A 115,343-nucleotide genomic window follows, 5' to 3' on the forward strand; every position below is an offset into this window, starting at 1 on the left:
AGGCGATTGATGGAATAACAATACTGAATGTTCCTAATCCTAAACCGTATTTCCAAAGTCCTTGTGAAATAGCCCCATTAAAAATAAATGTTGGTGGGAATACTACCATTACTAAAGTTAAAGCGCCAGCCATTAAGAGGACGCCTCTTGGTAATGAGGGCACTTCGACAGCGACCTTACCACTTACAAAAATGTAGGTTGCAAATGTAACAGCAGATAGTAAACCTAATATGATTCCAGTTGTATCGAAGTCACCTGCTGATTTTTCTAATAATCCGCTCGATAAGAATGTACCCGCAAGTAAAAAGAGAACAGAAATGACTTTTTCTCTTGACGGTAATGTTTTTGTTGCTACAGCTTCAATGATAATGCCAACCCAAACGAATTGGAATAATAGTATAATGGCAATAGATGCCGGTACAGTTTTCAGTGAAGCATAATAAAAGATACCGGTAAAACTAGCTGATGTTCCAGCGACAAATAAAATAAGCATTTGTTTAAGTGGAACGCGGTGTCTAGAAAAAAGAAGAGTAATTCCAAGTAAAATAAACCAACCGAACAAATATTGACTACCAATTACTTCTCCAAGTGAAAAACCTTCTGCGTATGCAAGTTTAACAAAGATAGCTAAAATTCCATAGCTACATGCTCCTAATAAAACTAAAAGAGAATAACGAAGCATGAAAATTCCTCCCATCCTATATATTAAGTTGTTCCAAAACGGACATATATAACTAGATGGAAGTATACAAAATTAAAAATGAAGGGTCAAATGAAAGAAAAGTGTGACATTTTATAGCGTAATAATAAAAGTATGATATTTATGCATAATCTTGAAATTTATAATTATAGAAGTATTGTAAGATAGGGAACGAGTTGTATAAAGTTATCATTTGAAAAAAATATTTTTCACAGGAAATACCTAGCGTATAGGGGGAAAGCATACAAATGATTTGTTGTTTAGAAAAAGCTTTGATATGTTAATGAATGACAGAATATATTTATAATAGAAGGAAAATGAAACCGCTTCAGAAAGAATATATAAATCTATTTTGATTTTTCGACATATAAGCCATGGTTATGGATAACAAAAGGTGACTGCTACCTGTTTTCTCTTTTTGTTTTCACTTGGCATGGGGCAGGAAAAGGATCTGACCGCTTCTATGCATGGCGGGATGCTCTCTCCCACCTAAAAAGAAGGATTTTATTTCGGTTTTTTAATTTGTATTTATATAGCAGTGTGCAGGTATTTTTTCTTATTAAAATGTTGTAAATAGTGAATTCATGAATTGTACATAGTATTTTCTTTCATTTTTGCTACAATATTGTAGAAGAGAGGAGTGAAACGATGCAAGATATTAATATTTTTTTAGCGTTTGGTGCGGGATTCTTATCATTTATTTCCCCTTGTTGCTTACCGCTTTATCCAGCATTTTTATCTTACATAACGGGAATGTCAGTTTCTGAATTAAAAGAAGAAAATGCGATGCTTCGTAAAAGAAGTATGATACATACGGCGTTTTTCTTACTTGGATTTTCAATTGTCTTTATCGCAATTGGTTTTGGTACGAGTTTTATCGGATCATTTTTCCAAGATTATAAAGATTTAATCAGACAGTTAGGGGCACTATTCATCATTGTATTTGGACTTGTAATTGTGGGGGTATTTAAACCGAAGTTTTTAATGCAAGATCGAAAATTTACATTTAAAAGTCGTCCTAGTGGTTATATTGGATCTATTTTAATTGGCTTGGCATTTGCTGCTGGTTGGACACCTTGTACAGGACCCATTTTAGTAGCTGTAATTGGACTGGCTACTACGAATTCAGAATCAGCAATGCTATATATGATTGCTTACATACTTGGGTTTGCAATACCATTTTTTATACTTTCATTTTTTATTACGAAAATGTCTTGGATTAAACGACATAGTGGAACGTTTGTGAAAGTAGGCGGATATATCATGATTGTTATGGGTATATTCTTATACTTTAATTGGATGACAAAAATTATAGCGTATTTCTCAAGTTTATTTGGTGGTTTCACCGGTTTTTAGTATTATCCTGTGAAAATGTTGGAAATACTAACAGAAAAGCATATAATGAAACTAGATTTTCATATTGCCACAAAAAAGGATGAGAAAGTATGAACATAGTTCTTTTGTCGAGTATTGTTGCCGTTTGTATGGCTGTTGGTGCGATGTTCATTCGTTTAAAAGCAGCGAAGAAACCTGCAACATTGAAAAAAATCATTCTCCCACCATTTTTTATGAGTACGGGAGCATTGATGTACATTTTTCCGGAATTTCGCCTAACGCCAGCAGAAATGTTAGAAGCAATCGGTGTAGGTTTGTTTTTCTCAATTTTTCTTATTAAAACATCTAAATTTGAAGTGCGTGGACAAGAAATTTATTTAAAACGCTCCAAAGCTTTCGTATTTATTTTAATTGGTTTGCTCGTGGTACGTATTGTCTTTAAAACATATTTAAGTCAATCGCTTGATTTAGGGCAACTAAGTGGTATGTTCTTCTTACTTGCTTTTGCAATGATTGTATCTTGGAGAATCGCAATGTATCGCTCATTCACGAAATTGCAAAAGGAAATGGAAAAAGAAGATGGATTTTATAATGAGAAAGATATGAAATTAACGTAAAAAACCTCAAGATTCCTTGAGGTTTTTTATTATGTTAACCGAGAAGTTCCCCTCCTCTAAACGAAGTGAAGGTAGGGGTAGGTCAATTAGCCAGCAGTGATTGATAACGGGAATAGTCAATTTGCTTTTCTTGTAATTTTTTAATTAAAAACTTATGATCTCGTTTTGGAGTTGCTACAATATATCCTTTAATAATTAAATCTTCAGTTATTTTCGTGGCTTTTTCTTTTAACGCTAGCTCTCCGATTTTACCAGCAATTTTAGATCTTGCGACATCGCGGAAAAGTTCAGGGACCGGACTTACAAGTTCTTCTAATAATTGTTTTTGCTCATCATCCCATAAATGCCGTGTGTGATCGATATAGTGTTGTTCCCAATCTAAAATAGACATGCCGTCTTCTTTCGGTAGGCGTTTTAAGAATTTTCGGAACATGAAATATCCACCAATAGACATAAGGCCTAGTAAAATAACAGTCCAAGTAACAATAAACCAACTAAACCATCCTTCGAGCAAGTGTATCCCCCCTTTGCGATAGCAGTTTTCCTTTACTAGTATTATAATCGGTGAAATTGACAGAAAGCAAGAACGCTTGGCCATTTTGACCAAGCGTTCTGAATTAAACGAAGTATAGTTGTTCAACACGTAATAGGCCATTATCATCTTCTAAATATTCAATAATAAGTGTGCCGACTTTACGATCTTTATCTTCAGTTGTGAAAATAGAGTAAGAAGTAAAACGTTTTGTTGATAGGCCGCTAATATGTGTAGGAAGAGAAATGTAGTCGTTATCGCGGAAAAACTCCATGAGTTCAACATCTTCAAATTGTTTTCGATCTACTGCTTGATTTGTGTAGCGACGTTGTAGTTGTTTTAAAGATTCGTTCCAAGAAATTACTTTTGTATCGTATACCATTTGTTCTATCTCCTTACTATATGTAATTATTCAGAACGTATGTTCCAATCTAGTATACCCTGTTTCTAATAAAAGAGAAAGCAAAAAATAATGTAAGCTTGGATTTCCAAGCTTACATAAAAGGCGTCCATAATCATCTCTGTTTTTTATTATAAGCTAGATAGAAATAGGAAACAAGGTAGGGAGTATTTTGTTGATAGTTTATAAAATTCCGTTTATTGTAAAAAAGAGGTTTATTTTAGTGGGAAAGGGTAAAAGAAATGACGTATATAATTTCACTTCAAGGACCAATGGCAAGCGGAAAAACAACGTTAGCAAGAAGATTAGAAAAGCATGGATTCCCAATATTGTATGAAAACCCTTATGGAATTGTAGAAAAAAGAAAAAATTTAAATTTGGATATTTACACAAAAGAGGGATTTATTACAAATCAAAGAATGTTTATTGAAGCGAAAATAAAAGAAATTCAGAATGCGCGAGGGCGTATTGTGATATTTGATCGTGGTTCAGAAGGTATTGAATTTTATACAATATATTTTCCAAAATTGATAGGGATGGATTGGGATATCGAAAACGAACTAAAAGATGAATTGTATAAATTAAGAAGATGCCGTTCAGATGCGATTTTTTATTTGGATGTTTCTAAAAAGATATTGCAAGAGAGAAAGAAGAATGATAATACGAGAAGACGCAGTACGTTTGAAAAACAGCTAGAATTAGTAGAAATAGAAAAACAATGGTATAAACAATTTCCGGTTACATATGTGAATACTGATGAAGTGACAGTAGAGGCAACAGAGGTATATTTCATGAAATGGGTGAAGGAGAAAAGCATATGAAGAAATTGCTCTTAAACAAGGGCTTTAATATAGAGTGAAAGGTCATATTAATTCAACGCTTCTAATGGTATTCTAGTAAATTCATGTGAGGAGATGAAGGCCATTATGATACTAAAAAAGTCAATCTCCTATTGGAGATCGACTTTAAAGCTTTTCTTCAAGAAAAGCATCTGTTTAGCTTAATAACTAAGACTTTATTGCATCTATAATTAACGATGGAAAAACAAGTTTATCCCCTTGATTTCGTGGATCATATTTTTTTGAACGAAAAATAACCCCATCGACTCCATCCCACTCATTGTAATGAAAATTCCCCTCTTCATCACAATATTCAAGTAATTTCACTTCGAATCCAACAGTTTCAAACATTTTCCTTAAAGTTTCATAATTATGAACTATTTTATGACTAGCTGCGGGATGGTCTTTAGGTCCAGGTCCCCCAACTTGTACACCCTCTTGGTATTCTTCATCTGGGAAAAATGCATCAGGAACGGCGCATCGAATATAACCACCATGCTTTAAAAATTCATAACATACTTTCGCCGCTTCTATGCCTTCTTCATATGATAAATGTTCCCATACATGCTCCGCTAAAATTACCGCTAAAGAATTAGGATCAAACCTTTTTATCCAATCTCCTCTTTTTAATAAATTCAATTCTTCCTCATTTGTATGTAACCAGCCAGGATTATTATTATATTCCCCTGCACCAATTACCAGCTTAATTTCCTTTTGTTTTATAGCCAACAGTTTCACCTCTTGTATTTTTATCTATGGTTATATTTATAATGTGTAATTTTCTTCTTAGGGTATCGCCATATCAACATCAACCTAAGATAAATTTGAAGAATTTGTTATAAAGTAGATTCAAACTTATTTTGTACACCGATAAATAGCAAGTGTTTTTGGATCACGCCATACTCCACCATGAAGAGATAATTCATTTTCTATTTCAATGGTCAGCCATTCTTTCATTTCTGAATGAAGATGAATGTCATCAGGTATGTTTAAAGATGGAAACATACTAGAGATATAGTTAACGATAGGTGTAGCATGATGAAATAGAAGTGCATTATGAATAACTGTTTCCTCCACAGTTTGAAAAACAGATTGTAATAATTGTTTTCCGTTTTCTAAACAAAATGGAGAAGCTGATGGTGAATTTTCGGGTAAATCGAATGAGACTAACATTTTGTTACACATCTCATCCATACGGGGTAATGAGATTTTGGAATTTGTCGTGGCTAGGAACCTGCCTTCAGGAAAAATTACTTTATGGAATCTTTGAATTGTTTTTTCAACATCCGTCATGTGATACAGCATATGTCTTGCGATGATCCAATCATAAGAATCAGCTGGGAAAGGAAGTTTGGTAGCGTCTCCAAGTTTCCATTCAATATTTACATGTTGCTGTGCTGCATTCATAGCAGCTTCTCGCATCATAGTTGTAGATTGATCCAGACCAGTGAGATGTCCCTTATGAATGTTTTTTTTTGTAGCAGTGCAAGGAATTTCCCGTTAGCGCATCCAACCTCTAATATCTTTTCTGTTCCTTGTAATTGTAAATGCTCAATTACAACTGCATCTAAGTCTACTCGTTTTTCTTCATATTTTTTATGGGTATCAATCCGTGTTTGAAGATGATTACTTACAGCGTATTGTCTTTTTACGTCATTCATTTTTTCTGATTCCACCTTTATGCAAAATTGCTGAATAGCATGTGTTAAAACATCTGTTTTATTTAGGCCTTCATAATGAAGTGTTGCTTCAAATCTTTCTAGTAATCTTTCGTCAATTCGAAAGTGAATATCTTTTCTCTTAACCAATTTTGGGTCCCCCTTACAGCTGTTAGTGAGACTATAGCACGCTTTAGAATTTTCTGTAAATAAAGTGTGTACACAATGGTAACAGAGTATTGAAAAAATCATTCAAATAATTATTCAAATAATCGTTTAAACTATTGACGATTAAACCGTTTTCATATATTCTTAAATTAAGTAATATTCAAACAATTCACAAGAAATGAGAGAGTCACATGCTTCTTCAAGGAACACATCGAATTGGTCGTATGGCTATGTTGTTGGCGCTTGCGGACGAGAATGAAAGCCTTGTATTATCCATTCCAAAAGGTTGGAAATATTGTACTGGGAAAGTTGGTTCTATGAATTCGCAAAAGGTTGTCGCAGCAATGGAAACAGCGGCTAAAAGCAACCAAGTTATTGAAACAGACGTTTACAGAGAAACGCATGCACTTTATCATGCAATCATGGAAGCATTGTACGGAGTGACGAGAGGTCAAATTCAGTTAGCAGACGTTCTTCGTACGGTAGGTCTTCGGTTTGCAATTGTGCGCGGTACACCATACGACGGGAAAAAAGAAGGCGAATGGCTTGCTGTTGCACTTTATGGAACGATAGGTGCGCCTGTAAAAGGATCTGAGCATGAGGCGATTGGTTTAGGAATTAATCACATATGATTTGCCCATAGTCTATTAGTTAGAAGGGGGCCTTGCTTTTTGGGACAGAAGTCTGTCTTAAAAAGGTAAGGCCCCCTTTTGCTCTTTTAAGGAGGAAAAAGGATGATTACGTTAACAGGACATTCATTGACAGTAGAAGAAATGAAACGTTTGTTGTTTGAAGGGGAAGGGGTAACAGCTTGCCCAAACAGCATGAAAAAAGTGGCTGAGTGCCGTGAAGTTGTAGAAAAAATCGTAGAGGATGGAAAAGTTGTTTACGGTATTACAACTGGGTTTGGAAAGTTTAGTGATGTACTCATTCAGAAAGATGATGTAAAGGCACTTCAACATAACTTAATTCAATCACATGCATGCGGAATTGGCGATCCATTCCCTGAAGAAGTATCGCGAGGAATGTTGATTTTACGCGCTAATACGATGTTAAAAGGTGTATCTGGTGTTCGGCCACTTGTTGTAAATAGGCTGTTAGAGTTTGTAAATCGTAAAATTCATCCAGTTGTCCCGCAGCAAGGTTCATTAGGCGCGAGCGGTGATTTAGCTCCATTATCCCATCTTGCTCTTGTTCTATTGGGAGAAGGTGAAGTGTTCTATAAGGGGAAACGTGTTCATGCGTTGGTAGCTCTGACAGAAGAAGGACTAGAGCCAATCGAATTAGAAGCGAAAGAAGGGCTTGCGTTAATCAATGGTACGCAAGCGATGACAGCGCAAGGAATCCTTTCTTATATCGAAGCTGAAGCGATTGCTTATCAATCAGAATTAATTGCTTCAATGACAATTGAAGGATTGCACGGCATTATCGATGCATTTGATGAAAATGTGCATAAAGCACGTGGATATAAAGAACAAGTGGAAGTTGCAAAGCGTATTCGCGATGTACTTCAAGATAGTAAACTTGTAACAAAGCAAGGGGAGCTTCGTGTACAAGATGCATACTCACTTCGCTGTATCCCGCAGGTACATGGTGCTTCTTGGCAAGTTTTAAATTATGTTAAAGAAAAATTAGAAATTGAAATGAATGCAGCAACAGATAATCCACTTATTTTTGATGGAGGAGAAAAAGTAATTTCTGGTGGGAACTTCCACGGACAACCAATTGCGTTTGCAATGGACTTTTTGAAGGTCGGGATGGCAGAACTTGCGAATATTTCTGAACGCCGTATTGAACGTCTTGTGAACCCGCAGTTAAATGATTTACCACCATTTTTAAGCCCGGAGCCAGGGCTCCAGTCTGGTGCAATGATTATGCAATATGCGGCAGCTTCACTTGTTTCAGAAAATAAAACGCTAGCTCATCCAGCAAGTGTTGATTCGATTCCATCATCAGCTAACCAAGAAGATCATGTAAGTATGGGAACAATTGCTTCACGTCATGCACATCAAATCATTCAAAATGTAAGACGCGTTCTTGCAATTGAAATGATTTGTGCAATGCAAGCGGCGGAATATCGTGGTATTGAAGAGATGAGTACAGTAACGAAAGCATTTTATCACCAAGGACGTCAGCAAGTACCGTCAATTACAAATGACCGTATTTTCTCAACAGATATTGAAAATATTGCACAGTGGTTAAAAACAAGTCGCTTTACATTAGAACGATTGGATGCAAATGCAACACTATAAAAAGGGAAAAGGGAGAGATTAAAATGGAAAACGTAAAACAAACAATTCGCGCGCCAAGAGGAACAGAATTACAAACTAAGGGCTGGATTCAAGAAGCAGCTCTCCGTATGTTAATGAATAATTTAGATCCTGAAGTAGCTGAAAAGCCAGAAGAATTAGTTGTATATGGCGGCATTGGTCGTGCAGCTCGTAACTGGGATAGCTATCATGCAATTGTTGATTCGTTAAAAACATTAGAGAGTGATGAAACATTACTTGTTCAATCTGGTAAACCAGTTGCAATTTTTAAATCACATGAAGATGCACCACGCGTTCTTCTAGCAAATTCAAACTTAGTACCAAAGTGGGCAAATTGGGATCACTTCCGTGAACTTGAGAAAAAGGGTCTTATGATGTATGGACAAATGACAGCTGGTAGCTGGATTTATATTGGCACACAAGGAATTTTACAAGGAACATATGAAACGTTTGGAGAGGCGGCACGCCAACATTTTGGTGGCTCATTAAAAGGTACATTAACACTTACAGCTGGTTTAGGTGGTATGGGTGGTGCACAACCTCTTGCTGTTACGATGAACGGTGGAGTAGTCATTGCTATTGATGTAGATAAGCGCAGCATCGATCGCCGTATTGAAAAAAGGTATTGTGATATGTACACAGAATCTTTAGAAGAGGCACTAGCTGTTGCGAAAGAATATAAAGAGAAGAAAGAACCAATTTCAATTGGACTATTAGGAAATGCCGCAGAAATTTTACCAGAGCTTGTGAAACGTGATATTACACCAGACTTAGTGACAGATCAAACGTCTGCACATGATCCATTAAATGGTTATGTTCCAGTAAGCTATTCATTAGAAGAAGCGGCGAAACTTCGTGAAGAAGATCCAGAACGCTACGTACAATTATCAAAAGAAAGCATGAAAAAACATGTAGAAGCAATGCTTGCAATGCAACAAAAAGGTGCAATTACATTTGATTATGGTAATAACATTCGCCAAGTTGCTTTCGATGAGGGGTTAAAAAATGCATTTGATTTCCCAGGATTCGTTCCAGCGTTTATTCGTCCATTATTCTGTGAAGGAAAAGGACCATTCCGCTGGGTAGCACTTTCTGGTGATCCAGAAGATATTTATAAAACAGATGAAGTAATTTTACGTGAATTTGCTGATAATGAGCATTTATGTAACTGGATTCGTATGGCACGTCAGCAAGTTGAGTTCCAAGGTCTTCCATCACGTATTTGTTGGCTTGGTTACGGAGAGCGTGCAAAATTCGGGCGTATTATCAATGAAATGGTTGCAAACGGTGAATTATCAGCACCAATCGTTATCGGTCGTGACCATTTAGATTGTGGATCTGTAGCTTCACCGAACCGTGAAACAGAAGCAATGAAAGATGGCAGTGATGCAGTAGCGGATTGGCCAATTTTAAATGCATTAATCAATAGTGTTAATGGTGCAAGCTGGGTATCTGTTCACCACGGTGGTGGCGTTGGTATGGGGTATTCACTTCACGCTGGAATGGTTATTGTTGCAGACGGAACAGAAGCAGCGGGAAAACGCATTGAACGTGTATTAACTTCTGATCCTGGAATGGGAGTTGTTCGCCACGTTGACGCAGGGTATGACTTAGCTGTTGAAACAGCAAAAGAAAAAGGCGTTAACATTCCAATGATGAAATAAGGAGGAAGAAACATGCTGGACATTTTACTAACGAATATCGGTCAATTGCTAACAATGGATCAAGAAGATGGCTTGTTAAGACAGGAAGCGATGAACACGCTTCCTGTTATCGAAAATGGTGCAGTGGGTATTGAAAATGGTATTGTTACTTTCATTGGCACAGCGGAAGAAGCAAAAGGGTTGCAAGCAAAAGAAACCATCGATTGCGAAGGGAAAATGGTTTCTCCAGGGCTTGTTGATCCGCATACGCACCTTGTATTTGGTGGATCTCGTGAAAATGAAATTGCTCTTAAATTACAGGGAGTGCCGTATTTAGAAATTTTAGAACAAGGCGGCGGTATTCTTTCAACTGTGAATGCAACAAAACAAGCGTCGAAAGAAGAGCTCGTACAAAAGGCGAAGTTTCATTTAGATCGCATGTTGTCATTTGGTGTTACGACAGTGGAAGCAAAGAGTGGCTATGGATTGGACGATGAAACAGAGTGGAAACAATTAGAAGCGACGGCACAATTGCAAAAAGAGCATCCAATTGATTTAGTTTCAACATTCTTAGGAGCACATGCAGTTCCAAAAGAGTATAAAGGAAAATCAAAAGAGTTTTTACAATGGATGTTAGAGTTATTACCAGAGATGAAAGAAAAACAATTAGCTGAGTTTGTTGATATTTTCTGTGAAACAGGGGTATTCTCTGTAGAAGAATCGAAAGACTTTTTATTAAAAGCAAAAGAACTTGGATTTGATGTGAAGATTCATGCAGATGAAATTGATCCACTTGGCGGTGCAGAAGCTGCCGCAGAAATTGGTGCGGCATCAGCGGACCATTTAGTTGGAGCATCAGATAAAGGGATTGAAATGCTAGCGAATTCCAATACAGTTGCAACGTTACTCCCAGGAACGACTTTCTACTTAAATAAAGAAAGCTTTGCACGTGGGCGTAAAATGATTGATGAAGGTGTAGCGGTTGCGTTAGCGACAGATTTTAATCCAGGTAGTTGCCCAACTGAAAATATCCAACTTATTATGAGCATTGCGATGTTGAAATTGAAAATGACACCAGAAGAAGTCTGGAATGCTGTAACAGTTAACTCAGCGTATGCGATCAATCGCGGCGATGTTGCTGGGAAAATTCGTGTTGGACGTAAGGCTGACCTAGTTTTATGGGATGCATATAATTATGCGTATGTACCCTATCATTATGGTGTGAGTCATGTAAATACAGTATGGAAGAATGGTAATCTTGCATATACAAGAGGTGACAAAACGTGGAGCAAGGCCACTATTTAAAGAAAAATGCAAAGTTTATTGATCGTGAAGTAACGAAATGGAGTGATATGATTAAAGGCTGGGAAGAGGGAGAAGAAATCTTTGGTGCAGCATTAATTGGCGCACCGCTTTCTAAGCCGTCTATTAGTCATTCTGGTGCATGTTTTGCGCCGAAAACCATTCGCGCAATGCTAGATGCATATAGCACATATGCGATTACAGAAGAGCATGATATGAAAGAAAGTGTCTTGTATGATTGTGGTGATATTACCATGCATGTTACAGACATAAAAGAAAGTCATGCTCGTATTGCTAAAACGCTCGGCAGTTTGACGAAATTGAATCCACAAATGGTACCAATTATTCTTGGAGGAGATCATTCCATTAGTTTTCCTAGTATAAGTGGTTTTGCAAGTAGTAAAGGGAAAGTTGGCATTATTCAATTCGATGCACATCATGATTTGCGTAATTTAGAAGACGGAGGACCGTCTAATGGAACACCATTTCGTAGCTTACTAGAGAATGATGTGATTACAGGAAAACAGCTTGTTCAAATTGGTATTCGTAATTTTTCCAATGCTCGTACGTATCATGAGTATGCAAAAGAACATGGTGTCACAGTATATACAATGAAACATGTTCACGAGGTAGCGATTAAAGATATCATTACAGAAAGCATTGAGAGTTTACGTAGACAAGGAGTTACAGCTATTTATGTTTCTGTCGATATGGACGTATTAGATCAAGCATTTGCCCCAGGTTGTCCAGCAATTGGCCCAGGTGGTATGGATAGTACGACTTTACTCGATGCGATTACGACACTTGGTCAAGAACCACTTGTTCAGGGTATGGACATTGTAGAAATTGACCCAACACTTGATTTTCGGGATATGACGAGTCGTGTAGCTGCACAAGTTATTATGAGTTTCCTATTAGCAAGGGAAGCGGTTAGTAAGCAGGTTAGTATATAGGAAAAAAAGTCTTTCCTAATCTGTAATAGTTAAGATAAGTGATAGCATATGAAGGTTTTTAAAGCTAATACCTTGTCTATCCTGTTGCACATTATATTAAAATGGTACATCACTCTTATATGTAGTGGTGTACTTTTTGTTTTATAAGATTTCTAAATGACCTCATTTCCTATAATAGTAACACAAACTAGTTAAGTATTTATAAGAACTCTTGCAAGGATGGGAATAAAAGTATGTCAAAAAATAGAAGTACCACACAAGAAAAGATACAAGAGTAAACTGGTTTTGTATAAGGAAAAACGAATCTACGTTTTAACCGAGATTTCAGAATGCAAGTAGACAAAGAACAATAATCACCATATACATCCCTTGATTAATATAATGCATTATTTAGGTGGTGAATTAGACTTTTGAACCCGAAATGCATAGAGGTTTCTGATGAAGGAATTGTAGAATAAAAAGGATAGTGTTTTTCGCAAATTGAACTTTGTTTTGCTAGTAATGGAAGTTGTTTTTATTGAATTATTATTATTATTTCTCAATCTTATTTTTTAAGAGGAAATAAGTTGACGCAAAAAATAATTTTATGATATTATAAAAATTTTGCTAAAAAAATAAATGTATGTTAAGCTTGAGAAGGTTACCATATATGGAGGTGGATTATTTGTTTCAAATTGGCGATAATATTGTTTATCCAATGCAAGGAGCAGGTATAATTAAAGCCATAGAAGAAAAGGAAATCTCAGGAGAAAAACAACAGTATTATGTCATAAAAATGTCGGCCAGTAATATGGAAGTAATGATTCCTACGGGAAAAATATTGAGTTCAAATATACGACCAGTTACGGATATAACGGCATTAACACACATCATAGATATTTTTCAGCATGGAGAATCAGATAGATTACTTACGTGGAAACAAAGGTATAAAGTGAACACAGATAAAATAAAAACGGGTAAAATACAAGAAGGTGCTGAAGTTGTACGTGATTTAATGCGTATGCAGAAAGAAAAAGCACTTAATGCAAGCGAAAAGAAAATGTTAGATAACGCACATGAATTTTTGATTAGTGAACTGGGATTGATTAAAGGTATCACAGAAAATCAAATGAAAAGCTTTTGTTAAGGTTCATTATAGATAATGTATTACATCCCAAAAAAAGATTTTGAATTTTTTGGGAATATAATTATAAAGAATCAATCATTTCAAAGACATTCAACTCTTTCAAACCACTTTTAGAGCATTAACCTCTTTTGTTATTTCTACAATCTAATCCATTTTTATTTTTTAATTTCTTTTACGAATGTTCGAAATTTTATTAAATGACTCGATAAAATAGTTACTTGATTTTTGTAATCCTGATTCACACTGGCACGGACAAGGAGCCGTAAGGATGAAAGAGAGGTAGGGCTTTCATTGTTTTAGGTATATATAAGTTATTATTTCTAGAAGAATAATTAATCAATCTCACTTCTATCGTTAAGAATTTTTCACATCTGAGGAGATAGTAATTATTTATCTTCTTTGCGTAAAAAAGATAAATAAATTGCTAGCGTCATATGGTCAACTATAAAAATGGTTTCCTAATTAGGAAACCATTTTTAATTTTATCTACATAACAATAATCAATTGAGAAGTAAAAAAGGAGTACAGCTATGGAGAAATGGGTATTATCGATGTTTAATATACGGATATTCTACAATAAGGGCGTGTAAATTGACGTTGTTATATAGGAGGAATTATGATGCGTGTATAGTTAGTTTTTTAATGATTTATTGAAATAATATTGAATTAAGGGGGAAACAGGATGGTAAGTTCAAATAGTAAAGCAGCAAGTATATATGAAGGCACGAATATAAACAATTGGGGATCTTTTCAAAATATTGAAGAGACAAAGCTGTTTAATCCAATTCAAATGGGTGCTTGGTCTCTTCGGAATCGCGTGGCAATGGCACCGATGACGCGTTGTTTTGCTAATGATGAAACAGGAGTAGTTGGAGCTGACGTAGTCCAGTATTACCGTAAACGTGCGGCAGATGGTGTTGGTCTAATTATTACGGAAGGAATTATAATTAGCCCAAGAGCGAAGGGGAATCCAGGTGTCCCAGGTATTTATACCGGGGAGCAAATTGATTCTTGGAAGTTAGTAACAGATGCAGTACATAAAGAAGGTGGAACAATTATTGCGCAAATATGGCATGTAGGACGTATGAGCCATCATGAACTAACAGGTGGATTCTTACCACAAGCACCTTCTGCGATTGCTGCTCAAGGAAATGTCCCACGTTTTCGGAAGCCTTTTGATAAGCCAGAAGCGATGACGATAGAAGAAATTCAAGAGACTATCGAACAGTATGCGCAAGCTGCTAGGAATGCGATAGAAGCAGGCTTCGATGGGGTAGAAATTCATGGGGCACATGGGTATTTAATTGATCAATTCGCTTATGAATTTGCGAATCATCGAAAGGATCAATATGGCGGTGACTTAAAACAAAGGTTAACGTTTATGAAAGAAGTATTACAAGCTGTTATAAGCGCAGTTGGTGCAGATAAAACACTTATTCGTTTTTCTGCATTTAAAGGTGATAATCCAAGCTATATGTGGGAAGATCCTGAAGAGGCAATTCAAACTTTCGTAGAGATGTTCCATGAAGTAGGACTAACGATGATCCACCCTTCCACAATGAATTATATGCAAGTTATAGCTGACGGAAAAAACTTACATCAATTAGTTCGTAAATATTGGAATGGTATAATTGTAGGAGTGGGGAATTTAAATCCAAAAGAGGCAGAAGAGGCACTACAAGAAGGAACAATTGATGTAGCAGCATTTGGTAGACCATTGATTTCTAATCCGGATTTTGTTCATCGTGTTAAACGCGGGGAAAGTTTAGAGGAATACGATGCAAAACAGCATCTTGCTACATTGATATGAATAATAATAAAAGAAGAGCACATAAGGTGTTCTTCTTTTATTATGTAGGCAAAAAATATAAGAGAATGGCATGATAGGGGGGAAGCGAAAATGAATGAAACGCTACTCGTTATTATTAGTATATTATTATTGTTAATCTTGCTGTTCATTATCTTTTTTATGGCTACATTTTTTATTAAGAAACGAACACATCATTCTATATTGAAACTCCATCCGTATCTAGGAAGGATGCGTTTTTTACTGGAGAAGATAGGGCCTGAATTTCGGCAATATTGGTTTGATAATGATACAGATGGAAAACCTTTTTCACGTTATGATTTTCAAAGTGTAATGTTTTTAGCAAAATATCGATCTGAAGTTCTAGGTTTTGGCTCGAAACGGGATTTTGATGCATCTGGATATTATATTGCAAACACTCTATTTCCAGTTCTTACAGAAGAACTCAATGTGGACCTTTCTGAAGAGCGTGCTGCAAAAAAATATGTAATTCATAAAGAAGGTGTGTTTTCTAGAAAAGAAAAATTAACTGCAGATGAAACAAATCTTTGGCTATATGAAGAAGATGATGCAATTGTAGTTGGAGAGAATCGTAAATTTCCATGGAAAATATATGGAATGTTTGGGGCATCTGCTACTTCTTATGGTGCAATTGGTGAAAATTATATTTTATCTACAGGATATGGATCAAAAATGGCAGGGGGGTCATGGATTAATACAGGTGAGGGTGGTGTAATTCCAGAGCATATACAAACAGGTGCAAATATTATTGCTCAAATCGGTCCAGGTTTATTTGGATACCGTGATGAAGAGGGGAATTTTTCAATGGATGAGTTCGTAGTTAAAGCTAAAGAGCCGAATATTAAAGCATTCGAACTGAAATTTGGGCAAGGTGCAAAAATACGCGGTGGACATTTAGAGGGACAAAAAGTGAATCGGAAAATAGCTGCTGTTCGAAAAGTAAAAGAAGGGGAAACGATAAATTCGCCAAATCGTTTTGCGTTTTTACATTATGCTAAAGACGCCTTACGTTTTATTCATGATTTGCAAGAAAAAGGTGGTAAACCAGTTGGAATGAAAATAGTTATCGGGCAACAAAAACCGCTAGAAGAGTTATTACAAACGATGAAGGAATTAAATATTTATCCAGATTTTATTACAATTGATGGCTCGGAAGGAGGTTCTGGTGCCACTTATAAATCGATGGCAGATAGTATGGGGATACCACTTATACCAGCACTCATTACGTTTGTTGATACAGCCTGTCGTTTTAATGTTCGAGATAAGTTGAAAGTTTTTGCATCGGGAAAATTAGTAACACCCGATAAAGTAGCAATAGCCTTAGCAATTGGTGCCGATGCAGTAAATTCTGCGCGCGGATTTATGATGGCAAGTGGATGTATTATGGCACTTCAGTGTCATTCCGGACAATGTCCTTCGGGGGTTGCGACAACGAATCCACATTATCAAAAAGCATTAGACCACAATGAAAAAAAGTGGCGCGTGATGAATTATATTGTGAGCATGAGATATAGTTTGTTTGAATTATCAGCAGCGGCAGGGGTGAAAAGTCCACGGCATTTAACAAGGGATCACATTGTATTTAAAGATGAAACAGGTAGAGTTATTCCGTTATCGAAATTATTTCCAGTAGTAGGTGAAAAGTGAGAGAAATAGCGCGAAACATTAGATCGTTGGTGTTGTGGCAGTCATTGCTTGGGTATAAATTCCAAGTCTAAAAGAAATGATGTATAAAATGGTACCAGGATTTTCGTCAAGTTTACTAGCTATGATAATAGTCAGCTTGCTAACAAATGAATTTGAAAAAGTTGTACATCACGAATTTGATGAGATGTAAACAATACTGGAGCAAGCGACAGAATAAAATATTAGTAAATTACTATAAAAAGAGTAAATAGAAAGATCTATTTACTCTTTTTCCATTTCGTTATTATTTGGTAGCGGTGAGATGGGTAATCGAATATCTACAGTTGTTCCTTTATTTAACTCACTTGAGATTTGAAGTTTACCGTAATGTTCTTCGATTATTTTGTAGCACATCATTAAGCCTAATCCAGTTCCTTTTTCTTTCAAACTATAAAAAGGTTCTCCTAAACGAGAAATACGATCTTCTGGAATGCCACACCCCTCATCTATAATACGGATTAAAATGAAATTCTCATCTACTTGCTTTGTTTGGATGAAAATATTTCCTCCGCGAGGCATGGCTTCAATCGCATTTTTAAGTACATTAATAAAGACTTGCTTTAGTTGATTACCATCACATTGAATTTCTGGCATAGTCGAAAGATGATCCATAATAATATGTGTACTATGCATGATGGCGGTAGGTAAAATAAAGGTTACTACTTCTTCAATTAATGATTGGATTTGGTGAGAATGAATAGATAACACTTGTGGCTTAGACATTGCCATAAATTGACTTGTAATGGATTCCATTTGTGAAATTTCGCTTAGCATAACATCTATATACCATTTGTTTTGTTCGCTAATATCGGGTTGCAATAATGTTAAGAATCCCTTTAAGGCCGTTAACGGGTTGCGGATTTCATGAGCGATTCCTGCTGTTAGTTGTCCGACTACTGCTAATTTTTCAGATTTTCGTAGTAATTTTTCTGTTTTCTTTAATTCAGTAACATCCCTGCCCATAACAATAAGGCCTTTTCGTGAGCCATCAGGATGGAAGAGTGGAACTTTTGAAAGATCCAAGATAAGGTTGGACGTACTTTTATGAATAATAAATTCTTCGCCATGAATAATTTTTTTTTGTTGCCATGCGAGTTCATCAATTTGTTCACAATGTAAAAATGCTTCGCGGTACGCTTCATTATATTGAACGAGTTCACTATCTTTTTTTCCGTGATAAGGAACATCATGAAAATCAAAGCAAGAAAGTGCGTAATCATTTGCTTCAAGCCAGCGCCCTTCATGATCTTTAAAGATGACAAAGGCAGGCATTGAGTCCATCAATGTGCGCAATCGTTTTTCGCTCTCTTTTAACATTTTTTCGATTCTTTCAGATTTCTCGAGTGGCTTCATAATTGCATATACACCTGAGAGATGCTTTTGAATAAAAATAGGGACTAATTTTGTAACTACATCTATTTGATATCCATCTTTATGGTGGATAGAAAGTATGTATTCCTCTTGATTATCAGCTGTAGTATTTTTTATAAATTGCAGTACTTGATCAGAAATATGTGCTTCTATAATAGAAGTAATTGTTTTTCTTTCTAATTCCTCTGAAGTATATCCCAATATTTTTTCCGCAGAGGGATTAATATGTAATATGATTCCTTGTAAGTTCAATGAAATAATACCATCAGGATTATGTTCAAAAAGAGATGCGTACATTTCTGTTAAAGTACAATTTTGAATATGATTTCGCAAACGGCGGGGTATAGCCGAATGACGATTTTTTTGAATAGATGAGAACTTTTTCCGACTCATAATTTTTCCTCCGTGCAACTAGCATCTAAAACAGATTCAATACCTATTATAAATATAATATATGAAAAACATTATATATTTCTATAAAAAACAAATTTACAGAATAATGTGCATTTTCATTCTTTTCGATTAAGTTGTTATTAAAACACCTTCTTCATTATAGAACAAATGATATGCCTGTGGCTGTTAAGTAAATCTTATGGAGTTTTATAAAATTTATATAAGTTATTTTTAAAGCAGTATACTATAAAATGAAAATATAAAGGAGGAGAGAGATATGGCAGGTTATATTCAAGGGATTGACCATGTACAAGTAGCAGCACCTGTAGGGTGTGAAGAAGAGGCAAGAGACTTTTATGGATATAAAATAGGTTTAGAAGAAATTCCGAAACCAGAAGAATTAAGAAAACGTGGCGGTTGTTGGTTTCGTTGTGGAAATCAAGAAATTCATATAGGAGTTGAACAAACTTTTTCTCCGGCTAAAAAAGCGCATCCAGCTTTTTATGTTCAGGGGATCGATGAATTTAAGGGAAAACTAATCGGGCAAGGGATTCAAGTCATAGATGATTATGCTCGTCCAGATATAATTAGATTTTATGTTTCAGATCCATTTGGGAATAGACTAGAATTTATGGAGAATAAATAAAAAACTAGGTGGAACTTCACCTAGTTTTTTAACCTCTCCTAAATAACCCTAATACTTCAACAGTCTCCGTAATATTAACGAATGCTTGTGGATCAATTTCAGAAATGGCTAGTTTCATATCAGCAAGCTCTTCACGTGAAACAACAGTCATAAGTACACGTTTTTTCTCACTTGAATACGCACCTTCACCATCAAGAAGTGTAATTCCTCGCACAACAGTTGAAAGGAGTTTCTTTTTCATTTCTTCAGCTTGATTTGTTACAATCATAAGTGTAACTTTACGATGTTTCGTATGAATAGCATCAATTACTTTACCTGTTACATAGATTGAAAGTAAACTCGTTAATGCTACATCCCAATCAAAGAAAAATCCAGCAATGACAACAACGACTGTATTTAAAATAATGAGGAGTCCACCAAGTTTAATATCTTTTTTGCGAGATAGTAGCATACCGATAATATCAAATCCACCTGTGGAACCATGACAATTAAAGACAAGGCCAATTCCTGCCCCTGCAATTACGCCGCCAAATATGGAAGAAAGAAGGGGATCTTTTGCGACGATTTGTACTGGAATCCAGTATAATGCTGCAGATAATACTACAACAGAGACAACTGTATTAAAAATTACTTTTTTTCCAAGACCTATGTACCCTAAAATAAGAATAGGTAAGTTTAATGCAAAGTTAATAATTCCTGTGTTTACAGGGGTTACAATTCCTAAGATAATAGCAATTCCACCAATTCCACTACTCAAAATCTTGTGGGGGATAAGGAAAAGATTAAAGGCAACTGCAATAATGATAGAACCAATGATAACTCCAAGAAATCTGACCATCTTTTTCCCGTCCTTCACTAAAAAATCATATTATTTCAAGATTATATATGAAATTGAAAGTATTAGGGGAAAACAGTTTATTTTGGGAAGTTAGACTGATTCGAAAAATCAAATTATTTTTACATATTGCATTAAAGGGGTGTAAAAATATGAAAATTCAAATGTATCAACAGAAAAGTCCTTTGAAGCAGGAGTGTGAGGATTCGTTTTTTTGTAATGAAGGATTGAAAATCTATGGTGTATGCGATGGTGCAACGCCACTTGTCCCGTTTCAAGATGAAGAGGGGCATAATGGAGCATATCTAGCTTCAAACGTGTTTGCAAGTCATTTTACATCGCTAAAAGAAGTGACAAGTTTGCAAAAAGCAATTGCAAGCGCAAACGAAGTGTTACAAGAAAAAATGATAGATTATGAGATTGATATAACAAAGAAAGATCATGTATGGTGTACATGTATTGCTGTAGTTCGTATAAAGGATAGAAGCATTCAATATGCTCAACTTGGTGACTGTATGATTGTTGTTACATTGCGTGATGAAACCATAAAGGTGTTAACAAAAGATACAGTGAAAGGAATTAGTGCACGAGCGAAAAGAAAGCGTGAAGAAGATAGGAAAAAGGGACTTCTTGTACCGGAAGAATATATATTTAATGACATTAGGCAGCAACTAAAATATAATCGTTATCTTGCCAATATGCCAAATGGGTATTCAGTAGCAAATGGGATGTCGGAAGCAATTACTTGGATCCAACAAGGAGAATTTCCACTTTCTGAAATGAAAGGAATATTTATTTGTTCGGATGGATTATTTCACCCAGACTGGTCACTTGAGCAAACAGTACAATATGTAAGCATGCATGGTATAAAAGAATATGTTTCTATAATAGAAGAATTAGAAGAACAAAAACGGATTCGACCAGATGATAAAACGATAATCATGATTGAGTTGTAAAGGAGGATCCTGAATGGAATTTAAGCAAGCAAAACTGACGTTTCAAGATGAATTGCAGCCTTTACAAAACGTAACAAAACTCATCATTCATCACACTGCTGAAGATGGATGGGATGTGTATAAAACACATGAATTCCATCAAAAGGTACGAGGATGGAGTGGCATCGGATATAATTATTTTATTGAAGAAGATGGGACGGTGTTTGAAGGTAGAGGATTATACATTGGAGCCCATGCAAAAGGATATAATAGCAAAACGATAGGGATTTGTATGACAGGTAATTTTGATAAATATGATCCGACTTTAGCGCAAATCGATTCTTTACATTCACTATGTAAGTGGTTTATGAAGAAGTTTTCTATATGTGAAGAACATATACTTGGTCATCGGGAATTAGAAGGTGTCACAAAAACTTGCCCAGGAACACGTTTTTCTATGGTAGAGTTAAGGAAAACATTATCTCAAATATAGAGGAGAAGAGGATTCATGATGAATGTAAAAATACCAAATGAAAAGAAAGATGAGCTTGTAGAACAAATTCAGAGGTTTTTTGAAGAAGAAGACTTAGATACAATCGGACGTTTTCAAGCAGAGCGTTTAATAGAAGAAATGATAAAATTACTTGGACCATATGCATATAACCAAGCGATTGGAGATGCGAGAAAGTTAATTACAGATAAGTTGTCGAACATAGAAGAGGATTTATACGTGCTAGAAAAACAGGATGGTAAATAAAACGGGCCTTAAATAGGCTCGTTTTATTTATGTTCATGTACTTTCTCTGTTACATTACCCACAGTATGCTTCACGGTGCCTTTTATCTTATCCCATTTACCTGTAGCTTGTAATTCCTTATTGTCAGTTACTTTCCCAACAACTTCTTTTACTTCACCTTTTACTGTATTAAAGGAAGGCCCGGAAATAATTTTTGATGAAAATGCAGTCGCATTTTCAAATTGCTTGATATCTACTTGCATTGGATTTTTTTCCATTGTTTGCAAAGCTAATAATCTAGCGGATAACATGTTGATTTCTGCTTGTTCGATTACTTTTGCTGAATGAAGTGTAATAGTAGAGTTCAATATTTTACCTCCAAAAAATAATGTAATATGTATTTACAATGTATGAATACGACCCTAAGGTTATTTTTCCTTTTAAAATTTAGGAGAAGTAGGATTTTTTATGGAAGGAAATTGGAAGATTGCTGTCGAAGGGAGTAGAAACAGAACGAAGGTGGTGCTCTCATGCGAAAGAAAGAGATACATACATGCTCTTATTGTGGCTCTAGCAATATTGGGGAAGGTGAGTTTGTTGGATATGCGCAAATAAGAAAAAAAGAAACGATGTTTACGTCTTCTCCAGTAGATGCTTATATTTGTACGGATTGTGGAAGTATACTTTTGTTGAAAGTGCGAAATTATCAAAAGTTCAAGCAGAAACCAATATAAATAGAAGAAAAGCATTCATATCCAATGCCTTATACAAATCGATTAATATTATGTCTGATACATATACGAGATATTCTTGATATATTCGAATATAATTCAAAAAAATAATTAAAAATGATGTATTTGTAAAAAGAACATGTCGTGATATGAAGAGGTATGCGATTTTGTGTGATACATATGTTCAAAAAGACAGAGAGTGGTTTATAAAGGAGTCACTCTCTGTTTTCTATGAGAGGTGTATGCTAGAAGAAATATTTCTTCGGAAATAATTCTGAAAATACAGAAAAATAAAACTTATAAGTGCGAAAGTTTGGTATAATGTCTAAAAATGAAAACGCTTTAATAGGAGGTTGGGAGAAATATGATGATGAATGTACCATTAACAATTAGTTCAATGATAGAAAGGGCAGAAAAGTTGTTTCCAAAAAAAGAAATTGTTTCGCGTACACATGATACTATAACAACTTTAACATACAAGCAATTAGGAGAAAGAACAAGGAGACTCTCTAGTGCGTTACAGAAATTAGGGATAAAAGAGGGAGAACGAGTTGGGACTTTAGCGTGGAATCATCATCGTCATGTGGAAGCGTATTTTGCTATTCCGAGTATTGGATCTGTCTTGCACACTATTAATATTCGTTTATCTGCACAGCATATTTCCTATATTATTGGACATGCGGAAGATCGCATTTTACTCGTTGATGAAGATCTCGTACCCCTCGTTGAAAAAATTCAAAGTGAATTATTGACTGTACAAGCATACATCATTATGACCGACAAAAAAGAACTTCCAGAAACTTCACTAGAGCCGGTCTATCACTACGAACAGCTTCTTACAGAAGGGGATCCTGATTTCCAATTCTTAAAAGATATTGATGAAAACACACCGGCAGGTATGTGTTATACGTCAGCGACAACAGGTAACCCAAAAGGTGTTGTATATACACATCGTAGTACGGTACTTCATTGTATGACTCTAGGATTAGCAGATACAGCTGCATTATCTGAAAGTGATGCAGCAATGGCAATTGTTCCAATGTTTCATGTGAATGCTTGGGGATTACCTTTTGCAGCAACGTGGTTTGGATCAAAACAAGTTTTACCTGGTCCGATGTTTACACCGAAAATATTACTTGAAATGATCCAGGATGAAAAAGTGACGTTGGCTGCTGGTGTACCAACGATTTGGCTTGGTGTTTTACAAGAATTAGAAAATAATAACTATGATTTATCAAGTATGAAGCGGATTTTATGTGGGGGTGCTGCTGCACCTAAAAGTGTGATAGCTGCATTCGAACAAAAACATAGTGTTCCTTTTGTGCATGCATACGGTATGACGGAAACAAGTCCACTTGTGACACTTGCACGGTTAAAAAGCTATGAAACAGATTTATCCTATGAAGAGCAACTGGAAATTCGATTAAAGCAAGGATATCTTGTACCAGGCGTTGAAATGAAAGTAGTGGGAGTAAATGGGGAAGTGAAATGGGACGGAGCTGAAATGGGAGAATTATGTTTACGAGCACCATGGATAGCTGCAAGTTACTATAATGACGAACGCACTATAGAAGGTTTCCGTGATGGTTGGTTATATACAGGGGATGTTGTTACAGTTGATGAGGAGGGCTGCGTTAAAATTGTTGATCGCGCAAAAGATGTTATTAAAAGTGGGGGTGAGTGGATTTCATCTGTAGATTTAGAAAATGCTTTAATGGCACATGAGGCTGTATTTGAAGCTGCAGTTGTCGCAGTACCTCATCCTCAGTGGCAGGAGAGACCTGTTGCATGTGTTGTGCAAAAACAAAATAGTTCTGTAACGAAAGAAGAATTATATGAATTTTTACGACCGCAGTTTGCGAAGTGGTGGTTGCCGGATGATATCGTTTTTATGGAGGAGATCCCTAAAACATCAGTTGGGAAATTTTTGAAACAAGCGTTGCGAAAAGAATTAGAGCATTTGCATAAAGATATCGAAAAGTAATTAAGAAAAGGCTCATAAACTTGGGTACAAACCAATTCTTCGGTTTGTTCATAGTGCTGTTATTGGTGTAAATCAGCATTTACCAGGGGGTGGACCTATATTTGCTGTGCAAAAGTTATTGCAAGATCAGAACTTATCAATAGACGATGTTGATTATATTGAAATGAATGAGGCCTTGCTGCCAGGATCGTGGCCTGTGCGCAAGAATTACAAATTTCCTATGAAAAGTTAAATGTAAACGGTGGAGTAATTGCACTCGGTCATCCTTACGGTGCATCAGGAGCTATGCTTGTGACTCGTTTTTTCCATTAGTATGTTTCTTGTTAAAGGCGGACGCATAGAAATCGCTTCTTTCTTCCATAATTTTCTTTAATTATAAAACGTACGTTCCTTTTGTGGAAGAGGTTTAGCTAATAATCTAGAATTATATAGCTTGGAAGTCATATGTATAGAATGAAAAGAGGAGACTATATGAGTCATTTGTTACAAGTTCGAGTAACTGGAATTTTGATTGAGAAAGAAAACCTTTTAATTGTAAAACAAAAAGTTTCTGATCGAAATTGGTCTTTACCAGGCGGAAGAGTAGAGGGGGGAGAAATGTTAGAAGAAGCTATGATTTGAGAAATGAGAGAAGAGACGGGATTGGAAACTAGAATTAAGGAATTACTATATATTTGTGATAAACCGGATGTTACGCCATCACTAGTACATATTACGTTTTTACTTGAAAGGGTGTCGGGAGAAATAAAGCTACCGTCTAATGAATTCGATCATAATCCAATCCATGATGTGAAGATGGTACCAATAACAGAATTACGAAATTATCATTTTTCTGAGACATTTATAGGACTTATTGAAAAAGGATTTCCTAATGCAGGAACTTATCAAGGATTGAAACAAAATATTGGCTTGTAAGTAGATAAAAATCTAAAGGATAGCAACAGGCTATCCTTTAGATTGTACTTTAAAATGTTTCTTGTGATAAATGAATAAGATGAGCTAGAAATTCTTCACCCGTAATAATTGCTTTTCCTCCGCCGCGAGCGCTTTTTTGATTACCGCCGCCTTTTCCTTCAATAGTAGGAAGAGCATTTTTCAAAATTGTATTCATGTTTGCTGCTACCGCTTTCCCGCATGCAAGAACGCATTGTAATTTTTCTTCATTTTCGGTAACTAGGTATGTAATAGAGTTTTCATTTTGTTCGGTAATGATAGCTGATAATTTCGTGATTTCCTGCATGGAAAGATGTGTAAAGACTTTAGAAATGAGTGTTCCAGCATGTATGTCTATGGATTGTTGCAACAATTTATTTGCTTCTACGAAAAGTAGTTTTTCGTTCATAGTTTGTAGTGCTTTTTCGTTTTCTTCTTGAGAAGTAAGAAGCTGGGTTACTTTATTGGGAATATCATTTTCACTACTATTTAACTGTTTGGAAACGTCTTTAATAATTTGTTGATGACGCTCCATTAACTTGAGTACACGCCATCCTGCAACCAATGTTAAACGGATACCACCTTTATTCCGCTCCCACCCTATTATATGAATTGGCCCCACTTCACCTGTATATTTTGGATGTGTGCCACCACAACCGTTGTAATCGTAGTTTTCAATGATTACAACGCGAATATTTTCTGTAATTGTTGGTTCTTTTCGGAGAGGTAACTGTTTTGCTTCCTCTAAGTTCATCCATTTAATATGGATAGGATGATTTTCAAAGACAATCTGATTTGCAATTTGGAGTGCGCTAGTAGCTGTTTCTATCGAAAGTTCAGGTGTATCTAAATCAATTGTTATCGTTTCTTTTCCAAGATGAAAACCAATTGTGGGAATGTCAAAATGATCCCAAAATGCAGCGGATAGAATATGCTGAGCTGTATGTTGTTGCATATGATCAAAACGACGCTGCCAATTAATTTTACCCGTTACCTCTTTTGTATGTAGTTCACTTGATATAAAATGACGGATTTCGCCCTCAACTTCCTCAACATTGACGACGGAAGCTTCATCTAATGTTCCTGTATCATGTGGTTGCCCACCGCCAGTTGGGTAAAATGCTGTTTCTGTCAAAGTAACATATAATTTTTCTTCGCTATCATAGGCCTGTTTAATAATTTGTGCTGTAAATGTTTGCTGATAGGCATCGATGTAATATAATTTTTGGTTCACTTTCGTACTCCTTTCTATCTCACTAGTTTCATTGTAAAACAATCTAAATAAGTTTCCTAATATTTCAGAAGAAAAAATCTCTTTTTTTAGAATTTTCTTGCTATAATAAGAAAAAGGGAATATACGGGGGTGGATGAAATGCTGTATGAAAATGGCGTAGACAAATTGATTCGTCTCAATACAAATATTTCTGAACTATATCGAGAATTACATGGAATGACTCGGACTTTAATGGAGTGTAATCGAGAAAGTATAATATTCGATCGGTTATATGTGAAAGAGTTATTATGGAAAAAAGAAGATGTGTCCGCTATGTATGATCAGCTTCTCGTTCAGCTTTGTATCAATGAATGCTTTGATTTAAAAAGTGTCATCACTGGTGAATACAAATATACGTATGAGGAAGTGGAAAATGCGGTTCTTGAATTTAATGAAAAGTATGATGTGAACATCCTAATCAAGGACGTTTGCAAAGAGTTACAGTTTACATATGGTATTGACATGGAATTATCTAGGATAGCCAAGGTGTAATCATATTTACTATAAAAACAGGGAGAAGAAAGCTGTTAGTTTGCTTTCTTTTTCTATGCATATGCATGAAATAGGGTTAGAAGCTTAATTTTACCCCGCATTAACGGACAGTAATCCTCCCGATCTCAAGGTTCAGAGAGAAGAAAGGAAGATAGGTAGGGGATAACTGCTCGTAAAAGCTCGAGTGGTGAAGGCTTTCCATCAGTGGGAGATGAAGAAAACCCACACTGATGGAAGTTTCACTTTATATAAAATAAAGAAAAAACAGGGTGGGAAAAATTAGTAACAAACTTTTTCCACTCTGTTTTTATATAACGTTTTAATTAAAAAAAAGAACTTTTTTCTCATGTTCATTTGCAAATTCAGTTTTTGAAATGTGTATGGCAAGAAAGCCATTTTCTAAACAGGCTAGCATTTTTTTATAGATGATGTTAGCAGGTAAAGAAATTGTTCGTTGCAAGGACGAGTTCTTATGAAATATATGAATTGCTAGGCCTGTCTCCATCTTGTTTATAAGTACATCTTGTTCTGACACATTAGGGATATCAGTTTCTAAAATATACTCTTGCTCCGTTTCACAAAGATCAATGTGAATGTGATTAGGGAAACTGAAGTTGTCATATGAATCAGAGCAAAACTGATCCATCCATTCTTCAAAACCATCAACATGAAAAAGACAGTTTTTCTTTTTCTTGCCCATGTAAGACACCCTCCGTAAAGTCTCAATTCATATTATAATATGCATTAAGAAATTAGAGGTGAAAAACAAACTAGAAAATATGTTGAGTGGTTTGTTGTAAATAGCTTAAGTGAGAAGGACAATACATGTGCATTGTCCTTCTTTTACATATCGTGATGCGCGTGATTTTTTTGTCTTGAATGATTTCGGTTTTTTACTTTATGTGACCCACTTAGCGGCTCAGGTTGCCCAGAAGGCTGTCCTTTTTTTGTGTTTTGACGAATAGACTTGCTATTGTTTTTTTCCATGTTGTGTTGCACCTCCTTCTTGTATTTAGAATGAGAGAACTTTGTAAATTTATACGAGAATGTTTTTATGAAAAAAGGTAAAGCTAAGTGAGACTAACTATAACAGAAAGGGGAAAGCGTATGCCGTATCATAAAGATAAACAGCAAGCTTTTCAAGCCGCACAACAAGGAGTCGTACAAGCGGAAAATTTATACAACAATATTGTGAAAAATGACCCGAATTATGGTCAGGATTTAAAGCATTTACGCCAAGAAGTTCAAGAGGCATATGAACAAATTCAAAATGCATTGGAAGTAGCATCTGAAACACAACGTCCACAACTTGAGCAGTATGAAAGTAATTTGCAAAACATTATACGAGATGTGGATCTGCTAGGCGATTGAACAGGTTGTATGAGTTCAACAACCTGTTCAAGTTTGGAGTCGATATGTTGAAAAGAAAAATTTCTGTAATAATCATTTGTTTGGTTTGTGTAGTACATATATTTCAAGTGGACAAAGTAGAAGCAAAAATGCTGATGAGAAAAGAATTAGAGCCTACGGGTTATGTAACGTGGGAGGTACCAAATAACGAGAAGATAATTGCAATTACATTTGATGATGGTCCGGATCCTACGTATACTCCGCAGGTGTTAAAGCTATTACACCAATATAAAGCTGAGGCAACTTTTTTTATGATTGGTTTTCGGATTCAGCGGAATCCGTATTTAGTTAAGCAGGTGCTAAAGGAAGGACATGAGATTGGAAATCATACGATGAATCATTTATATGCTAGAAGTGCATCTGATGAAAGATTAAAAGATGATATTTTAGCGGGGAAAAAGTATTTACAAAAGTGGGTAAAGGAGCCGCTACTTTTCCGTCCACCAGGTGGATATATTAACGACGCAGTTTTTACGACGGCAAAAGAAGCGGGTTATCAAACCGTTTTATGGTCTTGGCATCAAGATCCAAAAGATTGGGCAAATCCAGGAACTGAGTCCATTGTGAATCATGTTGTGAAAAATGCGAAGAGTGGAGATATAGTGTTATTACATGATGGTGGAAGTGATCGGAGTCAAACTGTAGCTGCATTAGAGAAAATTCTGCCGGCCCTTCAAAAAGAAGGGTATCGATTTGTAAAAGTTTCGGAATTGTTACGTTATAAACATTAAATAAAAATCCCAAAAGGAGTACCTTTTGGGATTTTTCATTACTGATTCTTCTTACGTTTTTTATTATTTTGACGCTGAGCTGGTGTTAGTGGTTCGTTTGCAAACTCCTCATTATAACCAGTTCCTTGTCCTTGTGCTGATGCAGCATTCATTCCTGGAATTACATGATTTGCTTTACGTTTACCCATTTAGTTTCACCCCTATAATGTTTTCTTTATAAACAAGTAATGATACATGTATGAACGTAAAGTAATACTCAAAGAGAAAGCTTTACTTTATGGTAATAGTATTCATAAGGAGAGCGAAGACTATTCAAAATTCCAGAGATAAAGAAAACTTATGATAAACTATAAGTTTCTTATTATTTACTTATTTAGAAAGTTGTAATAAGATATTATCGTAAGGTATTGAAAAATTTGTCTACATTTTATATTCAGACAACTCAGTCACGTTTAACAGGGGGGAAACATAATGGTCAAACATAATCCATTTCAATCTCGTGAAACATTTGAAGTAGATGGAAAAACGTATCATTATTATCAATTGAAAGCGCTTGAAAATGCAGGGGTTGGCAACGTATCACAATTACCATATTCAATTAAAGTTTTGCTTGAATCTGTACTTCGTCAAGTTGATGGACGTGTCATTACAGAAGAGCATGTTACAAATTTAGCGAAGTGGGGAACGAAAGATGTTCAAGATATCGATGTTCCATTTAAACCATCTCGCGTAATTTTACAAGACTTCACAGGTGTTCCAGCTGTCGTTGATTTGGCTTCACTTCGAAAAGCAATGGCGGACATGGGTGGAGATCCTGATAAAATTAATCCGGAAATTACTGTAGATCTTGTAATCGATCACTCTGTACAGGTTGATAGAGCGGGTACAGCAGACGCGCTTGAATTCAATATGGACTTAGAGTTTAAACGTAATGAAGAACGTTATAAATTTTTAAGCTGGGCACAAAAATCGTTTGATAACTATCGTGCAGTGCCACCAGCAACAGGTATTGTACACCAAGTAAACCTTGAGTATTTAGCACCAGTTGTTCATGCGGTGAAAAATGCTGAAGGTGAATTAGTTGCATACCCAGATTCATTAGTGGGAACAGACTCTCATACTACAATGATTAATGGTATCGGTGTCCTTGGATGGGGCGTTGGTGGTATTGAGGCAGAAGCAGGGATGCTTGGACAACCTTCATACTTCCCAGTACCAGAAGTAATCGGTGTTAAATTAACTGGTACACTTCCAAGTGGTACAACAGCAACAGACGTTGCGTTAAAAGTAACACAAGTGTTACGTCAGAAAGGTGTAGTTGGTAAATTTGTTGAGTTCTTCGGTAGCGGACTACAAAGCATGCCTTTAGCTGACCGTGCAACAATTTCAAACATGGCACCAGAATACGGTGCAACTTGTGGATTCTTCCCAATTGATGAAATTTCATTAGATTACTTACGTTTAACAGGAAGAGACGAAGAACAAATTCGCATTGTTGAAGAATACTGTAAAGCAAACGGTTTATTCTATACAGCAGACAGCAAAGATCCAATTTATACAGATCTTGTTGAGATTGATTTAAATACAATTGAATCTAACCTTTCAGGACCAAAACGTCCACAAGATTTAATCCCTCTTTCAAACATGAAAGATGAGTTCCATAAAGCGGTTGTGGCACCAGTTGGAACGCAAGGACTTGGGTTCAATGAACAAGAATTTGATAAAGAAGTGAAAGTTGCATTAAAAGATCAAGAAGTAACGATGAAAACAGGTGCAATTGCAATCGCTGCGATTACAAGCTGTACAAATACATCTAATCCATATGTATTAATTGGTGCAGGCTTAGTTGCGAAAAAAGCAATTGAAAAAGGACTTAAAGTACCTGGTTATGTAAAAACATCATTAGCACCAGGATCTAAAGTAGTAACGGAATACTTAGATAAATCAGGCCTAACAACTTATTTAGATCAATTAGGATTCCAAACAGTTGGTTACGGATGTACAACTTGTATCGGTAACTCTGGCCCATTAGAACCAGAATTAGAAGAAGCAATTGCGGCAAATGACCTATTAGTAACATCTGTTTTATCTGGTAACCGTAACTTTGAAGGCCGTATTCATCCGCTTGTAAAAGCGAACTACTTAGCATCACCACCACTTGTTGTGGCGTATGCACTTGCTGGTACAGTGGATATCGACTTGAAAAATGATGCAATCGGTAAAGATGCAAACGGTAACCCGATTTACTTTAACGACATTTGGCCATCAGCTAAAGAAATTGAAGAAGTGGTTCAAAGCGTCGTAACGTCTGAATTGTTCAAAAAAGAATATGCACAAGTATTTAACAGCAATGAACGCTGGAATGAAATTCAAACTTCAAATGAAGCGTTATATACTTGGGATAATGACTCAACATACATTCAAAATCCACCGTTCTTTGAAGGATTATCAAAAGAACCAGGTGAAGTAGAAACACTTTCAGGTTTACGCGTAGTTGGTAAATTTGGTGACTCTGTAACAACAGACCATATTTCACCAGCAGGTTCAATTGGTAAACATACACCAGCAGGCCGCTATTTATTAGAAAATGGTGTACAGCCAGTTGACTTTAACTCTTATGGTTCTCGCCGTGGTAATCATGAAGTTATGATGCGTGGTACATTCGCAAATATCCGTATCAAAAACCAAATCGCACCAGGAACAGAAGGTGGATATACAACTTACTGGCCAACTGGTGAAGTAACATCTATCTATGATGCTGCGATGAAATATAAAGAAGACGGCACTGGACTTCTTGTAGTTGCTGGTAAAGATTACGGTATGGGAAGTTCTCGTGACTGGGCTGCGAAAGGTACAAACCTTTTAGGTATTAAAGCAGTAATCGCAGAAAGCTTCGAGCGTATTCACCGCAGTAACCTTGTATTAATGGGCGTATTACCATTACAATTTAAAGAAGGCGAAAGTACTGAAACATTAGGTCTTGTTGGTAACGAATCATTTGAAATTCAAATTGATAAAACAGTTAAACCACGCGATCTTGTAAAAGTAGTTGCAATTGACCCAGAAGGAAACGAAAAACAATTTGAAGTAGTAGCACGTTTCGATAGTGAAGTAGAAATTGACTACTACCGTCACGGTGGTATCTTACAAATGGTGCTTCGTGAAAAAATTGAAGAGTCTAAGGTGTCAAACTAATTAAGTGTAGTAATAGAGAAAAGTAAATATTTTCAATCGAAATGAGGAAGCTGATTGTGGTTAGCTTCCTCATTTTATGTGCAAGGAAAGTGGTGAAACTATATGGTTTCATCTCTTTCCTTATTCTGCTTTATTAAGTTGATACTCATATGTAGAAGAATTTTCCGTATTAAATTCTTTTACCAATGTAATCTTATTTGTATCTGGGTTATACTTGAAAATTTTAATAGTGTGCCGATCACCGCTGTCAGGGTTACTTTCTTGTAAAGCAAATGTATTTTCTGCAATTTGAGTCATATTACTAGTTTGATCATTTTGTACACTTATTGGAGTAGTATCATGGTTTGTAGAAACTTCAATGACTCTTTCTTTGTTAAAAAATATAAGGACTAGAATTAAGATTACAAGACAAATACGCATATAGCGTAGTTCTTTACTAATTGGGTGTTCTCCCATAGGGTTCATCCTTTCAATAATTACTACGAACTAGAGGATGTTGTAATAGAGTAAAAGCTAATAATGTCAAACGTAGTGAATAAAATAAACGATATCAAAGCTGTATAAAGTGAAACTTTAATCAGTGGAGGTTTTCTTCATCCCCCACTGATTATTAGTTGAACGAATCGGGCTTTTACGGACAGTTCATCTCCCACCTAACTTCTTTGCTTTCACTGACTTTTGAGGTGGGAGTGTTACTGTCCTAAAATAGCGGGATAAAAGCATATGCGGCCAGTTTTTCTTCTTTCAGGATCGTTACTAAATAAGGAGATAACCCATGCGATAATATTAATAGGATAGAATATGAAACTAAAAATATAGAGAATGGCTTTTTAAATGAGTGCATAAGAATCCCTTTTTTAAAAGGAAGGTATTTGCACAAAACAGTACAAGCATCTTCCTTATTGTCACCTCATATGTTTATATTTTTGCGTAAACGTATTTGATGAGAGAGCTTAGTTACAACTAGCCCTGTCATATAAAGAAAAGTTAGAATGAGAACTGTACTAATGATAGGAGACTTTTGAAATGCGTATAACAACCTATCAATATAATAAATTTGATTTACATCTGTAATTGATTTTGGTGAAAAGACTAAATATTTCTCCCAATTCTTTTCCACAGCAATTATCGCACCTGTAGAATGTGTGACAAGTAATGTGTAAAGAAAAATAGGAAGAACAATCATGAGTTGTAAACCGATTAATCCTGTTTTATGTTTTCTCCAGTATAACCAGCGAGTTATCATAATTCCTATTAAATAGACAATTGATAATACAAAAATTGTAGTAAAAACTGGATTATACTTAAAGGCATACAACAGTTTGTCAATTTCATAAATTTGATTGGAGTCTTCTGCTGTTTGGGGAGTGAAGACGATATGTTGTTTCCAGTCCTCTGAAATACTTAAGTAGCTAGCAGTCCAGCTTGTAATAAACAATGAGAAAAATAAGATGGGGAGAATGATAACATATTGTAACCAATGTAAAACGGTTTTATTCATAAATAATGACACCCTTTCCAAATTATAACTATTATAATTATATGATAAAATGAAACGGTTTTCATTGTTATTAAGAATATTCTATTTATTTATCAGGAGAATATTTCCAAGGTTGTCCGTATAAGCTAAAATAAAGTATAAATACTATTGTTATTTTTAAGTGATATATAAAATGAGATAAGCGATAAGGATGATGTATATGTGGCGAAAGCTTACCATTGTTGTAGTGTTGCTTTGTTTAGCGAGCTATGCAGTTTATGAACAGCTCGGAAAGAATGAGAAACAAGTAAGGGAAGAACCAGTGAAAAGCGAAGCGGCGATGAAAGAAGTCATTGCAAAAAATGGGATTGAGGTAGGCAAGATTGCACCGGATTTTGAGTTATCAAAATTAGATGGCACAAAAGTAAAATTATCGGATTTTAAGGGGAAGAAAGTTATTTTAAATTTCTGGGCAACGTGGTGTGGACCTTGCCAGCAAGAAATGCCGGATATGGAAGCTTTCTATAAGAAGAATAAAGATGATGTAGAAATCCTTGCTGTAAATTATACGGTTTCTGAACGTGCTAACGGAGAAGAAAAAGTGAAAAAGTTTGCAGAAGAGAAGGGATTGACATTCCCTATTTTACTTGATAAAGATATAAATGTTACAACAATGTATAAAGTAATTACCATTCCAACTTCTTATTTTGTGGATACAAAAGGTGTGATTCAAGATAAATTTATCGGACCGATGACACAAAAAGAAATGGAGAAGAGAATTGCGAAAATAAAATAATGAAAGAGGACAGAATTGGCTATTTGTCATTTCTGTCTTTTCTTTTTCATTAAGCAGCTTGTTCGTGATATGATGAAAGAAATTTCATCGAAAATAATGATTGGGGAGCGTATATTGTGGGGAATTTACCATTGACAGGAGACTATGTTGTTATTGATTTTGAAACGACAGGATTTAATCCTTATAATGATCGAATAATTCAAGTGGCAGCGGTTCGGTATCGTAATCATGAGCTGGCAGATCAATTTGTTTCTTTTGTAAATCCAGAGCGATTTATTCCTAATCGAATTACGAGTTTAACAGGGATTACAAATTATCGCGTTTCGGATGCTCCAACGATTCAGGAAGTTTTGCCGTTATTTTTAGCGTTTTTAGGAGAAGATACCATTGTTGCTCATAATGCTTCGTTTGATATGCGTTTTTTAAAGAGTAATGCAAATATGCTTAGATTGCCAGAACCTAAAAATATAGTAATTGATACCGTCTTTTTAGCGAAAAGATATATGAAGCATGCCCCGAACCATAAGTTAGAAACTTTAAAAAGAATGCTCGGAATTCGTTTAAGTTCTCATAATGCACTTGACGACTGTATCACATGTGCAGCTGTGTATCAAAAATGTGCTGCTATTCAAGAAGAAGGACAAAAGAAAACAAAAAAAGAAACGGTTGAAGAAGACGAAGTGTACACACTAATAAAAGAAATGCTTGTAAAGCATAATCGCGATATAGAATGGATTCGCAATGTGAGTGTTGGAAGTTATCTAGATATAAAGGCTTTTTATCCGATTATAAGGGTGAAGGTAAAAGGGCGAAAAAAATATGTTTTAACTGAAAAGACAGAACAAGAAATATTAGGGATATATCCTACTTTAAAATGTGAGCCGGCTTTAAAAAGTGAAATAGGGACAACTAGAATTATGATTGAAAGCATAGAGGACTTTACAAAATTAGAAAATTATATTTTAGAGAGTTATGATGCAGTCATGCAAGCGCTGAATGAGTACAAAGAAATGAAAGATAATGTGGATGAAGAAATTAAAAAGTATTTAAGTATAACGAAATGATAAAGTGAAACTTTAATCAGTGGGGGAATTCTTCATCTCCTGCTTAAGTTGTTTCATTTTACTGAATTTTGAGAGGATATTACTTGTTTGTGAATAGCAGGATAAAATGCTTGGAAATCCATTAGTTGTTTAAGAACAGCTAATGGACTTTTTTGTTAACAAAAGACTTTTCTTTGACAAAACATAAAATTTTCTTACAAATCTGATTAAAGAGTTTTTTATTTGCTCATACTAACTATAGTAAGAAAGAGAAGGAGAAAGGATGAGCAGCATGAGAAGAAATCGTCGAAGAACGTTTGAAGAACTTGTGAAGGAAAATAAGCGGCAACTACTAAACGATCGTGATGCAATTGAACGGATTGAGGAACGAATCGAGAAGCGTTATGAAATGCAATTTTTTAAGCAGGCTGAATAATTCTTATCACTAGTATGATACTAGTGATAAGGAGGCGATAAGAATGGGAAATCCAAAGAAGAATTCCAAAGATTTTACACCAGATCATATTGGAACACAGTCGAAAAAAGCCGGTGGAAACAAAGGGAAGCAAATGCAAGACCAAACAGGGAAACAACCGATTGTTGATAACGGTTAAAAAAAGGAGAATGTTTTCATTCTCCTTTTTTTATGTGCATACATAATCTAATTCGTTTTTGGAAAACTAACATGGTATGTATATTTCAACTAGGAGGGAAATCGTATGACAGAGCAATATAAAGCGAATCCAGATGATAGAAGTGATAATGTAGAAAAACTACAAGAAATGGTACAAAATACGATTGATAACTTTAATGAGGCAAAAGAAACTGCAGAGGTTTCGAATGAAAAAGATCGCGCTGCAATTGAAGCGAAAAATCAACGCCGTTTAGAAAGTATTGATTCATTGAAAAGTGAAATAAAAGATGAATCTGAATATGATGCGTAAAAAAGGCTGACAGTTGTCAGCCTTTTTTTGTAATCGAGAAATTTTCCACAAGTAAACGCCAATTTTGCGGGAAAGGAAGCCCGATTTTCCAATAGCTAATCCCGCGAATGCCTTGTTCTTTTACTAAATTAAACTTACTCTGAACAGACCTGGCATCTTCAAACCATACTTCATGCTGTACACCATTTTCATCAAAGTAATTAAAGTGTGGTGCTTGTGCTGTAAAATCATAACGAATTGGAACATTATATTTACGAGCAAGTGCAACGGCTGCGACAGAGCTAATTGCTTTTGCTGGTGGATTTCCTTCTTTAAAGGGAAGCTTCCAGTCGAATCCATATAAATTTTGTCCCATCATAATTTTTCGCGGGGGCATTTGAGATTTTGCATATTGGATTACCTGCTTTACAGGGCCAATAGGAGAAACTGCCATGGGTGGTCCACCTTGCCATCCCCAGTCATATGTCATAATCACGACAAAATCAACAATTTCCCCCTGGGCTTTGTAATCGTGTGCTTCGAAAAATTTTCCTTTTTGCTTCGAACTTGTTTTTGGAACAAGTGTTGTGCTTAACGTATATCCTTCAGGTAGTCGTGTTTTTACATTTCGTAAAAATCGGTTATATGCTTCGCGATCTTCGGGTGCAACATTTTCAAAGTCAAAATGAATATCACGCATATTATATTTTTTAGCTGTTTGGAGGATATTTGTAATGAATTTATTTTGAATAGTAGCGTTTCTTAGAAGAACAGAGGCTAATTCAGCGCTAAAATTTCCATTTTCAATATTTGTAATAACGAGCATTGGGATTGTTTGACCTTGCACTGCAATTTGAGCAATTCTTGCGGTTTCAGTCGGCTCTTTTAACGTTCCATCACGCAATGCTTCAAAGCTAAAGTAAGCTAAATATGTGAGATAAGGATTGATGGCCCGCGTAGCATTCACTAAACTTTCTTTAATTGGAATGGTAGAAGGTTGTAAGTAGGCAATAGATTCTATCGTTCGTTTAGAGCCCTTTGGTACATATAGTTGTTGACCAACATGAAGAATGGATTTTAATGATAGATTGTTAACTTTTGCTAAGCTAGCAAGAGGAACGTTATATGTTTGAGAAATTCGATAAAGACTGTCTCCGGGTTGTACATAATAATTATTACCTCTCGTATTTACAATCAGTGCCTGACCGACAACAAGTGTCTCAGCTGGATTAAGTCCGTTGTCTTTTACAATTTCTTCGGGCGTAGTGCCATATTTTGACGCTAAGCTATATACGCTATCACCACTACGAACGGTTACAATTTGAATCATATATTCGCTCCTTTCAGTTAAAAAGATCCACCGTTTCTATTTTATTTTTGATTTCACTGTATTATGATTAAATGTATGTGAGGAAACAGAAGTGAGAAGGAGATAAAGATATGTTTGTAGCAGAACACGAAATTGAGATCCGCTATGCGGAAACAGATCAAATGGGCGTTGTTTACCATTCAAATTATTTAGTATGGCTTGAATTAGGGCGTACAAAATTGATACAAGAATTAGGATTTTCATATATTGAAATGGAGAAAGAAGGGGTTATTTCTCCCGTATTAGATTTGCAAATTTCATATCGGAAAGCAATGCGTTATGGAGAGAAAGCAATTGTGAAAACATGGATTGATTCAGTTAGTCCCCTGCGCGTTATATATGGATATGAAATTTATAACGGTGATGGAGATCTTTGTATTACAGCTACAACAACAAATATTTGTGCGAAAAAAGAAGGTTTTCGTCCTGTGTCCTTTAAGAAACTATATCCAGAGTGGTATGCGAAATATGAGGAAATTAAGAAAAAATAAAAAAGCGTGGCAAAAGCCACGCTTTTTTATTTTTCGTAATTAAATTGAGGGAAGTCATCACTGTCGTTAAAGGTAACGGATAAGTCATGTCCATCAAAGAACCATTCATCATCACCTTCAACGAAGAAAGTAATGCCGTCTTCTTGAATTTGAACAGCAGGATGTGCAGGATCGTCTTTACGGATTCCTAAAGAAAGTCCTTTTTGAACAGTACTGCAACCGCCATATTGTACGAAAAAGCGAAGTGTATCGCCAGATTGTAAGTTTAATTCATCTTTATACCAATTTACTGCTTCTTTTGTTACGGAAAGATTCATGTATAGTTCCTCCAAGTTATGTTGCCTTTTCTTTAGTATAAAAAATAACGCAAAAAGACGCTATTAATATGCTTCGCGTTTTCTTTTTGCGTTATGTGGGTCACAACCTTACTTTTGTTTCTTTGTCAAATTTGCTTTTGGTTCAGTTTTATTTATAATTCGTCCAATATTTGCACGGTGTCTATAAATAACCATACCAGCTAATAAACACATCGCAACAATGAAGATTTTATCCCCGTCAATAATTGATGCAATAACAGCTACGATAGCTGTTACCATAGAAGAAAGCGATACGTATCTCGTTGTAAATAGAAGGGTGAAAAAGATAACAGCTAATATTGCAAAAATAACTGGCGCATAGCATAAGAGTACTCCAGCAGAAGTTGCAACTGCTTTTCCGCCGCGGAATTTTGCAAAGATTGGGTATACATGTCCAAGAACTGCAGCTAATCCAAACCAAAGGGGATGGATATCTAAGGCGAAAATTAACGGCAGAGCTGTCGCTAACGTTCCCTTTAAAATGTCAGCAATTGTAACGATAAAACCTGCTTTTTTCCCTAGCGTCCGAAATGTATTCGTTCCTCCTAAATTACCGCTACCATGCTCGCGAATGTCGATTCCATAACCAATTTTTCCAACAACAAGTGCAAATGGAATCGAGCCAAGTAAATAGGCAACGATAAATAAAAGATATGTAATAAGCATAAGTTCAGTCTCCTTTATTCAAATGTGTTGATAAAGGGTAAAAAGAGTTTTTCCCATATATTGTACCATACATTTGTAAAGAGCACATTTCTTTTTTGTAAATGAAAAATTCAAAGTTTCTTAAAAAAACTTTCACAAGAATGTTACATTTCTCACAGATCTACTATAACTATATGTTGTATCATTTTGTTAGTGAATTAACAAGATGTTGTTGGAGGTTTGAAAAATGATGAAACAAAGTGCATGTGGAGAAGAGTTAATGAAGATTTTTGAAACAATTGTCCACGGGAATGAGCAAGATTTAATGCAAGAAAATGCAAATGTTGATGGGCGGTCTCCTATGGGGATGATGGGAACATTTGCATCTGAGAGTGCAAAATATTATGCAATGGAACACTTACTTTCTGAACAAGTAAAAAAAGCAATAGGTCAAAATATATTATACCCACATGATTTAGATTTTTATGCGACAGGTACAACAACATGTTCGCAGATTCCTTTAGCGCAAATGCTTGAAAAAGGATTTCATACCGGGCATGGGCATATGAGGCAACCACAAGATATTAAAAGTGCATTGGCACTTTCTTCGATTATTTTCCAAGCGAATCAAAACATGCAGCACGGTGGTCAATCAGCTGCGTTATTTGACATTGATTTAGCACCGTATGTGAGAAAAACATTCGAGAAAAATAAGAAAAGATTAGAAACGTATCCGTTAACAAAAGAGCAAGTAGAAGAGTTTGCGTGGAAAGAAACAGAGAATGATACGTATCAAGCTTGTGAAGCTTTTATTCATAATTCCAATAGTATGCATAGCAGAGGTGGTGGGCAAGTTCCGTTTATTTCTATTAACTACGGAACGGACACGTCGAAAGAAGGAAGATTGTTAATTAGACAATTATTACGGGCGACGCAAGCTGGATTAGGAAAAGGTGAAACACCCATTTTCCCTATTCAAATCTTTAAACTAAAAAAAGGTGTGAATTTTGAAGAAAGTGATCCGAACTATGATTTATTTGAATTGGCGTTAGAGACGACAGCAGAACGATTATTCCCGAACTTTTCATTTTTAGATGCGCCATTTAATGCAGTTCATTATGATGGTCGCCCAGAAAGCGAAGTATGTTATATGGGCTGTCGTACGCGTGTTATGTCTAATATTCATGGGGAAGAGACCGCGATTGGAAGAGGGAATTTATCGTTTACTTCTATTAACTTAGTAAAATTAGCATTGATTAGCGGTTCAAAAGAAGCATTTTTTGAAGCTTTAAATTATTATATAGATCTTGGTATTCGTCAACTAGTAGAAAGATTTGCTTACCAATGTAAGAAAAAGGCAAGAGATTTTCACTTTTTATATTCGCAAGGAGTATGGCGGGGCGGAGAAAAACTGCATCCTGAAGATTCTGTTGCTGAGATTTTAAAACAAGGAACATTAAGTATTGGTTTTATTGGCCTTGCAGAATGTTTAGTTGTTTTAACAGGAAAACATCATGGAGAAGATAAAGAATCATGGAATCTTGGATGTGAGATTGTTACCTTTATGAGACAGAAAATGGATGCAGCAACGGAAGAACATCAATTGAATTTCTCTTTAATTGCAACGCCTGCAGAAGGACTATCAGGTAAGTTTGTTAAAAAAGATCGAGAAGAATTTGGAATGATTAGCGGTGTAACAAATCATAATTATTATACAAATTCATTTCATATTCCGGTGTATTATAACATCCAAGCGATAGATAAAATACGTTTAGAAGGGCCATTTCATACGCTTTGTAATGGCGGACATATAACGTATATTGAATTAGATGGAGCGGCGGTTCATAACCAAAAAGCATTAAAACAAATTGTGCAGGCAATGGCAGAGTATGGAGTCGGATATGGCTCCATTAATCACCCTGTGGATCGTTGTAAATGCTGTGGCTATCATGGTGTCATCAAAAATGAATGTCCAAGTTGTGGAAACGAGGATGAGAATGATATCGAAAGAATTCGCCGTATAACAGGATATCTTGTAGGTGATATGTCTAAATGGAATAGTGCAAAGCGCAGTGAAGAAGCGGATCGGGTGAAACATAAATGAGAGTAATGAATATTATTCATGATAGTGTAGTAGATGGTGACGGATTGCGGACAGTCGTGTTTTTTGCGGGCTGTCCGCATCGTTGTTTAGGATGTCATAATCCTAAGTCATGGAATATTTGTAATGGAACTGAAATGACCGTAGAAGAAATTGTGAAAGAGATTGCCAAAAACCCGCTTACTGATGTAACATTTTCAGGTGGAGATCCATTTTTTCAAGCTGCTGAAGTGAAGAAGGTAGCAAATGCGGTGAAGGCTTTGAAAAAAAACTTATGGATTTACACAGGTTATACATTAGAAGAGATACAGAGTTCTCAAAATAATGATATGATAGAGTTGTTACACTATGGGGATGTTCTGGTCGATGGAAGGTTTGAACTTCAAAAAAGAGACTTGACACTTCCGTTTCGCGGAAGCTCCAATCAACGTATTATTCGATTGAAAGAGTAAAAAGGCGGGATAGGTCAGATGAACAAAACAGTATTACTTGTTGAAGACGAAAGAAGGCTACGCGAAATTGTTAGTGATTATTTTCGCAATGAAGGTTTTGAAGTGATAGAAGCTGAAGATGGAAAACAAGCGTTAGAATTATTTGCTGAACATACAATTGATTTAATTATGTTAGATATCATGTTGCCAGAGATAGATGGTTGGTCTGTTTGTCGTCGTATTAGAAAAGAGTCAGCGGTACCAATTATTATGCTTACAGCTCGTTCTGACGAGGATGATACATTGTTAGGTTTTGAACTTGGGGCTGATGAATATGTAACAAAGCCTTTTAGTCCTAAAGTACTAGTAGCTAGGGCGAAAACTTTATTAAAGCGTGCTGATGGGGCAGTAGGCGTTGCAGAAGAGAATGCACTTTCTATGGCTGGAATCGATGTGAATCGTCTTTCGCGTACGGTATCGGTAAACGGAGAAGAAATTATATTAACGCATAAAGAATTTGAACTTCTTGTTTATTTAATGGAGAATAAAGGAATCGTATTATCACGCCAGCATTTATTAGATCAACTTTGGGGATATGATTATTATGGTGATGATCGTACTGTAGATACACATATAAAAAAATTGCGAAATAAGTTAGGGGATAAAGCAAAACATATCGGAACTGTTATTCGAGTTGGATATAAGTTTGAGGAATAGTTTTTAAATACTATGTAATAGAAAAAACGATAGAAAAGCTTTCCTTTTGGTTGGAAGAGAGAATCTGCCCATGGATAGAAGCGATCAGTACCTTTTTTAGCCCCATGCCGAGTGAAAACAGAGGGAGAAAACAGAGGGAGAAAACGAGTGGAGATCTCTTTTTGTTTTCGTAGCAGCAACTTATAGGTTGAAAATATAGTACATTTACACTCTCTTTTGTAGATGGAAATGTACAAATTACAGATTTTTTGTCTACAATAATGAATAAAAGTATTTTTTTAATTGGATTTCACGATGAGTTCACAAGAAGGACACAAAATGTGACTATACTGAAAATACGAATTCAGCAGAGAGGGGATATCAATTATGGGATATTATGACGGACCAAATATGAATGAAGAGCATAGTGAAACGAGAGAAGTAAAAAAATCAGGTAGTAAAAAAGGTTACTTTTTTACAGGTTTAGTTGGAGCAGTTATTGGAGCTGTTTCCATTAGTTTTGCAGCACCGTATATGCCATGGACAAATGGGAATGGGACGGCGTTAACTTCTAATTCAAAAGTAGAGGGAACTGTGGTTCCTGTTGCAAATAAAGTAAAGGGTGAAACAGATTTACCTGGTATGATTGAAGGGGCGAAAGAAGTAGTTGTAGGTGTTATCAATATGCAACAGAACATAGATCCATTTGCAATGGAGCAAGCAGGGCAGGAACAAACAGCTGGAACAGGATCTGGTGTAATTTATAAAAAAGCTGGGAATAAAGCTCTCATTGTAACAAATAATCACGTAGTAGACGGAGCAAACAAACTGGCAGTGAAACTAAGTAATGGTAAAACAGTAGATGCAAAATTAGTTGGGAAAGATCCATGGTTAGATTTAGCTGTTGTAGAGATTGATGGATCTAATATTAATAAAGTAGCCACACTTGGTGATTCCAGTAAAATTCGCGCTGGTGAATCGGCTATTGCAATTGGAAATCCATTAGGTTTTGATGGTAGTGTAACAGAAGGGATTATTAGTAGTAAAGAACGCGAAATTCCAGTGGATATTAATGGTGACAAACAGCCGGATTGGCAAGCACAAGTGATTCAAACAGATGCAGCAATTAACCCAGGGAACAGTGGTGGCGCATTATTCAATCAAAATGGTCAAGTCATCGGCATTAACTCTAGTAAGATTGCACAGCAAGAAGTAGAGGGTATTGGCTTTGCTATCCCAATTAATGTGGCAAAACCAGTGCTGGAATCTCTTGAAAAAGATGGAACAGTAAAACGTCCAGCGATGGGAGTAGGAGTTGCATCTCTTGAGGATTACCCACCGTATGCATTAGGACAATTAAAATTACCAAAAGATGTTACAAAGGGTGTTCTCTTAAGCAAAATTTATCCCGTCTCACCAGCTGAAAAAGCAGGACTTCAGCAGTATGACGTTGTTGTAGCGTTAGATGGACAAAAAATTGAAAATGCGCTTCAATTCCGTAAATATTTGTATGAAAAGAAAAAAGTTGGCGATAAAATTGAAGTAACATTCTATCGAAATGGTGAAAAAATGACGAAAACAGCTACTTTAGCAGATAACTCTTCTGCTAAGAATTAATAAAGAAAGTCTCTTTCGTATTGAAAGAGACTTTCTTTATCGGCTATACTAAAAGAATAGGAGGGATTTAATATGACAATTGAAAACCCAACTCGTACGGAAATTGGTGAAGTATTGAAAAATAGCAAAACAATTGCGGTTGTTGGATTATCTAACAAACCAGAACGCACATCCTATATGGTTTCAAAAGCAATGCAGGATGCAGGGTATCGTATTATCCCAGTAAACCCAGTCGTAGATGAGGTACTGGGAGAAAAAGCTGTTCCGTCATTAAAAGACATTAAGGAGCATGTCGATATCGTAAATGTATTCCGTCGTTCTGAATTTTTAATGGACGTCGCAAAGGAATTTGTGGAGATTGATGCGGATGTTTTTTGGGCACAATTAGGAGTACAAGATGAAGATACATATAAATTTTTAAAGGAAAAGGGATATACTGTTATTATGGATCGTTGTATAAAAGTAGAACATGCAATGACGAGGTAGTATAGACATTGTAAACGAAAGATCGATTCAGCTCGGGGGAATACTTGAAGACTGGGTAGATGAACGAGGTGTTCATCATGAGATTTTTTAAAGGCTGTTTTTGGGGATTGCTACTTGTTATCCCATTTTGGATAATTGTCATTTGGTTAATTGCCAAATGGTGGAGTGTGTAATTGGAATACATATCCATTTTTCGTTGACAAACGATTATTTTTCTGAAATAGTAGCCTAGAGGAATCCTTGTGAAAAAACAAGGATTTTTCTATTGAAAATAGTATATAAAAGACATAACATAACTTGCCAAAAGGATGGTTAAGGCGTTATTCTATAATAGAAACGTATGTTCTGATTTGATTAGGAAAGGGGCAAGGAGTTTGGCAAAGCATCAGTTTCAATATAATGAAGATGCCATTCAAGTGCTTGAAGGTCTTGAAGCCGTTCGAAAACGCCCGGGTATGTATATCGGGAGCACGGACAGCCGTGGATTGCATCATTTAGTATACGAAATAGTAGATAACTCAGTTGATGAAGCATTAGCGGGGTTTGGCGACGAAATTTCTGTCGTAATACATAAGGATAATAGTATTAGTGTTATTGATAAAGGGCGCGGAATGCCTACGGGAATGCATAAACTTGGAAAACCTACACCTGAAGTGATTTTAACTGTACTTCATGCAGGGGGGAAGTTTGGACAAGGAGGTTATAAAACGAGTGGCGGTTTACACGGTGTTGGTGCATCTGTTGTAAATGCATTATCAGAATGGCTCGTTGTAACCATTAAACGCGATGGGTATATATATGAACAACGTTTTGAAAATGGTGGTGTTCCTGCAACGACACTAGAGAAAATTGGAAAAACAAAACAATCTGGAACAACGATGCATTTTAAACCAGATCCATCAATTTTCAGTACAACAAATTATAATTATGAAACGTTATGTGAGAGATTACGTGAATCTGCATTTCTGTTAAAAGGTATGAAAATCACTATAAGAGATGAACGAAATGATTTAGAAGATGTTTTTCATTATGAAACAGGAATTGAAGCATTTGTTTCTTACTTAAACGAAGAAAAGGACTCTATACATCCAGTTGTTTACTTCACTGGTGAACAAAATGGGATTGAAGCAGAACTTGCATTTCAATTTAACGATGGCTATTCAGAAAATATTCTTTCATTCGTAAACAATGTACGTACGAAAGATGGGGGGACACATGAGGCAGGATTTAAAACAGCGATGACACGTGTCTTTAATGAATATGCTCGTAAAGTCTCTTTGCTAAAAGAAAAAGATAAAAACCTAGAAGGTACAGATATTCGCGAAGGGTTAGCGGCGATTGTTTCTGTACGTGTACCGGAGGATTTATTGCAATTTGAAGGTCAAACAAAAGGTAAGCTTGGTACAAGTGAAGGACGTTCATCTGTCGATGCAATTGTTTCGGAACATTTAGCATACTTTTTAGAAGAAAATCCAGATGTAGCAACACTTCTTGTGAGAAAAGCAATTAAAGCAGCACAAGCCCGTGAAGCAGCGCGTAAGGCTAGAGAAGAAGCTCGTACTGGTAAGAAGAAAAAACGTTCAGAAGGAACGTTGAGCGGGAAGTTAACACCTGCGCAATCACGTAATCCACAGAAGAACGAACTATATTTAGTAGAGGGTGACTCTGCTGGTGGCTCTGCAAAGCAAGGGCGTGATCGCCGTTTCCAAGCTGTCTTGCCACTGCGAGGTAAAGTCATTAACACGGAAAAAGCAAAGCTTGCTGATATTTTCAAAAATGAAGAAATCAATACAATTATTTATGCAATTGGTGGCGGCGTTGGAAATGAATTTACTGTCGAAGATATCAACTATGATAAAGTCGTAATTATGACCGATGCTGATACGGATGGCGCACATATTCAAGTGTTACTACTTACGTTTTTCTACCGTTATATGAAGCCGTTAATTGAAGCTGGTAAAGTATTTATTGCTCTTCCACCTTTATATAAAGTAAGTAAAGGAAAAGGGAAAAGCGAAGTCATTGAATATGCATGGTCAGATGAAGAATTAGATGGCGTAACGAAAAAGGTCGGTAAAGGATATATGTTGCAGCGCTATAAAGGTCTTGGCGAAATGAACGCGGATCAATTATGGGAAACAACAATGAATCCAGAAACGCGTACGCTAATTCGAGTAAAAATTGATGATGCAGCAAGAGCAGAACGCCGCGTGACGACATTGATGGGTGATAAAGTAGAACCACGTCGGAAATGGATTGAGCGTAATGTACAGTTTGGTATGCAAGAAGAAGGTAATATTTTAGAGAATGAAATGATTATGGAGACGGAGGTGGAATAACATGCAGGCAGAGAAGTTTCATGACCTCCCGCTTGAAGACGTGTTAGGTGACCGCTTTGCACGTTATAGTAAATATATTATTCAAGATCGCGCGCTACCAGATGCTCGTGATGGTTTAAAGCCAGTACAACGTCGGATTTTATATTCAATGTATGTAGAAGGAAACGTACATGATAAACCATTTCGTAAATCAGCTAAAACAGTTGGTAATGTTATTGGTAACTATCATCCACACGGTGATTCTTCTGTATATGAAGCGATGGTACGTTTAAGCCAAGATTGGAAAGTACGTAACGTATTAGTTGAAATGCACGGAAATAATGGTAGTGTCGACGGTGATCCAGCGGCAGCAATGCGTTATACAGAAGCTCGTTTATCGCCAATTGCATCTGAGTTACTCCGTGATATTGATAAAGAGACAGTAGAATTTGTATCAAACTTTGACGATACAAGTGAAGAACCTGTTGTATTACCAGCAATGTTCCCGAATTTATTGGTAAACGGTTCAACAGGGATTTCAGCTGGATATGCAACAGAAATTCCACCGCATCACCTTGGAGAAGTAATTGATGCAACAATGATGCGTATCGATAAGCCAAATAGTTCCGTAGATGATTTATTAACAGTTATAAAAGGACCTGATTTCCCAACAGGTGGCATTATTCAAGGGCTTGATGGAATTAAAAAAGCATATGAAACAGGAAAAGGGAAAATCATCATTCGTGGAAAAGCGGAAGTTGAAACGATTCGCGGTGGCAAACAGCAAATTGTCATTACAGAAATTCCATACGAAGTCAATAAAGCAAACCTTGTAAAGAAAATGGATGAACTACGTCTAGATAAAAAGCTAGATGGAATTGCGGAAGTACGTGATGAGACAGATCGTACAGGTCTTCGTATTGTTGTGGAACTAAAAAAAGAAGCAAACGCAGAAGGTATTTTAAATTACTTATATAAAAATACTGATTTACAAGTTCCATATAACTTCAATATGGTGGCTATAAATAATCGTCGTCCAACATTAATGACGTTACCCAAGATTTTAGATGCGTACATTGGGCATCAAAAAGAAGTTGTTACACGTCGTTCGGAATATGAGTTGCGAAAAGCTGAAAATCGTCAACATATTGTGGCAGGTTTAATGAAAGCATTATCGATTTTAGATGAGGTAATTGAAACAATTCGAGCATCTAAAGATAAGCGTAATGCAAAAGATAATTTAAGTGCAAAATTTGGATTCACAGAAGCGCAGGCAGAAGCAATTGTATCCTTGCAACTGTATCGTTTAACAAATACAGATATTACAGCACTAGAAAAAGAAGCGGAAGAACTAGAGAAGAAAATTACAGAATTACAAGCGATTTTACAAAGTGAGAAAAAGCTCCTTCAGGTCATTAAAGCAGATCTAAAGAGAGTAAAGAAAACGTATAGCGATAATCGCCGTGCTGTTATTGAAGAGGAAATTGAAGAAATTAAAATTGATGTGGAAGTTATGATTCCACAGGAGGATGTCATCGTTACTGTAACGAAAGAAGGTTATGTGAAGCGAACTGGTTGGCGCTCACATAATGCATCGAACGGGAAAGACTTCGGTATGAAAGAGGGCGACATCTTACTCGAGCGTTTCGATACAAATACAACAGAAATAGTTCTCTTATTTACGAATAAAGGAAATTATATTTATCTTCCAGTATACGAAATGCCGGACATTCGTTGGAAAGATTTAGGTCAGCATGTGGCAAATATCGTTTCACTTGATAGGGACGAGACATTAATTTGGGCAACCGTTGTACCGAATTTCGAGGAAGAAAAGCGATTTATTGTGTTTGTTACACGAAATGGTATGATTAAGAAAACGGAATTAAATCAGTATAAAGTTCAGCGCTATTCAAGAGCGTTTGTAGCCGTAAACTTGAAAAAAGATGATGAAGTTGTCGATATCTTCGCAACAGATGGAACAAGTGATATTGTTCTTGCAACACATGGTGCATATGCACTTATTTTTAATGAAGAAGAAGTAAGCCCAGTTGGTGTAAGAGCAGCTGGGGTAAAAGGGATTAATTTAAAAGAAGATGATTATGTTGCTTCTGGTAGAGCGTTAAATAGTGAAAAAGATCAATTGATTCTCGTAACGCAGCGCGGTGCAGTTAAGCGATTAAAAGCTTCCGAAATTGAGAAATCAACAAGGGCGAAGCGAGGCCTTGTTATCTTCAAAGAGTTAAAACGTAATCCGTACCGTATTGTCGGTATTGAAATTGTTCGTGATGATGAACTTGTTTATATGAAAACAGAAAAACAGATTGTAGAAGAAATAGATCCAAAAGCATTTCGTAATAAAGACCGGTATAGTAACGGTAGTTTAGTACTAGATGTTACTGATACGGGTGAAGTGGTTGAGACGTGGACGAAGAAACGGATATAGTGAATAAACGATAGTAAGTATTTCAACTAAATATACTTATCTTATTAGTGAAACCCATGTTCTATATAGAACATGGGTTTCTTGGAGTAGTAGGGCTTTAAATTCACCATTATTCTAATTTTTTTAGTTTTTTCATGAAAGTAAATCAAAAAGAATTAGGATGAAAAATAAGGGGGATTATGTATTGATAGAAACGGGGGACAGTACGTCATCATCATATTAAGACGATAAGAAACTCTCGAAAATATATTGTTTCAAGTTATAATCCTTTGTTAAAATCTTATACTGTTGCGAGGCACAAAAAAGCACTATTCTTTCTGTGGAAATATACAGAAAGAATAGTGCTTTTTTATATTATTTTTAAAATCCCTGTTGCACGCAATAAATATCTTTAATTTTAGCTATAATCTCATCAACAGCGTATAAAATTTCTTCTTCACTTAAATATGGACTAATGGATATACGAATAGAACTATTGGCTTCTTCTTTGGATAATCCAATCTCTTGTAATACATATGACGGTTCTAAACTGTTTGAATTACAAGCAGATCCTGAAGAAATAGAAACAGTTCTCATACCTGCTATAAGTGTTTCTGAACTAATATTTGGGATCATTATATTTATGATATGAGGTATGCTATTTTCCATACATACATTTATGCGAGAAAGGGGTATTTCTTGTTGAATTTGATTTATAACAATTGTTCTTAATTTCAGTGCTTTTTCATAATTCTCTTTTAGTTCTAATATAGCTATATCACTAGCTACGCCCATGCCAGCTATTAGTGAAGTGGGTAATGTTCCACTCCGTAAATATGTTTGTTCACCACCAAACAATAAAGGACGAAAATATTCCTGTTTGTGCTGGTTTACATATAAAATGCCTATACCTTTTGGTCCGTAAATTTTATGTCCAGATAAAGATAAAGCATCTATGTCCAATTTTTTCACATCTATTGGTATTTTTCCAAAAGCTTGAACAGCATCTACATGTATCAATGTTTTATATTTTCTGCATAAAGCAGAAATCTCATTGATTGGTTGAATTGTTCCCACCTCAGAATTAACATATGCAAAACTAACAACTCTTGTATCATCATCTAATAAGCGACTCAATGAATCTAAGCAAATGGTTCCATCACGTTTAATGTCCACATATTTTACGATAATACCTCTTCTTTGTAACTCTTTTCCAACCTCTAAAATCGATTTATGGTCTATAGGTGAGAGAATTACATTTACGGGTTCTTTTTCATGATAATCAATTGCTCCTAACAACGCCAAGTTGTTACTTTCTGTTGCACCCGAAGTAAATATTATTTCTTCTTTATGAGCACCAATAGAAATTGCAATCTTACTTTTCGCTTGATACACCGCATACTGTGCTTTTTTTCCCATCACATGCTGAGATGAAGGGTTTGCAAATTCTGTTTTCATGTACTTTTCTACAACTTCGATCACTTTATTATGACATGGAGTAGTAGCAGCATAATCTAAGTACACCTGTCTCATAAGCATTGCCCTCCTTTATCACGAAGAAAACACAGAGAAATTAACGGTTTTTTCATAGATGTCTTCTTTTGACATTTCGCCACTTCCACCAGGATCCGCAACAATCACTTTCATCCCTGTTAAATTATATAGATTAAGAGCGATTTCAATACCTGTACGTACAGGTTGGTAACACTCTCCAGGTGCGAATAATAACAATGCTCTATAACCTGCCTTATGTACCTCAGCTATCATTTCTGTAATTTCTCCTGCACATCCAGTTACACCACAACTAATTAATGTTTTATAATTTCCATCCTCATCTACAAATGATACTTCGGATTGATTTTCTCGATCGTTTAACATTCTCTTTTCTAATTTTCCTTCTTTTACTAGCTTACTAGCGCTTTTTTGAAATCTATATTTAAGCCAAGTTTCAGGGAAAAAAATCGGATTTTTTCGGTTAGACAAGATACTCTGTTGATTAAAGTATTTACTCTTTTCTAAACTTGTAACGTAAGCTTCTGGAATTTCTGTATATCTCTCATAAAACTCTTTGCGAAGATCACTAACACTTGCATTTGTAGATGGAACGTATTGCCAATCATTAATTAACAATAGGTATTTAATGTCTTTAAATTGTTCATAAAATTGCTCGCCTAATTGAATTCCGATATTCCAAGTGTATAAAGGGAATATACCTACCCTACGTGAAATCCTCTCTTTCATCACATCTGTTTTCTGTTCTTCGATAATTCCAGGAGTTAAGCTATTTGTTTCTTCATTAAAAAAGAGCATAAAATGCCCTGACATAATTACTAATTCTTCTTGAGTAGTATTTTTTAATTCTTCACTGATTAACTTGATCATTTCTTCTTCTGATGCAACTAATTGATGAATTCCTTTCTTTTTTACATTCATTGAATTCGACATAAGTTACCTCCTTAAAATGTATGGAGGCAGTGCTTGGATTTGAACCAAGGAATTAGGTTTTGCAGACCTATGCCTTACCACTTGGCTACACTGCCATCATATAAAGTTTAGATACTAATTTGAAACTTGTTTATCATGTTGTTCATAGTATCATCCTTAAAAAATAACCGTCAATAATATTCTGAATATAATTATTTTTCTCAACATCAAAATGAATCCCTAGAAAATTTATTGAAAATATAAGCATTCAAATAAAATAAAGAGATATACAAGATATTTTAAAATAATAGTGTTTTTGAAGGATAAGAAACATAGCCATAAAAAACTTTTTTTTAGTCTATGGTTGATTATTCGGTATAAATTTCTCAAAAGATAATCAATTTTTTATTTTGCAAATATAAGATGCTACATGCTATTGTTAGTTATGATTTTTAGAAATTCTTGTTTTCTAAAAGAGCTGATTCATTATAAACGAGTTTTCAGCCAAAGGGTAATTAACCATGAAATCATCATACATACAAGATCTTTCAACTCATAAAGGCTTAAGAGCTTATGCTATGTAACCAGTTGAATATCAAAATAATAACAAGCAACATGCTAAATAAAGCTATTAATACTAACAATTTAGTGAGAAAGGAATCCAATATGTCCAAACAAACAATTGCTTATATTCAAATGTCATTTGCAATGGTTGCAATTGGAAGCTTCGTTATTGTTAATAAGTACATTATTAAAGAACTTCCTATATTTATTGCTTCTGAGCTTAGATTACTGATTGCTTGCTTAATATTACTTCCTTTATTTTTATATAAAGGTGAAAAAATGCCTAAACTAGTAAAAAAGGATTACATCATATTTTTTCTTCAAAGTTTTATAGGGGTGTTTTTATTTAGTGTTTGCACATTATATGGTTTAAGACAAACAACAGCTTTAGATAGCGGCATTATTATGAGTTGTACGCCTGCAATAATGGCTTTAATCTCTTATTATTTTCTAAAAGAAAGATTAGGAATGAATAAAATAGGAGGGATTCTTTTAACTATTTTAGGTACATTGTCTATCAATGTTTTTGGTCAGGTATTAAATTTTAATGTAGGCTCGCACTCATTAATAGGAAATATGTTAATCTTCTGTGCTGTTATTGGAGAAGCGATTTTCTTTTCCTTTGGAAAATTAATTTCTACACCTTTAAGACCTTTAACGATGACAACAATTATGAGTTTGACAGGTGCGGTATTATTTTTGCCTTCTGCAATATATCAATCTTTACATTTTAACTTTTTAACTGTATCTCCATTGGCGTGGCTACTCGTATTATATACAGGAGTTGTAATTACTGTATTAGCTGTTCTATTAATGAATCAAGGGTTAGAAGTGGTATCAGCGGGGACAGCGGCAGTATTTACTGCTTTAATGCCTATAAGCACAGTAATTTTATCAGCCTTTATATTACATGAACCTCTCTTCTGGTATCATATTTTTGGAATGACATTGGTTATTTTGGGTATTTTTGTTATTACTAACTCTTCGAGTGAAAGTAAAGAAATGTTTGAAAGAAGCAGGCAAGAAAATATGTAACAATAAATTTTCTCAATATAAGATTGCATATATTGTTGATTTCAATATTCAAAAAAACACATTGTTAATTTACAATAATTTAAGAACTATAGAACAGTAATAAATGTGTTAACTATATTCTGTAATAAAGGAGTCCATAAATGAAAAAAGTATATCCCTTTTTAATGACTGTATCTGTATGTATATTTATATCTGCTTGTTCCAATCAAACAAATTCTGAAAAAGAGGTAGAATCTGTTAATAAAAAAGCTCCAATAGCTGAAACTAATGTAAAAGCTAAGCCTTATACAGAACCATTAACACAAGTAGGACAAAAAGCAAAGCATCCACTTGGAACAGTGATTCTAAAGCAATTAAGTGAGCCTAATACAATGATAGAAGCAGGGCCTCTTCATATTCAAGTAGAAAGAATTAAGGTAATTCAGAGTACAGAAGTAAGTGAAATTGGGAAATACAACTTAAAAGAACGAGGACTAGGTACAGAGCAAATGAATGCAATACAATTTACAACCACTTTAGAAAATACTTCAGATCAAGTACTTGATTTGGAACAAGGGCCTTTTAAAACACTTGTTTTAAGTAATGGTGAACAAGTAGATGTATATAAAATGAATGCGGATCCAAAAAGTCGAAGCTTAAATGCGAAGGAAAAAATGAAGTTTACACTTATCTGTTTCTTATCTCAAGCTCCAAATGATGTTAAATTCGTAAAAGTAATTACTGATGCGGTACGAGATCAGCAAACAAAAAATGAAGTGAGCACAGTAACTACTACTGAGATTACTATGTAAAAAAGAAAACAGCCTGATGAGGCTGTTTTCTTGTGTTTTCCAATTAAAAAGCGCAGTATCCAACAACTGGTTTAGAAGAACCAGTTTTAATGAAATAGTCAGGAGCAAAGCCTTGATCTAACTCACCACCATAGCCATTATCATCTACAAAATCCCAAACCTTACTTCCCATATAAGATTCGCCATTCACATAGCAAAATAACCAAAGTTGAGTGCCATCTGGAATGTTTGATTCGGTCCGTGTGCCATTTATTGTTGGAGTTGTGCGAAGATCTAGCCCAGAACCTGTTTTTTGTACCGGATAAAAAGCAGCTTCCGTTACCGATTGACTTGCAAATAAAACCGAACCTGCTACCGCTACTGAAGCAATTGATAATGCAACTTTTTTAAACATACGTGTTACCTCCTAATAAATTATATTTTATTGCAGATGGGGAATCCCCCTCATACCTATCAAATAAAAATCATCCTTTATTCAAGATTGGTAAGCATGAGGGAGAGCCCCTTTACTCCCCTATAAATTAATAGAATGTATGGTTAAAAATAAAAAATAAAGCTAATGTTTGTTTCTTTATCAATACTCTAGTTATGAGTTTGAAAAAATAGCGCTTTTGGTAAAATAAAAACTCTTATTTGTTGTTTTCAAACCATGTTTGAAACGTTTGTAAAGACTGTTCGCCTAATATACGATTCATTTCCTTTCCATCTTTGTAAGAAATAATTGTAGGTGTTCCTTTTATTTGAAACATATCCCAACCTTGTTTATATTCTTCTAGATTCAAAACTTGCATATCAATATTCATATTTTTTGTCATAGGAACTACAATTGGTGAAATCCTTTGGCAATGCGGACAGGTCGTTTTATAGAAATAAACTATTTTTGTTTTGTGATTTGATAGATCTTGTTGCAATTGTTCGGGGGTAATTTGATTTTTATAATAATTTACCTCCTCAGTACTTATGGTTTTTTCACTTTTTGTTCCTTTATTGGTTAGAACAAAAATAAGTGTAAATATTGATAAAATAGTAATAATGAAAAAAAGCATTTTTTTCATATACTGTTTCTCTCCTTGCTTATTTTCATAAGAATAAAGCCACAAATAATAATAAGAAGAAAGGCTATTAGAGCGAGAAATGGGATTGTAATAAAACCGAACCAATCTAAATAATCCCCTGTGCAAGGTATTCTCCCACATGATGTTCCGTTTTCAGATAAAAATGGGATTTTTTGAAGGGAATAGTGATAGGCAGCTATACATGCGCCAATGATAGCGAGAGTCAAACTATAAATCCCAATTCTATAATCTTTTCGTATAATAGCTGTTCCTAGTAAAAGAACTAGTGGATACATGAGAATACGTTGATACCAGCATAATGTACAGGGCTCATATTTCATTATTTCAGACAGGTACAAACTCCCAAGGGTTGCAATAAAGGAAATCGACCAGCTACTAAACAATATGTATTCTAGTTTTTTTTCTGTATTGTTCATGACCTCACCCTTCCTTTTTTAGAGATGGAAATAATGAAATAAATCCTCTAAGAAAATAGAAGATAAAAAATAAATTTTAAAAATAGTTAGCTCAAGAGTTATTATAAATTATGTTTTTGTTTTGTATATTGAGAAAATTTTGATTTTATAAAATCTTATAGAAGAATAAAGTAAATAAGGTGAGATGAATTGAAAGTGGGCGTATGCTTTTTGGGGAATGCCTATGCCTATCAAGCAAATGTTTTATAGTACTCTCAAAACGAAAATTTCTTCTCTACAGTCATTTATAAGAATTCAGCTTGTCTTGTTATTTAAGTAACGGCTAATAATCAGTGGGGTATGAAGAAATCCCCACTGATTAAAGCTTTACTTTATTTTTACCGATCTAAGAATGAGCAAATGGTTATGTAAATAAAATAAAACTTGATATAATAACTATGAAATCGTTCTCAAATATGGAGGGAATATATGAAAAAAATAGGAGTAGGGATTGTAGGATTTGGATTTTCAAGTACAACATTTCACATCCCTTTATTACAAACGATTGATGAATATGATATTCGCGCTATTGTATCTTCGAAAGAAGAGGTAGTAAAGCAGGCATTACCAACTGTGCAAGTTGTTAACACAATTGAAGAATTGGTAGAACGAGAAGATATTGATCTTGTTGTTATTACGTCACCAAATACAACGCATTTTCCATTTGTAAAAGAAGCTATTGTACATGGAAAACATGTTGTTGTAGAAAAGCCATTTGTTGTTTCAGTTGAAGAGGGTGAAGAACTTATTAGATTGGCGAAAGAGCATAATGTCTTTGTTAGTGTTTATCATAATCGCCGCTTTGATAATGATTTTTTAACAATAAAGAAATTAATTGAGGAAAAACAAATTGGAAATGTGTATACATATGAAGCGCATTTTGATCGCTTCCGTCCTCATATACGTGAGCGCTGGCGTGAAAAGAACTTACCAGGATCGGGGATTTTATACGATCTAGGATCGCATTTAATTGACCAGGTATTACATTTATTGGGAAAACCAGATGCTGTTAGTGCGGATATAGTAAAGCAACGACCTGGGGCAGAAACGGATGATTATTTCCATATTATACTTTACTATGGAATCAAGCGTGTCATTTTACATAGTAGTAGTTATGTGAAACATGCAGGCCCTCATTTTAGTGTTCATGGGGATAAAGGCTCAATTGTTAAATATGGTATGGATTCACAAGAAGACCAATTAAAAGCTGGTATGAAGCCAGGTGATATAGGATATGGAGAAGATAGTGAAAGTAATTTAGCTGTTTTAGAAACAGAAGAAGAAGTGAAGCGTATTCCAACAGAAGTGGGATGCTATGAAATGTATTATAAAGGAATTCGAGATAGTATAGTAAATGGTATGCAACCTCCTGTAACAGCCGAAGAGGGTTTACAGGTGATTCAACTTATTCAATTGGCAATTGAAAGTAGTGAAACAGGTAGAGTTATCTCACTATAAGTTAAAAAGACACGATTTCGTGTCTTTTTTTTGGATTTTAGGATTGGAATATATGTGTTTGTTGTGGGATATATTTTTTCTCTTCGAATGAAATATAAACAATTCAAATTACTAATCTAATTTTCCCGAGTGACATTTTCAGGGTTGGAAAGCCCATAAAAAAACATCGTAATGATATCTTTTATATGTTTTTCACGATCATCCTCCAAGAGTTGTACACCGTAATCTTCGCCGAACTTACTAAACATTTGAATGTATAGTAATATCATTTCTTTTGAAAGATTGGGATTAATTTCATTTTGGCGTTGTGCATTTTCTAATATCTCTAAAAACCAAGGCAGGACTGTTTCATTTTGGTAACGATATATAAATTCGCGAAGCTCTGGATCTTTTTGGATTACTTGCAACAGCATGTCAGGGTGAAATAAACTACCACTTTCCATTTTACGTCGCATCATCTTATGAAACATTTCTTGAAATGTCATATTTTCAGCTGCTATCTCTTGATAGAATTGAAACTCAGTCGTCGCAAATTCGTGAATAAGCTCTCGGAAAAGCGCATCTTTACTACCAAAATGATTATAAATGGTAACTTGAGATACTTTTGCTTTTTTTGCGATGTCCTCTATTTTTACTTCATTAAATCCACGCTCTGAAAATAATGATAACGCAGCGTCTTTAATGGCGCGTTTTTTCTTTTCTTTTACTTTTTCAAAACCGTTCAATACAATCACCTCATTTAAAATATACAAGAAAATAGAGATGAAAACAATATTTTTGAAATATGAACATAAAAATATTTCAAAAAATTGTTGCCAATTTAAATAGAGAGGAGTACAATAATTTTGAAATATAAAACACGAAATATTTCAAAAAATGAGGTGGAATAATGATTTCAGTCCAAAATGTCACAAAAAAATTTTCAAATGGAAAAGGATTATTTGATATTACTTTTCAAGTAAAAGAAGGTGAAGTTTTCGGTTACCTAGGGCCAAATGGTGCAGGGAAATCAACAACGATTCGTAATTTAATGGGATTTATAAAGCCAACTGCTGGTCATGCAGAAATTTTCGGTCTAGACTGCTGGAACGAAGCTGCAAAAATTCAAAGGGAAGTTGGTTATTTACCAGGGGAAATTTCCTTTATAGAAGGAATGAATGGATTAGAATTTTTAAAACTTATGCAAGGTATGCGCGGATTGAAAGATGTAAAGAGACGTGATGAGCTTATTGAAAGATTACAATTTGATGTGAAAACACCAATTCGGAAAATGTCTAAAGGGATGAAACAAAAAGTAGGAATTGTAGCTGCATTTATGCATGATCCAGAAGTGTTAATTTTGGATGAACCAACGTCAGGATTAGATCCACTCATGCAGCAAACTTTTATTGATTTAATACTAGAGGAAAAACAAAAAGGAAAGACAATCCTTATGTCATCCCATATTTTCACAGAAATTGAGCGGACATGTGACCGGGTAGCTATTATTAAGGATGGTCGCCTTGTAACGGTGGAAAATATTCATGATTTACAAGGCATGAGAAGACAGGTAATGGATGTAACGGTTTCATCTCAAGTGGAAATGCGTTCTTTACAAAAGGAAAATTTACACTTTGAAGCGGTGAAGGAGAATACAGCGTCCATTATTGTACAGGGGAATTATCAGGAAGTATTACAAACGCTTGCTAGGTATAATGTGAAAGCACTTCAAACGAGGGCGATGGATTTAGAACATTTATTTATGCATTATTATGATGCGAAGGAGGGTGTGAAACATGAATAAACAGCTGTTTTTAGCTAGCTTTAAAGAAAATCAAAAAAGCATATGGAGTTATTCAATTGGTGCGGCTCTTTATTTGTGGTTATTAATTTGGATATTTCCATCGCTCGTATCTGCGAAAGGATTAAATGAAATGATAGATGCTATGCCAGATAGTGTGAAAAAGATTGTTGGCATGGAAAATTCGATTCAAAATGTAAGTGATTTTTTAGCAGGTGAATACTATGGCATGTTGTTTCTAATTATATTGACAATTTTTAGTGTAACGGTTGCTACACATGTAATGGCTTGTTATGTAGATAAAGGGGCGATGGCTTATTTGTTGGCAACACCGGTATCTAGAGTGAAAATTGCAATAACACAAGGGGTAGTTCTTATTCTAGGATTGCTGATTATTATACTTGCGACGTATGGAGCTGGTGTATTAGGAGCAGAGTGGCTCTTGAAAGATAACAATTTAAATCAAGAAGTATTCTTCAAAATGAATTTAGTTGGGGGGCTGTTGTTTTTCGTAGTCAGTGCCTATTCATTTTTATTCTCTTGTATATGTAACGATGAAAGAAAAGCTCTTAGTCTTTCTGCCAGTGTTACAATTTTGTTTTATTTACTAGATATGGTAGGGAAATTAAGTGATAAGCTAGAATGGATGAGAAATATATCATTATTTACGTTGTTCCGTCCAAAAGAAATTGTGGCAGGGACATATAACATATGGCCGGTAAGTATTGGATTAATTTTTGGTGCGATTTGTATCTTTGTAGTAGCGATTGTATTGTTCAAAAAGAGAGATTTACCGCTATAGATAAATAGAGTTGAAAAGATAGTTAGTTCCTTTATGAACTAACTATCTTTTTTTATTTCTGGAAAATTATAAAAAAAGTGAACCTTTTTCCCCACTAAACCATCTAATAAGTGTAAAGTTTTATTGGAAGATATAAAGTGAAACTTTAATTAGTAGGGGGTTTCTTCATCCCCAATTGATTATTAGCCCGCCCCACCTAACTTCTTTGCTTTCGCTGAATTTTGAGGTGGTGGGTCTTACTGCCCCACAAATAGCGGGATAAAACGGGAGGATAGACAGTGAAAGTAATACCTGTATATAAAATAATGGTAAAAGAAGAGAGTAATGTTTCTTTAGCTAAAAACGGTGATCATGAAGCATTTGTCTCTTTAATACATACACATAAAGTTCAGCTCTATCGTATAGCCAAAGCAATGCTATATGATGAGAATGACGTAGAAGATGCGATACAAACAACAATTCTAAAGGCTTATGAAAATATAAAAAAGCTTAAAAATGAAGAGTTTTTCCAAACATGGTGCATTCGAATCCTGATGAATCAGTGTAATGAAATGATACGATCACGAAAAAAGGTAATTGCGATAGAAGGAAATAATGATTATATGATAGCATTTGATTCCTATGAAGATATAGATCTTCATAATGCAATTCAGTCTTTAAATGAAGAATTAAAAGCTGTAACAGTACTCTACTATTATGAAGACATGAATCAAGAAAATATTGCGGCATTATTAGAAATACCAAAAGGAACTGTTAAATCAAGGTTGTCACGGGCAAGAGAACAATTGCAGAAGCAATTACGAATGGAATAGGAGGTGTATGTGTTGGATAAGGATGAATTATTTGATGAAAAACTGAAAAAGCGAATAGACCGAGAGAAAACAATGTTACCGGAGCATTTGAATCGGAAAATTAATGATACATTACATAATCTCCCGGTTAAGAAGAAGTCTTATAGAGTTCAAGCTATGGCTGTTAGTGTGGCAATAATGGCATTGTCAATCGTTTCTATGTTTGAATTTTCTGTGCAAAGTTTTGCGCAAAAAGGTGGAGTATTTGAATATGTAACGAAAAAGGCATTTTCAGATTATGAAAATGAGGAAGAAACAAAATCTAATGTAAATTATCCTGAAAAAGAAAAAATTCACAAAAAAATGCTGGATTCAATCGATCATTTTAAAAATGTTAAGGGGCAATTTGAAGAGTACTCTAGTTCATCTCGCCTAATTACTACTTATAAGTACGCAATTGATACAAGGAATCAGAGAGGGATTTCTTCTAAAGAGGATCGTCAGTCAAAAAAAATGACAGTTTTATATAACCAAGGGAAAAAACAAGAATTTAATGATAAAGATTATACATATAAAGAAGTGAGATGGAAGTCAGAACCTAAAAATATAGAGTTACTAAAACTAACACCTACTGAAAGAGCATTTAATAAAGTGGGGGAGAAAAAGCGGTATGATGATGAATATGTCGGACTAGCAAAATATAGTATTCAATCGGAGTTTGCAAATTTGTTAATTCGATATAAAGATTGGAATTTTAAAGAAACAAAGTATCTTGGATTAGACTGTTATAAAATAGAGGGCGTTATAAACATAGAGATGCCTTTAAGTACATCTGAAGACTTAAGAGGAAAATTCGAAATGATTGTAGAAAAAAATACGGGGATTATGTTGAATTTTCTTAGTTTTCATAATGGAATGATCCAGTATTCTATTACTACGGAAAAGATACAAATAAACAAAGGGATTGATGAGAACGTATTTCAAAAAGATGTTTCTTCATACGAAAAATTGAAAAATGTATTGAATAAATAATGATCTTGTTATTTTGATAGTTTTTAATTCGTATAGAATAATAAATATCGGGGGAGCTAATATGGAGAAGAATTTATCTTCACGTGAAAAAAAGAATAAGAAAAAATATAAAAAAGGAAAAGTGATAGGGATATTTGTAGGGGTGTTGTTAGCTGTTGGAATAGGATATGGTGCGTATCTGTATAATAAAACTTCAAATGCGGTACAAAAAGCTTCTCTCAGTCTAGCACGTGGTGAGAAATCTGATTTGCGTGAGGAAGTTGTAAAGCCAATAACAAATAATGTTTCTCTTTTAATTATGGGCATTGATGAAAATCAAGAGCGTCAAAAAGAATATAATGGTGCATTTCATACAGATGCATTATTACTAGCTACTTTTAATAAGGATGATAAGACAGTCAAGTTAATAAGCATACCACGTGATACGTATACATATGTTCCAATCGAAAAGAAAAAGGATAAAATAACACATGCATATGGTAGGGGCTTTGTAAAGAACGGAAAGGATGGAGGACCGCAAGCGTCTGTTGAAGCGGTAGAAAAATTATTACATGTACCAGTTGATTATTTTGTGAAATTCAATTTTAATTCATTTATAAAAATTGTTGATGATTTGGGTGGTATTGAAATAGATGTTCCAATTGAGTTTTCTGAACAAAATAGTAAAGATGAACCGGAGGCTATTCATTTAAAAAAAGGAATGCAAACATTAACTGGTGAACAAGCACTTGCTCTTGCAAGAACACGTCATATCGATAGTGATGCTATGAGAGGACAGCGTCAGCAGCTTGTCATTGAAGCGATCTTAACAAAATTAAAAAGTGCAGGATCTGTTACGAAAATAGGAAAGATGATTGATGCTGTAGATGGTGAGTTTAAGACAAACTTAGCTTTGGCTGATATGCTGTCGTTTTATAAATATGGATTAAATGCTTCAATTGAGAAAATTCAATTAGCTGGAGATGATTTGTATTTACCGAATGGGCCGAAAGGTGAACGAGTCTATTATTATAATCCAGATACAAAGAGTTTGAGAGAACTTAGTAATATACTTCGAATACACCTTGGATTAAGTGAACAGCAAATTAAAAAAGAAGATGGGGAGAGTTAAAGTATATGAAAAACATAATATAAAATATTTTTTAGTAAAGCAGATCATTATAAATATCTGCTTTTTTGTTTGAATGATACAGTGAAGATTTTTACCTCGATCTTTCGCTTGGTCAACAATTAACAATAATAGCTATTTTGTTAGTTACTTCAAAAGGGGAAGCCGCTGTAACTGGAGAGGGCTTTATGTATTGGCATCAACTTTATCAGCGATGCATGTTATTCCGTTAGAAGGATTGGTTCAACTAATAATCAGTGGGGGATGAAGAAAACCCCCACTGATTAAAGTTTCACTTTATGTCAGAAACGCGCGCTATCGTAAATTTAATTGGTAATGGTATTGCAACTGTAGTTGTTGCGAAAAGCGAAAATGAATTTAATGAGGGGAAAGATAAACAGATGCTAATAGGTATGCAAAAAGAAAAAATAGCCGGATAAAAAGGTCAGTAAAGCTGACCTTTTTTATTTTGTTAAGAAAGGATTTACTAGAATTATACATTATTTATTAACAATAATTCAGAAGAGTTTTCTTTACAATTGGAATAAATAGAAGAAAAATCAAATGCATATAGTAATACAAGAAAATTCTATATCAACGTAATAGAATGTTTATGAATATTACTGTAATAAAATAATTTTTACAAAATTTTTAATAATAATACTTTACAAAAAACAAAAAATTAGTAGAATAATAGTTAATAGGAATCTTTTGATAAGAATATAAAGAAAAACAGAATTATCAGAAATTTCTTAATCTAGAAACGTACAGGAAATTAGGGAGGGTACAAAAAATGAAAAAGAAAAAGATGAAGAAATTAACAGCAGTCGTAGCACCAGTTTTAGCAATGAGTATGGCATTAACAGCATGTTCTACAGGTGGAGACAAAAAAACAAGTACGAATTCAAGCGGAAGTGATAGCAAATCGGATGCTAAATTAGCGGCAAAGCAAGTGCTGAATCGTACAGAAACAAACGAAATTCCAACAATGGATACTTCGAAATCAACAGATACTCTTGGATCACAAATTTTAGGGAATACAATGGAAGGGTTATATCGCCTTGATAAAGATAATAAGCCAATCCCAGCTGCAGCTGAATCAAGTACGAAAAGTGAGGATGGCAAAAAATATACATTTAAACTTCGTAAAGACGCAAAGTGGTCAAACGGTGACCCAGTAACAGCGAAAGATTTCGTGTTTGCATGGCAACGTTTGTTAGATCCAAAGACAGCTGCTGAGTATTCGTTTATTGCATACTATATTAAAAATGCAGAAGCGATTAATAAGGGGAAAGCGGAAGTATCTACGCTAGGTGCAAAAGCGGTAGATGATTATACACTTGAAGTTGAACTAGAAAACGCAGTTCCGTATTTCTTAAACTTAACAGCATTCCCATCGTACTATCCATTAAATGAAAAGTTCGTAAAAGAAAAAGGAGATAAATTCGGTTTAGAATCTGATACAGTTGTTTACAATGGACCGTTTGTTCTTACAGATTGGAAGCATGAGGAAGGCTGGAAGCTGAAGAAAAATAATAGTTATTGGGATAAAAAGAATGTGAAGTTAGACGAAGTTAACTATAGTGTTGTAAAGGATATGGCAACTCGTGTAAATTTATATGATAGTGGCCAAATTGACTTTACTTTATTAGCTGGAGAGTTTGTTGACAAATATAGAAATAAAAAAGAAGAATATGGAGTATATTCAGAACCAAGTACGTTCTACTTACGTTTAAATCAAAAACGTGCTGGCCAAGATACACCGCTAAAGAGCAAAAAATTACGTGAAGCAATTACGTTGTCAATTAATAAAAAAGATTTAGCGAATGTAATCTTAAATGATGGTTCTAAGCCTGCTGATTACTTAGTGCCAAAAGGATTAGCGAACGGACCAGACGGTAAAGATTTCCAAGAAACGTTTAAAAATGGTCTGAAAAATGACCCTAAAAAAGCAGCGGCAGCTTGGGAAGAAGCGAAGAAAGAGCTTGGTAAAGATCAAGTGACACTTGAGTTCTTGAACTATGATACAAGTAATGCGAAAAAAGTTGGAGAATATGTAAAAGACCAAATTGAGAAAAACTTAAAAGGTGTAACAGTTAATATTAAAATGCAGCCGTTCAAACAAAAGCTGAAATTAGAATCTGAACAAGATTATGATTTCTCATATGCTGGCTGGAACCCAGACTATGCGGATCCAATGACATATTTAGATATGTTCGAATCAACAAACTCTCAAAACCAAATGAGCTACTCAAATCCGAAATATGATGAAATCATCAAAAAAGGAAAAACAGAGTTAATGGCAGATGCGAAGAAACGTTGGGAAGAGTTAGGAAAGGCAGAAAAACTGTTGCTTGAAGAAGATGTAGCGCTTGTACCGTTATACCAAAGTGCTAAATCGTATGTAATGAAACCAAACGTAAAAGGTGTTGTAAAACATAACATCAGCCCAGAATACAGCTTCAAGTGGGCTTACGTAACAGAAGAAAATAGTAAGTAATAGAAAGATAGAAAAGCATTTCTAAAGGTAGGTTGTCTACTTTTGGAGGTGCTTTTTTCTATGTAATGAATCTTGTTTAAAGAGACTTTAGATATTAGAAGTGGTGTTTGATATAAAATTTATATATGAATAATTTTATATTCATTTAAATAAATGATAAGAAGGGTATTGCTGTCATATAGTGAATGGAGAGATTTTGTAAAGTAGTGTGACTAAAATATACCATCATTATAGTAGAAAATATTTTCGAGATTAAAAAAAATAACTTTACAAAACATAAAAAAATAGTAGAATATTAACTAATAAGAATTTTCTGATAATAAAAATATATCGGAAATCTACCATGGGTATCATCGTACATATAATTAGGGAGGGTACACAATGAAAAAGAAAAAGTTGAAGAAGTTAACAGCGGTTGTAGCACCAGTTTTAGCAATGAGTATGGCATTATCGGCATGCTCGGGATCAGGTGGGGATAAGAAGACAAGTACAACGTCAAATAGTGGTGAAGAGAAAAAATCTGATATTAAATATGCAGCAAAACAAGTATTAAATCGTACAGAAAATCAGGAAATTCCAACAATGGATACTTCTAAAAATACAGATACCCTTGGGTCGCAAATTTTAGGGAATACGATGGAAGGGCTATATCGCCTTGATAAAGATAATAAACCAATCCCAGCTGCAGCTGAATCTAGCACGAAAAGTGAGGATGGTAAAAAATATACATTTAAGCTTCGTAAAGATGCAAAATGGTCAAATGGTGATCCAGTAACAGCGAAAGATTTCGTGTTTGCATGGCAGCGCTTACTTGATAAAAACACAGCTTCTGAATATGCGTTTATTGCTTACTATATTAAAAATGCAGAAGCAATTAATAAAGGAGAAGCAGACATATCTACATTAGGTGCTAAAGCGGTTGATGATTATACCCTTGAAGTGGAATTAGAAAAGCCTGTTCCGTATTTCTTAAATTTAACGGCATTCCCATCATACTATCCATTAAATGAAAAGTTTGTAAAAGAAAAAGGGAATAAATTCGGTTTAGAGGCGGATACAGTTTTATATAATGGACCATTTGTAATGTCTGAGTGGAAGCATGAGCAAGGTTGGAAGTTGAAGAAAAACGATAATTATTGGGATAAAAAGAGTGTGAAACTAGAGGAAATTAACTATAGTGTTGTAAAAGACGTAGCTACAAAAGTGAACTTATATGATACTGACGCAATTGACTTTACATTATTATCAGGAGAGTTTGTTGATAAATATAAACCGAAGAAAGATGAATATGGTGAGTATGCAGAGTCAAGCACTTTCTTCTTACGTTTGAATGAAAAACGTGGTGGCCAAGATACGCCGCTGAAAAATAAAAAGTTACGTGAAGCAATTGCATTGTCAATTGATAAAAAAGGTTTAGCAAATGTTATCTTAAACAACGGTTCTAAAGCAACGGATCAATTAGTACCAAAAGGACTAGCAACTGGTTCAGACGGTAAAGATTTCACAGAAACATTTAAAAATGGTTTAAAGCAAGATACGAAAAAAGCAGCTGCAGCATGGGAAGAAGCGAAAAAAGAACTTGGTAAAGACCAAGTGGCAATTGAATTGTTAAGTTATGATGATGGAACAGCGAAAAAAGTTGCTGATTATGTAAAAGACCAAATTGAGAAAAATTTAAAAGGTGTAACAATTAATACGAAAATCCAGCCGTTTAAACAAAAGTTAAAACTAGAGACAGCGCAAGACTATGAAATCTCTTACGCAGGTTGGAGCCCAGACTATGCAGATCCAATGACATTTATCGATATGTTTGAAACAAAGAGCCCTTATAACCAAATGAGCTACTCAAATCCAAAATATGATGAAATGGTTAAAAAAGCAGGAAATGAATTAATGTCTGATCCGAAGAAACGTTGGGGAGAGTTAGGAAAAGCAGAAAAATTATTGCTTGAAGAAGATGTAGCAATGGTGCCACTATATCAAACAGGTAGAGCATATGTAATGAAACCAAATGTAAAAGGAATTGTAAAACATAATATTAGTCCAGAATACAGCTTTAAGTGGGCGTATGTAGAGGAAAAAGGCGGAAAATAATATGAAATTAGAAAAGTGCCTCCGGAAGTAGGTCAACTACTTTTGGAGGTGCTTTTTCATGGGAAGAATCTTGTTTATAATTTGTTCTATTGCTAAAAGGATAAAAATTCATAAATACTACAATAAAAGTAGTATTTATGAATTTTTAAGATAATATAATCTCAAATTGATTAAGAATGGCAGTGAGGGATTAAAGGGCAATAAGACTCCTACCACAAAAGTTAGTGAAGGTGGAGGATGAAGAAAACCCACACTGATTAAAGTTTCACTTTATAGAGAGAAAGGAGGTTATATATAATTCGAAAAAATAGAGATGAATAAGAAAGCTTTAGTGCTCATATAGTAGATGGGGAGAATCTTGTAATGGTGCTATTAAAAAGCAAATCATTATTATAGAAAAACTATTTTCAGAATTTTGAAAAATAACTTTACAAACTTGAAAAAAATAGTAGAATATTAATTAATAAGAATTTTCTGATAATATCATAGGTATTAGAAAATCTCTCAAATGTATCATCGTACATATAATTTAGGGAGGGTACACAAATGAAAAAGATCAAGAAACTAACAGCGGTTGTGGCACCGGTTTTAGCAGTAAGTATGGCGTTATCGGCATGCTCGGGGTCAGGTGGGGATAAGAAGACAAATACAACGTCTAATAGTGGTGAAGAGAAGAAATCTGATATTAAATATGCAGCAAAACAAGTACTAAATCGTACAGAAACAAACGAAATTCCAACGATGGATACTTCTAAAAATACAGATACTCTTGGGTCACAAATTTTAGGGAATACAATGGAAGGGTTATATCGCCTTGATAAAGATAATAAGCCAATCCCAGCTGTGGCAGAATCAAGTACGAAAAGTGAGGATGGAAAAAAGTATACATTTAAACTTCGTAAAGATGCAAAATGGTCTAATGGAGATCCTGTAACAGCAAAAGATTTCGTATTTGCATGGCAACGGTTAGTAGATCCAAAGACAGCTGCTGAATACGCATTTATTGCTTATTATATTAAAAATGCAGAAGCAATTAACAAAGGAAAAGCAGAAGTATCTACTTTAGGTGCAAAAGCAGTAGATGATTATACACTTGAAGTTGAGCTGGAAAGCGCAGTTCCATATTTCTTGAACTTAACGGCATTTGTATCGTATTACCCACTAAATGAAAAGTTCGTAAAAGAAAAAGGAGATAAATACGGTTTAGAATCTGATACGGTAGTTTACAATGGGCCGTTTGTTCTAACTGACTGGAAGCATGAAGATGGTTGGAAGTTAAAGAAAAACGATAATTATTGGGATAAAAAGAATGTGAAACTAGAAGAAATTAACTATAGTGTTGTAAAAGACGCAGCTACTCGTGTGAATCTATATGATAGTGGTCAAATTGACTTTTCTTTATTAACTGGGGAGTTTGTTGATAAATATAAATCGAAGAAAGATGAATTTGGAACATATCTGGAACCAAGTACATTCTACTTACGCTTGAATCAAAAACGTGCTGGTCAAGATACACCACTAAAGAGCCAAAAATTACGTGAAGCAATTGCGTTGTCAATTAACAAAAAGGATTTAGCAAATGTAATTTTAAATGATGGTTCCAAACCTGCCGATTTCTTAGTTCCAAAAGGATTAGCGAATGGACCGGACGGTAAAGATTTTCAAGAAACGTTTAAAAACGGTTTAAAACAAGATTCTAAAAAAGCAGCGGCGGCTTGGGAAGCAGCGAAGAAAGAGCTTGGTAAAGATCAAGTGACACTTGAATTCTTAAACTATGATACGAGTAATGCAAAAAAAGTTGGTGAGTATGTAAAAGATCAAATTGAGAAAAATTTAAAAGGTGTAACAGTTAACATTAAAATGCAGCCATTTAAACAAAAATTAAAATTAGAATCTGAGCAAGATTATGATTTCTCATATGGTGGTTGGAACCCAGACTATGCAGATCCAATGACATATTTAGACATGTTTGAATCAACAAATTCTCAAAACCAAATGAGTTATTCAAATCCAAAATATGATGAAATGATTAATAAAGGGAAGAAAGAATTAATGGCAGATGCAAAGAAACGCTGGGAAGAATTAGGGAAGGCTGAAAAACTGTTGCTTGAAGAAGATGTAGCGCTAGTACCGTTATTCCAATCAGGTAGATCTTATGTATTACAACCAAATGTAAAAGGAATTGTAAAACACAATATCAGCCCAGAGTATAGCTTTAAGTGGGCATATGTAACAGAGAAAGATAGCAAGTAATTAAAAAAGCATTTCCAATGGTAATTACTTTACCTTGGAAATGCTTTTTTATGAGTAATGTGGGAGCTACTTTGAGAAAATAGTACGTTATTTTTGCACAGTACATTACGTTTATGCATATAGGTATTCTAGAAAAAAGAAGGAGAATCTTATGAAACGGAATGTATACATTGACTTTTTAGCTTATTACGGAATTGGAAGCGCACATCCTGGTGGTTTTACATTAACGAAACAGTTATTGGCACAGTTGCCATTATACCGTGAAGCAAATGTGCTTGAAATAGGATGCGGAACAGGGCGTACAGCAGCTTATATGAAAAAACAATATGGTTATAACGTCACAGCAGTTGAAAATAATGAAATTATGATTCGAAAAGCAAAAAATAGATGGACACAAGAACAATTATCGATTGAACTGATTAAAGGAACTGCTGAACAGTTGCCGTTTTTAAATGAGAAGTTTGATCTTGTATTAGGTGAATCTGTACTTGCTTTTACAAACAAAGAACAGGTGATTCCTGAATGTTATCGTGTCTTGCAAAAGAACGGGAAACTTGTTGTCATTGAAATGATAATTGAGAAGCACTTAACAAAAGAAGAAGAGGAGAAAATACTGCAATTTTACGGAATAAAGGAGTTACACACAGAAAAGGAATGGATTGATTTATTTCAAACGACAAACTTCAAAAGGATAACGATTGTAGGTGGAGGAACGATTGCCGAAACGATTGCAGGACAAATGGAACAGCCAGAATGGAACCTGTCACATTTTATTCCGACTGAATTGTACGATGCATGGGTGCAGCACGAGCAAGTATTGCAAATGTATCAACATATTTTAGGGCACCGTGTATTTATTTGTGAAAAATAAAAAGCAGATTAAAAAATCTGCTTCATTTATCCCACTATTTGTGGGCAGTAATATTCTCACCTCAAAATTTAGCAAAAGCATAGAAGTTAGGTGAGAGATAACCTACCCGTAAAGGCCCGATTGAGGATGGGTGATTAAAGTTTCACTTTATTCGCGTATGATATGATAACTGTATTTCATTATTTTTGAAAAGGAGTTGACTAAAAAATATAGTCGGCTTCTTTGTATATTAGATGAAAAATAATGCAGCTAAAGCAATACCAAAAATAAATCCGAAAGCTAATTCAACGGCACCACCGCAAAATCCTCCTCCACAGCCTCCATCAAAACCAAAGCCTCCATCAAAACCAAAGCCGCAATGGTTACATTGACCTAAACCACCACAAAAATCACAGCCACCACCTGCATATGCATCATTGTAACCAAATCCTGTATCAAAAGAGGATCTATAGGGTTCAATCCAAACAGAATCATTTGTCACATCCACAATCTTACCGATATGAACATAACCATCTACATCTTCAATACGTACAACTTTACCAAAATAACGATGACAAGTATTGTAACATTTTTGACAATGCATGTTCTTGCCTCCTTCCATATACAGTAATACGATATGTTATCGGGACAAGTGCGGCTTGTACGATTGACCTAAGTTTCATAATTGTTACGAGAAAGGGGGAATATATGGTGAAAGTGTATGAAAAAGGAGTGGGAAATATGGAATCTAAAGATCAATTCCAAACATATGAAGTTCCTTGGAATGAATTTACGAATGCCCTTCGTAGTGAAATGGAAAAACAAGTAGGAGCAGATATCATTGACCAGGTTGTTTGTGATTTAAAGGATGGGTTTGAAGTGTATACATATATACAAGGAGATTTGGATTTTGAATATAAAGAAGAACTTGAACGAAAATTTGGGAGTGATGGAAAAATTCCTAATTTATTAACTGTTATGTTATTAGCGAGTATTTATCATACAAGCGAAGAGAATATTCGTCTGCATGCGGATCGTAAAGACAATCCTATTGTTGAAGTATATGTGAAACAATAAAACACGCTGTTATAGGCGTGTTTTTATTTGTATGGAAAAATGTAAGGAAATTCACACTTTAAGGAGAGGGGATATTGTGGTTGCTTTTTCAACAGCGCATCGTATTCCTCATACCATTGCTACAGAAACTTTACAATATTCTTTTTTACGTGAAGATGGTAAGGAAGTTTCATATCTGTTTACGATGACTGTAGAAGTGATAGAAGAGGCTATTTAGAAAGCTTTATGCATAGCAAAAATGACAAGTGGAAGTAGGGAATATTTAAAAAAACACCGTATTTAAAGGTGGAAAGTTATTTTTAATAGAAGAGAAAATCAAACTTTTTTATAGGGATTTTTTGTATGAAGAGTCTGTTTTGATCAATTCTCTTTCAAAACAAGATCGTTACTGAAAAGAAGGTTATCATTCCAGTAATTTAGTTTACATAATGACATTGTAATAATCTACATATCCCAAAATACAAGTCATATATCTTGTTTCTTTTCATAAATTTAAACATAGGAATTTGTCTACAAAGGTGGCGAAGCCTCATCATGAAGATTCGAATTTGTGCCACATTCATCTTTTTTCTATTATTGTGTTTGAATCCTTTTTCAACTTTTGCAAAAGGAGAGGAGGCAAAAGAAAGGGTCGTTTCACTTGTATATGATGATTCTGGCAGCATGAGAAATAACGATCGCTGGAAATATGCCAACTATGCTTTGCAAAGTTTAGTTGCATTATTAGATGAAAGAGATAGATTTTCATATGTTCCAATGAGCCATCCTACTGAAGCGTTAAATGTCACGCTAACAAATGAGAAAAGACAAATAGAAATTGATCAAATTGGAGCGTGGAAGAATTATTTAAATACGCCGTTTAACGCAGTAGAGACCGCGATGCAATCTATTAAAAAGGAAGCAGACATAAATGGAAAACGTGAATTTTGGCTTATTGTATTAACTGACGGGGCATTTAACGAATTAGAAAAAGAAAAGAATGGCGGTAAAGAACAAATCACGCAGAAACTGGAACAGTTTAAAAAAGAAATGGAAGCGAAAAAAATATCATTGCATCCGGTTTTAATAACAATGGAAGAAAACTTAGGACAGCAAGAGCAACAACAGATGAATACGTTTAAAGAAATTTGGAAGCAAGAGATAAATGGTATCGTCATGCCAACGAGTGGAGAAGATGGAGTTATTCAAAGTGTAAATCAAGCTGCAGCCTTGGTTGCGAATCGAGATCCATTTTCTTCTGTTGAATCTGTCGTGAAAACGACTATATCGGGTAACAAATTAGAGATTACTACACCGTTCCCATTAAAACGAATGACACTGGTACAACAATCTTCTACTGCATCGCAATATCGGATAGAACGACTTTCTAAACCGTTAGCAGTACAATCTTCCTTTTCAATTCACGCACCAGGAGAATCAAAATTATATGGTGGTATTACCCATATCGGTGCTACGAATCATGAAATAATTAAATCAGGGACATACACGTTAGAAATTGATAGTGGTATTGTGAAAGAAGGATTGAAAGTACTTGTTGAACCAGCGCTTGACTATACCGTTTCTACTTATGATAAAGAGGATAAAGCGAAAAAAAACGTTGAGAAAATGTATGAGGGAACGAAAGCAGTGATTGAAGCGAAACCGACGGATTTACCAATACAATCTTCTTATTTCCAAGCAGAAGTAGAACTAGATGGAAAGCTGTATCCGATGAAATGGGATGATAAAGCACATGTGTTTTACTATGAATTACAAATTAAAAACCAATTTGTACGTGGGAAAGTTCATATGAATATAAAAGGGTTTTACAGGCAAACGAGAGAATTTCGAATTGATCCGATACCAAAGGCAAAATTATCTTTGCAAGTCATTACGAAAGATTATGAAGAAAAGGTGACGAATTTAGACAAGAGTAAACCATTTGTCCTGCAGCCATTACTGAATGGTGAACCAATGACAGAAGTGGAGGTAAAAAAGCTACTGCAATCTACTGATGTCACATCGCATCAATCGATTAACTACGAATTGCGGCAACATGACAATCAAATTTATGTGTATCCTCGTCCTTACTACTCCGATACATTCAATTTTACAGATACCGGCACCATAGAAGCTACCATCACTATAAACGATTCAAAGTTACAAGAAGTGAAGAAAACGATTTCGTTTCATATTCAAAATGCACCATTTTGGGAACGGTATGCGCTAATTTTTCAATTTGTAATCCCGGTTGCGTTACTGCTTTTGCTTGTTGCGATTCTTATTTTAGGGTGGATTGTCCGGCCAAGGTTTCATCGTAAAGCAATGTTATATTACGAATGGGATCAAGAAGTAGCAAAAGATTGGCTCTATCAATCTGAACCAGAATTATTAAGAAACAAGTGGTGGAAACATTATTTTGGTATTCCATTTCGAGCAGAACGAAAGACGGTACAATCAGTAACTTTTATAGCAAAAAAAGGTTCGAAGTCTATATTTGTAGCAAAGGAATCACAAGTGATTGGTATGATTATTGACGGTATGTTTATAACAGAGGAAGAGATCGGAAATGAGCATAAGACATTATATCCGAACGAGATTTTACTAATTGATCGTGGGTATGGAAAAGAAATTTATCGATATGAATGTGAATAATAGGAAATTCAAATAGGAAGGTGGTTCACATGACATTACAAGTTCCAACAATTTTAATTGGCTTAGGTGGAATCGGGAGTACCGTTACACACCAAATATATGAGAAATTGCCAGAGGAACGACGTAAAAAGGTAGCGATGCATGTCTTTGATACAGATGTGAATACATTAAGTAAATTTGAGCATATTCGTAAGTTCAAGACACAAACGAGCTCTAGTAAAACGCCGCGAGAATATATTGCAGGGGATCCAACGATTCCGGAATGGTTTCCAATGGACCCCACTATTCTAGATAAGCCGTTAACTGAAGGAGCTGGTCAACTGCGTGTGATTTCACGCTTAGCTCTTCGGGCAGCGATGAAAGAAGATAAATTGACTGCTTTTTGGCAAGAAATCGAAAAGATTTTTCCTGTCACAAGTGATCAAACAGAGTATGGTGTTCGAGTTATTATCGTTACATCGTTAGCTGGTGGTACCGGTTCGGGTATGTTCTTACAAATTGCGTTGTACCTACGTGAAATGCTTCGGAAAAAACTGCAGCATCATAACATTTTAATACGCGGTGCGTTTTTAATGCCGGATGCACTTGTTAAGACACGTACCATTAGTGCGAAAGAATTTGAAACTGTTCAGGCAAATGGTTATGCGTCATTAAAAGAACTTCATGCGATTACACTTGGCTCAACGGGTGAATTATCAAAGCGGGGCGGTGTAACAATTGAACTAGAGTATCGTCCAGATCAAGTGGATGAAGACGGAAGAACGAATCATACAATTAAAGAGCATCATTTACCATATAATTATTGTTTCTTATATGATTATGAAAATTTACACGGTCATCATTTACACAATCTGTCAGATTATATGGAACAAATGACAAACACGATTTATTTACAGCTATTTAGTCCGATGTCCACAAGTCATTTTGCACAAGAAGATAATCAGATTCAGCAATTGGCAGAATCGAATGGAAAAGCACGTTATTGTGGTGCTGGAACTGCAAAGCTTATTTATCCATATGAGCATGTGCTAAAATACTGTGCCTTGAAATGGGCTGTGCAAGGATTAGATGAATCCTGGCTACATTTAGATCAATTGTTTCAAGAGAAAAAACAGAGGTATGAACAAGATGTTCGTCGTGGTATGCAGCGTGAGAAGCCAGAGCGGGGAAAGAGTTATTTAGAAGATTTAGAGCATCTTGCCACTCGCCCAGAGCAAGCACATATTTTCTATAGACAAATGTACAATGAAACACGCGAAGGTGCAGAAGGTGGTAAGGTAGGCGTTGCGAAATCCAAGTTATTTTTAGAAGCGGTTGAAAGTTATGTACAGCGTACTGTACAAAAAGATGAAGAATTAAATAGGTTGCAGCATGAGTGTAAAATATCTGCCGCAAAGCTTAAAATGATGGAGCAAATGAAGGGTGAAGTGGCGAGAGTTGATCATGCTGTTAGGTTGTATGCCTATGCGATACCAAGCCGTGTGCATGAGCATGTGACGACACTTTTATATGACATGATAGAATCAGATCGATATACACCGAGTGGATCAGAGGGACAGTCATACCAACTAAATACATGGTTTTTAAAGAAAACAGAAGCTGTTCATCCAGTGGCTGCTCGTTTTATGCTATATGAAATTCGGAAACAATTAGTAGAGAAAATGAATCGTTTACATGAGAATAATGAACAGAAGCGTAATTTAATTCAAAACTATGATAAGAAATTTAATGTAAGTAATATTGATGGTACAGTTACAGCAGTGCGACGTGTTGAGCTGGCGCAACAACAAGGCTGGTTTGGAAAAATGTTCTATAATCAGCAGCGTACGTTCCGAAAAGAATTTGAAGATATAGTCACGCAATATGTGCATAAGTTGAATGAATATCGTAAAGAAATGTTACTGGAACTCGTTTATCAATCGCTATATCAGGCAGTAAATAAAATGATCCAACATTGGGAAAGATTCTTTGATAATTTACAAGAAACACGTGAAAATTTGCTGTTTGAAATTCAAAAACGCAGCAAAGAATTTGAAGGGAAAACAAATCCGACGAATGTATATGTGTTAGCAGATGAAAAACTACAAGAAAAAATATGGAAAGATATGCAGCAACATTTAAACTTAGGTGTGCTTCCAAAGGATATATCAGCAGAGATGTATATGAGCTTGTATGCGGAATATTGCCGCGATGCACAAGCAGAGGAAAGTCAATCGAAGAAAGTAGAGGATTTTTATCGAGAGCATATTTTAACGTATTGTTATAACGAGCTCCAAGTCCGATATCGTGACAAATTAGAACTCAATATTATTGAAGCATTGCGAAAAGAAGCTGATTTTAAAAAGCGTGATCGTAATGAATATGTGAGAGAAAAAATTGAAGATCTCTTCCATCTAGCAAGCCCATTTATCCCGAAGGTAGCCCATCATCGAGAGTTACAATATTGGGGTATACATCCATCACTAAAACAGGAACTACAGGAAGAACTATTGCAAGAAATGTTTCAAGAAAAAGATACAGTGAATGAAGCATTTTCACCATTTGAAGTAATTTGTTACCGAGCTCATTATGGATTATCATTACAAGATTTTCCTAAGCTTTCATCTGGACATCTTGCAAATGGTTTTATGAATGATAAAGGAGATTATTTTCAGTCTTATTATCGTCGTGTAAATAAATTAAATATCAAAAAATCGAATTTGACACCGCATTTAGATAAATATTGGCACTTACCAGCTTTTATGCCGGACTTAAATGCAACCCAGACGAAGTTAGATTATGATAAATGTAATCGTGCTCTTCTTTATGCATATATGTACCGGTGGATTAGTCTTGTCGCTGTCGATGGTCAGTTTGTCTATCAATATAACGGTGTAGGACGCAGCTTTTTAATTCAGTCCATGGGGAAAAATATTTCAAGTGAAAGTTATAAGTTACATCGGGCATTGCTTCATAATCCGTTTATTTATGAAAATATTCTGTCCCGTTTTGAAGAAGAACAGGAAAAAGCAATGCTTCAAGGGGGACATTTGTATACACAGGCCTTTGTATTAGGGGCTCAAGATGTAAGATGGCTTAGAAAAGAGCACGTTCATAATATTTTAGACATTATTTTAATGTACGACCGGGAGGCAAAATACGATCCAACGTTAGAAGAAACATCAGATGAATTATTGCGATTACTTCTTGATGAAATCGAGTTGTATTTCCAAAAATATTATGGAACAGGTGCAGATATGGTTGCAAAGAAAGAGAAAGAAATGTTTGTAAAACAACTATGGGACCGTTCGTATGCGAAAGGGTATGTTGATCCAAATAGTGCGCCTTATAAAAAATGGCAGCACTTATTACATGTTCAAGGTGAAGAACAAGATACAAAAACGAATGTATAGGGGAAAGATAGGGAACCCTTAAGTATGGAAATACTATTTATGAAAAGAGGGGTTCCAGGTGCCATTTTTAGGAAGTGTGTATCAAATATTTGGATTATACCCGGAGATTTATCATGCGATGATTTCTGTGGAAATGCAGGAAGAAGAATTACGTAATGAGCATGTGGAAAAGAGAAATGAAATAGAAATGGAAGATTAAGAAAAAACCATGCAGATTTTTATCTGCATGGTTTTTAATGATTCGTTTTCGGAGTACTAGTAATGAATTTCATTCGGAATACAAAAATAAAGTAACCAATACACCCTCCAATAAATGCAGGACAGATCCAGCCTAAACCTGCATCGTATAAAGGAAGAATTTTAGAAAAAGTAACATTGATTGCTTGAATAGGTATATTTGCTGCATTTAGTCCATCAAACAAACTAACGACAAAAGTTAGGAGTAAGCTCCATTGATATACCTCTGTTCTACCTTTAAATATAGGGTGTAGAAATGTTAAAACAATTAGCATAATTGCTAGTGGATATATCGCTGTAAGTACTGGAACAGAAACCGCAATTAACTCTGTCAAACCAAGATTTGCAATCAATGCGCTAAAAATAGAAAGCATAACAGCAAATGTTTTATAAGATATTTTCGGGAATACTTTATGGAAGTATGAAGAGCATGCTGTTACAAGTCCAACGCTTGTTGTTAAACATGCAACAGTAATCATTAAGCCTAACAATAAATTTCCTAAAGAACTAAAATAATAATTAGCTACTTTAGCTAATACTTCTCCTCCATTTGTTAAGTGCCCTAGTTTAGATACGCTAGCGGCTCCCATATAAGAAAGGGAAGTATAGACAATTGTTAATACAATTGCTGCAATACCAGCAGCCTTTGCACAAACGCTCACTATTTCTTTTTTATCATAAGTACCCTTCTCTTTTATAGCATTGATAATAATAATACCGAATACAAAAGATGCAAGTGTATCCATTGTTAAGTAGCCTTCTTGGAAACCTTTAAAAAAAGAATTGTTCACGAATTCTTTTGTAGGTACCTGAATAGGGCCGATTGGTTGGACAAACGCTGCAACTACTAAAATCCCGATGAATGTAAGTTTGATAGGTGTTAAAAGTTTCCCAACAACATCTACAATTTTCGTTGGATTAAATGAGAACCAACATGTAATACTAAAGAAAATGATTGTGAAAATAAGTAATGCAACCGTTTCTGTTCCGTCAGATAAAAATGGTTTTACACCTATTTCAAAAGAAACACTTCCAGCTCTAGGGAGTGCAAATAACGGACCAATTGCTAAATAAAGAATAAATGTGTACACAGCACTGAACCAAGGATGAACACGATTCGCTAATGTTTGTAAATCATCACTATCAGAAATGCCAAATGCTAGAACGCCTAGCAAAGGAAGACCTACTCCTGTAATTAAAAATCCAGCAGTAGCAATCCACACATTATGCCCAGCTGCTTGTCCTAACATAGCTGGGAAAATTAAATTTCCAGCACCAAAAAACAGTGCAAATAACATAAGGCCGATTACAAGGATACGAGAAAAGGGTACTTTATTTGCCAACTTAAAACCTCCATTGAAATAATTCTTTAAAATACCATAATGCCACATAGAAAATTCTGAATTTTAAAATTGTTATATTCACAACGTTTTTTATTATACTCATATGAAATTTATATAGCAACCAAAAAAAAATTTTTTGAATTAATAATAAAAAGTAAATTTATGATATGAAATTTATATCATGCAAATAATAGAGTTAAGATACAATCAAGTGACTATGGTTTTTATTTCACAAAAATAATTTCAATTATGAAATAGTTGAGCGTACATGTGTCTTGTAGGGGATGATGAATAAAACATTAATATTAGAAAAATGAATCAAGGGATATTCCTGGTAATAATTGAAATTTAATAATTTGGATTTGTAAAATAACACTCTTTATTACATAATTATCCATTCTAGAGTGATTGATCTTATTATTGACAATTGAATTAATTATATGATAAATTCAATCCTGTTTCTTAGTGATGCATCATTTGAAAGAATATCGTATAGATAATTTCAAATGTGCATTTCGAAAAATTCTGTTTTTTCGAAATGCAAAGTTTAGAAATAAGTAAAAATTATAGCTATTGAAAAATAATAATTATAAAAACTTTAAAAAGGAAAAGAAGAAGTTGTACTTAGTAAGGGATTATATTGAAAACGAGGTTTCTATTAATGAGTCTACTAATTAAAAAGGAAATGAATGAAGAAAAGAAAAGGGTATTGAACCAAACGTTAGGAGCATTTGATTTAACTCTTTTAGGAATCGGGGCAATTATTGGAACTGGTATTTTTGTATTAACAGGTATTGTGGCAGCGAAACATGCTGGCCCGGCAATTGTTCTATCTTTTGTATTGGCTGCAATTGTTTGTGCATGTGTGGCATTTTGTTATGCTGAATTTGCTTCTACTGTTCCAGTATCCGGTAGTGTATATTCTTATACATATATTACATTAGGAGAAATTTTTGCTTTTATAGTTGGTTGGTGTGTCATGTTAGAGTATTTATTAGCGACCTCTGCGGTAGCAGCTGGGTGGTCCGCTTATTTTCAATCATTACTTCTAGGATTTCATATTAAAATTCCTACTCTTTTTGCCTCGGCACCGGGCATGGGGAAAGGTGGAATCATTGATTTACCTGCAGTTTGTATTGTTTTAGTTGTTACATTTTTATTAAGTCGTGGTGCGAAAGAAAGTGCGCGTATTAACAATATAATGGTTATTATTAAACTTGCTGTTATTTTAGGATTTATTATTGTAGGTGGACAATATGTGAAACCAGAGAATTGGCAACCATTTCTTCCGTTTGGATTTCACGGTGTTATTGGAGGAGCGGCTACTGTATTTTTTGCCTTTTTAGGTTTTGATGCAGTTGCTACAGCAGCTGAAGAAGTGAAACGCCCACAACGCAATGTTCCAATTGGTCTTCTTGTATCGTTATGTATTTGTACAATTCTTTATATTGGTGTTTCATTTATTTTAACAGGAATGGTACCATTTACTGAATTGAATGTAGCTGATCCAGTTGCATATGCATTGCGTGTTGTAGGAGAGGATAAAATTGCAGGTTTGTTATCAGTAGGAGCCATTGCTGGTTTAACTACAGTTCTTTTGGTAGCCATGTTTGCTTTTGTACGGGTATCTTACTCAATGAGTCGAGATGGATTACTTCCAAAGAAGCTTTCAAGTGTGCATAAACGTTTTCAAACACCATTCCTTAATACGTGGATTACAGGAATGCTCGCAGCACTTTTAGCGGGGCTTGTAGATTTGAATTTATTGGCGAATTTAGTGAATGTGGGAACGATAACAGCTTTTATATTTGTATGTATTGCGGTAATTGTACTGCGTAAAACAAACCCAAATATTGAAAGACCATTTCGTGCACCGTTGGTTCCTTTTTTACCGATAATGTCAATAATAAGTTGTATGTATTTAGCTTTAAATCTTTCTAAAGTAACTTTAATCAGTTTTATGGTTTGGGTTATGATAGGTATTTTGGTTTATTTTGTGTATGCTAAAAAGCATAGTAATGTAAGAAAAAGAAATGGCGCATAAAGTGTAATAACCATCCCCTAAGGTGGGGTGTTAGCCCTCATCAATTTAGCTTTACTGCTTGCGAATAGCGGATAAATAATTGAAATAACAGCTGTAGGCTGAAAAGATAGCTTGTTTACAAGTAATTCTTTACTGTCTACAGCGATTTTTATTTGTATATAAATAAAAACCCCATTATTGTAGAAAAAATTAAATTAAAAAAAGAAAGTGATGTGAGAATTAATAATGCTCGTAAAATGTATGTATATATTGTGTATTAGTGTCGTTGCTTTTTCGATGATGGGACTTGATAAACGTAAAGCAGTGAAAAAACAATGGCGTACCCCTGAGAGTACATTGTTTTTAATGTCTGCAGCAGGAGGAGCAATCGGAACGTGGATTGGAATGTATGTTTTTCACCATAAAACTCATAAAAATAAATTTAAAATTGGTATACCGCTTCTTGTTGCTATAACTTCATATGTTTTATGGGTAATTTAGGTTTACTTGGTTAGTTAGAGTTCGTGCAACAAATTAGGTTTCTATGAGGAGTCTAAAAGGAATTTAGCTGTTTTCTGCTAGGTTCTGAAGTATGTCATATTAAAAATAAGTAAGTTTTTTGAAAAAGGAATTTCATTGTCGAAAAAGATAGGGAGAGAATATTTGTAAAGGTTTAAAGATACACCTTATAATGAAGGGAAAAAGAGAAGAGGAGAAAAGGGAAGATGGAGAGTCAAAAAGCACTGCAAAAGCAAGGGGTTTTATACGCAGCTGGTGCTTATATGATGTGGGGAGTTCTTCCGATTTACTGGAAATGGGTGGGGGAAGTTCCTGCAGAAGAGATATTAGCACATCGTATTGTTTGGGCATTTGTTTTTATGTTACTAATTTTGGGAGTATCGAGACGATTGGGGCAATTTCAGAGTGAACTTGTGAGTCTTTTTAAACGACCTAAATTATTAATTTCATTAACGATCGCTTCCGTTTTAATTAGTGGGAATTGGTTTGTGTACATATGGGCTGTGAATCAGAATCATATCATTGAAGCGAGTCTTGGTTATTATATTAATCCTCTTGTAAGTATTTTACTTGGTACAGTTGTTTTGAAAGAAAAACTTAACTTTTGGCAATATGTTGCAGTTGGTTTAGCAGGAATAGGTGTTATTATTTTAGCGTTTCGATACGGTTCAATTCCATGGATTGCTCTTTCACTGGCATTTACATTTGGGTTATATGGGTTAACCAAGAAATTGCTGAATTATGATGCAATGATAGGACTTACGATGGAAACAATGATTGTGACGCCTCTTGCATTCATTTATTTAGTTATGATTGGTGAGCATGGTTTTGGTTCGTTTGGCTCTATTTCGTTTACTTCAACGCTAATTTTAATGGGAGCAGGGACTGTTACTGCATTACCACTTTTTTATTTTGCAAAAGGAGCACAACTTATTCCGCTATATATGATTGGATTTTTACAATATATTTCTCCGACTATTAATCTTATTTTAGGGGTTTTTGTGTTCCATGAGCATTTTACATCGGCTCATATGACAGCATTTTTCTTTATTTGGGTTGCATTATTGATATTTTCGGTGGCAAAAACAAAGTTTTTGCTTCGTAAGCAACCAAAGTTTCTTAAAAATAAATCAGCAAAAGTATCATAAAGCGTAGTATTTTCTACGCTTTTTTCTTTATACTTATAGTATAGAATTTCCATTACTGCAAGTAGGGAGCTGGAAATATGGAAACAATTTTACATAATGATCCGCTTATGGCAGCTGTAATTGCCTGGTTTTTGGCGCAATTAACGAAAGTTATTTTTAAGTTAGTAAAGACAAAAGAGTTCGATTTTGCACAGTTTTTTGCTTCTGGTGGAATGCCAAGCTCTCATTCTTCAACAGTTACAGCGTTAGCAACAGGAGTTGGCATGGTGGAAGGAATCACGAGTGCAGTTTTTGCTATAGCAGTCATTTTTGCTATTATTGTCATGTACGATGCTTCAGGAGTAAGGCTCGCGGTAAGTAAACAGGCGAAGATTTTAAATGATTTTTTTCATGGCAGACAAACCGAATATAAAAAGCTGAATGAGCTTGTTGGACACACACCTTATCAAGTGGTTGTCGGAGCTATTTTAGGAATTGTTGTTGGAATTGGATATTGTTTATGAGCAGAATGTGTATTTACATGTTCTGCTTTTATCATTTTAACCGAGAAGCCCCCCTCCTCCAAACGAAGTGAAGGTGGGGGTAGTTCAATTGTTTTATACATAATTGCGTGCGAAGTGGCATATCGTATACGGATTTAGAAAGGGTAGGTGAAAAGGGTGTTATTATATGAAAAAGTGCGTCAAGAAGTCGAGCGGAAAGTTACTGCACTTCGAACGATGCAATATCAAGATGGGGCTTGGCGTTTTTGTTTTGAAGGTTCTCCATTAACGGATTGTCATATGATTTTTTTACTAAGATTATTAGGACAAAATGGTGAGATGGAGCCATTTGTTACTCGAGTTGCATCTCTTCAAACAAATGAAGGAACCTGGAAGCTATATGAAGATGAATCTGTTGGCAATTTGTCTACTACAATTAATGCATATGTCGCTTTACTTGCTTCTGGAAGGTATACGAAAGAAGATATAAATATGAAGCGTGCAGAAGCGTTTATTCGGAGGCAGGGTGGGATTACAAAGGCTCACTTTATGACGAAGTTTTTATTAGCGCTTCATGGAGGATATGAATATCCTTCTTTATTTCACTTCCCAACACCCATGTTATTTTTACCTGAAGATTCCCCGCTTAGTATATTTGAGCTAAGTAGTTCCGCACGTATTCACCTCATTCCGATGATGATTTGTATGAATAAACGATTTACTGTGTCCAAAACGATTCTTCCTAATTTAGATTATATTTCAGGTGGGAGTAAAAAGCAGTGGTTCCGTGAAGAACGTTCATCATTGTTTCAAACGCTTCTTGGTGACGTGAAAAAGTTTTTATCTTATCCGTTATCTTTACAACATAAGGGATATAAAGAAGCAGAGCGTTTTATGATTGAGCGGATTGAAACAAATGGAACACTATATAGTTATGCGAGTGCTACATTTTATATGATTTATGCATTGCTTGCACTTGGGCATTCGATTCAGTCACCGCTTATTTCCAATGCAGTATTAGGATTGAAATCTTATATATGGAATATGAACAAGGGGACACATCTTCAAAATTCACCATCTACAGTGTGGGATACAGCTTTACTAAGTTATTCGTTGCAAGAAGCAGGTGTACCAAATGATAACCAAATGATTCAAAAAGCGACAGATTATTTGTTGCAAAAACAACATAAGGAGAAAAAAGATTGGAGTGTGCATGCTCCATCACTAGACGCTGGAGGTTGGGGCTTTTCTGATGTGAATACAACAATTCCAGATATTGATGATACAACAGCTGCCCTAAGAGCGATAGCACGAAGCCGAGAAGGAAATCAAAGAATAGAAGAAGCTTGGAGAAAAGGCATTGAATGGGTCAAAGGGTTACAAAATATTGATGGAGGCTGGGCAGCTTTTGAAAGAGGTGTAACGAGTCATTTTCTGACTCATTTACCACTTGATAACGCAGGAGACATGACTACGGACCCATCTACGTCAGATATTACAGGTAGGGTGTTGGAGTTTTTTGGAACATATGCTCCGCACCAGCTAAAAGATGACCAAAAGGATCGAGCAATTAAATGGTTAATGCAAGCACAGGAGAAGAATGGATCATGGTATGGAAAATGGGGAGTGTGTTACATATACGGTACTTGGGCAGCCCTCACAGGTTTACGTGCTGTAGGAGTTCCATCTAATCATACAGCTTTACAAAAAGCAGCTACATGGTTAGAGCGTATTCAACATAACGATGGAGGTTGGGGAGAGTCTTGCAGGAGTAGCATAGAAAAGCATTTTATTTCGTTACCGTTTAGTACACCATCACAAACGGCATGGGCACTCGATGCACTTATTACTTTTTATGATACGGAAACACCTGTCATTCGAAAAGGGATTTCTTATTTACTTGCACATCTAAATCAGAATCAGGATTATCCTACAGGCATAGGGCTACCAGATGGTTTTTATATTCGCTACCATAGCTACCATCATATATTTCCAATCCTTACTTTTGCGCATTATATCAAAAAATATATGAAATAAACCGAGAAATGATCTCGGTTTATTTCATTTTGTATGGGTAGTAGTAGGTCCCAATTGCAAAAGGATAAGGGCGAGATAGCGCCTTATTTTTGTTTAGACTGGCGTTTTTGACGTGCATCGGCGGCGTCAGCACGTGCATTTGCTTCTAAGTCATCATGATCAGCAAGTTCACGAGAGAACTCTACATCGATGCCATCAGAAGTTTTGCTATACCCTAGGTTCTTTTTGTTCATTCGACACAATCTCCTTGTGTTTATGCTATGTTGCAAGTTTAGTTTGACACAAATAGACTTTTTTATACAAAAAGGATTTGGAAAGCATAAAGCCGAAATATACAGTATAAGTAATAGAAATGGGGGATAGGGATGGATTTTTTACATGGGAAAACAGCTGTTGTAACAGGAGCAGCGCAAGGGATTGGGAAAGAAATTGCTTGTACTTTTGCAAAGTTAGGTGCAAAGGTGTTAATCAGTGATGTAAATGAGAAGAAATTAAAAGAAACAGCAAGAGAATTTTTAGACCAAGGATATGAAGTAAGTTTATACGCATGTGATGTGAGTAATCAAAGTGAAGCGAAATCGTTAGTCGAATACGCAGTTCAAACATTTGGAGAATTACATGTTTTAGTGAATAATGCAGGGATTACAAGAGATGCGATGTTACATAAAATGGAGAAATCAGCTTGGGAGCAAGTAATGCAAGTAAATTTAACAGGTGTGTTTTATTGTATGCAACCGGCACTTCTTTACATGAGGCAGCAACAATTTGGACGTATCATCAATATTTCTTCGATTAGTAGGGAAGGTAATATTGGGCAAGCAAATTATGCTGCAACGAAAGCGGGCGTCATTGGATTAACAAAAACGGCAGCAAAAGAAGTGGGCGGATTTGGTATTACTTGTAATGCCATTTGTCCCGGTTTTATGGATACAGATATGACAAAAACAATACCAGATAAAGTGAAAGAGAAGATGGTTGGTGCAATCCCAGTTGGAAGAATTGGAATGCCACAAGATATCGCGAATGCAGCGGCCTTTTTCGCTTCAGAGTATGCTTCTTATATTACGGGCGAGGTATTAAATGTGAGTGGTGGCTTGCAAGTGTAAGAGATAGTTCCATATTTTCAAATATGTTACGGAATAAAATAATTGGATTTTCTAAAAAATTTGTTACATAATAAGTAGAGCCTGACCAACCTTGGTCAGGCCCTTTCATTTAGTTTAGGTTCACCCAAACACTCTTCACTTCTGTATAGTTATTTAATGCATAAGAACCCATTTCACGGCCAAGGCCAGATTGCTTAAATCCACCAAATGGAGAAGCTGCATCAAATACGTTGTAACAGTTTACCCATACTGTACCAGCACGAACTTTACTTGCAATGTAATGTGCATTCTTTACATTTTCTGTCCATACACCAGCGGCTAAGCCAAATGATGACTTATTTGCACGTTCAATTACTTCGTCAATATCATTAAACGGCAATGCAGAGATGACAGGACCAAAAATTTCTTCTTTTGCAATTGTCATTTCATCATTTACGTCCGCAAATACAGTTGGAGCGACGAAATAACCTTGCTCGTATGGTTTGTTTCCACCAACAAGTACTTCTGCGCCTTCTTCGATCCCTTTTTCAATGTATCCCATAACGCGTTTTTGCTGTTCTTCAGAAACAAGAGGTCCAATTGTAGTTTGTGGATCTAGACCTGCACCTTGTGTTAATTTTTTTGAATATAGAACAAGGTCAGCCATAACATTATCATACATTTTCTTTGGAATAAATAAACGTGACCCTGCACAGCATACTTGACCTTGGTTAAACATAACACCGGAAAGTGCTGCTGGGATTGCTCGAGATAAATCAGCATCTGGTAAAATAATATTCGGTGATTTACCTCCAAGTTCTAATGTAACTCGTTTTAATGTTTCAGATGCTTGTCTCATAATTTGTTTACCAACCGGAGTAGAACCCGTAAATGCAATTTTATCAACGAGAGGATGATTGACAAGAGCTTGTCCAGCTGTCTCGCCAAATCCTGGTACGATGTTGACAACGCCTTTTGGGAATCCAGCCTCTTCAAATAATTCAGCTAAGTATAGAGCGGAAAGAGGTGTTTGTTCTGCTGGCTTCAATACGATTGTACAACCAGTTGCAAGAGCAGCCCCCATTTTCCACATTGCCATAAGGAGTGGGAAGTTCCACGGAATAATTTGCCCAACAACACCAACAGCTTCATGGCGTGTATAGTTAAAATATTCACCAGAGACTGGGATTGTTTGACCGACAATTTTTGTAGCCCAGCCAGCGTAATAACGCATATGTTCAATTGCAAGCGGAATGTCTGCTGCTAATGTTTCGCGAATTGGTTTCCCATTATCCAATGTTTCAAGTTGTGCAAGTTCCTCTTTGTGTTCCTCCATTAAATCTGCAAGTTTATACATAAGACGGCTGCGTTCAGCGCCGCTCATACGCGACCAAGGTCCTTCATCAAATGCAACTCTAGCAGCTACTACAGCTTTATGAATATCTTCGCGACCAGCTTCGGAAACAATCGCAAGTGTTTCGCCAGTTGCTGGGTTAGGAGTTTTAAATGTCTTTCCGGAAGCGCTTTCGACGAACGCCCCATTCACATATAATTTTTTTGTTCCTTGAAGAAACTTTTCTACTTTTTCATGAAGATTTACAGCTAGTTGACTCATTGTATAACCCCCTTGAAAATATAATGTAAACGCAGTACGAGACGGCGTTTATTCCTGTAACAAAGTTGTAAAGAAACTAGATGGAAGACCTCTAATTTTAATCATAAATAATAAAGACTGAAAATTCAAATTTCATTTACGTTACAATTGTAAAAATTATGTAATACGGAGTTGGATTCTATATATTTGCAAAAAATCCTTCTAGTTTTTCTTTTCTAGTAGGAAAAACTAGAAAAACAATGTTACAATTATACATCGTGAGAGGAGGGAGAAAATGAAGGATTATCATGATGATCCACGCTTTCGAATTGCCCATAGAGAGGCGTTAATTGGTCTTGGACTTGCTTTTATCAATTTTATAATATGGTATGGATTTGCCTATGGGCTTGGGAGTAAAGATCCAAGTGAATATACATATGTATTAGGTTTTCCGGCATGGTTTTTTTATAGTTGTATAGTCGGTTTTGGTGTAGTAGTTATACTTCTTATTTTAATCGTGCGTTTTGCATTTCAAGATATTTCGCTCGATGAGGAAGAAAAAAGTGAGGAATGATAAATGAATTGGTACGTAATAATCCCAATGATAATTTCTTTTATCGTTGTATTTTTAATTGGTGTATATGCATCAAGACGTGTACAAGCAACCGCTCATAATAAATTTTTACAAGAATATTTTCTTGGAGGACGTGAGCTTGGCGGTCTATTATTAGCTATGACAATGATTGCTACGTACGGTAGTGCGAGTAGTTTTATCGGTGGACCTGGAATTGCATACAATATGGGGCTTGGATGGGTATTATTATCAGCAATCCAGGTTGTAACGGGTTACATTGTCTTGACGGTAATTGGTAAAAAGTTTGCAATCATTGCAAGAAAGATGGAAGCAATTACGCTTATTGATTATTTAAAAGGAAGATATAATCATAAAGCAGTGGTCATTCTTTCAGCAGTATGTATTATTATCTTTTTATTTTCAGCAACAGTTGCTCAGTGGGTTGGAGGCGGAAGGTTAATTGAATCGTTAACAGGTCTTTCGTATACAACGGCTTTATTTCTTTTTACATTCTCTGTACTTGTATACGTTTTAATTGGTGGATTCCGCGCAGTTGCTTTATCTGATACATTGCTCGGCATTATTATGTTAGCAGGTACGACAATTATTTTAATTGCAACAGTGATTGCTGGTGGCGGGATTGAAAAGATTATGCAAGAACTGGTTCGAATTAATCCCAATTTAATTACACCATTTGGTGCAGATGGCAGTTTAACGAAAACGTATGTGACATCATTTTGGATATTAATTGGTGTTGGTGTTGTTGGATTACCGCAAATTAGCGTGCGTGCGATGTCTTATAAAAATTCAAAAGCGATGCATCAAGCTTTAATTATCGGGACAATTGTTGTTGGTACAATTATGATTGGTATGCACTTAACAGGTGTATTTGCACGCGTGGTGCTTCCAGGCGTAACTGTACCAGACAAAGTAATGCCACTTCTTGCGATGGAAGTATTGCCACCTTGGCTTGCTGGAATCTTTTTGGCTGCCCCAATGGCGGCAATTATGTCAACGGTAAACTCACTTTTACTACTAGTGAGTTCATCCATTATTAAAGATATATATGTGAACTATATAAATGAAAATGCGGCGGATACAACAATAAAAAAAGGAAGTCTATGGATTACGGGTATCATTGGTTTACTTGTATATGCCGCAGCTATTAAACCACCAGATTTCTTAATATGGTTAAACTTATTTTCCTTTGGTGGCTTAGAAGCAGCATTTATTTGGCCTATTGTTTTAGGGCTATATTGGAAGAGAGGGAATGCAGTTGGCGCGCTTGCATCCATTCTGGTTGGTGTGAGTTCTTATATGCTATTTCACCTTTGTTTTCCAAATCCGTTTGGTATACATACAGTTGTGTTTCCGATTTGTTTTGCTTTCATTGCGTATGTAATAGGTAGTATGTTAACTTCAAATAAAGTGAAACTTTAATTAGTGGGAGGCTTCATTTCCTACCTAACTTCTTTGTTTTGGCTGAATTTTGAGGTGGAAGTGTTACTGTCCGCAAATAGCGGGATAAAGTAGCATAAAGATATAGATTTGAATAAAATATACAAATTGGATAGGTTCTATATTTTTTAATCAATGATAGAAAAAGATGATTAGGTTGGGGCAAAAGAGTTTATGCTTTAACCAAATAAATTTGGTGAAAAAATAGGCAATATAAAAAGTAGGGCTTTTATAGATTCAATAAGAGCTCTACTTTTTATAATTAAAAACTTAATTATGATGCAAATTTATGTGTAGGATAGGTTGGATAGTTATTTTTATGTTTATGGAAAAGTTTTCGAAAAACAAATCCGTCTAGACCAACACGTCCAGCGTTATGTCCTGCAACTAAAATCAGTATAGACAATAGTATCATATTTGGATTTGTACTTATAGTTCCACTTAAAAGAAAAGCAGTGTTCATGATTAATCCGAAAAATGCTGCGGTTTTCGTAAGCCCTCCTAAAAGAAGACCAAGCCCAACTAAAATTTCTCCCCATTGTACGAGAAAGCTAAATAAATCAGCATGTGGAAGAGCAAAATGTTGTAGAAAATCAGCCCACCAGCCTTGTACAGCTGGATGATCTCCACTTGCTTTGGCAATTGCACCTTTTAAAAACCCGCTTGCGTCAAATGACTGACCAAAAAGCTTTCCTAATCCAGCAGATAACCAAGCGTATCCTAAATATAAACGAAGGGGTAATAGAATAAATAAAGCTTTTTTGTTATTACGTAAAAAATCAATAAACATAATAAATTCCTCCGATACATAATAAAATGTATTTACAAGTTTATTATGTATTTTTATGAATCGAATCACAATGAACGAAATTTGAACAAATGGTTCAATCCAGTGGTTGTTTGAATAATTCATCGTTTGTTCAAAAAGCAGTGTGTGAATACAGTGTGATTTTAATTTATGGCGTATATGGTTTAAAAAATAGTTAACATGTATTTTGGTTTATACCATAATAAGAGGTGCAGGGATGGGGGGGAAGTGCCATGAAAAAGGTGCTTTTTTTGGGAGATCCAGGTATTGATGATTCTTTAGCCATTATGTATGGGCTATTACATCCTGAGATTGAAATCGTTGGGATAGTAACTGGATATGGAAATGTAACACAAGAGCAAGCAACGAGCAATGCTGCGTATTTAATGCAACTAGCAGGCAGAGAGGATATACCAATTATAAATGGAGCAAAAATGCCATTGTCAGGTGAATTTACAACATATTATCCGGAAATTCATGGAGCGGAAGGATTAGGGCCAATTCGCCCTCCAAAAACGATTCAACCAAATATTAAATCGTTTTGTGCAATCTTTGACATAATCCAGCGTTATAAAAAAGAAATTATTATTGTTGATACAGGAAGATCAACAAGTTTAGCAACGGCGTTTATATTAGGAAAAGATATAATGAAAGATGTAAAAGAATATTACTGTATGGGTGGAGCATTTCTTGTTCCAGGGAATGTTACCCCTGTAGCAGAGGCGAATTTTCATGGAGATGCACTTGCTGCAAATTTAGTCATGCAGTATGCAAAAAACGTAACATTAATCCCTCTAAATGTTACAAGTGAATCAATCGTTACACCTGAAACTGTGCATTATATAAAAAAACATTCACAAACTGCATTTAATAAATTAATTGAACCTATATTTCAATATTATTATAAGGCATATAAGAAAATAAATCCGAAAATTACCGGAAGCCCCATTCATGATGTGCTTACGATGATGGCAGTTGTAAATCCTTCTATGGTTGAATATGTATATCGGAAAGTAGAAGTTGATTTAGAAGGTAGTGCAAAGGGGGAAAGTATCGCTGATTTTCGGCCACAACCCGATGCGAAAGCTCTTAAAAATTGGGTGCGAATTGGGTGGAAATTAAATTATAAGAAATTTGTTGAAAATTTTGTTCGAATTATGACATAGACATAATAGGAGATGACAAGTTAAAATAATAGAGACGATTATTTAGACAATCGTCTCTATTGTTTTGTTTATAACTATATATAACAGATAAAAGATAAAAGATGTAAATTAGGAGAGGGAATTCACTTGAGAAAAGTTATAATATGTGCGGGAATCATTGGTGTATTCGTAGTACTTATATCCGGTAACTTTTTAGTAAAAAAAGTTTGGAGCTCTAATAATGATGATGCTCAATTTATTGCCTCATTTGTTGAAGAACATAAAGATGAAAAAAATAGTGCCCTACTTATAAAGCGAAATGATAAAGTTGTTTATTCTGTGAATCCAGATGTCGTGTTACCAGTTGCGAGCACGATGAAGTTAATTGTTGCACTTGAATTTACGAAACAAGTTGTAGATGGGAGAATTGACCCAAATAGTTATGTGTCAATTGATGATGTAAATCGTTACTATATTCCAAATACAGATGGTGGTGCGCAGGATCGTTGGCAAAAGTATTTAATGAAAACTGGTAAAATGGATGGAAATGCAATTTCTTTAGAAGAAGTTGCGAAAGGGATGATGAAATTTAGTTCAAATGCAAATACAGAATATTTAATGGATCGACTTGGACTAGATTATATTAACCAAAATTTACAAAACCTATCACTTCCTTCACATCAACCGTTATTTCCTATTGTTTCTTCTCTATACATTCCGGGATATTTGCATAAGGAACTGCATATTCCAAAATCTAAATTAGAGAAAAAGTTAAAAGAAATGTCTTCAGAAGAATATCGTCGTTATGCCATGTTAATACATGAACGGTTAAAAGAGAAAGGACCGTTATTACAAAAAGAAATTCCGCTCTATTTAGAAGGAAAATATGAAAAAATATGGTCAGATAAGTTGCCAGCTGCATCCGCAAATGATTATATGTTGCTTCTGGAAAAGGCGAATCATAAAAAAGGATTTACAAAGGCTGGAGAAAATGAGTGGGCAAATCTTGTTGAAACGGACATGAAAGCAAAGAAGTATCGTAAGTCATTCCGGCATGCTGGACAAAAAAATGGGTATACCCCATGGACATTAGCAAAAGCAGCTTATGCCACTGATAAACTTGGGAATTGTACAGAAATTGTATTTTTAGCAAATCAATTGGATGAAGATGATAGTACAGAGCTTCGTAAGCACTTACTGAATTTACAGTTCCAGGTGTTAAAAAGTGAAAAATATGATGCCACTGTTATTAAATAAACCCGATGCGTGAAGCATCGGGTTTATTTTTATCCCGCTATTTGTGGGCAGTAAGACCCCACTGATGGGAGTTTCACTTTATCCTGTAAAGACCCGATTGGTGAGGGCTAATAATTAATGGGGAGATGAAGGGATTCCCCACTAATTATAGTTTCACTTTATACAAGCACCTTTTCAAAAGCTCAGGGTATGATGATTAGTAATAACTGGGCGAAAGGGGAAAAGGTGATGAAACAAAATAAGGAGGAATTTATAAAGAGTGAGGGCGCTGATTTCCCTGGGGAAACCTATGCAAATTGTGTGCTACAGCATGTATTTCAATTTCAGCGAGATTACTTGTTGCAAGAGATGTTTATGATTCATCGTGCTCATATTATCATGCTTATTGAGCAAAAATTAATGAAACAAAAAGATGCAAAAGTTATTTTAACAGCGTTAGAAAAAGTGGCACAAATTCCAAAGAGTCAATTACTGTATGAGAAGGAGCATGAAGATCTCTTTTTTTTAGTGGAGCATTTAATTGGGCAAGAAGCAAATCATAATTTTGTAAGTAATATGCATATTGGCAGGAGCCGGAATGATATGGGGGTCGCGATGTATCGGATGAGTTTGCGTCGCTATTTACTCCGTTATATAGAGCATTTTCTTCTTTTACAAGAAAGTGTGTTAGAAGTTGCGAATGAACATATGGAAACAATCATGCCTGCTTATACGCACACACAACCTGCCCAGCCGACAACATTCGGTCATTATATGTTAGCAATATATGATACAATGCATCGAGATTTAGAGCGTGTTTGGAAGGTATATCATCTTGTCAATCAATCTCCTTTGGGTGCAGCTGCTCTATCTACTACAAGCTTTCCTATAAATAGACAGCAGGTTGCAAAGTTGCTCGGTTTTTCAAGTATTATTGAAAATTCATATGACGCTATTGCAAGCGCAGACTATTTATTAGAAACAAGCGCGACACTTATGGTAGCGATGACGAATAGCAGTAGATGGCTCCATGATTTCTTACTACTAGCAACAAAAGAATACAATGGGATTACTGTTGCAAACCCATACGTACAAATCAGCAGTATAATGCCGCAAAAACGGAACCCTGTTTCCATTGAACATGCTCGTGCTCTCGCTAGCAGTGCACTTGGAGAAACTTTCACTGTATTTCAAATGATTCATAATACACCGTTTGGAGATATTGTTGATACAGAAGATGATTTGCAACCTTATTTGTATGAAGGAATCGAAAAGGCAATTCGTGTGTTTTGTATGATGAATGCAGTAATTCGAACGATGAAGGTGGAAGATGAAGTTTTAAGAACTCGCTCGTTTCAACATGCGATTACAATAACCGATTTTGCAGACGCATTAACAAAAAATTATAAGATTCCTTTTCGGCGTGCTCACCGTGCTGCAAGTGATATTGCAACAATGTCTATACAGCAGAAAAAAGAGTTACATGAACTGAATTTCACAGAAGTAAACATATATTTACAAGAAAACTTTCATGTAATACTTTCAGAAAAAGAATGGGATGATATTATATCACCAGAATCATTTGTTGAAAAACGGACTGTATATGGTGGGCCGAGCAAAAAAGAAATGGTACGTATGATTCAAAAGAGGAGAGAGTGTTTTAAGAACGAAGAAATTACATTCGAAAGGGAAAAACAACGGATCTCACAAGCTGAAAAAGAAGTAATGACGATAGTCTGGAATATTATTGAATCGTAAAAGCAGGATTTAATGAATGAATCGCCAATATTCTATTTAAATATAAAAATATAAATCCAAATAAACCCCTTCTTTTTAGGTGGGAGAGAGCATACGGCCATGCATAGAAACGGTCAGATCCTTTTTCTGCCTCATGCCAAGGTAAAACAGAGAGAGAAAATGAGTGTAAGTCACCTTTTCTTCTTCGTATCAACGACTTATATGTCGAAAAATCAAAAGGGATTTATATAGAAAGAAGAGATTGTCGATGATTCAATTACAGGTATATAAAGATGTTTCTTACTTTAGGAAGGAAGTCACCTCCATTTTGGAAATGAATGAGCAAGAAAATAATTTATTATTAGGGGTGTTACAGTCTACGGAGAATCCGTTGTTTATGGCAATAGCAAAGCAAAATGAAAAAATTGCTCTCATACTTCTTCAAACTGAGAAAAAGAAAATGATTGTTGCTAAATCCGAGATTTCGCAAGAGGCTATAGAGGGAATAGCGAAACAATTAACAAAGGTGTATCCAGATATACCGGGATTGATTGGTGAAAAGCGAGTGGTGAAACAATTAGCTGAAGAGATTGCAAAATTAGAACAAAAGAAGCTTTCTATTCGTATGAATCAAGGGGTGTATGAATTAAAAAAAGTAAAGAAGAAATGGGGTGAATATGGAGCTTTCCGGCGAGTAAACAGCGTTGAACTACCATTAATTGAAAAGTGGGTGCACCAATTTTGTGAAGATGTTCATTTGCCCACTACGGAAGAAAAAGCAAAACAAACTGCAAACACATTAGTAAGTACAAATCGGTTGTTTGGATGGGAAGTAGATGGGAGATTAGTTTCAGTAGCTGCAATTACAAGGCCTACTAAGAGTAATATTACAATCAATTTTGTATATACACCGAAAGAAGAACGTAAACAAGGGTACGCTTCTAATTGTGTAGCTGCCCTTAGCCAGCTCATGTTAGACCGAGGTTATAAAACAACTACTTTATATACAGACTTAGCAAATCCAACGTCGAATAAGATTTACCAAGAGATAGGATATGAACCAATAATGGAATCTGTATTAATATTTTTAGAACCGATAAGATAAAAGGCTCGCTTATATGCGAGCCTTTTGCTATGAAACTATTTTTCATCAATGCGAATTACGCCGCCAGATTCGAAATGGGGTGTATCTAAAAGATGGATAACCGCTTTAGCGACATATTCAGGGGAGAGTAATTTTCCTTCTTCTTTTAAAGCGATAAATCGATCTAAGTTAGTAAAATCTTCTTTTTCTGTTTGCCGAATTTGTTGCTGCATGTCTGTGTCAACAACACCTGGGGCAAAAGCAATTGTTTTTACTGGATATTCTTTTTCAGCTTCCTCTATAGCGACACATTGTGTAAACATGTTCACGCCAGCTTTCGTTGTACAATATGCTCCCCATCCAAAGTATGGTTTTTGACCGGCTCCTGAAGAAATGTTAATAATACGTTTGTCCACGTTCCAATTTTTCGTATGTTTCATAAACGAAGAAGTAAGGATCATCGGTGCAATTAAATTAATTTGTACATTTGCAATCAAAAGTTCGCTTTCTGATTTTTCAATCGGTTTCATTGGTGAGAGGGTACCGGCATTATTAATCAAATGGATAGACGATACGTTTTCTTTTTCAATGGATGAAAAGATTGTTTCAAAATGAGTTTCTAGATTATGTACATCTTGGAGATCGATTGAGTGAAATGTTAAAGGAATATCTTTTTGTTTTGCTTTTTCAATAAGCTTTTCATTTTGTCTTCTAGAAATACAAATGAGTCGTGTATTTTCCTCTAATAATTGTGTAGCGATTGCCTCGCCTAATCCTTGTGAAGTACCTGTTACAATGACGTAGCGCATTTCTTTAAAACTCCTCCCATATTAAATGTAATAAGTGGTGTTGATAAGGTGTTTTATCTACATGTTATAGTATAGAGCATCTTATATAAAGAAATAAATCTCCTCATATGAGGAGATTTATTGTTTATTTTAAGGAAAGTAATCTTTTGAATAAAATGTTATTTTCAAGATGTACATGCTGGAATAAATCAGATTCAAAATCTTCTAAACGATTATAAACCATACGATATGTGCGGCATGCATGCTCTGGAGGAGTAAAATCATTTGTAATGGTTCGTAATTCTTTTATAAGATCGCCAGCTCCATCATGCTCTTGTTCTAATTCTTCAAGCCTTTCAATTGCCAAAATTAAATTTTCTTGAGTTGAATTTTGTTCGTATTTTTTGATAAGCGGGAATACAAGAGTTTCTTCTTTTATTATATGTTGTTCAAGTTCTAATTTTAATTCATGAAAAAGTCGGTGAACGGTACTTAAATGCGACTCTGTTTGACCATGTACGCGAAATACTTTTGTTACATATGGGCTCAGATGTGGCAATTCTTCTTGAATATATCGATGATGTTTTTGGATAATATGGTCAATTAGTATAGAAAAATTAGCTTCACTCCAGTTTGTAGATTCATTATTTTTTGATTTATATAAAATATATTGTTCATTTAATAGTTTTAAAAGTTCATCAGGAGAAATTTTTTTTGTTTGTGTCGCTATTTCAATTGTTTTGTCCCCGCCACAACAAAAATCAATACGATGTTTTTTAAACAAATCACTTGCTTGTGGAAAAGTGGTAACTATTTCACCAACAATAGATGTTTTAGTAAAAGGTGTAGCCATATGAATCACTTCTCTGTTCATTTGTATGCTTTTAGCATAATGGATAAGAAAAGAGATCGAAGTGATTATAATCACAAATATAATGTAGAATTCATGAATGTTTTGTACATGCGGGGAGGAGTTGTTCAATCTGTTTAAAAAAGTAATGGTGGTGATTCTTCTTTTGAAAATGATATCGAATAAGCCTTGCTGAATTTCTTGCAACAAATGAAAAAAGAGTTGGAAATGCTCATGTTATAATAAACTAAGGTGGTGAGGAAATGAAACATAAAATGGGATTATATAATGGGCCATTTCAATCTATTCAATCTGGAAAAAAGGTATTTGAAGTACGCTTATATGATAAAAAGCGTCAGAATATACAAAAAGACGATAAAATCGAATTTACAAATCTAACAACAAAAGAAACAATTTGTGTAAAAGTAACTGAGTTAAAATGTTATCAAACATTTCAACAGATGTATGAAGACATTGATAAAGAGTTGCTGGACTGTGCAAACTGGAGTGTAGAAGAAATGCTAGCAAGTACATATGAAATATATACGAAAGAACAAGAGAAAAGGTGGGGAACAATTGCTATTGGGGTTGAAGTAATAGCATGATTCGAAATCGTAGCTCACTCATTTTGATACAAGAAAACAAGGTTGCTCTTATAAAACGTGTTCGAAAGAATGAAGTGTATTTTGTCCTTCCGGGTGGAGGGATTGAAGAGTATGAAACACCGAAAGAAGCGACAATACGTGAGGCTTATGAAGAATTAGGCGTGCATGTTGAAGTTCAAAAACTTGTTACGAAGTATGAGTATAAAGGCACTCAGTATTTTTATGAAGCTCGTATCATTGGTGGTGTTTTTGGTACAGGAAAAGGTGAAGAATTTACAAAGAGTGATAGGGGACAATACATTCCAGTTTGGATTCCTGTAAAAGAGCTATTAAATTTAAATATCAAGCCATATGAAGTAGCGAAAATGATATTTCATTGTTACAAAAACGTGAAGTCTGACGACATACAATAAAAACCATTGACATACATACCTGAATTCAGTATTGTATTCAGGTATGTGTTCAAAATCAGGAGGTTTTTATGAGTAATCAAACTACACATCATGTAAAAATGACAACAGCGGATCCATCTGGAATTGGTCTATTTGGATTAGCAATGGTAACACTTGTAGCGTCATCACAAAAGCTAGGATTAACTGATGGCGTTTCATTTGTATTACCATGGGCAATCTTTTTAGGAGGATTTGCACAACTTTTTGCTTGCGTTCACGATGCAAAGCATAATAATACGTTCGGTACAACTGCTTTTGGTGCGTATGGTCTATTTTGGTTAGGTGTTGGGACATCATGGTTAATTCAACTTGGTGTATTTGGCGAAAAACTGGCACAAGCTGCAGATCCAAAGCAACTTGGTGTTGCATTTATTGGGTACCTAATTTTTACAATTTTTATGACTATTGGAGCAATGGAAACACATAAAGTATTATTTATGATTTTTGTACTTATTGATTTCTTATTTATCGGTCTTTCATTTAGTACTTTAGGTGTTATGCCACATGCTATGCATAATTTAGCAGCGTATTCTGAACTATGTATTTCATTACTATCTTTCTATGGTTCAGCAGCTGCTGTATTAAATACACATTTCGGAAAAGTTGTATTACCAGTAGGAAAGCCATTTGGCATTTTTAAAAAATAGGAGTAGAGGAGCACGAATGACAAGAAGAGTCATTCGTGCTTTTTTTATAGCGTGCCCAGTTAAGCTAAGTATTGCTTACTGGTGAAAGTCTAGGTAAGAACCAACTCGCCTAGTAGCTGATAGGCAACTAGTGGAGAAATTCTAAAGTTGAAGCCATGGGAGAAAAATGTTGAGTAAAATGTACAAAAAATAGAGAATTCAGCTTTACTTTTATTATATCGATATGATATAGTGATTATAAACCATTTTACTTTTAATAATATAGAGATTTAAATGAGCTGTAACTTCAGAAGAGGATAGCAATGTTAAATCTCCTCTGCAGTTGCAGTTTTTTAATGTCGTTATTATTGTTGTAAAGTGGTCGAAAATGAATATGTACATATAGGTACATTGTAGGAGGATTTTTTCATGCAAAACGGTAAAGTAAAATGGTTTAACTCAGAAAAAGGTTTCGGATTCATCGAAGTTGAAGGCGGAGAAGACGTATTCGTTCATTTCTCAGCTATCCAAGGCGAAGGATTCAAAACTTTAGAAGAAGGTCAAGAAGTTACTTTCGAAGTAGAACAAGGTAACCGTGGACCACAAGCTACTAACGTAGTTAAGAAGTAATTGAATTGAAAAGAGAAGGGCTTGCCCTTCTCTTTTTTTTATTGTGCTTGATTCATTTCATTCTTTCGAATGTATGTTTATCCCGCTATTCGCGTGCAATAATACCCTCACCTCAAAATTCGACGAAAGCAAAGAAGCTAGACGAGAGATAAAGCAAACCTCGCTGATTAAAGCTTTACTCTATATACAAAAAAATTTAGTTATTTTTGTCTGAATGTTCAAAAAACAATCTCGGAATCTTTTTTATAAATTTTGTTTTGTGTATTTGTACAGTGGGGAATATATAATTAAAAATATAATCAGATAAGGAAGAGGGATATGACTTGAATGAACCTAAATATTATATTGTCTTTGATGTTGAACGGAATTTTCGACCTTATAAATCGCAAGATCCCTTGGAAGTGGTTGATATTGGGGCAATCAAGGTAGAAGCAAGTACAGTGCGTATAATAGGACAATTTTCTTCACTTGTTAAACCAACCGCACCTCTAACCCGCCATACAACAAAATTAACAGGCATTACAAAGCAAGATTTAAAAGAGGTAGAAGTGTTTCCAGAGGTAATGGAGCGATTTCTTCAATTTGCTGGGGATGATTATATGTTTATAACATGGGGAAAGGAAGACTATAAATTTCTTGCGCAAGATTGTAAGCTACATCATATAGAATGCCCTAATATAGAGAATGAGAGAAAATTTGATTTGCAAAAATTTGTATTTCAAGCATATGATCAATTATTTATACATACACCAAGTTTAAAATTTGCGGTGGAACAATTTTCTTTAGAATGGGAAGGAAAGCAGCACCGTGCCTTTGCAGACGCTAAGAACACCTTGAATATCTTTCTTAAAGTATTCAAGGAAAAGGATATTTATAAGCGGTATAAACGAAATGAAGAACTCGTACTTGTAAAGAATGGTTTATTAACTGAAAAAGCAAAAAAGAAAATGAAAAGATGGGTATTTAAAGAATTAAAGAAAAAAGAACACAGTCCATTTACTTGGGATGATTTTCAAAATAGCAAGACATGGGGGAATATAACGGAACGATATTATATTGATAATAACACAATACGACTTTTACAAAATTATTTTACTATGGCTGTAAAGAAAGGTGAGCAGCAGTTGCGAGTGTTAGAAGAGATAAATAACAAAATAAATGATGCATAGTCAAAAGTTAAAATTGTTCGTGTAGATGAATATATAAAGAATTGTTTTTTTGTTAGGCTTCTTTAATTAGAATAACAATGATTATATACACGTATTTTTTGAGGTGAATAGATGAAAAAATTGTACTTAGTAATAAGTGTGCTTCTAAATTTTATTTTTGGTTTTCTTTTTGGGTATGCTCTTTTAGGGGGGGAATAACTGTTTATTCAATCAATTGTCTATTTAATGGTTGCTCAGATATGGTAAAAGAATGGGTGAGTATTGTTATGGGTTTAGTTATTACTTTGATAATAGGTGGTATTCTTTTTCCGATGATTATATTTACGAACAGAAAGTTTTTACATGCTGTGAAGATGAGAAAAAAACATTATTTTCTTGTCATTTCCCTTTTTTTTATTCTAGGTACTTTTTTTAGTTTTTCTTTAAGATCGAACCATATCGGTCCATTTTAAAGAAAGTGCGGCATTTTCCGTGATTATTCCCCTCTCATCAGTTGTTTCTTACGGACAATTCTCCTTGAGCTGTCTCCCTTAAATTCTGATATATTTTATTTAACTGCTTTTCTTCAGTTCTAGTAGTTATACAAACAATAGCCTGATAGGATATATTGAAGAAATGTCATCTTTTTGAATTCTAATAGTAGGTTTTCGTGTCCGGATATGTATAGTAACCAAGGTAGAGGCAAAGGGATGTGAGTAAAAATAAAAGAGCGCTACAGAATAGCGCTCAATAAAAACCATAATATGGAATAGAGGGTGTAATTGTAAAATAAAACTGGTCTGTGAATGCCCCCTCCTTAACACTCTTACGAGTTGTTTGAAGAAGGGACTTCCTGTTTCATAGAGCGTTGCTGCTTGGGAATCTAAGCAGTCTTACATACTCTCCACAGGCGTCGTTTATACTGTTTGGACACAACCTTGCCCTACAGTTTCATTCTTCGGTCGTTCTCATAAGTAATCGCTCTAATCCTTTTCGCAAAATGTTGAGACTTGCATTATAATCTCTGTCTAACACTGTTCCACACTTTGTACAAATATGTGTCCGAATCGAAAGTGATTTTTCCACACGATTCCCACAGCTAGAACAATCTTGTGATGTGTACGCTGGGTCTACTCTCACAAGTAAACTGCCAAATTTCTCACACTTATACAAAAGCATCTTACGAAAAGCGCCCCAGCCTGCATCAGAGATCGACTTCGAAACTTTTCGATTCCGAACCATCTTTCGAATATCAAGATTTTCTATACAAATCACCGAATACATTTGCGTGAGATGATAACTTAATTTGTGTAAGAAATCTTTTCTTTGATTCGCTACCTTTTCATGAAGGATCTGAATTCGTTCTACTTGCTTCTTATAGTTCGCAGAGTCCTTCTTTTTCTTCGAAAGGTTACGCTGTGCTTTGCGCAGTTGTTTTTCTTTTTGCAGAAGAAATCTTGGATTTTCAAATACCGTTCTATTTGAAAGAACAGCGTATTGATTCAGTCCTACATCTATACCAATTGCATTCTCTATATCAATAGAGGGAGGTACATCCTGTCTTTCGACACTAAAAATAGCGTACCATCTCTTCGATTGGCGTTTCAGAATCAACTGTTTGATCGTTCCTTCTATCGGCCGATGCAGATGAATCTCTATTTCTCCTAACTGTTTGTTATATAAATTTCCGTTATCTGCAAATGACATCGCAAAGCGGTGTTTCCCATTCGGTTTGAATCCAAATTGAGGGAAAGTGAGACTATTATAGTCTTTATACGTTTTCAATTTGGGATAGTTCGTATCCCCACTCCAAAAGCCATCATATGCCTTTTGGAGTCGTAAAAATACTTCTTGTAAGGGCTGTGATGGCACTTCTTGTAGAAAAGGATATCTCTTCTTATCGATTACTTGTTGCTTTTGCATGTCAGAACGTGTATACAATTGCTTATTTTCTTTATATTTTCTCTGTTTATCAAAAAGAGAAGAGTTATAGGTTTGGCGACAATATTGCAGCCAAACCTATAACATTTCTTTTTGTTCTTCCATTGGGAAAATTTCATATTTTCGGCTCAGCAACATTGTCATCACCTTCCTCTTTTTTCATTGTAGTGTTTCAGATTCCTAAAAACAAAGAAGCGAATGTACGTTCCTCTTTGCTGCTAGTATACATAAAGTTACAGAAAAAGGAAACGAAAACTTCGTGCTGTGCACGACCAACATTCATCCCCTCCCTACCACTGGACTATGTCCTGCACGCGCTTGAGGAAGGGGACTTCTGCTGGAGTACTGTTAAATCTAACGAGAGAATATAACTGTTTTTTTATGAATAGGGCTGTAAATTTTAGTGATTTTTAAAACAGTTTCCTTTTATAGGGACGATTTCTTTTATCAATGAATATACTATTTTAAGAAAATGAAGGGGTGAAGGGAATTGGATTATTTAATTGAACTAAATCAGTGGGGTATAAAAGAAGGATTGCCCACCAAGCCCTATGCAGATGCTGATTATATACAAGCTGATAAGAATATACAGGGAATAAACAGTGCATTACAATTTGCGGCGGTTAACAATTATGCTGAAGTGATTCTTCCAAAGGGGAATTATGCGATCTGTTACCCTCGTGAAATTGCTATGGTTTCTAATATTGACTTTAATTTAAATGGTTCAACATTAAAAGTAATATATGATTCTAACAAAAAATCACCATTCGATAATAGAACAACCACTGATTATTACAACTTTAAAGGAAATAGTGTTGTTTTTAGCAAAACCACTAATTCTCATTTGTTTGGCGGAACCGTCATTGGATGTAGGGATGATAGGAGTTTCTCGAATCCTTTAGAAGCAGCAATGGAGCACACATATGGAGTTCTCTTTCAAAGAAGCTCAAGTTATTGTTCTATGACAAATTGTACAGTTCGCGATTACATGGGTGATAATGTTTCATTTAGCTCAGATTCTATATATAACTATGGTGAATTTGATCAAGGACTTACATTAAGTGCTTTAGATTACACAACTGGACAACCAATCACCTCGGCTAATACACTCATAACAAAACTGTTAAACATACCTCAAGATTTAACACCAAAGATAAATTCTTTCCTTATAGCTGGCGCAGGATACGCTAGAAAAACTAATTTAAATACTAAAGAATTGGACATCTTCTTTTACGACAATAGCAACAAATTCATAGGGGTTATGAAGAAAAGACGAATTTATACCGATATTTCTATTCCTGTTACTGCAACTAGGTTTAGATTGCAGTATTACAATGAAACCAACCCAAATAAGAATATGCAGATTACTATTATGTTTGGCGGGATTCCCCATCATAATACAGTGAAAAAGTGTGAAATATTTAATGGGCATAGGGGCGGTATTACTTTAGGTGGTAGCTATAACAAAATTGTAAACAATAAAATCCGTGATAATGGAAAAGGTTTGGTTAGGTTTTTGGATGGAAAACCGCTTTTCAATGACCCGACTAGATATTCGATAAATATGGAAGATAGTTATGGGGCAAGCTGTACGATAAAAGATAACGAAATTTACGGTAGTTATCATGGTATCTTAGTCGGGTGTTACGATGTTTTAATAGAGCACAATCACATTTACAACATTGATAATATTGCAATCAATTTGTATTCTCTCGTGCATGCAAACATTAAGGATAACTTCTTATACAACTGTCAAAACAACATTGGCCTTATGACTTCTAATTTCAGTGCGGCGTTTGTGAATATCGAAGGCAACAGCTTTACAGGTGGCATCATGAATGTAACTAGTGATTCATACAGGGTTTCATTATCAAACAATCAATACGTAAATCCTGACATGATTGCAATGGGCGATAATTGCACGTTTGATAATAATTACATTATTTTTACAGAAAATCTAGTTACTGCACCGTGGCTAAAGGCAAACAAAATAAGCAGATGTACCTTTAAATCTGTCCCTATACAAAAGGAAATGACGTTTAAAGTGAAAGAGTATGATAATTGTAGATTCGAAAACTTACGAGTCAGATCTGAAAATCCAAATCCTAAGAATGTAGATGTCTGTGAATTCACTAGATCAGAATTTATTAATTGTGAGCTGAGAAATCATATGTTTAACGGATGCCCCATGAACGTTAAGGTTACTAAATCAAAGCTTATAGATACGACCTGTGAATGCGGTATTACAAATGTGGACAACCAAGTATCATACACGTCATTAGAAGAATGCGATATCACTATCAATACCAAAAATAATCTGTTTTTATCAGATACAAACAGACCCTATACAATTTATAAAGCAGCAAATTGTATAGTCACGATAAACAATACATCTTTTGATGCCTTATTAGCATCTGGCTCAGCTAATGCAGCGAATGAACTAGTTCTGGAAGGAAATGAGTTTGTTTATACAGGCTCCACACCTCTGAATTTAAAATACTATACAAATAAAAATCACATACGTAACTTTGTTGATTCAGACAATATTTTTACAAATATCACTTTACCTACTGTTTCCTAATGAAGACTAAGTGTATGTGAAGCAATAAAAGAAACCGGCTATGTAATAGGAGTCGGTTTTTAATACATAACGTATTTATTCCATGTTAAGCGGGGGCAACCGGTTTAATAGGGTCAGTCGCCCCCGGGAATCGCCTTATCTCTATCAATCTAAAAAATAAACTACCTCAAGATGAGAAAAATGAATTTCGTTGCTATAAAAGGCACAAAATTCTCGTTTTGGAGATATTTGCATTTCTTAGCTTGATGGCAATGGGATGAAGCCCCCCACTGATCAAACTTTCACTTTATTGCATTTCAAGGTTTAAAAATAATATCTATTAAAAAACCATATGAATTGAATCAAGTTATAAAAATATATATTAATCTAGGTTACATATGTAAGTGATGAATCATAGAATATGAGGTAATACTAGTGCAAAAACACGAAATACTTATTAAGGAGCGATCAAATGAAGACATACTTTAATAAAAGAAGAATAAGCAGAAGAGACTTGAAGGAATATAAGCTCATTGGGGATGGGAAGGATGGAGAAGTATATCAATTAACTCATGATAAATGTGTGAAAATGTTTTTCCTGGAAGAAACTCAAAAAAAAGAGTTGAAAGCTCTGGTAATTGGACAATCATCACTTATTATTCCACGACTTTATGAATATGGAGAAAATTATATTGTCATGGAGTATATACATGGAATTTCACTTGCACGTCACTTGAAAAAAGAAAAACAGATCACTGAAGAATTAACTGAAAAAATATTAATAATGTTGGATGAATTTAAAAAGATCGGATTTACCAGATGGGACACGGAAGTAAGACACGTTTTAATAAATGAAGAAGGTCAGTTAAAAGTTATTGACCATAAAAGAGCTTTTACCTCAAATAGCAAGGCTCCTATTAAATTATTAAAGGGGTTTAAAAAATTTGGACTGTCACAGGATTTTTTAAACTATGTGAAGAATATACCTTCTTCTGCTTATAATACATGGGTGAAACATAGATAAAAAACCGAACGACCTGGGCCATGCCCTGCACATGCTTAAGGAAGGGGACTTCTGTTGGAATACTGTTAAAAGATGATAAACAATAGAGCAAGCTCTCCGCTAATGACCGTTTCTTTTTGTAGCATCAATCATAAGTTAAGTAGTACAAGGAGTGATAAAAATAATGAGAGAGTGTGTTTTAGTCATTGGTGCTCACCCTGACGATGAGCTATTAGGAGCCGGCGGGACTTTAAAAAGACTAGTAGAAAATGGCTATCGGGTAATTTCAATCATTACCGCTTTAGGAAGAAAAGAGGAAGCACATCACATACAGCAGCTAAGCCGGTGTGCAAATAAGGTAATTGGTATTGAAGAAGTGATATTCCTCGAGCATGCTAATTTAGAGTTAGAATTAATTCCGCTGCATCAGTTAACGAAAGAAATAGAACAATTAATACAGACCTATAAACCGAGTAAAATCTTCACCCACCATTATGGAGATGTCAATATTGATCATTTAATTACTTTTCAAGCGGTTTTGACCGCGACTCGACCTCTGCCGAACCAAAAACCGATAGAATTAATTACATTTGAAACGGTTTCCTCTAGTGAGTGGAATATCCACACGAATGATAAGGCTTTCAAAGCTAATTATTTTGTCGACATTACAGATCAAATGGATTCAAAGATTGCGGCGCTCAAACATTACGATGTAGAAATGAGAGATTTTCCTCATCCTCGTTCATATGAAGGAGTTCAGTATTTAGGAAGAGTTAGAGGAATGACGATTGGCGTACAATACGCTGAAGCGTTCGAAGTGGTAAGGAGGATATGGCGATGAAAAAGAAGCCTATGTTTCCATATCCCTATGTAATTAAAGAAATGGATAAATATTTTGGAATTCATTCGTTCTCATTTCAAAAAAAGAAGAATGAAATGTACGAACGTTATACAAATACAGGGCCAAAGACGGTCCGAAAGAAAAGCCTTTCTATATTAATTGCTACGTTTTGGGACTATCCTCATACTGGAGGTTTATCTAATTATATTACGGCACTTAGTGAAGGGTTAAGACAACAAGGACATCAAGTTGACATTATCTCCCCTAATCAATTTCCTCGGAGTAAAGTAGAGACCCTGCGTGAAGTAATTGTTCCCAGATTAAAAGATTTCTTTAATACACGTTATGGAAGTTATAATAGCATGATTTTGAAAAATCACAGACATATGTATATCTATGAAAGGATGCTTCTTCACAATATCGACTTAAAAAAATATGATATCTTCCATGCGCAAGATTTGTTTACAGCGAATATATTAGGAAGAATCAATGTATATTACGGAAAACCTTTGTTGTTTACACCCCATGGGATGTTTACCTTTAACCGGCTGAAATTTGGTATATTTAAAAAAGGTTCGCTGGAAGAAGTCTATTATAAAACATTAGAAAGAAAGGCCATTGAATTTGCCAATCATCTTATCATTCTCAGTGATTCATTTCGTGATCCGTTAATGCAGCTAGGGACCAAACAAGAGAACATGACAACTGTGCTTACAGGCATTGATTACCCTGAGAAGTATCGCACAAAAAATACATCAGCACACAAGAAGGTCGTTATTACATGTGTGGCGAGATTAGGCCCAAGAAAAGGCCATAATGTATTATTTGACGCACTTTCAAAGCTGAAAAGAAAATATACTGATAACATTAAAGTGCTCATTGTCGGAGATGGTGAGATGAGAGACACTTTAGAAAAGCAAGTCGATTCTTTGGGTCTTTCCATGGTGAAGTTTTTAGGGGCAAGGGATGATGTGCCAAACATTTTAAGCAAAACCGATATTTTTGTACTTCCAACCCTAAACGACAGCCTGCCTATTTCTATCATTGAGGCCATGCATAGTGGAGCTTGTGTCATTTCGACAACATCGGGAGGCATACCTGAATTGGTGAATCACTCCAAGACAGGCATTCTGGTCGCTCCAGGAGATACAGATAAACTGGCACGTGCATTAAAGTTCGTCATTGCAAATCAGCAAGATCGGGAGCAGTTGGGTGAAAATGCAAGAAACTTTGCTAAAAAGCATTTAACTAGAGAGACAATGACAGCTCATATTGAAAAAATCTACAAAAAGTATTTGAGTGAGGAAGAATTCTATGAATCATGAACACGCAGCAGTTGTACTGGACTTAAGTGCCAATGGAATCGGAATCATCAGAAGCTTAGCGAGAAAAGGGATCAACGTTTATGCGTTCGATATAGAGAAACCTTATAAGATAGGAAAATCACGTCTTGCTTCATGTGGAGTATGCCCAAGTCCTTTATCAGAAGAAAAGGAATTACTAACTTTTTTAATCAATTTGGCTAAAGAATTTAAACTGAAACCGATTTTGTATACAGGTGCGGATGATTATGTGGTGTTCATTTCAAAATATCGAATGGAACTGTCTAACTACTATTTATTTTTGTTTCCTGAACATTCGCTGATTGAAGAAATACTGGATAAACACAAAATGTATGAATTAGCAGTGAAGCATAATATTCCATGTCCTAAAACGTATGTGATCGAACATAAAGAACAAATGGAGGAAGCGATATTGGCCCTCGATTTCCCATGTATATTAAAGCCGACTTTGGGCCATGAGTTTCGAAAAAAAATAAATAAAAAGGCCATATTCATAAAAGATCCAGATCAACTAAGAAATGAGTATGAATTGTATCGACAGCATGGAAAGCTCATCATTCAGGAAATCATTCCTGGCGACAATCAGCATTTTTATAAAGTGGCCACTTTTTATGACGACAATATGGAGCTACTAGCGTTATTTTCTTTGCAAAAGAATCATCAATTCCCAGCTGAATTTGGAACGGGAGCTCATATTGTTAGTAAACAAGTTCCAGAATTGGTGGATATGTGTTTACCATTTTTTAAAAAAATGAACCTTAAAGGTATTGGTATGGCAGAGTTTAAAAAGGACCCCCGAGATGGGATTTATAAGTTTATTGAAATAAATCCTCGTTTTTGGTTAACGCATAGCTTGACAGGACCTGCTGGCGTGGATTTTGTTTATATGTATTATTTATATTTAACCAAGCAAAACCCCGGGCCGAGGCTCAAACAAATAGACGGTGTCAAATGGATTTATCTTGTGCGGTATTATTTAACGTTCCGTCACAAGAAAAAAAGAGCTGAAATGACGTGGAAAGATTTTCATGAAGGTTTGCGAGGCAAAAAAGAGTTTGCTTTGTTTGCATGGGATGATCCAATGCCATTCATTAGAAGTGCGTGGTCTCATTTGAAGAACGCCTGGAAACAAAAACGAAAGGAATGAAAACGTTGTACGAGGCAAAAGTATTATTCCATCATTTTGAGAAGTTGAAGATTTCAGAAAAGCTTTCTTATTCAATGGCCGAGAGGGTTGTAATAGACCCTGCTAAAATCGAGTGTCTAAAATCAACAACAAGAATGAGTATCTACAAATTATCTCTTCGAAAGAAAACGAATCATTATCCCATTATTTTAAAAATATATCATTCAACAAACTATAAAAATGAAGTAGAGATTAATGTATATCAGAGAGCTTATCCTATATTGAAAGAGTTTCTTCCTCAAATATACCATGTTGAAAAAAACGGAAATGACACCTGGATATTCATGGAATTTGTTCAGCAAGTACGCGGCCAGATCACCTTCTCCCCGAAACATTTTGACTACATTATCCCCACAGTTGCCAAACTTCACGCACACACATTTGAAAACAATTTTAAAAAGCATAAAGATGTTTGGAAATCTTGGCTTCCTATTTATGAATCAAGCCACATGAGAAGTAATCGAGCCAAATATATTGGAAAGACGATTGCTTTTCTCGATGACGCAGCGAAAGACGACCGGTTAAGGGAGATCATTAAACCCTATCATAAACCGTTAATAAAACTATGTCATAAGGGACCGGATTTTTTCCCGGAACTATTTGAAAATGGTTCATCTATAACGCATGGTGATCTTCATATGCAAAACATATGCAGCAACAATGTGACACCGGGTGCACCATGGAACATCCAGTTTATCGATTGGGAGTCCATTAAATATGCACCCGTCTGGTTTGATATGGTTGTTTTAGTCGAAATATTATTAGGTTTCAGAAAAGATTGGCAGAGCCATGCAGAAGAAATTCGCACGCATTGTGTGAAATCATATACAAAACAAATGCAGAAGAATGGCATTCAATTTAAAACGGCTCCAATTGACCTTTATAAAATGGCGTATTTGCAGAGAACATTAGAAAAGGGATTGCATACCCAGCTACGAAGAATATTTGATAACCGCGGTGGCGAGCTATTAACGTATCATCTTGAAAAAGTTTCAACTTGGGGAAGAGAATTAGGTTTATAAGATAAATAAAATTTTCACATTAGTAGAGTTAGGAGGAGATGCTTCTGAATACAATAAAGGAAGAGCGAAATGAATACATCTGTCCCTTCCATGCGAGCCTGTTAAAAGTCATGGATGAATACTATAAAATAGATAGTAAAAAGAATCATTTAATGGAACCATTTCAGACATTTGGAATCAAAAAGAATCGCATACCAAGTAAAACAAATAAACTAAAGATCCTCTACGTAACGTTTTTGCGATATCCAAATACTGGAGGGTTATCAAATTATATTACTTCCTTAAAAACAGGTTTTGAAAAGTATGGTCATGACGTAGATGTCATCTCACCTACTCAAATGACAGCAGTTCATCTAGAGCAAGATATCCCGCAGGCTGCCGAACATGCAAGGGACTTTCTGCTGCAACGATATGGTACAGTCAATGAAAAAATTATAAAAAACACTAGTTTCATGAACGTGTATAAGTCTTTCTTAAGAGGAAGAAGTCTAGAACAATATGATGTGTTTCATGCACAAGATTTATTTTCTGCCTTTTTATTAGGACAACTAAATCTAGAATATAAGAAACCTCTTCTTTTTACACCGCATGGACATTTTACAAAAAGCCGGTTAAAGTTCGATAAAATAAAAAAAGGATCAATTGAGGAAGTTTATTTTAGTGAAATTGAAAAACAGGGAATAAGAGCATCTGATCAAATCATAACGATCAGTAATTCTTTTCATTCCCCTTTAAAAGAGTATGGCGCAAAGATAGAACAACTGGTTACTGTTCATACAGGCATACATTTTCATCAAGCTTCTATACCTAAACAAGAGTATGATGATAATCTTGTAATTTCCTGTGTTTCCCGCCTTTCTCCCAGAAAGGGTCATGACATTTTTCTCAAAGCGCTCTCGCAAATTCAACAAGATTTATCTAATGTAGAAATATGGATTGTTGGTGATGGTGTCATGAGAGAAAGACTAGAAGACCAAGTACTACAACTTGGTCTCGACAATATCAGGTTCTTTGGCAGAAGAACAGATATACCAGAAATCCTTTCCTCTTCTGCTATCTATGTCTTACCTACCATTAACGATAATTTTCCGATTTCAATTATTGAAGCTATGTTTTCTCGTCAAGCTATTGTTACAACAAATTGCGGTGGTATACCAGAAATGATTCAAAACGGAAAAACAGGGATCATTTGTGAACCGGGAAATGTACAACAACTTTCCGATGCTCTTAAATTGCTTTTAGCAAATAAGAGTCTTCGTGAACGTTTAGGAAGAAATGCTCAGGAATATTCACGACAACATCTAACTCAAGGTGGGATGATTTCAAAGATAGAAAGAATATATCACTCTTTTATAAGCGATATGTAGAATATGTATGGAACGTCATAATAAAAGAAATGATGCCTCAATCTATAAAGGAGAAATTCTTCATAGCCAGTTAAATAATAGTGAAGCGATTGAAGTATTAAAATGGAAGCCTGCTTCAGACGTCTCATTTGGTTTAGACCAAACGATTTCTTACTTAAAGAAAGCAAATCAAAGTAAAAGCTGACTTAAAGAAATTTGTATGTATGAAGAATGAATAGATAACTCATATGTGAGGAGCTAGTGTATTTGTCAATTGAAAATCCCGCCATTTTGTCATTAAAAACCCAGCCACTTCTTCGAAGTAATTGAAGAAGAATGGCTGGGTTTTTAACGATTATACGGGCTTACTTTTAGATTACCAAATACAAAAATCGCTTTAGTGACACTAAAATTTCTTTTATTTTACGTCTTACTCGCAATCCGCTCCATTACTTTCTCTAACTCATCCGGCTTCAAAAACTCAATAGGAGAGAATCCCTTCTCAAACGTAAGTGTATCCGCCTCAATCATTAGTACATATTTATCATTAACCTTGGCAATATGAATCTGTTCCCCAAAATCTGCAAGCAATGCCTTCACAGAAATATGATCTGCCTTTAGCTTTAATTCTATCTCAGGGGTATGCTCCACAATTTGCGCTGTAGCTTCCATTACTTCTTCCGTTGTGAAATGTTCCATAATTTCACGCTTAGGACTGGCGGCCCATATTTCCATCGCTTGGTCGAATTGTTCTCGTTCTTCCGTACCTTCTTCAAATACGTCTTCGATTTGGTCGTATACCATGTCCATAACTTGTGTTTTCATAATTTCTGGCATAGAGCGTTCGTATTCGACGAATTTTAAGAAATCCTCAAAGTAGCGTGCGTGTGATGCTTGGTGGATTTTTAGTTCGCCAGGCTCGACAATGCCTTCTTCTGGCATGTATGGGTATTGAATAGATTTCATATTTTTTGTCGTAATTGCCATTTCAACGTTGCGAATAAGTGTTGTTTCGTCGGAAATGGAAGCAACTTTTGGCTCGAAGTCACACTTCATAACGAATACGAATGGATCGTCAAAGTATTTCTTCAGTTTTGCTTGAGCAACTAAAAATATACCACCGCGTACTGCACTTGTATCGATATATGTATAAACGAGAGGTTCACTCATATCTTTAAAATTCTCTTTCGTTTCTGCAAAACGGATACGATTAAATAAATTATAATGAGGGTTGGAATCGAATTCGTGCCCAGTTTCTACAATAAATCGACCAATCTTTGTTGGGGCTTGTTCGGTTTTTGCATGACGTTCTACTTTTCGTTTAGATATTTTTAATAATTCACCATCTAAGAACTCTTTTAATGGGCTGTCCTCATATTCTTCAGCATCTAACGTTTGAAAATGTTTATATCGCTTATCTGCTTGTTCACCTTTTCCTTCTACTTGTACGACATAGAAGGAGAGGAAGTTTATTTCAAAATCCATATTTATCACCTTGTTTCATTTCATTGACTCTTATCAGTATAGAGATGGAGAAAACTTTCGTCAATTTAATAAAATAAAACGGATAACAGAGGCTTACTATCTGTTAATTTGAAATATAGGAAGGGAGAGTCCCTTCCTATATAGTTCTTTGTTTTACTAATTTAAAATCCATCCTCAAGTGCTGAAAATGGAATGTTTAGTCGATTCTCTACAGTACGTAAACGCTGATTTAATCGATTGAGTCTACGTGTATGACGTTCTACTGTCTGCTGAAGTTGATTTACTCTTTGTTCTAGCTCATTTACTCGTCTTTCTAACTGACGGCCGCCACTACCTGGAAAGGAAATTGGAATTTGAAATTGTCTATTTGGATCATATGGATCAATTTGTTCTGTTTGTTCTATATATGGTTGATATTGCGATTGCCCGTCATATGATGGTTGATAGTTATAAAGGTTGTAGGGGGCATATGAATTATAGGGATACATAAACATCCTCCGTTCTCTAAATTTGCTTGAATTCATCATAATGTATGTGTAAGAGCGGATAGGTGGCACGGCAAATACCTATTTTGAATAGGGTGCTTCATCAAATGTATTTAAGAGAATTTGTGATAAGTTTTTATAAATGAGAATTGCCTATGAAGAATTCCAAAATATTAATGTATTAAAATTGTTTTTGAATAATCATTTGGTATATACTGGTTAAATAAGAGGGGCATTACAAACTTAAGTTTTTTAAGTAAATATGTGTAGACATTTCTTAAAGAAAAGAGTAATTTTAATATAGTGGAAATCAAATTGTAATATTTTGTAGTCATATTGCAAAGTCATGTAATCATACATACATAAAATTGAAAACAAAGAGTAATGGTAGGGAAAAGGAGAGAGTATATTGTTACGTAAGGTACAAAGTATAGTAATAGGGGCACTATGTGTAAGCATAGTGAGTGGATGTGGTACAAAAATAAGTGAAGTTTCATTAGTAAGTGGCAT

108 protein-coding genes, 1 tRNA gene and 5 pseudogenes (2 of these 114 cut by a window edge) are annotated in these 115,343 nt (G+C 35.1%); 80 read left to right on the forward strand and 34 right to left on the reverse strand.

What is annotated here, in order from left to right:
• A protein-coding gene (locus C568_RS0110495) for an EamA family transporter (protein ID WP_018765307.1) crosses the window boundary here: on the reverse strand, positions 1-682 show its 5' portion. 227 nt of this gene lie to the left of the window's left edge; only the first 682 of its 909 coding nucleotides appear in the window; its start codon is at positions 680-682; its stop codon lies off the left edge, out of view.
• 666 nt (positions 683-1,348) lie between these two features.
• Between C568_RS0110495 and C568_RS0110500 the strand changes: the two genes are divergently transcribed.
• Positions 1,349-2,056: a cytochrome c biogenesis CcdA family protein gene (locus tag C568_RS0110500; RefSeq protein ID WP_018781466.1), complete on the forward strand. Its 708-nt coding sequence runs from the start codon at positions 1,349-1,351 to the stop codon at positions 2,054-2,056.
• Positions 2,057-2,145: 89 nt separating this feature from the next.
• On the forward strand, positions 2,146-2,652 hold the full coding sequence (locus C568_RS0110505; protein ID WP_018765308.1) for a CcdC family protein: 507 nt from the start codon (positions 2,146-2,148) through the stop codon (positions 2,650-2,652).
• Between the two features lie 82 nt (positions 2,653-2,734).
• Here the strand turns inward: C568_RS0110505 and C568_RS0110510 are convergent, their stop codons facing one another.
• Complete coding sequence (locus C568_RS0110510) at positions 2,735-3,166, reverse strand: DUF2621 domain-containing protein (RefSeq protein WP_006095618.1); 432 nt, start codon at positions 3,164-3,166, stop codon at positions 2,735-2,737.
• Positions 3,167-3,269: 103 nt separating this feature from the next.
• Positions 3,270-3,566, reverse strand: a complete 297-nt coding sequence (locus C568_RS0110515; protein WP_006095619.1) for a hypothetical protein — start codon at positions 3,564-3,566, stop codon at positions 3,270-3,272.
• Positions 3,567-3,826: 260 nt separating this feature from the next.
• On the opposite strand from C568_RS0110515, the gene C568_RS0110520 reads away from it, so the two are divergent.
• Positions 3,827-4,405, forward strand: coding sequence for an AAA family ATPase (locus tag C568_RS0110520; RefSeq protein WP_018781467.1), 579 nt, complete (start codon positions 3,827-3,829; stop codon positions 4,403-4,405).
• A 186-nt stretch (positions 4,406-4,591) separates the two neighbouring features.
• On the opposite strand, the gene C568_RS0110525 is transcribed toward C568_RS0110520, so the two are convergent.
• Entirely contained in the window at positions 4,592-5,152 is a 561-nt protein-coding gene (locus C568_RS0110525; RefSeq protein ID WP_018781468.1) for a class I SAM-dependent methyltransferase, read from the reverse strand.
• A gap of 126 nt (positions 5,153-5,278) precedes the next feature.
• Positions 5,279-6,231, reverse strand: a pseudogene (locus C568_RS31795) (class I SAM-dependent methyltransferase).
• 209 nt (positions 6,232-6,440) lie between these two features.
• Between C568_RS31795 and hutP the strand changes: the two are divergent.
• The 8 genes from hutP to C568_RS0110570 all read left to right on the forward strand — a co-directional run bounded on the left by hutP (position 6,441) and on the right by C568_RS0110570 (position 17,018).
• Positions 6,441-6,881: a hut operon transcriptional regulator HutP gene (gene hutP, locus C568_RS0110535; protein ID WP_018781470.1), complete on the forward strand. Its 441-nt coding sequence runs from the start codon at positions 6,441-6,443 to the stop codon at positions 6,879-6,881.
• Positions 6,882-6,983: 102 nt separating this feature from the next.
• Positions 6,984-8,501: a histidine ammonia-lyase gene (hutH, locus tag C568_RS0110540; RefSeq protein WP_018781471.1), complete on the forward strand. Its 1,518-nt coding sequence runs from the start codon at positions 6,984-6,986 to the stop codon at positions 8,499-8,501.
• A 23-nt stretch (positions 8,502-8,524) separates the two neighbouring features.
• Positions 8,525-10,183 (forward strand): urocanate hydratase, encoded by a 1,659-nt coding sequence (gene hutU, locus C568_RS0110545; RefSeq protein ID WP_003199154.1) that lies wholly within the window; start codon positions 8,525-8,527, stop codon positions 10,181-10,183.
• A gap of 12 nt (positions 10,184-10,195) precedes the next feature.
• A complete protein-coding gene (hutI, locus tag C568_RS0110550) occupies positions 10,196-11,467 on the forward strand; it encodes an imidazolonepropionase (protein WP_006095624.1) in 1,272 nt (423 codons plus the stop codon).
• Positions 11,446-12,417 carry a formimidoylglutamase gene (gene hutG, locus C568_RS0110555; protein WP_018781472.1) on the forward strand — a complete coding sequence of 324 codons (972 nt, stop codon included), beginning with the start codon at positions 11,446-11,448 and terminating at the stop codon, positions 12,415-12,417. The genes hutI and hutG overlap by 22 nt, the downstream gene beginning before the upstream one ends.
• Before the next feature lie 664 nt (positions 12,418-13,081).
• The gene (locus C568_RS0110560; RefSeq protein ID WP_170957047.1) at positions 13,082-13,543 is read left to right on the forward strand and encodes a CarD family transcriptional regulator; all 462 of its coding nucleotides are present in this window, start codon (positions 13,082-13,084) and stop codon (positions 13,541-13,543) included.
• Between the two features lie 682 nt (positions 13,544-14,225).
• Positions 14,226-15,353 carry an alkene reductase gene (locus C568_RS0110565; RefSeq protein WP_018781473.1) on the forward strand — a complete coding sequence of 376 codons (1,128 nt, stop codon included), beginning with the start codon at positions 14,226-14,228 and terminating at the stop codon, positions 15,351-15,353.
• Positions 15,354-15,443: 90 nt separating this feature from the next.
• Positions 15,444-17,018 carry an FMN-binding glutamate synthase family protein gene (locus C568_RS0110570; protein WP_018781474.1) on the forward strand — a complete coding sequence of 525 codons (1,575 nt, stop codon included), beginning with the start codon at positions 15,444-15,446 and terminating at the stop codon, positions 17,016-17,018.
• 261 nt (positions 17,019-17,279) lie between these two features.
• Here the strand turns inward: C568_RS0110570 and C568_RS0110575 are convergent, their stop codons facing one another.
• Positions 17,280-18,821 (reverse strand): BA3702 family sensor histidine kinase, encoded by a 1,542-nt coding sequence (locus C568_RS0110575; RefSeq protein ID WP_018781475.1) that lies wholly within the window; start codon positions 18,819-18,821, stop codon positions 17,280-17,282.
• Positions 18,822-19,098: 277 nt separating this feature from the next.
• On the opposite strand from C568_RS0110575, the gene C568_RS0110580 reads away from it, so the two are divergent.
• Positions 19,099-19,467, forward strand: a complete 369-nt coding sequence (locus C568_RS0110580; protein WP_006095630.1) for a VOC family protein — start codon at positions 19,099-19,101, stop codon at positions 19,465-19,467.
• Between the two features lie 28 nt (positions 19,468-19,495).
• Here the strand turns inward: C568_RS0110580 and C568_RS0110585 are convergent, their stop codons facing one another.
• On the reverse strand, positions 19,496-20,305 hold the full coding sequence (locus C568_RS0110585) for a YitT family protein (protein WP_018781476.1): 810 nt from the start codon (positions 20,303-20,305) through the stop codon (positions 19,496-19,498).
• Positions 20,306-20,454: 149 nt separating this feature from the next.
• Between C568_RS0110585 and C568_RS0110590 the strand changes: the two genes are divergently transcribed.
• The 3 genes from C568_RS0110590 to C568_RS0110600 are packed head-to-tail and all read left to right on the forward strand — an operon-like array spanning position 20,455 to position 21,994.
• A complete protein-coding gene (locus C568_RS0110590) occupies positions 20,455-21,258 on the forward strand; it encodes a protein phosphatase 2C domain-containing protein (protein ID WP_018781477.1) in 804 nt (267 codons plus the stop codon).
• Positions 21,259-21,271: 13 nt separating this feature from the next.
• Positions 21,272-21,730: a peptidoglycan recognition protein family protein gene (locus C568_RS0110595; protein ID WP_006095633.1), complete on the forward strand. Its 459-nt coding sequence runs from the start codon at positions 21,272-21,274 to the stop codon at positions 21,728-21,730.
• A 15-nt stretch (positions 21,731-21,745) separates the two neighbouring features.
• Positions 21,746-21,994 carry a DUF2164 domain-containing protein gene (locus C568_RS0110600; RefSeq protein WP_006095634.1) on the forward strand — a complete coding sequence of 83 codons (249 nt, stop codon included), beginning with the start codon at positions 21,746-21,748 and terminating at the stop codon, positions 21,992-21,994.
• A gap of 23 nt (positions 21,995-22,017) precedes the next feature.
• On the opposite strand, the gene C568_RS34685 is transcribed toward C568_RS0110600, so the two are convergent.
• Positions 22,018-22,185, reverse strand: a complete 168-nt coding sequence (locus C568_RS34685) for a CsbD family protein (RefSeq protein ID WP_029427144.1) — start codon at positions 22,183-22,185, stop codon at positions 22,018-22,020.
• A 318-nt stretch (positions 22,186-22,503) separates the two neighbouring features.
• Here C568_RS34685 and C568_RS0110610 point away from each other — a divergent pair, with 318 nt between their 5' ends.
• The 4 genes and pseudogenes from C568_RS0110610 to C568_RS31800 all read left to right on the forward strand — a co-directional run bounded on the left by C568_RS0110610 (position 22,504) and on the right by C568_RS31800 (position 25,603).
• Entirely contained in the window at positions 22,504-22,707 is a 204-nt protein-coding gene (locus C568_RS0110610; RefSeq protein ID WP_003199126.1) for a hypothetical protein, read from the forward strand.
• Between the two features lie 361 nt (positions 22,708-23,068).
• Complete coding sequence (locus tag C568_RS0110615; protein ID WP_018781478.1) at positions 23,069-24,688, forward strand: long-chain fatty acid--CoA ligase; 1,620 nt, start codon at positions 23,069-23,071, stop codon at positions 24,686-24,688.
• Positions 24,689-24,695: 7 nt separating this feature from the next.
• Positions 24,696-24,997, forward strand: a pseudogene (locus tag C568_RS32810) (acetyl-CoA C-acyltransferase); the annotation flags it as partial.
• A 162-nt stretch (positions 24,998-25,159) separates the two neighbouring features.
• A pseudogene (locus C568_RS31800) lies at positions 25,160-25,603 on the forward strand (NUDIX hydrolase).
• Positions 25,604-25,652: 49 nt separating this feature from the next.
• Here the strand turns inward: C568_RS31800 and C568_RS0110630 are convergent.
• Entirely contained in the window at positions 25,653-26,873 is a 1,221-nt protein-coding gene (locus tag C568_RS0110630) for an alanyl-tRNA editing protein (RefSeq protein ID WP_155895707.1), read from the reverse strand.
• 120 nt (positions 26,874-26,993) lie between these two features.
• Between C568_RS0110630 and C568_RS0110635 the strand changes: the two genes are divergently transcribed.
• Entirely contained in the window at positions 26,994-27,386 is a 393-nt protein-coding gene (locus C568_RS0110635) for a hypothetical protein (protein ID WP_018765327.1), read from the forward strand.
• Positions 27,387-27,705: 319 nt separating this feature from the next.
• Here the strand turns inward: C568_RS0110635 and C568_RS0110640 are convergent, their stop codons facing one another.
• Both C568_RS0110640 and C568_RS0110645 read right to left on the reverse strand, forming a co-directional pair.
• Positions 27,706-28,086, reverse strand: coding sequence for an Hsp20 family protein (locus tag C568_RS0110640; protein WP_018781482.1), 381 nt, complete (start codon positions 28,084-28,086; stop codon positions 27,706-27,708).
• Positions 28,087-28,229: 143 nt separating this feature from the next.
• The gene (locus C568_RS0110645; protein ID WP_000414451.1) at positions 28,230-28,373 is read right to left on the reverse strand and encodes a small acid-soluble spore protein P; all 144 of its coding nucleotides are present in this window, start codon (positions 28,371-28,373) and stop codon (positions 28,230-28,232) included.
• A 120-nt stretch (positions 28,374-28,493) separates the two neighbouring features.
• Between C568_RS0110645 and C568_RS0110650 the strand changes: the two genes are divergently transcribed.
• Both C568_RS0110650 and C568_RS0110655 read left to right on the forward strand, forming a co-directional pair.
• Positions 28,494-28,757, forward strand: a complete 264-nt coding sequence (locus tag C568_RS0110650) for a hypothetical protein (RefSeq protein WP_003199104.1) — start codon at positions 28,494-28,496, stop codon at positions 28,755-28,757.
• A gap of 44 nt (positions 28,758-28,801) precedes the next feature.
• On the forward strand, positions 28,802-29,527 hold the full coding sequence (locus C568_RS0110655; RefSeq protein ID WP_029427146.1) for a polysaccharide deacetylase family protein: 726 nt from the start codon (positions 28,802-28,804) through the stop codon (positions 29,525-29,527).
• A 38-nt stretch (positions 29,528-29,565) separates the two neighbouring features.
• Here the strand turns inward: C568_RS0110655 and sspO are convergent, their stop codons facing one another.
• Positions 29,566-29,715 (reverse strand): small acid-soluble spore protein O, encoded by a 150-nt coding sequence (gene sspO / locus C568_RS0110660; protein WP_006095643.1) that lies wholly within the window; start codon positions 29,713-29,715, stop codon positions 29,566-29,568.
• A 283-nt stretch (positions 29,716-29,998) separates the two neighbouring features.
• Here sspO and acnA point away from each other — a divergent pair, with 283 nt between their 5' ends.
• Positions 29,999-32,722 (forward strand): aconitate hydratase AcnA, encoded by a 2,724-nt coding sequence (gene acnA, locus C568_RS0110665; RefSeq protein WP_003199100.1) that lies wholly within the window; start codon positions 29,999-30,001, stop codon positions 32,720-32,722.
• A gap of 120 nt (positions 32,723-32,842) precedes the next feature.
• Here acnA and C568_RS0110670 read toward each other — a convergent pair whose 3' ends face one another.
• On the reverse strand, positions 32,843-33,178 hold the full coding sequence (locus C568_RS0110670; RefSeq protein WP_018781484.1) for a YmzC family protein: 336 nt from the start codon (positions 33,176-33,178) through the stop codon (positions 32,843-32,845).
• 454 nt (positions 33,179-33,632) lie between these two features.
• Positions 33,633-34,223 carry a YjdJ family protein gene (locus tag C568_RS0110675; RefSeq protein ID WP_003199092.1) on the reverse strand — a complete coding sequence of 197 codons (591 nt, stop codon included), beginning with the start codon at positions 34,221-34,223 and terminating at the stop codon, positions 33,633-33,635.
• 199 nt (positions 34,224-34,422) lie between these two features.
• On the opposite strand from C568_RS0110675, the gene C568_RS0110680 reads away from it, so the two are divergent.
• The 5 genes from C568_RS0110680 to tlp all read left to right on the forward strand — a co-directional run bounded on the left by C568_RS0110680 (position 34,423) and on the right by tlp (position 36,985).
• A complete protein-coding gene (locus C568_RS0110680; RefSeq protein ID WP_018781485.1) occupies positions 34,423-34,998 on the forward strand; it encodes a peroxiredoxin family protein in 576 nt (191 codons plus the stop codon).
• Positions 34,999-35,114: 116 nt separating this feature from the next.
• Complete coding sequence (locus tag C568_RS0110685; protein ID WP_018781486.1) at positions 35,115-36,062, forward strand: 3'-5' exonuclease; 948 nt, start codon at positions 35,115-35,117, stop codon at positions 36,060-36,062.
• A 271-nt stretch (positions 36,063-36,333) separates the two neighbouring features.
• On the forward strand, positions 36,334-36,477 hold the full coding sequence (locus C568_RS32820) for an FbpB family small basic protein (protein ID WP_003199083.1): 144 nt from the start codon (positions 36,334-36,336) through the stop codon (positions 36,475-36,477).
• 43 nt (positions 36,478-36,520) lie between these two features.
• Positions 36,521-36,655, forward strand: coding sequence for an acid-soluble spore protein SspN (gene sspN / locus C568_RS0110695; protein WP_003199081.1), 135 nt, complete (start codon positions 36,521-36,523; stop codon positions 36,653-36,655).
• 105 nt (positions 36,656-36,760) lie between these two features.
• On the forward strand, positions 36,761-36,985 hold the full coding sequence (tlp, locus tag C568_RS0110700; protein ID WP_003199079.1) for a small acid-soluble spore protein Tlp: 225 nt from the start codon (positions 36,761-36,763) through the stop codon (positions 36,983-36,985).
• Between the two features lie 16 nt (positions 36,986-37,001).
• Here the strand turns inward: tlp and C568_RS0110705 are convergent, their stop codons facing one another.
• Positions 37,002-38,294, reverse strand: coding sequence for a glycosyl hydrolase family 18 protein (locus C568_RS0110705; protein ID WP_006095650.1), 1,293 nt, complete (start codon positions 38,292-38,294; stop codon positions 37,002-37,004).
• Positions 38,295-38,404: 110 nt separating this feature from the next.
• On the opposite strand from C568_RS0110705, the gene C568_RS0110710 reads away from it, so the two are divergent.
• A complete protein-coding gene (locus C568_RS0110710; protein ID WP_003199074.1) occupies positions 38,405-38,824 on the forward strand; it encodes an acyl-CoA thioesterase in 420 nt (139 codons plus the stop codon).
• 26 nt (positions 38,825-38,850) lie between these two features.
• Here C568_RS0110710 and C568_RS0110715 read toward each other — a convergent pair whose 3' ends face one another.
• The gene (locus C568_RS0110715; protein ID WP_006095651.1) at positions 38,851-39,141 is read right to left on the reverse strand and encodes a HesB/YadR/YfhF family protein; all 291 of its coding nucleotides are present in this window, start codon (positions 39,139-39,141) and stop codon (positions 38,851-38,853) included.
• Between the two features lie 108 nt (positions 39,142-39,249).
• Complete coding sequence (gene plsY / locus C568_RS0110720; protein WP_003199069.1) at positions 39,250-39,846, reverse strand: glycerol-3-phosphate 1-O-acyltransferase PlsY; 597 nt, start codon at positions 39,844-39,846, stop codon at positions 39,250-39,252.
• Between the two features lie 226 nt (positions 39,847-40,072).
• Between plsY and C568_RS0110725 the strand changes: the two genes are divergently transcribed.
• The 7 genes from C568_RS0110725 (at position 40,073) to parC (ending at position 49,917) form a co-directional block, all read left to right on the forward strand.
• Positions 40,073-41,929, forward strand: a complete 1,857-nt coding sequence (locus C568_RS0110725; protein ID WP_018781487.1) for an anaerobic ribonucleoside triphosphate reductase — start codon at positions 40,073-40,075, stop codon at positions 41,927-41,929.
• Complete coding sequence (gene nrdG, locus C568_RS0110730) at positions 41,926-42,378, forward strand: anaerobic ribonucleoside-triphosphate reductase activating protein (protein WP_018765335.1); 453 nt, start codon at positions 41,926-41,928, stop codon at positions 42,376-42,378. The genes C568_RS0110725 and nrdG overlap by 4 nt, the downstream gene beginning before the upstream one ends.
• 18 nt (positions 42,379-42,396) lie before the next feature.
• Positions 42,397-43,074 (forward strand): response regulator transcription factor, encoded by a 678-nt coding sequence (locus C568_RS0110735; RefSeq protein WP_003199064.1) that lies wholly within the window; start codon positions 42,397-42,399, stop codon positions 43,072-43,074.
• Positions 43,075-43,440: 366 nt separating this feature from the next.
• On the forward strand, positions 43,441-44,670 hold the full coding sequence (locus tag C568_RS0110740) for a S1C family serine protease (RefSeq protein WP_018781488.1): 1,230 nt from the start codon (positions 43,441-43,443) through the stop codon (positions 44,668-44,670).
• A gap of 72 nt (positions 44,671-44,742) precedes the next feature.
• Positions 44,743-45,156 carry a CoA-binding protein gene (locus tag C568_RS0110745; RefSeq protein WP_003207948.1) on the forward strand — a complete coding sequence of 138 codons (414 nt, stop codon included), beginning with the start codon at positions 44,743-44,745 and terminating at the stop codon, positions 45,154-45,156.
• Between the two features lie 374 nt (positions 45,157-45,530).
• On the forward strand, positions 45,531-47,495 hold the full coding sequence (parE, locus tag C568_RS0110750) for a DNA topoisomerase IV subunit B (RefSeq protein WP_003199055.1): 1,965 nt from the start codon (positions 45,531-45,533) through the stop codon (positions 47,493-47,495).
• Position 47,496: 1 nt separating this feature from the next.
• On the forward strand, positions 47,497-49,917 hold the full coding sequence (parC, locus tag C568_RS0110755) for a DNA topoisomerase IV subunit A (RefSeq protein ID WP_006095655.1): 2,421 nt from the start codon (positions 47,497-47,499) through the stop codon (positions 49,915-49,917).
• Between the two features lie 360 nt (positions 49,918-50,277).
• Here parC and C568_RS0110760 read toward each other — a convergent pair whose 3' ends face one another.
• The 3 genes from C568_RS0110760 to C568_RS0110770 form a co-directional block, all read right to left on the reverse strand.
• Positions 50,278-51,429: a cysteine desulfurase family protein gene (locus C568_RS0110760; RefSeq protein WP_018781489.1), complete on the reverse strand. Its 1,152-nt coding sequence runs from the start codon at positions 51,427-51,429 to the stop codon at positions 50,278-50,280.
• An 18-nt stretch (positions 51,430-51,447) separates the two neighbouring features.
• Positions 51,448-52,341: an LPD16 domain-containing protein gene (locus C568_RS0110765; RefSeq protein WP_018781490.1), complete on the reverse strand. Its 894-nt coding sequence runs from the start codon at positions 52,339-52,341 to the stop codon at positions 51,448-51,450.
• Between the two features lie 21 nt (positions 52,342-52,362).
• Positions 52,363-52,436: transfer RNA gene (locus C568_RS0110770), tRNA-Cys, on the reverse strand.
• A gap of 550 nt (positions 52,437-52,986) precedes the next feature.
• Between C568_RS0110770 and C568_RS0110775 the strand changes: the two genes are divergently transcribed.
• Positions 52,987-53,919 carry a DMT family transporter gene (locus C568_RS0110775; RefSeq protein ID WP_006095570.1) on the forward strand — a complete coding sequence of 311 codons (933 nt, stop codon included), beginning with the start codon at positions 52,987-52,989 and terminating at the stop codon, positions 53,917-53,919.
• Positions 53,920-54,059: 140 nt separating this feature from the next.
• The gene (locus C568_RS0110780) at positions 54,060-54,710 is read left to right on the forward strand and encodes a hypothetical protein (RefSeq protein WP_018781491.1); all 651 of its coding nucleotides are present in this window, start codon (positions 54,060-54,062) and stop codon (positions 54,708-54,710) included.
• 43 nt (positions 54,711-54,753) lie between these two features.
• Here the strand turns inward: C568_RS0110780 and C568_RS0110785 are convergent, their stop codons facing one another.
• The 3 genes from C568_RS0110785 to C568_RS0110795 all read right to left on the reverse strand — a co-directional run bounded on the left by C568_RS0110785 (position 54,754) and on the right by C568_RS0110795 (position 56,202).
• Entirely contained in the window at positions 54,754-55,104 is a 351-nt protein-coding gene (locus tag C568_RS0110785; RefSeq protein ID WP_003199046.1) for a hypothetical protein, read from the reverse strand.
• 235 nt (positions 55,105-55,339) lie between these two features.
• Positions 55,340-55,765 carry a thioredoxin family protein gene (locus C568_RS0110790; protein ID WP_018781492.1) on the reverse strand — a complete coding sequence of 142 codons (426 nt, stop codon included), beginning with the start codon at positions 55,763-55,765 and terminating at the stop codon, positions 55,340-55,342.
• The gene (locus C568_RS0110795) at positions 55,762-56,202 is read right to left on the reverse strand and encodes a disulfide oxidoreductase (RefSeq protein WP_018781493.1); all 441 of its coding nucleotides are present in this window, start codon (positions 56,200-56,202) and stop codon (positions 55,762-55,764) included. Before C568_RS0110795 ends, C568_RS0110790 begins: the two co-directional genes overlap by 4 nt.
• Before the next feature lie 468 nt (positions 56,203-56,670).
• Between C568_RS0110795 and C568_RS0110800 the strand changes: the two genes are divergently transcribed.
• The gene (locus tag C568_RS0110800) at positions 56,671-57,699 is read left to right on the forward strand and encodes an oxidoreductase (protein WP_018781494.1); all 1,029 of its coding nucleotides are present in this window, start codon (positions 56,671-56,673) and stop codon (positions 57,697-57,699) included.
• Positions 57,700-57,815: 116 nt separating this feature from the next.
• Here C568_RS0110800 and C568_RS0110805 read toward each other — a convergent pair whose 3' ends face one another.
• Positions 57,816-58,451 carry a TetR/AcrR family transcriptional regulator gene (locus tag C568_RS0110805; protein WP_080547229.1) on the reverse strand — a complete coding sequence of 212 codons (636 nt, stop codon included), beginning with the start codon at positions 58,449-58,451 and terminating at the stop codon, positions 57,816-57,818.
• Between the two features lie 137 nt (positions 58,452-58,588).
• Here C568_RS0110805 and C568_RS0110810 point away from each other — a divergent pair, with 137 nt between their 5' ends.
• The 10 genes and pseudogenes from C568_RS0110810 (at position 58,589) to C568_RS0110855 (ending at position 70,930) form a co-directional block, all read left to right on the forward strand.
• Complete coding sequence (locus tag C568_RS0110810) at positions 58,589-59,482, forward strand: ABC transporter ATP-binding protein (protein ID WP_018781495.1); 894 nt, start codon at positions 58,589-58,591, stop codon at positions 59,480-59,482.
• Positions 59,475-60,281, forward strand: a complete 807-nt coding sequence (locus C568_RS0110815; protein WP_018765347.1) for an ABC transporter permease subunit — start codon at positions 59,475-59,477, stop codon at positions 60,279-60,281. Before C568_RS0110810 ends, C568_RS0110815 begins: the two co-directional genes overlap by 8 nt.
• 278 nt (positions 60,282-60,559) lie before the next feature.
• Positions 60,560-61,093, forward strand: coding sequence for an RNA polymerase sigma factor (locus tag C568_RS0110820; RefSeq protein WP_018765348.1), 534 nt, complete (start codon positions 60,560-60,562; stop codon positions 61,091-61,093).
• 12 nt (positions 61,094-61,105) lie between these two features.
• Positions 61,106-62,104, forward strand: coding sequence for a hypothetical protein (locus C568_RS0110825; protein WP_018781496.1), 999 nt, complete (start codon positions 61,106-61,108; stop codon positions 62,102-62,104).
• Between the two features lie 61 nt (positions 62,105-62,165).
• A complete protein-coding gene (locus tag C568_RS0110830; RefSeq protein WP_006095579.1) occupies positions 62,166-63,215 on the forward strand; it encodes an LCP family protein in 1,050 nt (349 codons plus the stop codon).
• Positions 63,216-63,304: 89 nt separating this feature from the next.
• Positions 63,305-63,652: pseudogene (locus C568_RS32825) on the forward strand (cation:dicarboxylate symporter family transporter); the annotation flags it as partial.
• A gap of 353 nt (positions 63,653-64,005) precedes the next feature.
• Complete coding sequence (locus C568_RS0110840; RefSeq protein WP_018781497.1) at positions 64,006-65,712, forward strand: peptide ABC transporter substrate-binding protein; 1,707 nt, start codon at positions 64,006-64,008, stop codon at positions 65,710-65,712.
• Between the two features lie 381 nt (positions 65,713-66,093).
• Complete coding sequence (locus C568_RS0110845; RefSeq protein ID WP_018781498.1) at positions 66,094-67,806, forward strand: peptide ABC transporter substrate-binding protein; 1,713 nt, start codon at positions 66,094-66,096, stop codon at positions 67,804-67,806.
• A gap of 546 nt (positions 67,807-68,352) precedes the next feature.
• Positions 68,353-70,059: a peptide ABC transporter substrate-binding protein gene (locus C568_RS0110850; protein ID WP_006095583.1), complete on the forward strand. Its 1,707-nt coding sequence runs from the start codon at positions 68,353-68,355 to the stop codon at positions 70,057-70,059.
• A gap of 151 nt (positions 70,060-70,210) precedes the next feature.
• Positions 70,211-70,930, forward strand: a complete 720-nt coding sequence (locus C568_RS0110855; protein WP_018781499.1) for a class I SAM-dependent methyltransferase — start codon at positions 70,211-70,213, stop codon at positions 70,928-70,930.
• Positions 70,931-71,159: 229 nt separating this feature from the next.
• Here the strand turns inward: C568_RS0110855 and C568_RS0110860 are convergent, their stop codons facing one another.
• The gene (locus tag C568_RS0110860) at positions 71,160-71,513 is read right to left on the reverse strand and encodes a hypothetical protein (RefSeq protein WP_018781500.1); all 354 of its coding nucleotides are present in this window, start codon (positions 71,511-71,513) and stop codon (positions 71,160-71,162) included.
• A gap of 137 nt (positions 71,514-71,650) precedes the next feature.
• Here C568_RS0110860 and C568_RS0110865 point away from each other — a divergent pair, with 137 nt between their 5' ends.
• From C568_RS0110865 to C568_RS0110885, 5 genes are all read left to right on the forward strand, one after another.
• Positions 71,651-71,986 (forward strand): hypothetical protein, encoded by a 336-nt coding sequence (locus C568_RS0110865; RefSeq protein ID WP_029427152.1) that lies wholly within the window; start codon positions 71,651-71,653, stop codon positions 71,984-71,986.
• Between the two features lie 31 nt (positions 71,987-72,017).
• The gene (locus tag C568_RS34190) at positions 72,018-72,203 is read left to right on the forward strand and encodes a P1 family peptidase (protein WP_123767148.1); all 186 of its coding nucleotides are present in this window, start codon (positions 72,018-72,020) and stop codon (positions 72,201-72,203) included.
• Positions 72,204-72,520: 317 nt separating this feature from the next.
• Positions 72,521-74,620, forward strand: coding sequence for a vWA domain-containing protein (locus tag C568_RS0110875; RefSeq protein WP_018781501.1), 2,100 nt, complete (start codon positions 72,521-72,523; stop codon positions 74,618-74,620).
• A 29-nt stretch (positions 74,621-74,649) separates the two neighbouring features.
• Entirely contained in the window at positions 74,650-78,012 is a 3,363-nt protein-coding gene (locus C568_RS0110880; protein WP_018781502.1) for a tubulin-like doman-containing protein, read from the forward strand.
• Between the two features lie 58 nt (positions 78,013-78,070).
• A complete protein-coding gene (locus tag C568_RS0110885; protein WP_003199007.1) occupies positions 78,071-78,211 on the forward strand; it encodes a hypothetical protein in 141 nt (46 codons plus the stop codon).
• Between the two features lie 34 nt (positions 78,212-78,245).
• On the opposite strand, the gene brnQ is transcribed toward C568_RS0110885, so the two are convergent.
• Complete coding sequence (brnQ, locus tag C568_RS0110890; protein WP_018781503.1) at positions 78,246-79,592, reverse strand: branched-chain amino acid transport system II carrier protein; 1,347 nt, start codon at positions 79,590-79,592, stop codon at positions 78,246-78,248.
• A 661-nt stretch (positions 79,593-80,253) separates the two neighbouring features.
• On the opposite strand from brnQ, the gene C568_RS0110895 reads away from it, so the two are divergent.
• From C568_RS0110895 to C568_RS0110915, 5 genes are all read left to right on the forward strand, one after another.
• A complete protein-coding gene (locus C568_RS0110895) occupies positions 80,254-81,636 on the forward strand; it encodes an APC family permease (RefSeq protein ID WP_018781504.1) in 1,383 nt (460 codons plus the stop codon).
• A gap of 240 nt (positions 81,637-81,876) precedes the next feature.
• On the forward strand, positions 81,877-82,116 hold the full coding sequence (locus C568_RS0110900) for a DUF1294 domain-containing protein (protein WP_078211704.1): 240 nt from the start codon (positions 81,877-81,879) through the stop codon (positions 82,114-82,116).
• 224 nt (positions 82,117-82,340) lie between these two features.
• A complete protein-coding gene (gene rarD, locus C568_RS0110905) occupies positions 82,341-83,282 on the forward strand; it encodes an EamA family transporter RarD (protein ID WP_006095526.1) in 942 nt (313 codons plus the stop codon).
• 77 nt (positions 83,283-83,359) lie between these two features.
• Entirely contained in the window at positions 83,360-83,785 is a 426-nt protein-coding gene (locus tag C568_RS0110910; RefSeq protein WP_018765361.1) for a divergent PAP2 family protein, read from the forward strand.
• 156 nt (positions 83,786-83,941) lie between these two features.
• On the forward strand, positions 83,942-85,801 hold the full coding sequence (locus C568_RS0110915) for a terpene cyclase/mutase family protein (protein ID WP_018781506.1): 1,860 nt from the start codon (positions 83,942-83,944) through the stop codon (positions 85,799-85,801).
• A gap of 83 nt (positions 85,802-85,884) precedes the next feature.
• Here C568_RS0110915 and C568_RS0110920 read toward each other — a convergent pair whose 3' ends face one another.
• A complete protein-coding gene (locus C568_RS0110920; protein WP_003198992.1) occupies positions 85,885-86,034 on the reverse strand; it encodes a YfhD family protein in 150 nt (49 codons plus the stop codon).
• 132 nt (positions 86,035-86,166) lie between these two features.
• On the opposite strand from C568_RS0110920, the gene fabG reads away from it, so the two are divergent.
• Positions 86,167-86,907, forward strand: coding sequence for a 3-oxoacyl-ACP reductase FabG (gene fabG / locus C568_RS0110925; RefSeq protein ID WP_003198990.1), 741 nt, complete (start codon positions 86,167-86,169; stop codon positions 86,905-86,907).
• Between the two features lie 109 nt (positions 86,908-87,016).
• Here fabG and C568_RS0110930 read toward each other — a convergent pair whose 3' ends face one another.
• The gene (locus C568_RS0110930) at positions 87,017-88,501 is read right to left on the reverse strand and encodes an aldehyde dehydrogenase family protein (RefSeq protein WP_003198988.1); all 1,485 of its coding nucleotides are present in this window, start codon (positions 88,499-88,501) and stop codon (positions 87,017-87,019) included.
• Positions 88,502-88,775: 274 nt separating this feature from the next.
• On the opposite strand from C568_RS0110930, the gene C568_RS0110935 reads away from it, so the two are divergent.
• Both C568_RS0110935 and panF read left to right on the forward strand, forming a co-directional pair.
• Positions 88,776-89,054, forward strand: coding sequence for a YhdT family protein (locus C568_RS0110935; protein WP_003198986.1), 279 nt, complete (start codon positions 88,776-88,778; stop codon positions 89,052-89,054).
• Positions 89,055-89,057: 3 nt separating this feature from the next.
• Positions 89,058-90,494 carry a sodium/pantothenate symporter gene (panF, locus tag C568_RS0110940; protein ID WP_018781507.1) on the forward strand — a complete coding sequence of 479 codons (1,437 nt, stop codon included), beginning with the start codon at positions 89,058-89,060 and terminating at the stop codon, positions 90,492-90,494.
• Positions 90,495-90,786: 292 nt separating this feature from the next.
• On the opposite strand, the gene C568_RS0110945 is transcribed toward panF, so the two are convergent.
• Positions 90,787-91,302, reverse strand: coding sequence for a DoxX family membrane protein (locus C568_RS0110945; protein WP_018781508.1), 516 nt, complete (start codon positions 91,300-91,302; stop codon positions 90,787-90,789).
• 251 nt (positions 91,303-91,553) lie between these two features.
• Here C568_RS0110945 and C568_RS0110950 point away from each other — a divergent pair, with 251 nt between their 5' ends.
• The 4 genes from C568_RS0110950 to C568_RS0110965 all read left to right on the forward strand — a co-directional run bounded on the left by C568_RS0110950 (position 91,554) and on the right by C568_RS0110965 (position 96,543).
• Positions 91,554-92,486, forward strand: coding sequence for a nucleoside hydrolase (locus tag C568_RS0110950; protein ID WP_018781509.1), 933 nt, complete (start codon positions 91,554-91,556; stop codon positions 92,484-92,486).
• Positions 92,487-92,612: 126 nt separating this feature from the next.
• Positions 92,613-93,722 (forward strand): serine hydrolase, encoded by a 1,110-nt coding sequence (locus C568_RS0110955; RefSeq protein WP_018781510.1) that lies wholly within the window; start codon positions 92,613-92,615, stop codon positions 93,720-93,722.
• 228 nt (positions 93,723-93,950) lie between these two features.
• Complete coding sequence (gene argH, locus C568_RS0110960; protein ID WP_018781511.1) at positions 93,951-95,459, forward strand: argininosuccinate lyase; 1,509 nt, start codon at positions 93,951-93,953, stop codon at positions 95,457-95,459.
• 247 nt (positions 95,460-95,706) lie between these two features.
• A complete protein-coding gene (locus C568_RS0110965) occupies positions 95,707-96,543 on the forward strand; it encodes a GNAT family N-acetyltransferase (protein ID WP_018781512.1) in 837 nt (278 codons plus the stop codon).
• Positions 96,544-96,578: 35 nt separating this feature from the next.
• Here the strand turns inward: C568_RS0110965 and C568_RS0110970 are convergent, their stop codons facing one another.
• Positions 96,579-97,331, reverse strand: coding sequence for a (S)-benzoin forming benzil reductase (locus tag C568_RS0110970; protein WP_018781513.1), 753 nt, complete (start codon positions 97,329-97,331; stop codon positions 96,579-96,581).
• Positions 97,332-97,455: 124 nt separating this feature from the next.
• Positions 97,456-98,163, reverse strand: coding sequence for an iron-sulfur cluster repair di-iron protein (gene ric / locus C568_RS0110975; protein ID WP_018781514.1), 708 nt, complete (start codon positions 98,161-98,163; stop codon positions 97,456-97,458).
• A 260-nt stretch (positions 98,164-98,423) separates the two neighbouring features.
• Between ric and C568_RS0110985 the strand changes: the two genes are divergently transcribed.
• The 5 genes from C568_RS0110985 to C568_RS0111005 all read left to right on the forward strand — a co-directional run bounded on the left by C568_RS0110985 (position 98,424) and on the right by C568_RS0111005 (position 101,642).
• Entirely contained in the window at positions 98,424-98,765 is a 342-nt protein-coding gene (locus tag C568_RS0110985; RefSeq protein WP_018765372.1) for an ASCH domain-containing protein, read from the forward strand.
• Positions 98,762-99,178: an NUDIX hydrolase gene (locus C568_RS0110990; RefSeq protein ID WP_018781516.1), complete on the forward strand. Its 417-nt coding sequence runs from the start codon at positions 98,762-98,764 to the stop codon at positions 99,176-99,178. Before C568_RS0110985 ends, C568_RS0110990 begins: the two co-directional genes overlap by 4 nt.
• Positions 99,179-99,246: 68 nt before the next feature.
• Positions 99,247-99,864 carry an acetate uptake transporter gene (locus C568_RS0110995; protein WP_018781517.1) on the forward strand — a complete coding sequence of 206 codons (618 nt, stop codon included), beginning with the start codon at positions 99,247-99,249 and terminating at the stop codon, positions 99,862-99,864.
• Between the two features lie 408 nt (positions 99,865-100,272).
• Positions 100,273-100,473 (forward strand): cold shock-like protein CspB, encoded by a 201-nt coding sequence (gene cspB / locus C568_RS0111000; protein ID WP_003198964.1) that lies wholly within the window; start codon positions 100,273-100,275, stop codon positions 100,471-100,473.
• A gap of 323 nt (positions 100,474-100,796) precedes the next feature.
• Positions 100,797-101,642 carry an exonuclease gene (locus tag C568_RS0111005; protein ID WP_018765374.1) on the forward strand — a complete coding sequence of 282 codons (846 nt, stop codon included), beginning with the start codon at positions 100,797-100,799 and terminating at the stop codon, positions 101,640-101,642.
• A gap of 930 nt (positions 101,643-102,572) precedes the next feature.
• Here C568_RS0111005 and C568_RS31805 read toward each other — a convergent pair.
• A pseudogene (locus C568_RS31805) lies at positions 102,573-103,706 on the reverse strand (RNA-guided endonuclease InsQ/TnpB family protein).
• Between the two features lie 346 nt (positions 103,707-104,052).
• On the opposite strand from C568_RS31805, the gene C568_RS0111020 reads away from it, so the two are divergent.
• The 8 genes from C568_RS0111020 (at position 104,053) to C568_RS34690 (ending at position 113,068) form a co-directional block, all read left to right on the forward strand.
• The gene (locus C568_RS0111020; protein ID WP_018781520.1) at positions 104,053-106,143 is read left to right on the forward strand and encodes a right-handed parallel beta-helix repeat-containing protein; all 2,091 of its coding nucleotides are present in this window, start codon (positions 104,053-104,055) and stop codon (positions 106,141-106,143) included.
• A 451-nt stretch (positions 106,144-106,594) separates the two neighbouring features.
• The gene (locus C568_RS0111025; protein ID WP_018781521.1) at positions 106,595-107,146 is read left to right on the forward strand and encodes an AarF/UbiB family protein; all 552 of its coding nucleotides are present in this window, start codon (positions 106,595-106,597) and stop codon (positions 107,144-107,146) included.
• 163 nt (positions 107,147-107,309) lie between these two features.
• A complete protein-coding gene (locus C568_RS0111030) occupies positions 107,310-107,966 on the forward strand; it encodes a PIG-L deacetylase family protein (RefSeq protein WP_006095543.1) in 657 nt (218 codons plus the stop codon).
• Entirely contained in the window at positions 107,963-109,291 is a 1,329-nt protein-coding gene (locus C568_RS0111035) for a glycosyltransferase family 4 protein (RefSeq protein WP_018781522.1), read from the forward strand. Before C568_RS0111030 ends, C568_RS0111035 begins: the two co-directional genes overlap by 4 nt.
• Positions 109,281-110,456, forward strand: coding sequence for a carboxylate--amine ligase (locus tag C568_RS0111040; RefSeq protein WP_018781523.1), 1,176 nt, complete (start codon positions 109,281-109,283; stop codon positions 110,454-110,456). Before C568_RS0111035 ends, C568_RS0111040 begins: the two co-directional genes overlap by 11 nt.
• 5 nt (positions 110,457-110,461) lie before the next feature.
• Positions 110,462-111,517, forward strand: coding sequence for a phosphotransferase (locus C568_RS0111045; protein ID WP_018781524.1), 1,056 nt, complete (start codon positions 110,462-110,464; stop codon positions 111,515-111,517).
• A gap of 38 nt (positions 111,518-111,555) precedes the next feature.
• The gene (locus C568_RS0111050; RefSeq protein WP_018781525.1) at positions 111,556-112,884 is read left to right on the forward strand and encodes a glycosyltransferase family 4 protein; all 1,329 of its coding nucleotides are present in this window, start codon (positions 111,556-111,558) and stop codon (positions 112,882-112,884) included.
• A gap of 7 nt (positions 112,885-112,891) precedes the next feature.
• A complete protein-coding gene (locus C568_RS34690; protein ID WP_018781526.1) occupies positions 112,892-113,068 on the forward strand; it encodes a hypothetical protein in 177 nt (58 codons plus the stop codon).
• Positions 113,069-113,286: 218 nt separating this feature from the next.
• On the opposite strand, the gene C568_RS0111060 is transcribed toward C568_RS34690, so the two are convergent.
• Positions 113,287-114,348 carry a DUF3900 domain-containing protein gene (locus C568_RS0111060; RefSeq protein WP_018781527.1) on the reverse strand — a complete coding sequence of 354 codons (1,062 nt, stop codon included), beginning with the start codon at positions 114,346-114,348 and terminating at the stop codon, positions 113,287-113,289.
• A gap of 161 nt (positions 114,349-114,509) precedes the next feature.
• The gene (locus C568_RS0111065; RefSeq protein ID WP_018767401.1) at positions 114,510-114,836 is read right to left on the reverse strand and encodes a hypothetical protein; all 327 of its coding nucleotides are present in this window, start codon (positions 114,834-114,836) and stop codon (positions 114,510-114,512) included.
• Between the two features lie 406 nt (positions 114,837-115,242).
• Here C568_RS0111065 and C568_RS0111070 point away from each other — a divergent pair, with 406 nt between their 5' ends.
• On the forward strand, positions 115,243-115,343 hold the start of the coding sequence (locus tag C568_RS0111070) for a VanW family protein (RefSeq protein WP_018781528.1). Its footprint extends 811 nt past the window's final position; the window shows 101 of its 912 coding nt (coding positions 1-101); its start codon is at positions 115,243-115,245; its stop codon lies beyond the right edge, outside the window.

Origin of the sequence: Bacillus sp. 95MFCvi2.1, from assembly GCF_000374965.1 — a bacterium.
In the GTDB taxonomy this organism is placed as follows: domain Bacteria; phylum Bacillota; class Bacilli; order Bacillales; family Bacillaceae_G; genus Bacillus_A; species Bacillus_A pseudomycoides.

Excerpts from the sequence above, each read along its gene's own strand:
- C568_RS0110935 (WP_003198986.1), top strand. The coding sequence starts at position 88,776 with ATGAAGGATTATCATGATGATCCACGCTTTCGAATTGCCCATAGAGAG.
- acnA (WP_003199100.1), top strand. The coding sequence starts at position 29,999 with ATGGTCAAACATAATCCATTTCAATCTCGTGAAACATTTGAAGTAGAT.
- hutP (WP_018781470.1), top strand. The coding sequence starts at position 6,441 with ATGCTTCTTCAAGGAACACATCGAATTGGTCGTATGGCTATGTTGTTG.
- C568_RS0110990 (WP_018781516.1), top strand. The coding sequence starts at position 98,762 with ATGATTCGAAATCGTAGCTCACTCATTTTGATACAAGAAAACAAGGTT.
- C568_RS0110850 (WP_006095583.1), top strand. The coding sequence starts at position 68,353 with ATGAAAAAGATCAAGAAACTAACAGCGGTTGTGGCACCGGTTTTAGCA.
- hutU (WP_003199154.1), top strand. The coding sequence starts at position 8,525 with ATGGAAAACGTAAAACAAACAATTCGCGCGCCAAGAGGAACAGAATTA.
- C568_RS0110845 (WP_018781498.1), top strand. The coding sequence starts at position 66,094 with ATGAAAAAGAAAAAGTTGAAGAAGTTAACAGCGGTTGTAGCACCAGTT.
- hutI (WP_006095624.1), top strand. The coding sequence starts at position 10,196 with ATGCTGGACATTTTACTAACGAATATCGGTCAATTGCTAACAATGGAT.
- C568_RS0110600 (WP_006095634.1), top strand. The coding sequence starts at position 21,746 with ATGATGAATGTAAAAATACCAAATGAAAAGAAAGATGAGCTTGTAGAA.
- C568_RS0110570 (WP_018781474.1), top strand. The coding sequence starts at position 15,444 with ATGAATGAAACGCTACTCGTTATTATTAGTATATTATTATTGTTAATC.
- C568_RS0110780 (WP_018781491.1), top strand. The coding sequence starts at position 54,060 with ATGAAAAAAGTATATCCCTTTTTAATGACTGTATCTGTATGTATATTT.
- rarD (WP_006095526.1), top strand. The coding sequence starts at position 82,341 with ATGGAGAGTCAAAAAGCACTGCAAAAGCAAGGGGTTTTATACGCAGCT.
- C568_RS0110645 (WP_000414451.1), bottom strand. The coding sequence starts at position 28,373 with ATGGAAAAAAACAATAGCAAGTCTATTCGTCAAAACACAAAAAAAGGA.
- C568_RS0110985 (WP_018765372.1), top strand. The coding sequence starts at position 98,424 with ATGAAACATAAAATGGGATTATATAATGGGCCATTTCAATCTATTCAA.
- argH (WP_018781511.1), top strand. The coding sequence starts at position 93,951 with ATGAAACAAAATAAGGAGGAATTTATAAAGAGTGAGGGCGCTGATTTC.
- C568_RS0110895 (WP_018781504.1), top strand. The coding sequence starts at position 80,254 with ATGAGTCTACTAATTAAAAAGGAAATGAATGAAGAAAAGAAAAGGGTA.
- C568_RS0110670 (WP_018781484.1), bottom strand. The coding sequence starts at position 33,178 with ATGGGAGAACACCCAATTAGTAAAGAACTACGCTATATGCGTATTTGT.
- C568_RS0110950 (WP_018781509.1), top strand. The coding sequence starts at position 91,554 with ATGAAAAAGGTGCTTTTTTTGGGAGATCCAGGTATTGATGATTCTTTA.
- C568_RS0110865 (WP_029427152.1), top strand. The coding sequence starts at position 71,651 with ATGGAATCTAAAGATCAATTCCAAACATATGAAGTTCCTTGGAATGAA.
- plsY (WP_003199069.1), bottom strand. The coding sequence starts at position 39,846 with ATGCTTATTACATATCTTTTATTTATCGTTGCCTATTTACTTGGCTCG.
- C568_RS0110785 (WP_003199046.1), bottom strand. The coding sequence starts at position 55,104 with ATGTTTAAAAAAGTTGCATTATCAATTGCTTCAGTAGCGGTAGCAGGT.
- C568_RS0110945 (WP_018781508.1), bottom strand. The coding sequence starts at position 91,302 with ATGTTTATTGATTTTTTACGTAATAACAAAAAAGCTTTATTTATTCTA.
- C568_RS0110585 (WP_018781476.1), bottom strand. The coding sequence starts at position 20,305 with ATGGTCAGATTTCTTGGAGTTATCATTGGTTCTATCATTATTGCAGTT.
- C568_RS0111040 (WP_018781523.1), top strand. The coding sequence starts at position 109,281 with ATGAATCATGAACACGCAGCAGTTGTACTGGACTTAAGTGCCAATGGA.
- C568_RS0110875 (WP_018781501.1), top strand. The coding sequence starts at position 72,521 with ATGAAGATTCGAATTTGTGCCACATTCATCTTTTTTCTATTATTGTGT.
- C568_RS0110675 (WP_003199092.1), bottom strand. The coding sequence starts at position 34,223 with ATGAATAAAACCGTTTTACATTGGTTACAATATGTTATCATTCTCCCC.
- C568_RS0110590 (WP_018781477.1), top strand. The coding sequence starts at position 20,455 with ATGAAAATTCAAATGTATCAACAGAAAAGTCCTTTGAAGCAGGAGTGT.
- C568_RS0110565 (WP_018781473.1), top strand. The coding sequence starts at position 14,226 with ATGGTAAGTTCAAATAGTAAAGCAGCAAGTATATATGAAGGCACGAAT.
- C568_RS0110505 (WP_018765308.1), top strand. The coding sequence starts at position 2,146 with ATGAACATAGTTCTTTTGTCGAGTATTGTTGCCGTTTGTATGGCTGTT.
- C568_RS0110745 (WP_003207948.1), top strand. The coding sequence starts at position 44,743 with ATGACAATTGAAAACCCAACTCGTACGGAAATTGGTGAAGTATTGAAA.
- C568_RS0110760 (WP_018781489.1), bottom strand. The coding sequence starts at position 51,429 with ATGAGACAGGTGTACTTAGATTATGCTGCTACTACTCCATGTCATAAT.
- C568_RS0110800 (WP_018781494.1), top strand. The coding sequence starts at position 56,671 with ATGAAAAAAATAGGAGTAGGGATTGTAGGATTTGGATTTTCAAGTACA.
- C568_RS0110970 (WP_018781513.1), bottom strand. The coding sequence starts at position 97,331 with ATGCGCTACGTCATTGTAACAGGTACTTCACAAGGATTAGGCGAGGCA.
- nrdG (WP_018765335.1), top strand. The coding sequence starts at position 41,926 with ATGAGAGTAATGAATATTATTCATGATAGTGTAGTAGATGGTGACGGA.
- C568_RS0110575 (WP_018781475.1), bottom strand. The coding sequence starts at position 18,821 with ATGAGTCGGAAAAAGTTCTCATCTATTCAAAAAAATCGTCATTCGGCT.
- C568_RS0110765 (WP_018781490.1), bottom strand. The coding sequence starts at position 52,341 with ATGTCGAATTCAATGAATGTAAAAAAGAAAGGAATTCATCAATTAGTT.
- C568_RS0110725 (WP_018781487.1), top strand. The coding sequence starts at position 40,073 with ATGATGAAACAAAGTGCATGTGGAGAAGAGTTAATGAAGATTTTTGAA.
- C568_RS0110595 (WP_006095633.1), top strand. The coding sequence starts at position 21,272 with ATGGAATTTAAGCAAGCAAAACTGACGTTTCAAGATGAATTGCAGCCT.
- C568_RS0111025 (WP_018781521.1), top strand. The coding sequence starts at position 106,595 with ATGAAGACATACTTTAATAAAAGAAGAATAAGCAGAAGAGACTTGAAG.
- C568_RS0110910 (WP_018765361.1), top strand. The coding sequence starts at position 83,360 with ATGGAAACAATTTTACATAATGATCCGCTTATGGCAGCTGTAATTGCC.
- hutH (WP_018781471.1), top strand. The coding sequence starts at position 6,984 with ATGATTACGTTAACAGGACATTCATTGACAGTAGAAGAAATGAAACGT.
- C568_RS0110655 (WP_029427146.1), top strand. The coding sequence starts at position 28,802 with ATGTTGAAAAGAAAAATTTCTGTAATAATCATTTGTTTGGTTTGTGTA.
- C568_RS0110995 (WP_018781517.1), top strand. The coding sequence starts at position 99,247 with ATGAGTAATCAAACTACACATCATGTAAAAATGACAACAGCGGATCCA.
- cspB (WP_003198964.1), top strand. The coding sequence starts at position 100,273 with ATGCAAAACGGTAAAGTAAAATGGTTTAACTCAGAAAAAGGTTTCGGA.
- C568_RS0111065 (WP_018767401.1), bottom strand. The coding sequence starts at position 114,836 with ATGTATCCCTATAATTCATATGCCCCCTACAACCTTTATAACTATCAA.
- C568_RS34190 (WP_123767148.1), top strand. The coding sequence starts at position 72,018 with ATGGAAAAATGTAAGGAAATTCACACTTTAAGGAGAGGGGATATTGTG.
- C568_RS32820 (WP_003199083.1), top strand. The coding sequence starts at position 36,334 with ATGAGAAGAAATCGTCGAAGAACGTTTGAAGAACTTGTGAAGGAAAAT.
- C568_RS0110680 (WP_018781485.1), top strand. The coding sequence starts at position 34,423 with ATGTGGCGAAAGCTTACCATTGTTGTAGTGTTGCTTTGTTTAGCGAGC.
- C568_RS0110855 (WP_018781499.1), top strand. The coding sequence starts at position 70,211 with ATGAAACGGAATGTATACATTGACTTTTTAGCTTATTACGGAATTGGA.
- C568_RS0110965 (WP_018781512.1), top strand. The coding sequence starts at position 95,707 with ATGATTCAATTACAGGTATATAAAGATGTTTCTTACTTTAGGAAGGAA.
- C568_RS0110775 (WP_006095570.1), top strand. The coding sequence starts at position 52,987 with ATGTCCAAACAAACAATTGCTTATATTCAAATGTCATTTGCAATGGTT.
- C568_RS0110580 (WP_006095630.1), top strand. The coding sequence starts at position 19,099 with ATGGCAGGTTATATTCAAGGGATTGACCATGTACAAGTAGCAGCACCT.
- tlp (WP_003199079.1), top strand. The coding sequence starts at position 36,761 with ATGACAGAGCAATATAAAGCGAATCCAGATGATAGAAGTGATAATGTA.
- C568_RS0110500 (WP_018781466.1), top strand. The coding sequence starts at position 1,349 with ATGCAAGATATTAATATTTTTTTAGCGTTTGGTGCGGGATTCTTATCA.
- C568_RS0110520 (WP_018781467.1), top strand. The coding sequence starts at position 3,827 with ATGACGTATATAATTTCACTTCAAGGACCAATGGCAAGCGGAAAAACA.
- C568_RS0110615 (WP_018781478.1), top strand. The coding sequence starts at position 23,069 with ATGATGATGAATGTACCATTAACAATTAGTTCAATGATAGAAAGGGCA.
- fabG (WP_003198990.1), top strand. The coding sequence starts at position 86,167 with ATGGATTTTTTACATGGGAAAACAGCTGTTGTAACAGGAGCAGCGCAA.
- C568_RS0110740 (WP_018781488.1), top strand. The coding sequence starts at position 43,441 with ATGGGATATTATGACGGACCAAATATGAATGAAGAGCATAGTGAAACG.
- C568_RS0110715 (WP_006095651.1), bottom strand. The coding sequence starts at position 39,141 with ATGAATCTTTCCGTAACAAAAGAAGCAGTAAATTGGTATAAAGATGAA.
- C568_RS0110515 (WP_006095619.1), bottom strand. The coding sequence starts at position 3,566 with ATGGTATACGATACAAAAGTAATTTCTTGGAACGAATCTTTAAAACAA.
- C568_RS0110830 (WP_006095579.1), top strand. The coding sequence starts at position 62,166 with ATGGAGAAGAATTTATCTTCACGTGAAAAAAAGAATAAGAAAAAATAT.
- C568_RS0110810 (WP_018781495.1), top strand. The coding sequence starts at position 58,589 with ATGATTTCAGTCCAAAATGTCACAAAAAAATTTTCAAATGGAAAAGGA.
- C568_RS0110710 (WP_003199074.1), top strand. The coding sequence starts at position 38,405 with ATGTTTGTAGCAGAACACGAAATTGAGATCCGCTATGCGGAAACAGAT.
- C568_RS0110640 (WP_018781482.1), bottom strand. The coding sequence starts at position 28,086 with ATGGGCAAGAAAAAGAAAAACTGTCTTTTTCATGTTGATGGTTTTGAA.
- C568_RS0110860 (WP_018781500.1), bottom strand. The coding sequence starts at position 71,513 with ATGCATTGTCAAAAATGTTACAATACTTGTCATCGTTATTTTGGTAAA.
- C568_RS0110795 (WP_018781493.1), bottom strand. The coding sequence starts at position 56,202 with ATGAACAATACAGAAAAAAAACTAGAATACATATTGTTTAGTAGCTGG.
- parC (WP_006095655.1), top strand. The coding sequence starts at position 47,497 with ATGCAGGCAGAGAAGTTTCATGACCTCCCGCTTGAAGACGTGTTAGGT.
- C568_RS0110840 (WP_018781497.1), top strand. The coding sequence starts at position 64,006 with ATGAAAAAGAAAAAGATGAAGAAATTAACAGCAGTCGTAGCACCAGTT.
- C568_RS34690 (WP_018781526.1), top strand. The coding sequence starts at position 112,892 with ATGGAACGTCATAATAAAAGAAATGATGCCTCAATCTATAAAGGAGAA.
- C568_RS0110815 (WP_018765347.1), top strand. The coding sequence starts at position 59,475 with ATGAATAAACAGCTGTTTTTAGCTAGCTTTAAAGAAAATCAAAAAAGC.
- C568_RS0110610 (WP_003199126.1), top strand. The coding sequence starts at position 22,504 with ATGCGAAAGAAAGAGATACATACATGCTCTTATTGTGGCTCTAGCAAT.
- C568_RS0110735 (WP_003199064.1), top strand. The coding sequence starts at position 42,397 with ATGAACAAAACAGTATTACTTGTTGAAGACGAAAGAAGGCTACGCGAA.
- C568_RS0111030 (WP_006095543.1), top strand. The coding sequence starts at position 107,310 with ATGAGAGAGTGTGTTTTAGTCATTGGTGCTCACCCTGACGATGAGCTA.
- C568_RS0110880 (WP_018781502.1), top strand. The coding sequence starts at position 74,650 with ATGACATTACAAGTTCCAACAATTTTAATTGGCTTAGGTGGAATCGGG.
- sspO (WP_006095643.1), bottom strand. The coding sequence starts at position 29,715 with ATGGGTAAACGTAAAGCAAATCATGTAATTCCAGGAATGAATGCTGCA.
- C568_RS0111060 (WP_018781527.1), bottom strand. The coding sequence starts at position 114,348 with ATGGATTTTGAAATAAACTTCCTCTCCTTCTATGTCGTACAAGTAGAA.
- panF (WP_018781507.1), top strand. The coding sequence starts at position 89,058 with ATGAATTGGTACGTAATAATCCCAATGATAATTTCTTTTATCGTTGTA.
- C568_RS0110790 (WP_018781492.1), bottom strand. The coding sequence starts at position 55,765 with ATGAAAAAAATGCTTTTTTTCATTATTACTATTTTATCAATATTTACA.
- ric (WP_018781514.1), bottom strand. The coding sequence starts at position 98,163 with ATGGCTACACCTTTTACTAAAACATCTATTGTTGGTGAAATAGTTACC.
- sspN (WP_003199081.1), top strand. The coding sequence starts at position 36,521 with ATGGGAAATCCAAAGAAGAATTCCAAAGATTTTACACCAGATCATATT.
- C568_RS0111035 (WP_018781522.1), top strand. The coding sequence starts at position 107,963 with ATGAAAAAGAAGCCTATGTTTCCATATCCCTATGTAATTAAAGAAATG.
- C568_RS0110900 (WP_078211704.1), top strand. The coding sequence starts at position 81,877 with ATGTATATATTGTGTATTAGTGTCGTTGCTTTTTCGATGATGGGACTT.
- C568_RS0110650 (WP_003199104.1), top strand. The coding sequence starts at position 28,494 with ATGCCGTATCATAAAGATAAACAGCAAGCTTTTCAAGCCGCACAACAA.
- C568_RS0111050 (WP_018781525.1), top strand. The coding sequence starts at position 111,556 with ATGCTTCTGAATACAATAAAGGAAGAGCGAAATGAATACATCTGTCCC.
- C568_RS0110920 (WP_003198992.1), bottom strand. The coding sequence starts at position 86,034 with ATGAACAAAAAGAACCTAGGGTATAGCAAAACTTCTGATGGCATCGAT.
- C568_RS0110930 (WP_003198988.1), bottom strand. The coding sequence starts at position 88,501 with ATGAGTCAACTAGCTGTAAATCTTCATGAAAAAGTAGAAAAGTTTCTT.
- C568_RS0110635 (WP_018765327.1), top strand. The coding sequence starts at position 26,994 with ATGCTGTATGAAAATGGCGTAGACAAATTGATTCGTCTCAATACAAAT.
- C568_RS0110705 (WP_006095650.1), bottom strand. The coding sequence starts at position 38,294 with ATGATTCAAATTGTAACCGTTCGTAGTGGTGATAGCGTATATAGCTTA.